The following is a 115,343-nucleotide window of genomic DNA, read 5'->3' on the forward strand; positions in this document are numbered from 1 at the left end:
AGTCAGGTACGTATCCAGTTGGAAATCGTAAAATAAAAGATCATAACGGTGGTGCAGGCTGGGGATCTATTACATTTGATGAAGGGGTTGAGCGTTCTTCTAACGTTGCATTTGCAATTTTAGGAGATCAAAAACTTGGTCCAGATCGTTTCCGACAATATATTCATAAATTTGGATTGGATGAAAAGACTGGCATTGATTTACCTGGGGAAGGAAAAAATACAATTGTATTTGACCAGCAGATTCAACAGGTAACAACAGCATTCGGACAAGGCTCTACTGTAACACCGATGCAACTTGTACAAGCTGCAACCGCAATCGCAAATGGTGGGAAAATGATGAAACCTTATGCCATCGATAGAATTGTAGATCCACTAACGAACAAAGTGGAATTAGAGCATAAACCAGAAGAAGTGGGGCAACCAGTTACAAAAGAAACAGCAGAACAAGTAAGACAATTATTAGAACGCGTTGTTACCTCACCAAAAGGAACAGGGAATGCGTATAAAATCGATGGATACTCTGTTGGTGGTAAAACAGGAACAGCACAAATTCCGGATGGACAAGGTGGATATATGACTGGAAAAGAAAACTATATTTTCTCATTCCTTGGTATGGCACCAATGGACGATCCGCAATTAATTGTTTACTTTGCAATTAAGCAGCCGAAATTAAAAGATAATGAATACGGGGCACAACCTCTCGCGGAAATGTTTAAATCTGTAACGAAAAATAGTTTAGAGTATTTGAAAATTAAACCGAATCAAGTGAAAGATTCGAAGAAATATGTGAAAGAGCAACAGGCGGTTGTTCCAGAGGTAACCGGAAAAACAATGGAAGAGGCAAAAGCAACATTAGAAAAAGCCCAATTCCGTCCGATTATAGTAGGTGAAGGAAAAGTAAAACAACAGGTACCAAAAGCGACTGAAAAAACATTGAAGGGCGATCGAGTCTTCTTAGTAGGAGATAAACCGTTGATGCCAAATATACAAGGATGGGCACTTCGGGATGTAATGAATTTAGCGAAAACGTTAAATCTTAATTTGAAGCCATCTGGTACAGGATATGTGACAGAACAAAGTGTGGCGGAAGGAACGCCGTTACAAGCAGGTACGGAATTAGCTGTAACACTTGTACCACCGCTTGAGCCACAGCAAGAGGCAGAAAAGCCATAGAATGTTCTAGGTGCATAATGTAAGAAGTCCAAGAGGTTCTATTCGAATAGGTACAAGCATATATTGGAACAAGCTAGGCGTAAAGGAGGCTTGTTCCAATATGCGTGTATCGAATGTAACAGTTAGAAAGCGACTTATTTTTATACTTATATCAGGTATACTCATTTTTACAATTATTGATATTCGTCTTGGATACGTACAGTTTTTTCTTGGGAATATGTTAACAGATCGTGCAAAGGATTCATGGAGTCGTAATATTACTTTCGAACCTGAACGAGGAAAAATTTTAGATCGAAATGGTGTGGAGCTTGCAACGAATAAAAGTGCACCAACTGTCTTTGTTGTACCAAGGCAAATTGAAAAACCAGCAGAGACTGCAGAGAAGTTAGCTGCAGTTTTAGGTGTGGAAAAAGAGGAAATTTATAAACGGGTTACAAAAAAAGAGTCCATTGTAAGATTGGATAAGGGCGGAAGGAAAATTTCTCATGATAAAGCAAAGGAAGTACGTGCTTTAAGTTTAAAAGGTGTTTATATTGCTGAAGATTCCATTCGGTATTATCCGTTCGGAAAATATTTATCGCATGTACTAGGGTTTGCTGGTAGTGACAATCAGGGGCTTATGGGACTTGAGTCGTATTATGATAAAGAGCTAAATGGTGATAAAGGGCATGTGCGCTTTTTTGCAGATGCGAAAGGGCAAAGGATGCCGAATGTTGGAGATGATTTCAAAAAACCAGAGGCAGGCTTAGATTTAAAATTAACAATCGATTCTCGAATCAATACGATTATAGAGAGAGAAATGAATATCGCAGATTCTACGTATAATCCAGATGGTATGATCGCAATCGCGATGAACCCGAAAAATGGTGAAATTTTAGGAATGTCAAGTCGCCCAAGTTTCGATCCCGCGGATTTTCAGAGTGTTTCACCAGAAGTGTTTAATCGAAACTTGCCTGTATGGAGTACATATGAGCCGGGATCGACTTTTAAAATCATTACACTTGCGGCTGCTTTAAATGAAAAATTAGTAGACTTGGAGAAAGATACGTTTTATGATGATGGAGCAGCTGAAGTTGGAGGCGCTAGGCTACGTTGTTGGAAAGCTGGTGGCCACGGTAGTCAAACGTTTTTAGAAGTTGTTCAAAATTCTTGTAACCCAGGTTTTATTGAGCTTGGGGACCGCCTTGGAAAAGAAAAGTTATTCCAATACATTCGTGATTTTGGTTTTGGACAGAAGACAGGGATTGACTTGCAAGGAGAAGGAAAAGGGATTTTATTCAACCTAGATAAGGTTGGTCCGGTTGAACAGGCGACGACTTCTTTTGGGCAAGGGGTTTCTGTTACACCGATCCAACAAGTTGCTGCGGTAGCGGCAGCTGTAAATGGTGGGACATTATACCAGCCGTATATTGCGAAAGAATTTGTTGATCCATCGAATAATCAAGTTGTAAGAAAGAAAACACCGGTCGAGAAAAGAAAAGTTATTTCCAAGGAAACATCGGAAAAAGTTCGTTATGCGTTAGAAAATGTTGTAGCGAAAGGTTCTGGTAAAGGTGCATATATTGATGGTTATCGTGTTGGTGGAAAAACAGGAACTGCCCAAAAAGTAAAAGACGGAAAATATTTAGATAATAACTATATTGTATCTTTTATTGGGTTTGCTCCAGCAGATGACCCACAAATCGTTGTGTATGTTGCGGTTGATAATCCAAAAGGAGTTACTCAATTTGGTGGTGTTGTTGCTGCGCCAATTGTAGGAAATATTCTTCGTGATGTGCTTCCTGTGATGGGAGTAGAGCCACGCAAGGAGCAGGTTGAAAGGGAATATAAATGGGGCGATACACCTACAATAGAAGTTCCGGATTTAATCGGGATGAAGAAAAAAGATTTGCAAACGCAGCTTGTAGATTTGCAGCTCGATGTAAGTGGTGAGGGAGACAAAGTAATTAAACAATCACCAGAAGCTGGTGCCAAAGTAAAGGAAGGATCAAAAATTAGGATTTACTTTGGTAATTAAAAGTCAGAGATTGTGTTTTGTGATACAATTGGTGGAAGTTGAGTTAATATATAATCTCTGTTTTCATAGAAATTTATTTTCTATGAAAACAGATTATATTGCTCTTGAACATAAAAAATAAAGAGTTTATCAGCTGAGGTATTATATGATGCACTGATAAACGAGTCTGATTTTTCGGGCTCTCAGCAAATGCTTCCTTCTTCAATTTTTAGCGAATGAAGGATAGGAAGAATTACTTATTAAGTAAGAGATAAATAAACAATGTAGAGAGGGTTTAGTGAAATGAAGTTGCACACACTTGTATCATGTTTGCATGATTTTCCAGTTGTTCCAAAAGAAAATCCAGAAATTACATCCATTGAAGCAGATTCACGTAAAGTGACAAATGGAAGCTTATTTGTATGTATGAAAGGGTATACGGTTGATAGCCATGATTTTGCTAAGCAAGCAGCCGCGCAAGGTGCGGCTGCTATTGTTGCGGAAAGACCGATTGATGTTGACGTTCCAGTTGTACTTGTGAAAAATACCTATCGTTCTTTAGCGGTTTTAGCTGATTATTTTTACGGACAGCCAACGCATAAATTACACTTGATTGGGATTACAGGTACAAATGGAAAGACAACAACATCGCATATTATGGATGAAATTATGCGGGCACACGGTCATAAAACAGGGCTAATTGGAACAATTAATATGAAAATCGGTGATGAAACATTCGAGGTGAAAAATACAACGCCAGATGCACTGACACTTCAGCAAACGTTTCGCCGTATGGTTGAGCAAAATGTAAATAGCGCAGTAATGGAAGTTTCTTCACATGCATTAAGTCTTGGTCGTGTACACGGTTGTGATTATGATGTAGCTGTATTTACAAATTTAACACAAGATCATTTAGATTATCATAAAACGATGGAAGAATATAAGCATGCAAAAGGCTTGCTTTTTGCTCAGCTTGGTAATAGCTATCATCATAACCGTGAAAAGTACGCTGTGTTAAACAGTGATGATCCAGTAACAGAAGAGTATATGAGAAGTACTGCGGCTACGGTTATTACGTATGGAATTGATACACATAGTGATATTATGGCAAAAGATATTGTGATGACGAGTGGTGGAACAACATTTACCCTTGTTACGCCAAGTGAAAGTGTAAATATTACGATGAAGTTAATTGGAAAGTTTAACGTATACAATGTTTTAGCAGCAATAGCCGCTACTCTTGTGTCTGGTGTAACTTTGCAAACGATTATTCATGTTGTGACGAATTTAACTGGAGTTCCAGGCCGCTTTGAAGTTGTGGACGGGGGGCAAGATTATACGGTTATTGTCGATTATGCACATACTCCAGATAGTTTAGAAAATGTGTTAACAACAGCGAAACAATTTGCAAAAGGGAATGTGTATTGTATTGTTGGTTGCGGCGGTGATCGTGATCGGACGAAAAGGCCAATTATGGCTGGTGTCGCTACAGAATATGCAACACACGCAATCTTGACTTCAGATAACCCAAGAAGTGAAGATCCACAAGCGATTTTGGATGATATGTTAGCAGGTGCAAAAGGAAATAATTATGAAGTCATTGTTGATCGAAAAGAAGCGATTTTCCATGGGGTTTCAGAAGCGAAGGCAGAAGATATTATTATCATTGCTGGAAAAGGGCATGAAACGTATCAAATTATTGGCAAAGAAGTACATCATTTTGACGATCGTGAAATTGCGAAAGAGGCAATCACTGAGCGTTTAAACAACAAAGAGTAACAACATGAGAGGGGGACTACATGTGCTTGAACAAGGTTTATTAGTAACGGCTGGGGTAGCTTTCTTAATTTCTGTTGCCCTTTCGCCATTGTTTATTCCAATTTTACGTAGGTTAAAGTTTGGGCAAAGTATTCGTGATGAAGGGCCAAAATCACATCAAAAGAAATCGGGAACACCAACGATGGGTGGTATTGTCATTTATGTGTCTATGATGGTGACAACACTTATCATGGCAATTAAATTTAAACATTTAAATGCGGAAGTATCATTATTATTATTAGTTACATTTGGTTATGGATTGATTGGTTTTTTAGATGACTATATAAAAGTTGTTAAAAAAAGAAATCTTGGTTTAACATCAAAACAAAAATTAATCGGTCAGCTAGTTATTGCAATTGCATTCTTTGTAATTGCAAAAGGGCAGGGATTTGATACACATTTAATGATTCCAGGAACCGAAATTAAATTTGATTTACACTGGGCATATTTTATCCTTGTGCTATTTATGCTTATTGGTGGATCAAATGCAGTCAATTTAACAGATGGTTTAGATGGATTGTTATCAGGAACAGCCGCAATTGCATTTGGAGCATTTGGCATTATTGCAGTTGCTCAAGATCAATATGCCGTAGCTATTTTCTGTATGGCAGTTGTAGGAGCGGTACTTGGATTCTTAGTGTTTAATGCAAATCCAGCTAAAGTGTTTATGGGAGATACAGGTTCCCTTGCTTTAGGTGGTGCAATAGCTGCCGTAGCTATTTTATTAAAGCAAGAATTATTACTTGTTGTAATTGGCGGCGTATTTGTAATGGAAACTTTGTCTGTTATTATTCAAGTTATTTCATTTAAAACGACAGGAAAACGTGTTTTTAAAATGAGTCCACTGCATCATCATTACGAATTATGTGGCTGGTCAGAATGGCGTGTTGTTGTAACATTCTGGTCTGTAGGATTTTTATTGGCAGTATTAGGAATTTATATCGGGGTGTGGATGTAATTGAAAACTGTAACTGACTATCAAAATAAAAATATTCTTGTATTAGGTATTGCAAAAAGTGGCTATGCAGCAGCAACTTTATTAAAAAGCTTAGGTGCAAATGTTATTGTAAATGACGGAAAACCGTTAGCAAATAATGTATTAGCTGCAGAATTGCAAGCAAAAGGAATGGACGTTGTATGCGGTGGTCATCCACTAGAGTTGTTAGAAAGAAATATTTCACTTGTTGTAAAAAATCCAGGGATTCCATATTCCAATCCACTACTGGTTGCAGCGAAAGAAAAACAGATTCCAATTGTGACAGAAGTGGAGCTTGCATATCGTATTTCAGAAGCACCGTTTGTTGGAATTACGGGGTCAAATGGAAAAACAACAACGACAACACTAACGTTTGAAATGTTGAAAGAAGGACAAAAACATCCTGTTATTGCTGGAAACATAGGTACCGTAGCATGTGAAGTCGCGCAAGCAGCGAAAGAAAATGAAGTAGTTGTTACAGAACTTTCATCATTCCAGCTAATGGGAGTGGAAACATTCCAGCCTAAAATTGCAGCATTTTTAAATCTGTTCGAGGCTCACTTAGATTATCATGGTACAAAAAAAGAGTATGGTTTAGCAAAAGCGAATATTTTTAAAAGCCAAACTGAAGCTGATTATAGTGTAATTAATGCTGATGATGTAGATGTAATGGCGTTATCAGCAAATAGTAAAGGACAAAAAGTATTATTTTCGACTACTAAGGTAATTGAAGATGGTGCATGTATTAAAGACGGTGCTCTTTATTTTAAAGGTGAGAAAATCGTTGAAGTTCAAGATATCGTTTTACCGGGTAAACATAATTTAGAAAATATTCTAGCTGCTATGAGTATTGCTAAATTGCTAGGGGTAGAAAATGAGGCAATTATTGCCGTATTAAAACGCTTTACAGGTGTAAAACATCGTTTAGAATATGTAACAACAATTAATAATCGTAAGTTTTATAATGATTCAAAAGCAACAAACATGTTAGCAACAGAAAAGGCGCTATTAGCATTTACGCAGCCTGTTATTTTGTTAGCAGGTGGGCTTGATCGAGGAAATGAATTCGATGATTTAATTCCATATTTTGAACATGTAAAAGCGATATTAACATATGGACAAACAGCACCTAAGTTAGTAAGGGCAGCTGAAAAAGCAGGGATAGATATTATTGAAAGTGTCGATAATTTAGAAGAGGCTGTAGAAAGAGCGTATTCTCATTCTACAGATGGAGATGTAATTCTTCTTTCGCCAGCTTGTGCAAGCTGGGATCAATTTAAAACATTTGAAGAAAGAGGAGACATTTTTATACAAGCTGTGCATAAACTTATATAAAGTAAACAAAACATCAGTAGGTTAACACCTACTGATGTTTTGTTACATAGAAGAAAAAAGCTTCTTCAAAAAAGGTGGTGCTCATTGCCAATGAAGAAAACGCCTGATTTTATTTTAATTATCGTAACACTTTTGTTGTTAACAATTGGAATGATTATGGTCTACAGTGCAAGTGCTGTCTGGGCTTCCTATAAGATGGGGGATTCATTCTTTTTTGCAAAACGACAGCTATTATTTGCGGTACTTGGTGTAGCTGCCATGTTTTTTATTATGAAAATTGACTACTGGACATGGCGTACTTATTCGAAAGTGATTTTGCTCATTTGTTTTATCCTTCTCATTCTTGTCTTAATCCCTGGAGTTGGACTTGTTCGAGGGGGAGCGCGAAGCTGGATTGGGATTGGAGCATTTTCGATTCAACCGTCAGAATTTATGAAATTTGCGATGATTATTTTTTTAGCTAAATTTTTAGCGGAAAGACAAAAATTGATTACATCTTTTAAAAAGGGGCTACTTCCAGCACTTGGTTTTGTATTTGTTGCATTTGGAATGATTATGTTACAACCAGATCTTGGAACAGGAACAGTAATGGTTGGGACATGTATCATAATGATTTTTGTTTCAGGAGCACGCATTTTTCATTTTGCAATGCTAGGGCTAATAGGAGTAGCGGGATTTGTTGGATTAATTGCATCGGCACCATATCGAATGAAACGTATTACGTCTTATTTGGATCCGTGGTCAGACCCACTTGGGAGTGGATTTCAGATTATTCAATCGTTACTTGCGATTGGCCCCGGTGGTTTGTTTGGGCTAGGACTTGGACAAAGTAGACAAAAATTTCTTTATTTACCCGAGCCGCAAACAGATTTTATTTTTGCGATTTTATCCGAAGAATTAGGTTTTATTGGTGGGTCGTTTGTGTTATTATTATTTAGTCTGTTATTATGGCGTGGGATTCGTATAGCATTAGGAGCGCCTGATTTATATGGTACGTTTTTGGCAGTAGGTATTGTGGCGATGATTGCGATTCAAGTGATGATTAATGTTGGTGTTGTAACAGGACTAATGCCTGTTACAGGAATTACTTTGCCATTTTTAAGTTATGGTGGGTCGAGTTTGACCTTAATGCTAATGGCAGTTGGCGTATTATTGAATATAAGTCGTCATTCTCGCTACTAAACCCTGTTTATAAGACAGGGTTTTTCGTGTGTAGAAAACGGAAAATATATTATAAATATATGAATATATAAAATTGAATTTAGAACAGAGAAGCGGAGGAATTTGTAGTGCGAGTATTAGTTAGTGGTGGTGGCACGGGAGGTCATATATATCCAGCTCTTGCGTTAATTAGAGAAATAAAAAAACTACATCCTGAAGCAAGATTTCTATACATTGGTACGGAAAATGGATTAGAAAGTACAATTGTTCCAAAAGCAGGGATACCATTTCAATCGATTGTCATTAGTGGATTTAAACGGAAAATATCCCTTGATAATGTAAAAACAGTGATGCGTTTTCTAAAAGGTGTACAAGATAGTAAACGATATATTCGTCGCTTCAATCCAGATGTTGTAATTGGTACAGGAGGCTATGTATGTGGTCCAGTCGTTTATGCGGCGGCGAAATTAGGGATTCCTACAATTGTACATGAACAAAATAGTGTACCTGGTGTAACCAATAAATTTTTAAGTCGCTATGTGGATAAGGTAGCTGTTTGTTTTGAAGCGGCATCTGAACATTTCCCAAAGTCGAAAGTTGTCATGACAGGAAATCCGCGTGCATCAGAAGTAATGAACCAAAATGGCATGAAAGGGAAGCGTTCTGTTGGATTATCTCTTTCTAAAAAATCTGTGCTTATTTTTGGTGGAAGTCGCGGGGCAAGACCGATTAATGATGCGTTTGTGGCAGCAATTGAACAATTTGGTAACAAAAATTATGAAGTATTGTATATCACAGGTGAAGTGCATTATGATAAAGTCATGGAGGCTATAAAACAAAAAGGGAATCCGGATAATGTAATCATTAAACCGTTTATTCATAATATGCCAGAGGTACTTACTGGTGTGGATCTTGTCGTTTCACGTGCTGGTGCTACAACATTAGCAGAGTTAACAGCGTTAGGAAAACCAAGTATTTTAATTCCGAGTCCTTATGTGACAAATAATCATCAAGAGAAAAACGCGAGATCTGTTGTCGATAAGGGAGCAGCAAAAATGCTTCTTGAAAAAGATTTAACTGCTGAAGCTCTTCTTCATGATATTGATGAAATTCTATTAAATACACAAACATTACAAAACATGAAACTAGCTGCTACGCAGTTAGGGATTCCGGATGCAGCAAATAAGTTATTTGAAGTGATGAAAAAACTTGTACAAAATAACGTTAGGTGAATGCCCTGCATACTACTGTAATACGGAGATTTAATATGGGGGAGATCATCATGAAACAATTAGCAAAGGAACTTATCGAAGCAGAAGTTGGTAAAGTGTTAGAAAATGAAGCGTTAGCTCGTTATACAACTATGAAAATAGGTGGGCCAGCTGATATTCTAATCGTGCCAAGTAGTGTTGCTGGTGTGGAGAATACTTTAGATTTAGTAAAGAAATATAACACAAAGTGGACAGCAATTGGACGTGGTTCTAATCTTCTAGTATCTGATAAAGGTATTGAAGGTGTTGTAATTCGTTTAGGAGAAGGATTAGATCACTTAGAAGTAGAAGGAACTACTGTACGAGTTGGAGGAGGATATCCTCTTATTAAGTTGTCAACACTACTTAGTCGCCAAGGTCTAGCTGGATTAGAGTTTGCTAGTGGTATCCCAGGAAGTGTCGGTGGAGCAGTATATATGAATGCCGGTGCACATAAATCAGATATGTCAGAAATTTTGATGAGCGCGCGTATTATGTTTGAAGATGGTACAATGAAGTGGTTAACAAAAGAAGAGATGGGATTTTCTTATCGTACTTCTGTTTTACAAACAAAGCGTCCTGGCATTGTAGTAGAAGCAAAATTGCAGTTGAAAGAAGGAAATCGTGAAGAAATAGTTGGTGTAATGCAAAAGAATAAAGACTATCGTCGTGAAACTCAGCCATGGAATCATCCTTGTGCCGGTAGTATATTTAGAAATCCACTACCAAATTTCGCTGGAGATTTAGTCGAAAAGGCAGGTCTACGTGGTCATCAAATTGGCGGTGCGAAAATTTCCGAAATGCATGGAAACTTTATTGTCAATGCAGGATCTGCATCAGCACAAGATGTGCTGGATTTAATTGCATTTGTCAAAAAAACAATTAAAGAAAAATTTGGTGTAGATATGCACACAGAAGTGGAAATTATTGGAAGGTAGCTGTTATTTGTTCCGCTCATTATCATTTATGGTATAATAAGAAGATAAGAACGGCATGCGTAACATGCCGTTCTTTATGTTACATAGGGGGATCGTACATGAAAAATAGTAAGGTGATTAAACTACAAGATCGTGTACCAAAACTAAAGAATCAAAAAAAGAAGAATAAAAAACCTGTCAATCAGAGATTAATTTTATATGTATCGATTTTATTTTTATTAGTACTTTTTTTAATTTATTTTCGGTCTCCACTTAGTAATATAAAAAAGATAAGTGTTCTAGGAAATCATTATATGACAGATGAACAAGTCATGAAGGAATCTGGAGTTACATATGACACGAGTTATTTTCGAGTGACAGCACATAAGGCTGAAGAGAATTTAACAAAACGAAATGAAATTAAGAAAGTAAATGTCAAAAAACGTTTTCCAAATAAAATTGACATTCACATTGAAGAGTATGTAACGATAGGTTATATAAACAAAGGTGGAAAGTTACAACCACTTCTAGAAAATGGTAAAACACTTGACGTGCTTCCGAACGGGAAATTACCTGTCGCAGCTCCGATTTTTGAACCATTTAAAGAAGAGAAAATGAAAGAGTTAATTGAAGAGCTAGAAAAATTAACTCCGACTATTCTCAGATCTATTTCTGAAATTCATTATGCTCCAACGAATTCAAATGAAGACCATCTTACTTTGTATATGAATGAAGGTTATGAAGTGAGTACAACTATACAAGATTTTGCGAAGCGTATGGAAGCATATCCACTTATTATAAAAAATATAGAGTCGGGTAGAAAAGCCCTAATTGATTTAGAAGTTGGCGCATATTTTAAATATTTAGATAATGAAGAAAAAAAGCAGTAGAGTAGTAGTTTTATTTCTTTTCAAATACAATAACGACAAGTGTGTTTTTCTATGTGTAAATTTCATTACAATTATGATTAATTTGGTGAAAAATAACTAGATTTTCTTCGATTCATGCTAGGATTGGTACAAGTTTAGCTTTTCTATGAGTACATCTTAGTGTAGACTTATATTTGGCGATAATCTTTGCATTTGAAATCGAGTTATTTCAAAGATAAAGCAGTCATTCACAGATTACTGTGATTGCAATAAGTGAATGTTAAATAAAAATAAGAAAAATATAGGGTTAAAAAAGGGAAACGCATAAAGACGTTGAATATTTTTCTTATAAATAGTAAAGCTGCGATTGTTGTTCCATATATTGACCTGTATGGTATAAATAAAGAAGGAGGTGCCAAAGAATGAACAGCAATGAAATATATGTTAGTCTTGACATCGGTACATCCAATGTTAAAGTCATCATTGGTGAAATGGTTAATGATGGTTTAAACATTATTGGTGTTGGAAACGTAAAATCAAATGGTTTGAAAAAGGGCTCCATAGTTGACATAGACGAAACTGTTCGATCAATCAAAAAAGCAATTGAACAAGCTGAGCGTATGGTAGGAATTCACATTGAACAAGTTGTTGTAGGTGTGAATGCAAATCAGGTGCAGCTTCTTCCTTGTCACGGAGTTGTCGCTGTTTCAAATGAAGATCGTGAAATTGGAAATGAAGATGTCTTACGCGTTCTGGATGCAGCACAAGTTGTATCAATTGCTCCTGAACGTGAATTTATTGATGTGGTGCCTCGACAATTCATAGTAGACGGTCTTGATGAGATTAACGATCCACGCGGGATGATTGGTGTAAGATTAGAAATGGAAGGCACGTTAATTACAGGCTCAAGAACGTTATTACATAATTTACTACGTTGTGTGGAAAAAGCGGGCCTTGAAATTGTTGATATTTGTCTGCAACCTTTAGCAGCTGCAACGGTTGCTTTATCTTCTGATGAGAAAAATAGAGGTGTAGCCCTTGTTGATATTGGCGGAGGATCTACAACCTTATCGATTTTTCAAGATGGAGAGTTACAAGCAACAAGTGTATTGCCTTTAGGTGGAGATCATATAACGAAGGATATCGCTATAGGACTTAAAACTTCAACTGAAAGTGCGGATCAAATTAAGCTGAAATATGGACATGCTTTTTATGATACTGCATCTGAAGAAGAAGTGTTTACGGTTCCTATTATGGGAAGCGATCAAACAGAACAATATTCACAACTAGAGTTATCTGATATTATTGAGGCACGTGTAGAGGAAATCTTGATGTTTGTTCAAGAAGAGGTCCGGAAGCTAGGAGTAAAACAAGTAGCGTCTGGTTATGTACTTACTGGTGGGATTGCTTCTATGCCGGGTGTTCTTGATCTTGCATATGATATTTTACATGAAAATGTTCGTATAGCCACTCCAGATTATATTGGCGTTCGTGAACCACAGTATACAATTGGAGTCGGATTAATTAAACATTCTTATCAAAAAGCGAAATTGCGCGGAAAAAATGTTCAGGAAAAGGAAGAGCATTTTGAACCTGTACCAGCACCAATGCCGGTACAGCAGCAACCTGTAAAACAAACAACGCGTAAGCAAAGCAAAAATAATGAAGACAATGAGCGTATGATGTCAAAAGTAAAACGTGTATTCCGCTATTTATGGGATTAAAATTGCACACGAAAAATGAGGTTCTAGGGGGATTTCGACATGTTAGAGTTTGATACTACTCAAGATCAATTAGCGAGCATAAAAGTTATCGGTGTCGGCGGTGGCGGAAATAACGCTGTAAACCGTATGATTGAGCACGGTGTACAAGGTGTGGATTTCATTGCTGTGAACACTGATGCGCAAGCATTAAATTTATCAAAAGCTGAAACGAAAATGCAAATTGGCGGAAAATTAACGCGTGGACTTGGTGCTGGCGCAAATCCTGAGGTAGGGAAAAAAGCCGCTGAAGAAAGTAAAGAACAAATCCAAGAAGCACTTCGTGGTGCAGATATGGTCTTTGTAACAGCTGGTATGGGCGGTGGAACTGGTACGGGTGCAGCTCCAGTTATTGCACAAATCGCAAAAGAACTAGGCGCGTTAACAGTTGGTGTTGTAACACGTCCATTTACATTCGAAGGTCGCAAACGTGCGACGCAAGCTATATCTGGGATTACAGCATTTAAAGATAATGTAGATACAATCATTGTTATACCGAATGATCGTATTTTAGAAATTGTAGATAAAAATACACCAATGCTTGAAGCGTTCCGCGAAGCGGATAACGTATTACGACAAGGTGTACAAGGTATTTCCGATTTAATTGCTACACCTGGTCTTATTAACTTAGACTTTGCAGACGTAAAAACAATTATGTCTAATAAAGGTTCTGCATTAATGGGTATTGGTGTTGGAACTGGTGAAAACCGTGCAGCAGAAGCAGCAAAACGTGCAATTTCTAGTCCGTTATTAGAAACATCTATCGATGGTGCACAAGGTGTTCTTATGAATATTACTGGGGGCACAAACTTAAGTTTATATGAAGTGCAAGAAGCGGCAGATATCGTTGCTTCAGCTTCAGATCCAGAAGTGAATATGATTTTCGGTTCTGTAATTAATGAGAGTTTAAAAGATGAAATTGTTGTTACTGTAATTGCAACTGGTTTTGATGATAGTGTTACAGTTCAGCCGCCAAAAACATTTGTACGTTCAACGGCGACTACAAATCACGCACAACAGCAACAACCAACAGCACAGCCACAAAAACAACGTGAAGTAAAACGCGAAGTGAAACGTGAAGAGTCTATTGTACATGATCGTAATACAGATTCAGATGATATCGATATTCCAGCATTTTTACGTAACCGTCGTAGACGATAAAAAGAAAGGAGCCTCAGGGCTCCTTTCTTTTTTATTACACAACCTTAAATATTTTAAAATAAAAAAACTTATCTCGCTATTCATAAATATATAAATTTTTTTTGATTTTTCAACGTATAAGTCGCTGTTACGAAGAACAAAAGGTGACCAGCACTCGTTTCGCTCTTTGTTTTAACTTGCATATGGCAGGAAAAGGATTAATCTGACCGCTTCTATGCATGGCCGGATGCACTCTTTCACTTAAAAAGAAAGGTTTTATGTCGTTTTTTTCAATTTGTATTTATATAGTAAGACCATCATCTAAATTATAGAAAGTAAGAAAAATAGATGAAGGGAACCGAAGAATTTATTATTAGAAAGCTCACAATATATACCTCACGACAGATTATGTCTAGAAACCGCAAAATAACAAAAAAACCCCTCCGCAAATTGACACACTTTCCTATTGGATATGCTTTATACTAGTCTCAACTTAAAAAAAGAGGTGAATTGTTTGGTTGTTTACGCCGACGTTGTTTGGTTGTTAAACGCCTGCATTGATTTTCTTTTGCTTTTATTAACAGCAACTGTGTTGAAAAAGAAGATCAAAAGATGGAGGCTTGTGCTAGGGACATTTATTGGTTCTACAATTGTTATTTTTGCCTTTACTCCTTTTGCTTCTATGATGACACACCCAATTATGAAATTATTGTATTCGTTACTTATTGTGTATACAGCATTTGGATTTTCTACTTTTAGAGATTATACACAGACTGTTTTTACCTTTTATTTTGTAACATTTATGGTAGGAGGAGGATTAATTGGAACTCATTTTTTCCTACAAACGAATGACATGGTAGATGGATTAGTTCAGGTGAAAGCAATGTCTTATGGTGATCCAGTAAGTTGGATGTTTGTGATTTTGGGATTTCCGATTATTTATTACTTTTCAAAAAAACGTATTGAAAATGTGGAAGTGACTAAGATTCATTATGACCAAATTGTACAAGTGAATATTAGATTAGTTGAAAATGAAATTAAACTAGATGGCTTGATTGATAGTGGAAATCAGCTTCATGACCCTATAACAAAGACACCGGTAATGATTATGCATATTTCATCATTAGAGCATTGTTTACCAACATGGTTAATAGAACAAATTTATTCCAAAACAGAGATTCCACAAATACCAGAAAATGATTCAGGTTGGGCAACGAGACTACGTTTAATTCCTTTTCGAGCAGTAGGAGTTGATCATCAATTTTTATGGGCAATTAAGCCAGATGTTGTTCAAATTTATCATGAAGGAAGCAATATGGTCGTAAATAAAGTATTAATCGGCTTAAATACACAGCAATTATCTACAAATGGAGAGTATCAATGTATTATACATCCGAAAATGTTGATATCACCAAAAGTGACAATTGCTTAATTATGAGAGGCGGGAGAATATGACGAAAATAAAATTTTATTTCACATATCTTTGGTATAAAGTATTGCTGAAACTTGGAATTAAGACTGATGAAATTTACTATATCGGTGGAAGTGAGGCATTGCCACCGCCTTTAACAAAAGAGGAAGAAGAAGTACTCCTCAATAAATTGCCAAAAGGTGATCAAGCAGCACGGTCATTACTTATTGAGCGTAACTTACGGCTTGTTGTGTATATAGCACGTAAATTTGAAAATACAGGAATTAATATTGAGGATTTGATTAGTATTGGAACAATTGGTCTTATTAAAGCTGTGAATACATTTAACCCTGAAAAGAAAATAAAATTAGCGACTTATGCATCACGTTGTATAGAAAATGAAATTTTAATGCATCTACGTAGAAATAATAAAAATCGTTCAGAAGTGTCATTTGATGAGCCATTAAATATTGATTGGGATGGGAATGAATTGTTACTATCAGATGTTCTTGGTACGGATGATGATATTATTACAAAAGATTTAGAGGCTAATGTAGACAGACATCTTCTTAAGAAAGCACTACACCAATTGAATGATCGTGAAAAACAAATTATGGAACTCCGTTTTGGACTTGCAGGGGGAGAAGAAAAAACACAAAAAGATGTGGCAGATATGCTAGGGATTTCACAGTCTTATATTTCTCGACTTGAAAAGAGAATTATAAAAAGGCTTCGAAAAGAATTTAATAAAATGGTATAAAGTGACGTTGTTAAAAGGTTAGATCATCAAGGAGATTGTACAAAACCAATCGGTATTCCGATTGGTTTTGTTGTATTTCCGAGTAAAGCACGAATGATATTTTTATTAAAAGTGACAGAAAAACGGTATGCATAAAATTCCCTCCAAAGGAGATACTTTACACTGTACAGCAACTCCCGATAGGAGGGAACACTTTGACGAGAAACAAAGTAGAAATTTGCGGTGTTGATACAGCTAAACTTCCAGTACTAAAAAATGAAGAGATGCGTAAATTATTTCGAGAAATGCAAAGTGGAGAGATAAGCGCAAGAGAGAAATTAGTAAATGGAAACTTACGTCTTGTACTGAGCGTCATTCAGCGATTTAACAACAGAGGAGAATTTGTTGATGATTTATTTCAAGTCGGCTGCATTGGACTTATGAAATCCATTGATAACTTTGACTTAAGCCAAAATGTTAAATTTTCAACATATGCTGTGCCAATGATTATTGGAGAAATTCGTAGATATTTGCGTGATAACAATCCAATTCGCGTTTCTCGTTCGTTGCGAGATATTGCGTATAAAGCATTACAGGTAAGAGAAAAGCTAATTGCTGAAAATTCAAAAGAACCAACGGCGATGGATATTGCAAAAGTACTTGAAGTGACACATGAAGAAATCGTTTTTGCACTTGATGCCATTCAAGATCCAGTATCACTATTTGAACCAATCTATAATGATGGGGGCGATCCTATTTTTGTGATGGATCAACTGAGTGATGATAAACAAAGGGACGAGCAATGGGTGGAAGAATTGGCGTTGAAAGAAGGAATGAAACGATTGAATGATCGCGAAAAAATGATTATCCGAAAACGTTTTTTTCAAGGGAAAACACAAATGGAAGTTGCCGAAGAAATTGGGATTTCTCAAGCGCAAGTATCACGCCTTGAAAAATCAGCAATTAAACAAATGAATAAAACAATTCAAGGATAAGGTCTCATCATTTACGATGAGATCTTTTTATGTTGCGTGCCCCGAGATTCTGTTCATAGGAAAGATTGCGTGTTCATATAATAACAGTAAAGTGAAACCGCTGGCAGAAGGAGACTTATCGATTACACAACATAAAAGGGGAGAATGACAATGATACGAATTTCAGAGTTTCAAATTAAGGATGTTGTAAATGTCTCTGACGGAAAAAAACTTGGAAACATTAGCGATATCGATATTGATATGAATACAGGGAAGATTCAAGCTGTCATTATTTCAAAGCAAACACGTATGTTAGGAATATTTGGGAAAGAAGCAGAGTTTGTTATTCCGTGGAAGCAAATTGTAAAAATTGGAGAGGATGTAATATTAGTAAGAGCTGATCATGTCAATTCTGTAACAGAATCAATACAAACACCGACAATTTCTTAAAGAATATTACAAATTCCTCTTTTTTTTATGTTGTCATTATGGAAAAATAAAAGTATGGTAAAATAGACAGGAAGTACCATGCTTTTTATGTTATTTTATTAAAAGGAGCCGCTTTATGAGAGAACCATTTATATATGAGGACGGTATATTGTATTTACAAGCGTGGAAAGAACTTGGAAACATTACTGCAGGATTTACGACAAAAGATGGTGGAGTAAGTACAGGCTCCTTTCATGCGATGAATTTAGGATTACATGTAAATGATATGATGGAAAATGTTCATGAAAATAGACGTATTTTAGCGAACAAGTTACAAAAAACATTAGAAAATTGGATTTGTTCAGAACAAGTTCATGATCATCATGTTGAAAAAGTAGGACAGCAAGAAAAAGGGCGAGGAATCTATTCATATGAAGATGGTATTCCAAACACAGATGGTATTTATACGACTGATAGAGATGTATGTTTAACATCTTGTTATGCTGATTGTGTTCCACTCTATTTCTATGCACCATCACAAGGTATGATAGGACTGGCACATGCTGGATGGAAAGGCACTGTAAAAGAAATTGCAAAAGAAATGATTCAAAAGTGGCGTGCGGAAGGGGTGCCAGCTCATGAGATTTATGTTGCAATTGGACCAGCCATAGGGTCCTGCTGTTATGTAGTTGATGATCGCGTATTATCAGCAGCAAAACAAGCGGTAAACGGACATGTTCCATATAAATTGATTTCAGACGGACAATATGCAATTGATTTAAAAGAAATCAATCGCATATTATGCATACAAGCTGGCATAAAAGAAGAGCATATTATGATGTCGTCTCTTTGTACAAGCTGTGAAGAACAATTGTTTTTCTCACATCGTCGTGATCGGGGAAAAACAGGAAGAATGTTGAGTTTCATAGGCTTTAAGGAGGATTGAAAACAGTGGTAGTGCAAGAGAATTTAGCATTTGTAAATGAGAAAATTAAAATAGCATGTGAACGAGCAGAGCGCTCGGCACAAGAGGTTAAGCTCGTTGCAGTAACAAAAACAGTAGGAATTGAAAAAACAAATGAAGTAATAGAAGCTGGACTTACTGATTTAGGTGAGAATCGTAATGAAGGTTTTTTACAGAAGTATGAGCATTTTGGTTCAAAAGTAAATTGGCATTTCATTGGTTCGTTACAAACGAGAAAAGTAAAAGAAATTATTAATGAGATTGATTATTTGCATTCATTAGATCGCATTTCACTTGCGAAAGAAATTCAAAGGCGTACTACAAAGCAGGTTCGATGTTTTGTACAAGTGAAAACATCGTCTGAAGAATCAAAGCAAGGGATAGCGGCTGAGGAAACGATTGCGTTTATTCGTGCTTTGCAAGAATTTGATAAAATTGAAGTTGTTGGATTGATGACAATGGCACCATTTACTGAGGAAGAAGCCGAAATTCGTCATTGTTTTAAGAAATTGCGTGGTTTGCAAAAACAAGTACAAGAACTAGGATTATCATACGCTCCGTGTAAAGAGTTATCAATGGGAATGTCAAATGATTATACGATTGCAATTGAAGAAGGTGCTACATATATTCGTTTGGGAACGATTTTAGTAGGAAAAGCATAAAAGGAAGGAGAATGTTATTATGAGTTGGTCAAAAGTAAAATACTTCTTTTTTGACACTCCAGAAGAGCGAGAAGCTTACGAAAAGGAAAAGGAGCAAGCTGAAATGAAAAAACAACAAGATCCACCAGAGCAGCAGGATATTCCACTTACGAAAGCACAGCCGAAACAAAATATTGTAAGTATTGAAACAGCAAAGCAATCTTCCAAAGTTGTTTTGTTAGAACCGCGCACATATTCGGAAGCACAAGGGATTGCGGATCATTTAAAGGGAAGAAGAGCGGTTGTCATTAATTTGCAAAGGATGTCAACAGATCAAGCTGTGCGTATCGTTGACTTTTTAAGTGGTACTGTATACGCTATAGGCGGGGATATTCAAAAATTAGGACCGAAAACATTTATTTGTACACCTGAGACTGTGGATATTGTTGGGGCCATTTCTGAGTTGTTCGGTGAAGAGGAAGAGACAAATATAAAGAGGTGGTAATACGCCATGACGATTATTTTACAAGCATTGCTTTGGATCATCCAGATTTATTCCTGGGCGCTTATTATCTATATCCTTCTATCTTGGTTTCCAGGGGCTAGAGAATCAACATTTGGTGATTTTCTATCACGTATTTGTGAACCATATTTAGAACCGTTTCGGAGATTTATCCCACCTTTTGGCATGATTGATATTTCTCCAATTGTTGCAATTATTGCGTTGAGATTGGCTAGTAGTGGTTTAGTAAGTCTGTTTCGTTATTTCTTGTAATAAGAGGTTGAATGAATGAGCATCTATGAGCATTTTAGACCCGAAGAAGTGGTCTTTGTCGATAAAGTGTTAGAGTGGAAACAGGTGGCTGAAGAATATCATCAAGTGAAATTAACGGATTTTCTGGATCCGCGTCAGCAGCAAATTGTTGCTACGATAGTTGGAAATCAAGGGGATGCTACTTTGCGTCTTTATGGTGCTGAGCCAAAAGCGGAAAGGAAAAGAGCTCTTATTTATCCGAGTTATCTTGATTTAAATGAAGAAGATTTCCAAGTTGAAGTATTAGAAATTGACTATCCTTCCAAGTTTTATACGCTTGAACATAGGCAAATATTAGGTGCATTTATGTCTCTTGGTCTTACAAGAGAAAAGTGTGGTGATATTTTGCTTCAAGAAAATCGTGCCCAAATTATAGTTGCAAAAGAAATTGTTTCTTACATTGAAATGAATTTACAATCAATAGGGAAAATGACGGTCTCACTTTCTTCTGTACAAGCAGACAAAGTATTACGATTGCAAGAAGAATGGAAAGAGCAGTCTGGAACTGTTTCATCCCTTCGATTAGATGTCCTGCTAGCTGAAATGCTTCATCTATCACGGCAAAAAGTACAGCCGCTTATAAAAAACGGTCTTGTGAAAGTGAACTGGAAAACTGTTGAACAAACTGCATATGAGTGTTTTCCGGGTGATGTTTTTTCAATTAGGGGATATGGCCGGAGTAAATTATTTTCTGTAGAAGGAAAAACGAAACGCGACAAATGGCGAGTTTTGTATGGTATACTAAAATGATTGGTTTTTTAGAAGGAAAATCCCTTATTTTGTCGAAGAAAAGATATAATTAAAAGAGGAAAATTCAGATAACTACTTGGAGGTGGCGTTTGTGCCGTTAACACCATTAGATATTCATAACAAAGAATTTGGTCGCGGATTCCGTGGCTATGATGAGGATCAAGTAAATGAGTTTCTTGATCAGATCATCAAAGATTATGAATTGGTCATTCGCGAGAAAAAAGCATTAGAAGAAAAAGTTGCTCAACTAGAAGGTAAATTAGATCATTTTTCTAACATTGAAGACACGCTAAATAAGTCTATCGTTGTTGCACAAGAAGCGGCGGAAGAAGTAAAGCGTAATGCACAAAAAGAAGCGAAATTAATTGTACGTGAAGCAGAAAAGAATGCAGATCGTATCATTAATGAAGCTTTAGTAAAATCAAGAAAAGTTGCATTTGATATTGAAGAGCTAAAGAAACAAGCGAAAGTATTCCGTACGCGTTTCCGTATGTTATTAGAAGCACAGCTTGAAATGTTAAACAACGATGATTGGGACAAATTAATTGAGCTAGAAGAAGAAGTGGACGAGCTATTAAAGAAAGAAGAAACAGTGTAAGCTTGACGTTTTTCTCATTATTACATATAATTTTAAACAACATATTTATTAAGAAAAACGAAGATAGGGATAAGTACCTTTTTCATACCTTATATAGCGAACTGAGGACGGTGTAAGCTCAGGATAAGGAGATAAATGGGAATATCACCCTGGAGTTCCGCGCTGAACAAAAAAGTAAGCGTAGGCGTATATTCGCGTTAAGAATATAAAGAGGACTTTGTGCATACGTGTACGGTCTACTAGGGTGGTACCGCGGGAGACTTTCTCGTCCCTTTTTTGGGGATGAGAAAGTCTCTTTTTTATTCCATTTTTTAGGGTCTTTCTTTTATACATTCGAGGAGGAATTAAGCGTGGAGTATAAAAATACATTACTAATGCCGAAAACAGAATTCCCAATGCGTGGGAATTTACCAAAGCGTGAGCCTGCAATGCAAGAAAAATGGGCTGAGATGAACATTTATGAAAAGGTACAAGAACATACAAAAGGTCGTCCTTTATTTGTACTGCATGATGGTCCTCCATATGCGAATGGTGACATTCATATGGGACATGCGTTAAATAAAGTATTAAAAGATTTTATTGTTCGTTACAAATCAATGACTGGATACTGTGCACCATATGTACCAGGATGGGATACACACGGTTTACCAATTGAACAAGCTTTAACAAATAAAGGTGTAAAACGTAAAGAAATGACGGTTGCAGAATTCCGTAAACTATGTGCAGAGTATGCATACGAACAAGTGAATCGCCAACGTGAACAGTTTAAACGTCTTGGTGTGCGTGCTGATTGGGATCGCCCATATATTACTTTAGAGCCAGCTTATGAAGCGCAGCAAATTAAAGTATTTGGTGAAATGGCGAAAAAAGGTTATATCTATAAAGGACAAAAACCAGTTTATTGGTCTCCGACAAGTGAATCCGCTTTAGCTGAAGCTGAAATTGAATACAATGATAAAAAGTCAGCATCTATTTATGTGGCATTCCCTGTAAAAGACGGAAAAGACGTATTAGAGGGCGACGAGAAATTTATCATTTGGACAACAACACCTTGGACATTACCAGCCAACTTAGGTATTTCTGTTCATCCAGAACTTGAATACAGCATTGTGAAAGTAAATGATGAAAAATATATTATTGCTTCTGAACTATTTGACACAGTTTCTAAAACGTTAGAGTGGGAAAATGCTGAAGTTGTGAAAACAGTTAAAGGTAGCGAACTTGAGTATACAGTTGCGAAGCATCCATTCTATGAGCGTGATTCTTTAGTTATGCTTGGTGAGCACGTTACAACAGATGCTGGTACAGGTTGTGTACATACAGCACCTGGACATGGGGAAGACGATTTCCTTGTTGGGAAACAATATGGATTAGAAGTTCTTTGCCCAGTTGATGATAAAGGTGTATTAACAAGTGAAGCACCTGGATTTGAAGGTCTATTCTATGATAAAGCTAATAAGCCAATTACGGAAAAATTAGAAGAAGTTGGAGCGTTATTAAAATTAACATTTATTACGCATTCTTATCCACATGACTGGAGAACGAAAAAACCAATTATCTTCCGTGCGACAGCGCAATGGTTTGCATCTATTGAAGCGTTCCGCAAGGAGTTATTACAAGCTGTTGAAGAAACGAAATGGGTACCAGCATGGGGTGAAACACGTCTTCATAATATGGTTCGTGACCGTGGTGATTGGTGTATTTCTCGTCAACGTGCATGGGGTGTACCGATTCCTGTCTTCTATGCAGAGAATGGCGATCCAATTATTACAGATGAAACAATCAATCACGTAGCAGATCTATTCCGTGAGAACGGTTCTAACGTATGGTTCGAACGTGAAGCGAAAGGTTTATTACCAGAAGGATTTACACATCCATCTAGTCCGAATGGCGAATTCCGTAAAGAAACAGACATTATGGACGTATGGTTTGATTCAGGTTCTTCTCACCAAGCTGTCCTAGAAGAGCGCGAAGACTTACAACGTCCAGCTGATTTATACTTAGAGGGATCTGACCAATACCGTGGCTGGTTTAACTCTTCATTATCAACAGCAGTTGCAGTAACAGGTAAAGCACCATACAAAGGTGTGTTGAGTCATGGATTCGTATTAGACGGTGAAGGTCGTAAAATGAGTAAATCTATCGGGAACATTGTTGTACCGAAGAAAATCATGGATCAATTAGGTGGAGATATTTTACGTTTATGGGTATCTTCTGTTGACTACCAATCTGATGTGCGTATTTCAGATGATATTTTAAAACAAGTTGCAGAAGTATATCGTAAAATCCGTAACACATTCCGTTTCTTATTAGGAAACTTAGCTGACTTTAATCCAAGTCAAGATGCAGTAGCGAAAGCTGAATTACGTGAAGTAGATCGCTACATGCTAGTGAAATTAAATGACTTAATTACAAAAGTAAAAGAAGCATATGAAACATATGACTTTGCGGCAGTATATCATGCAATTCATAACTTCTGCACAATTGATTTAAGCTCATTCTATTTAGACTTTGCAAAAGACATTTTATACATTGAAGCAGAAAATCATCATGACCGTCGTGCGATTCAAACAGTACTTTACGATGTTCTTGTTGCATTAACAAAACTTGTAACACCAATCTTACCTCATACAGCTGATGAAGTATGGCCATATGTTCCTGGTGTTGTACAGGAAAGCGTTCAGCTAACCGATATGCCAGAAGCTGTAGAAGTAGAGGGTGCGGAAGCGTTAAAAACAAAATGGGATGCATTTATGACACTTCGAGATGACGTATTAAAAGCTTTAGAAGTGGCTCGTAATGAAAAAGTAATCGGTAAGTCATTAAATGCGAGTATTACCCTATATCCAACTGCAGAAATGAAACAAATGTTAGAGTCTATTAGTGAAGATTTAAAACAATTATTTATTGTCTCTGAGTATAAACTTGGTGGAACAATGGAAGAAGCTCCAGCGGGTGCACCAAAATATGAGCATACAGCTGTTGTTGTAGCGCAGGCAACTGGTGAAACATGTGAACGTTGCTGGGTTGTTTCTGAAACAATTGGTAAAGACGCTGAACATGAAACATTATGTGAGCGTTGTGCAACAGTAGTAAAAGAAAATTATGTAAAATAATGATGTGATAAAAACTGACTGCTATTACGGTAGTCAGTTTTTGTATTTAGTAAGGATTCTTCTTAACATGTGGCAGATGTATGAAAAGTTCGACTGCTTAAAGTTTTTCTGTTGAGCAGGAGGAAGTAACTTTTAAGCACTTTCCTATGAAGGAAAAATGTGTGAGCGGTAAGCGAGAAAATTTCGGACACACTAACGGTACATTGCAGCCGGGAGGGATGTACACGTGAATGAAATCTATATGGAAATCAAAGAAGAATTACAATTGATGAAAAAAGAACTACAGGAACGACTGGCAAAAGAAGCGATAGAAACTTATTATGTAGAATTCGGACTGGAATTAGGCTATGAATCGAAGGAAGATGGAAAAAAGAAATTATTTTTACATGATATAAGAGAAGATTTAAAAGATGTGGAACGAGCATTATTTAAAATGGAAATCGATATGTATGGCATTTGTGAGGAAACTGGGAAATACATTCCTGTAAAGCAAATGAAAATGATGCCAACAGCTCGTACAATTCATGAATTTTTATATGAGAAAGTAAATGTCTAAGAGGCACAACGATATTATATTACCTTTTTTTATTTTATTTTATTCTTCCGTAAAGGTTCATTGTGAAAAGACCGTAGCTATGCTAAAATTTTGAGGTACACTGTCTTTGTGGGGGAAATGAAAATGATATATTATTTAATAGCGTTATTTGTCATTACCATCGATCAAGTATCGAAATGGTTAATTGTAAAAAACATGGAATTAGGTACAAGTATCCCGATTATCGATAATGTATTATACATAACATCACATCGGAATAGAGGAGCTGCCTGGGGCATTTTAGAAAACAAAATGTGGTTCTTCTATATTATTACAGTTGTTTTTGTAGGATTTATCGTATTTTATATGAAAAAGTATGCAAAAACAGATAGGCTCCTAGGGATTTCATTAGGTCTTATTTTAGGCGGAGCAATTGGCAACTTTATTGATCGTGTATTTAGACAAGAAGTGGTGGATTTCATTCACGTGTATATTTTTTCATACAACTATCCGGTATTTAACATAGCTGACTCAGCTTTATGTATTGGGGTTGTATTGATTATTATTCAAACATTATTAGAAGGAAAGAAAATGAAGGAGTAATTGAATGAGCGAAGTAGTACAAGTAACAGTTACAGAAGAACAAAAAAGCGAACGGATTGATAAGTTTCTCGCGGGAGTGAACAATGAATGGTCACGTTCACAAGTACAACAGTGGATTAAAGATGGCGTTGTAACCGTAAATGGAAACGACATTAAAGGAAATTATAAAGTAAAAGTAAATGATGAAATTGCAGTAGCAATTCCAGATCCAGAAGAGCTTGATATTTTGCCAGAAGACATGAATTTAGAAATTTATTATGAAGATGCAGATGTGCTTGTTGTGAATAAGCCACGTGGCATGGTTGTGCATCCAGCTCCTGGACATACAAGTGGTACACTTGTAAATGGGTTAATGCATCATTGTACAGATTTATCAGGTATTAACGGTGTAATGCGTCCAGGGATTGTACATCGTATTGATAAAGATACATCTGGCTTATTGATGGTTGCTAAAAATGATATGGCACATGAATCTCTTGTAAATCAGCTTGTGGCAAAAACAGTAACAAGACGATATAAAGCAATCGTCCATGGTGTAATTCCACATGATAAAGGGACAATTGATGCTCCAATTGGCCGTGATAAAAAGGACCGCCAAAGTATGACGGTTGATGAAAATGGGAAGCATGCTGTTACGCATTTTCAGGTGTTAGAACGATTTAAAGACTTTACACTTGTAGAGTGTCGTTTAGAAACCGGCCGTACGCACCAAATTCGTGTTCATATGAAATATATTGGATACCCGCTTGCGGGAGATCCGAAATATGGTCCGAAAAAAACATTAGATATAAATGGACAAGCGCTTCATGCGGGGATTTTAGGGTTTGATCATCCTCGTACAGGCGAATATATCGAGTTTGAGGCGCCAGTTCCAGCAGTATTTGAAGAAGTTTTAAATGTTTTACGGAAATAGTATTGACAAAACGATTAAAACCTGCGATACTAGCAACAGTTGAATAATGATCCTTTAACACAGCCCCGTGAGGTTGAGAAGGTAACGGTTTGAAATACTTAGGGTATACTTGTACCCTTTTTTCAAAAGTCCTCTCGCACACGCTGAGAGGACTTTTTTTATACCATTCCTCTCACGCAAGAAAAAAGCTTGGAGGTGTAGAGCATGCAAGAAAAAGCTGTCGTTTTAGATGACCAAATGATTCGCCGCGCTTTAACACGCATCAGTCATGAAATTGTGGAACGTAATAAAGGTGTCGATAATTGTGTTCTTGTCGGAATTAAAACACGTGGGATTTTTATTGCACAGCGTTTAGCAGAACGAATTGGTCAAATTGAAGGAAAAGAAATAGAAGTAGGCGAGTTAGACATTACGCTATATCGTGATGATTTAACATTGCAATCAAAAAATAAAGAACCGCTTGTAAAAGGTTCAGATATTCCTGTGGACATTACGAAGAAAAAAGTTATTCTTGTGGATGATGTATTGTATACAGGAAGAACGGTTCGAGCAGCAATGGATGCTCTTATGGATTTAGGTAGACCATCACAAATCCAACTAGCTGTTCTTGTAGACAGAGGTCATCGTGAATTACCAATTCGCGCTGATTATGTAGGAAAGAACATTCCAACATCAAGTGAAGAACGTATTGAAGTTGATTTGCAAGAGACGGATCAGCAAGATCGAGTAAGTATATACGATAAGTAAAGCCCTTTTAAATGTAGTCCTGTGAGGCTGCCAAAGGGTCTTGACTTTCGTATGTCAAATTTGACATATGAAAGTATAGGACTCTTTGTGCATAGGGCGCAAAGAGTTTTTTTATTGCAAAGTTTTAAACTGAAGGAGGATATAACAATGGAGCAAAAGCCAGTGTTAGACATTCATGAAGTACCGAAACCCGGAAAATGGTTATTTTTAAGTATACAACATTTGTTCGCGATGTTTGGATCAACAGTGCTTGTTCCGTTTTTAACAGGACTGAATCCATCAGTAGCTTTAATCTCCAGTGGATTAGGAACACTCGCGTTTATTCTTATAACAAAAGGTCAAGTACCAGCATATCTAGGCTCATCATTCGCGTTTATCGCACCGATTATTACGGCGAAGACAGCAGGAGGGCCAGGAGCAGCAATGCTTGGTGGTTTACTAGCAGGACTTGTATACATCTTAATTTCACTTGGAATTAAGAAATCGGGATCAGCATGGATTATGAAGTTACTCCCACCAATTGTCGTTGGTCCAGTTGTAATGGTTATCGGATTAGCATTAGCACACACAGCAGTGAATATGGCAATGAATGATGCAGGTGGCAAGTATAGTGTTACACACTTCTCAGTAGCATTAGTAACGCTAGCAATTACAATCATTTGCTCTATATTCGGAAGAGGATTTTTCAGCATCATACCAGTTCTATTAGGGATTATCGGAGGATATATCTTCGCTTACTTCCAAGGATTGGTGGACTTAAAGCCAGTAGCTGAGGCGAAATGGTTTGATGTACCAGACTTTGTCGTACCATTTGTAACTTACACGCCAGAGTTTTCATGGAAGATTGTGCTCTTAATGGTGCCAGTAGCACTTGTAACAATTTCAGAACATATCGGGCATCAAATCGTACTTGGAAATGTTATTAAGCGAGATTTAATTGAAAAACCAGGTTTACATCGCTCGATTTTTGGAGATGGTGTAGCGACATTAATCGCATCAGTAATTGGTGGACCACCAAATACAACATACGGTGAAAACATAGGTGTGCTGGCAATTACGAGAGCTTACAGTGTATACTTATTCATCGGATCAGCAGTCTTCGCGATTATGTTCGGATTTATTGGTAAGATTTCCGCACTGATTCACTCGATTCCAACACCAGTTATGGGTGGCGTATCAATCTTACTCTTTGGAGTAATCGCATCAAGCGGTTTACGCATGATGGTAGATGATAAAACAGACTTAAGCGACAAACGAAACTTAATGATTGCATCAGTGATTTTGGTAATCGGTATTGGTGGCGCGGTACTTCGTGTCGGAGAATCATTCCAAGTAGAAGGAATGGCGCTTGCAGCAATCGTTGGCGTACTGTTAAATCTACTGTTACCTGAAATGAAACAGAAACAACAATCTAAGCAGATTGCTTCATAAAAACAACCTTTTAATTCAGTCCTGTGAGACCGAAAAGGGTGGCTTTTTTCTCGCACCCTAGTCTCATACGATTAGGGTATTTTTATGCAATCGTTGTTATATAAATACAAAAGTGTTATCATAAAAATCAGAAAGATGAGGGATGACAATGAGCCATTTGTTAACGATGAGTGAATTATCGAAAGAAGAGATTTCAGAAATCCTAAAAGACGCAGAAGATTTCGCAAATGGAAGAAGTAAAAAAACAACAGAGCAAACGTTTGTAGCGAACTTATTTTTCGAAAATAGTACGAGAACAAAGTTTAGCTTCGAAGTTGCCGAGAAGAGATTAGGACTAGACGTATTAAACTTCTCAGCAGATTCTTCTAGCGTACAAAAAGGAGAAACATTATACGATACGATAAGAACACTAGAATCAATCGGAACAAAAGCAGTAGTCATCCGCCATCAGCAAGATCGCTACTTCGATGAGCTAAAAGATAAAGTAAATATTCCAATCCTAAATGCTGGAGATGGATGTGGAAATCATCCAACACAATGCTTGCTAGACCTTTTAACAATTAAACAAGAGTTTGGAAGCTTCGAAGGATTAAAGATTGCAATTGTTGGAGATATCCGCCATAGCAGAGTAGCCCGCTCTAATGCTGAAGCATTAACGAAACTAGGAGCAACAATTTACTTTGCTAGCCCAGAAGAGTGGAAAGATGAAACTAACACATTCGGAACATACAGAAGTTTAGATGAACTTGTTCCAGAAGTTGATGTGATGATGTTACTTCGTGTGCAACATGAGCGTCATGACCATTATGAAACAGACATCATGAAAGAGTATCATGAACAGCACGGATTAACAATTGAACGAGAAAAACGTATGAAACAAGGAAGCATTATTATGCATCCAGCTCCTATAAACCGCGATGTAGAAATTGCGAGCGAACTCGTTGAGTGTGAGCGTTCCCGCATTTTCAAACAGATGGAAAACGGAGTTTACGTAAGAATGGCTGTACTAAAACGCGCATTACCAAATGTATTAGGAGGAATGAAACATGAATTATTTGTTTAAAAATGGACGTTATCTAAATGAAGAAGGAAAAATTGTAGCAACAGATCTTCTTGTACAAGACGGTAAAATTGCGAAAGTAGCAGAAAATATTACGGCAGATAATGTTGAAGTAATCGATGTAAATGGAAAATTAATCGCACCTGGACTAGTAGATGTACACGTTCATCTTCGCGAACCAGGTGGTGAACATAAAGAAACAATTGAAACAGGTACGCTTGCAGCAGCAAAAGGTGGATTTACAACAATTTGCGCAATGCCAAATACACGCCCAGTACCAGACAGCAAAGAACATATGGAAGACTTACAAAAACGAATTAAAGAAAAAGCACATGTAAATGTACTGCCATATGGCGCAATTACAGTACGTCAAGCAGGTTCTGAAATGACAGACTTTGAAACATTAAAAGAACTTGGAGCATTCGCGTTTACTGATGATGGAGTAGGCGTACAAGATGCAAGCATGATGTTAGCTGCTATGAAACGTGCAGCAAAATTAAATATGGCAGTCGTTGCACACTGTGAAGAAAATACACTAATTAATAAAGGTTGTGTACATGAAGGGAAGTTTTCTAAGGAACACGGATTAAACGGTATCCCATCAGTATGTGAATCTGTACATATTGCCCGGGACATATTACTTGCGGAAGCGGCAGATTGCCACTATCACGTATGTCACGTAAGTACAAAAGGATCTGTACGAGTGATTCGTGATGCAAAACGTGCTGGAATTAAAGTGACAGCAGAAGTAACACCGCACCACTTAGTATTATGTGAAGATGATATCCCAGGTGTTGATCCAAACTTTAAAATGAATCCACCGCTTCGAGGAAAAGAAGATCACGAAGCCTTAATTGAAGGATTATTAGATGGAACAATCGATATAATTGCAACAGATCATGCACCGCATGCAGCAGAAGAAAAAGCACAAGGTATTGAAAGAGCACCATTTGGAATTACTGGTTTTGAAACAGCATTCCCATTACTATATACAAACCTTGTGAAAAAGGGGATTATCACATTAGAACAATTGATTCAATTCTTAACAGAAAAACCAGCTGATACATTTGGTTTAGAAGCAGGTCGCTTGCAGGAAGGAAGAGCGGCAGATATTACAATTATCGATTTAGAACAAGAAGAAGAAATTGATCCAACAACATTCTTATCAAAAGGAAAAAATACGCCGTTTGCAGGCTGGAAGTGTCAAGGATGGCCGGTTATGACAATAGTTGGCGGTAAGATCGCATGGCAAAAGGAGAGTGCATTAGTATGAAAAGACAGCTTATCTTAGAAGATGGAACAGTATTAATTGGAAAAGGTTTCGGAGGAGAGATCGAAAAGTCAGGTGAGGTTGTATTTACAACAGGAATGACTGGATATCAAGAAACATTATCTGATCCATCATACTGCGGTCAAATTGTAACATTTACGTACCCATTAATCGGAAACTATGGCATTAACCGTGATGATTTCGAATCAATTCATCCATCTGTAAATGGTTTAATAGTAAACGAAATTTGTGATCACCCATCTAACTTCCGTAATGAAATTTCGTTAGATGATTACTTAAAAGAAAGAAATATTCCCGGACTCGCAGGAATTGATACAAGAAAATTAACGCGGAAAATTCGTCAATATGGAACACTGCGCGGGCGTCTTTGCAACATGGATGCGGATGTAGAGTACATCGTTAGCCAATTAAAAGCGACAGTCTTTACAGATCATGTGAAACGCGTATCAACAAAAGATCCATATCCAAGTCCAGGCCGTGGCCATCGTGTTGTACTTGTAGACTTCGGAATGAAGCACGGTATTTTGCGCGAGCTAAATAAACGTGATTGTGATGTAATCGTTGTACCTTACAATACAACAGCGGAAGAAATTTTACGCCTTAGTCCAGACGGAATTATGTTAAGTAATGGACCTGGTGATCCAAAAGATGTACCAGAAGCAATTGAAATGTTAAAAGAAATCATCGGAAAAGTACCTTTATTCGGGATTTGCCTTGGACATCAATTGTTTGCTCTAGCATCTGGTGCGAATACAAGTAAGTTAAAATTCGGTCACCGTGGTTTAAATCATCCAGTAAAACATCTTGCAACTGGAAAAGTAGCAATTACTTCTCAAAACCATGGTTACGCAGTAGAAGAAGCGTCAGTTGAAAATACAGATCTTGAAATTACGCATGTAGCTTTAAATGATGGAACTGTAGAAGGACTTCGTCATAAGAAGTTCCCAGCATTTACAGTGCAATATCATCCAGAAGCTTCAGCGGGACCAGAAGATGCAAATGATTTATTCGAAGATTTCTTAATAATGATTGAAAACTTCAAGAAAGAAGGGGAAGAGTTATGCCAAAACGCTTAGACATTAACACAATTTTAGTAATCGGATCAGGACCAATTGTAATTGGGCAAGCAGCGGAATTTGACTACTCTGGTACACAAGCTTGTCAATCTCTTAAAGAGGAAGGTTACAAAGTAATCCTTGTTAACTCTAACCCAGCAACAATTATGACAGATACTGCAACAGCAGATAAAGTATATATTGAACCATTAACATTAGAATTCGTAAGCCGTATTATTCGTAAAGAACGTCCAGATGCAATCTTACCAACATTAGGTGGTCAAACGGGCTTAAACATGGCTGTTGAACTTGCGAAATCAGGTGTGCTTGACGAGTGTGGAGTTGAAATTTTAGGAACAAAATTATCAGCAATTGAGCAAGCGGAAGATCGTGATCTATTCCGTACATTAATGCAAGAGTTAAATGAACCAACACCACCAAGTGAAATCATTCATACGCTTGATGAAGCATATGAATTTGTAAAAGAAATTGGGTATCCGGTAATCGTTCGCCCAGCATTTACACTTGGCGGAACAGGCGGCGGTATTTGTCACAATGAAAAAGAATTAATTGAAACCGTAACAAGTGGTTTAAAACATAGCCCGGTAACGCAATGTTTATTAGAAAAGAGTATTGCTGGTTGTAAAGAAATCGAATACGAAGTAATGCGTGATTCAAATGATAACGCAATCGTAGTATGTAACATGGAAAATATCGATCCAGTTGGGGTTCACACAGGTGATTCTATCGTTGTAGCGCCGAGCCAAACATTAAGTGACCGTGAGTATCAAATGTTACGTAACACTTCATTACGAATTATTCGTGCGTTAGGAATTGAAGGTGGATGTAACGTTCAGCTTGCACTTGATCCATATAGCTTCCAATACTATGTAATCGAAGTAAATCCACGTGTAAGTCGTTCATCTGCACTAGCATCTAAAGCAACAGGATATCCAATTGCGAAGTTAGCAGCGAAAATTGCAGTCGGCTTAACATTAGATGAAATTGTAAACCCAGTAACACAAAAAACATACGCTTGCTTCGAGCCAGCATTAGACTACGTTGTTTCAAAAATTCCGCGCTGGCCATTTGATAAGTTTGAATCAGCAAACAGAACACTTGGTACACAGATGAAGGCAACTGGTGAAGTTATGTCAATCGGACGTAACTTAGAGGAATCATTATTAAAAGCGGTTCGTTCTTTAGAGCTTGGCATTTATCACTTAGAGTTAGAGCATCTAAAAGAGCTTGATAAAGAAACAATGAAAAAACGTATTATAAAAGCTGATGATGAGCGTCTGTTTGTTGTAGCAGAAGCGATCCGTCAAGGTGTAACGAAAGAAGAAATCAATGCATGGTGTGAAATGGACTTCTTCTTCTTACAAAAAGTCGAAAACATCGTAAACATGGAACGCGAAGTAAAAGCGAATATAGGAAATATGGAAGTATTACAAGAAGCAAAAGAAATGGGCTTCAGTGATCATTACATCGCAGCTGCTTGGGGTAAAACAGAACGTGAAATTTATGATGTGCGTAAAGAAAATAGCATGACGCCAGTATTCAAAATGGTAGATACTTGTGCGGCAGAATTCGAATCTGCAACACCTTACTACTACAGCACATATGGAGATGAAAATGAATCGATCATTACAGATCGTAAAAGCGTAGTTGTACTTGGATCTGGTCCAATCCGCATCGGCCAAGGTGTTGAGTTTGACTATGCAACAGTTCACTCTGTATGGGCAATTAAAGAAGCCGGATATGAAGCAATTATTATTAACAATAACCCAGAAACAGTTTCAACAGACTTCAGTATTTCTGACAAATTATACTTTGAACCATTAACAATCGAAGATGTAATGCACATCATTGATTTAGAGAAGCCAGAAGGTGTTATCGTTCAGTTCGGTGGACAAACGGCAATTAACTTAGCTGCTAAATTAGAAGAACACGGTGTGAAAATTTTAGGAACATCACTTGAAGATTTAGACCGTGCAGAAGATCGTGATAAATTTGAAGCAGCATTAACACAGCTTGGTATCCCGCAACCTGTTGGTAAAACAGCAACGACTGTAGAACAAGCGGTAGCAATCGCTGAAGAAATTGGTTACCCAGTATTAGTAAGACCATCTTACGTACTTGGTGGGCGTGCGATGGAAATCGTATATCGTCAAGAAGAACTACTGCATTACATGAAAAATGCGGTTAAAGTTCATGCGGATCATCCAGTATTAATTGACCGCTATATGGTTGGTAAAGAAATTGAAGTAGATGCAATTTCAGACGGTGAAAATGTATTCATTCCAGGTATTATGGAACATATTGAACGCGCTGGAGTTCACTCTGGTGACTCAATTGGAGTATACCCACCGCAAAGCTTATCTGCAAAACTGAAAGAACAAATTATCGAAAATACAATTGCACTTGGAAGAGGATTAAACATTGTTGGATTACTGAATATCCAGTTTGTAGTATTCAAAGACGAAGTGTATGTAATTGAAGTAAACCCACGTGCGAGCCGTACAGTACCATTCTTAAGTAAAATTACAGGCGTACCGATGGCGAATATCGCAACGAAAGTTATTTTAGGTCAAAATCTTGTAGAACAAGGATATGAAACTGGCTATCGCTCAGAAGAGAATGAAGTGTATGTAAAAGCTCCAGTATTCTCATTTGCGAAACTACGTTCAGTTGATACAACATTAGGGCCTGAAATGAAATCAACAGGGGAAGTAATGGGGAAAGACTTAACGCTTGAAAAAGCACTATATAAAGGACTTGTTGCTTCTGGAATTAACATTCCAACGCACGGATCAGTAATCATTACTGTAGCGGATAAAGATAAAGAAGAAGCAATGGAAATTGCAAAACGCTTCCATGAAATCGGCTATAACTTATTAGCAACAGCAGGAACAGCACAATCGTTAACAGAGAAAAGCATTCCGGTGCAAGTTGTAAACAAAATTGATTCTGAAGACTACAACTTACTTGATATTATCCGTCAAGGGAAAGCACAGTTTGTAATCAATACGTTAACAAAAGGAAAACAACCAGCGCGTGATGGTTTCCGCATTCGCCGTGAATCAGTAGAAAATGGTGTGGCTTGCTTAACTTCACTTGATACAACAAGAGCAATTTTAAGAGTACTAGAATCCATGACATTCTCAGCTCACGCAATGAAAGAAATCGCGCCAGCGCAGCGTCACGAGGTGGTACATGCATGATGCAAAAGCAAAATATGATCGTCGTTAACCAAACAGAAATCGCAAAAAATATTTATGAATTAGTGCTTCAAGGTGATCTTGTACAGCAAATGAACGAACCAGGGCAGTTTGTACACATTAAGGTAGCAGAGGGCATTACGCCCCTTCTGCGCCGCCCAATTAGTATTTGTAATGTCGATCAAGACAAGAACGAATTTACAATGCTATATCGTGCAGAAGGACAAGGAACAAAAACACTAGCAAAGAGAAAACAAGGTGAAATTGTAGATGTATTAGGACCATTAGGCCATGGTTTTCCTGTAGAAGAAGCGGAAGCTGGGCAAACAGCTCTATTAGTAGGTGGAGGGATTGGTGTACCACCACTTTATGAGTTATCACAGCGTCTTGTTGCAAAGGGTGTACGTGTCATTCACATCTTAGGTTTCCAAACAAAAGATGTTGTTTTCTACGAAGAGAAATTTGCAGAGCTTGGCGATACGTATGTGGCAACAGTTGATGGTACACATGGTACAAAGGGATTTGTAACAGATGTGATTGATGCTTATGGAATCGACTTTGACATTTTATACTCATGTGGACCTTTGGCAATGCTACGTGCATTAGAAGGTCGTTATAAAGAGAAAAAAGCCTACATTTCACTAGAAGAACGTATGGGCTGTGGTATTGGAGCATGTTTCGCATGTGTATGTCACTTGCAAGAAGATCCAAGCGGACATTCTTACAAGAAGGTGTGTAGCGACGGGCCAGTATTTCCAATCGGGGAGGTTGTACTATGAACAGATTGCAAGTTGAATTACCAGGATTATCGTTGAAAAATCCAATCATCCCAGCTTCTGGTTGCTTCGGGTTTGGTCGTGAGTATGCGCAATTTTATGATTTAAGCGTACTTGGATCAATCATGATTAAAGCAACGACAGAACAACCTCGTTATGGAAATCCAACGCCTCGTGTTGCTGAAACACCAGGCGGAATGCTAAATGCAATCGGACTTCAAAACCCTGGGCTAGAAAAGGTAATGACTTCTGAATTACCATGGCTAGAGCAATTCGATCTTCCGATTATTGCGAACGTTGCAGGTTCACAAGCTGAGGATTATGTAGCAGTTGCAAAGGAAATTTCAAAAGCACCGAATGTTCATGCGCTAGAATTAAATATTTCTTGTCCAAACGTAAAAACGGGTGGTATAGCTTTTGGTACTGTCCCAGAAATTGCTGCTGATTTAACGAAGCGAGTAAAAGAGGTTTCTGAAGTGCCGGTATATGTGAAATTGTCACCGAACGTGGCAAACATTGTAGAGATTGCGAAGGCAATTGAAAATGCAGGTGCAGACGGATTAACGATGATTAATACATTGCTTGGTATGCGTCTAGATTTAAAAACAGCAAAACCCATTTTAGCAAACCGTACAGGCGGACTATCAGGACCTGCAATTAAGCCAGTGGCGATTCGTATGGTACATGAAGTGAGTCAAGCGGTTAACATTCCGATTATCGGAATGGGCGGTATTGAATCAGCAGAAGATGTAATTGAGTTCTTCTACGCTGGTGCAAGCGCAGTTGCAGTTGGTACAGCGAACTTTGTTGATCCGTTCGTATGTCCAACAATTATTGAAGAATTACCAGCGTTATTAGATGAATTAGGATTTGATCACATTTCGGAATGTCAGGGAAGGAGCTGGAAATAAACATGTCACAGTCTTTAATCGTTGCACTGGATTTTCCAGGTAAGGCAGAGGTAGAACAGTTTTTAAGCCACTTTGAAGGGGAACAGTTATTTGTCAAAGTTGGTATGGAGCTATTCTATAAAGAGGGACCTGCTATCATTACGTACTTAAAAGAAAAAGGGCATCAAATTTTTCTAGATTTAAAGCTCCATGATATTCCGAATACAGTAAAAAGCGCTATGCGCAGCCTAGCTAGTCTAGATGTTGATATGGTAAATGTTCATGCTGCTGGGGGAAGTAGCATGATGAAAGCTGCGGTTGAGGGATTAGTGGAAGGTAAGCGAGAAGGAAAAGAGAGACCGATTTGTATTGCAGTTACACAACTAACAAGCACTTCGGAAGCTATGATGAAAAAAGAGATTGGTATTGAGAAAACGTTAGAAGAAGCGGTTGCTCATTATGCAAAATTAACGAAAGAAAGTGGACTTGATGGTGTTGTATGTTCGACACTAGAAGTACCAAAGTTACGTGAAGTATGCGGACCTGCATTTGTAACAGTAACACCGGGGATTCGTCTTGCAAGCGATGATGTTAATGATCAAGTACGCGTAGCAACGCCAAAGCGTGCACGTGAACTTGGTTCAAGTTACATTGTAGTGGGACGTAGTATTACAAAGGCAGAAAATCCGCTTGAAGCGTATAAAACCGTAAAACAACAGTGGGAAGGTGTAACAATATGAAAAAAGAAATCGCATCTCATCTATTAGAAATTGGCGCAGTATTTTTACAACCAAATGATCCATTTACCTGGTCTTCTGGTATGAAATCACCAATTTATTGTGATAATCGTTTAACGTTATCATATCCAAAAGTACGCCAAGCGATTGCGGCAGGATTAGAGAAGTTAATCGAAGAACACTTCCCAACTGTAGAAGTTATTGCAGGAACAGCAACTGCTGGTATTGCGCACGCTGCATGGGTAAGTGATCGTATGGATTTACCAATGTGCTATGTACGTAGTAAAGCAAAAGGTCATGGTAAAGGGAACCAGATTGAAGGAAAAGCAGAAAAAGGTCAAAAAGTAGTAGTAGTAGAAGACTTAATTTCAACTGGCGGCAGTGCAATTACTTGTGTAGAAGCACTTCGCGAAGCTGGCTGTGAAGTATTAGGAATCGTATCAATCTTCACGTATGAGCTTGAAGCAGGAAAAGAAAAACTAGCAGCAGCAAACGTAGCATCATATTCTCTAAGCGACTACAGTGCATTAACTGAAGTGGCAGCAGAAAAAGGTATGATCGGACAAGCTGAAACAAAAAAATTACAAGAATGGCGTAAAAATCCAGCTGACGAGGCTTGGATTACAGCCTAATTATAAAAAACACGACCGCGGGGGAAACGCGGTCGTGTTTTTTATAGAAAATATGGTTAGATAAATATCCTCTTATCCTGGTAATTCTAACAATTATTCTAGATGAGGTCCCGACACATCGCTATCAAGCTAAGCATACTAAAAGGTAATATGGTAGTGCATTTTTATTGATTCTCTATGAATACACTAAAAATGGGCATGACAAAAAACTATTTAATGGTTTTTTTTTATTTTTATGTGGATTTTCGTATTTGTAACATCTTACAATACATAACACCCAAAACATCAAAAATCGTTTTCTTTTCGTAACGGTGCGATTTCCGTTCGTTTTTCTTCATTTTTTAACCAAGTTTTAAAATCCATCATCATTCTTCTTTCTTCAATTGTGTTCCGTAAAAAGTATCTATTATATATATTAAGTTTAACAAGTTAACGGAAGACATCTTCTGTTAACTAAAAAAAATTGCTATATTTATTTAGTTCTTTAATAAAGTGAAACTTTAATCAGTGGGGGTTTTCTCCATCTCCCACTGATTATTAGTTGAACCAATTGGGCTTTTATGGGCAGTGTATCTCCCACTTAACTTCTTTGCTTTCGTAGAATTTTGAGGTGGGAGTATTACTGCCCATTAATGCGGGATAAATGGAGAGATATTCATTTGTTAAAAAAATAAGAATCGAATATTTTTCTATTTTTTTACAAATAGCACACAAAAAAGACATACTTCTAGGCTATTTTTATATACAGGAATTATTTTTTTGAAATGGTTACTACATATAAAGGAGACTTCAAAATGGATATGGATTCATATTATTGGGAAATGGTTAAGAAGAATATTGGTGTGTATTCTGAACAGGAACAAGAATGTCTTCGAAATAAGAAGGTTATTATTTTTGGATTAGGGGGTGTAGGTGGATATGAAGCAATTCTCTTCTCTCGGATGGGGATTGGGCATATTACAGGCGTTGATCCAGATGAATTTGAAATATCTAATATTAACAGACAAATGTTAGCACTTTCTAGTGTTATAGGTGAACCAAAAGCAAAAGTTGCAGAACAGGTTGTAAAAGATATACATCCCTATATATCAACAAACTTTATACAAACAAGAGTAGATGAAGATAATGTAATCGAACTTATAAAAGGGCACGATATTGTAGTAGAAGCCGTAGATGATATGCCTTCAAGAGTTATTATACATAGAACTGCTAGAGAATTAGGTATACCAAGTGTGGGGATGTCAGGTAGTCCTCCCACAAGAGGATTTGTTTCTACATTTTTTCCAACTGGAATTCCTTATGAGGAAGCATTGAATGTATCTATTGTAGGAGGCAAATTAACAAATTACGAATTAAGACAACAAATTGCGGATATAAAGAAAAGTCGAGCTTGGTATTCTGTAGAAAAAGGGGCACCAAAAGAGTGGGCACAAGATTTTTGTGATGGAAAAGCAGGATGGATTATCACGCCGATGCGTGCCCATCTATTGTCATTATTTAGCTTTCATGAAGCAATCCAAGTGTTAACTGGTCGTGAACCGTTAGCGAGAGCTCCAAAAGGGATTGTTATTGATGTAAATAGCCAGAACCCCGTCCAAGTAAAAAATGCACCAAAAGATGGTTGGGATTATACAACACTGTAAGGAGGAAAATAATTTGTTAACAAAAAATAAAAATACACAAAATATATATGAAGAAAGTTTCACGCGAAATATTGGCGTCATTTCTGTAGAGGAGCAAGAAAAATTAAAAAATGCTCGCGTTACTGTAGTTGGAGCAGGGGGAGTAGGAGGAATTACACTCATTCAATTGGCACGAATGGGTGTAGGTTCTTTACATGTTATTGATCAAGATGTATTTGAAGCAAGCAATATCAATCGACAAATGCTAAGTTCCATCAGTAAATTAGGACAGCAAAAAGCAGAGGTCGCTTTAGAAGTTTTGCAAGACATTAATCCATTATTACAAATAGAGATAACAAAAGAATTTGTTACCGAGGACAATGCATTAGAACTTCTAACGAATGCAGATGTCATTATAGATGCAACTGACAATTTAGTAGCGAGAGTAATTATCCATCGTACAGCTCAGAAACTAGGAATCCCTTCTATTTGGATTGCGGTTACACCCCCCTTTAGAGGTGGCGTGATGTCTTTAACTCCTAACTCTACGCCCTATGAAATTGCGTTAGGATATCCGTCTTATCAACAAGAGCTAACACCAGAAATGCAAAATAAAATTCATGAATTAAAAGATGGACGTGCTCTTCATTCCGTTACATATGGCGCGGATGAGAAATGGGCAAGCAGTTATGTACAAAAAGATCGTCCATGGGCTGTATTGTCTCCCGTTGCGAATATAGTAGGCATTTTAGCAAGCTTTGAAGCATTTAAATTTATGATAAATCGAGAAGAGTTAAGACCTGTAATAAGTCCAAATTTAATTCAAATTAACCTTGCAAACCAGAATATGGTACAAGTCTCTATACCGGAAAATGGTAGTTGGGACTATACCACACTATAGATGAGAGAAAAGATTATGCTTCCTTTTTTGTTACTTGGAATAATTGTAATACTCGCCCTGCTTATAAAGGATTATGCACTAGCTGGTGCGGCTTGCTTATTAGGAATTTTACTTGCTGTTGGACAAAAAACTTTATTACATTTTATTCAACAATACTCTTTTCAAATTGGTATTTTCTTTCTTATGTTATTCTTTTTAATTCCAATTGCATCAGGGAAGATTACAAACGAAAACGTAGTAAAATTAATTGCTTCCCCTATGGGATTAGGGTCCATTCTTGCAGGTTTCACTGTGTCATACATAGGAGGGAAAGGTGTAGGAATTCTATCTATGAATCCTACGATATTGTTAGGTGTCTTAATAGGGACTCTTGTTGCCGTATTATTTACAAAAGGTTTAGCAGCCGGATTAATTATTGCGGCTGGAATAATAGCTATTATTTCTATGAAATGAAAGGGACATTCTAAATGAAGATAAAATGGACACATATTAGTTTAGTAGGGATTTTTTTTATAATGCTTATGTCTGGTTGTTCTAATATAAAAGAAACTTCTCAAAATGCTCAGACTCCTAAAGTAGTAAAACAAGAATTAGAAATTCAGCAAGGAGAAGAAAAATTATTTTTGCTTCATAAAAACTTAAATAATAAAAAACAGTATAAATCCGATGAAATTGTCTTATTTTTAGAACCATTTAGTGTACCTACAGCTCAAGCATTTGATGTACCAAAATATTCGTGGATGGATGAGTATGCCAAAAAAGGGTATGATACTTGGGCCATGGATTTTCGAGGGTTTGGTCATTCTTCTCGCCCTAAAGAAATGTCAGATCCTCCTTCCCAAAATCGTCCGGTTATTCATCTGAATGATGCAACTAAGGATCTAGAAACAGTTGTAAAGTGGATCCAAAAGAAAAGAAATGTGAAAAAGATTCATATAATAGGATGGTCATATGGAGGTGTTGTCGCTGGAAATTATGCAATATCCCATCCTCAAGATATTAATAAACTTATTTTATATGGGTATATGCATGGATTCACACTTCCTATGATGACAAAATCTCTTGAAAATCCATTACAACCTAATCAATTTAATCCTGAAGCATCAGCCTATCAAATGGTGGACTTTGATAAAGGAATGCATCATTGGCATATGATGATGGGAAAGAAAACAATCGTTACAAATGAAGCAATGGATGCCGTAAAACAAGTATTTATCAATTCGGATCCTATGAGTAAGAAAAATAATCAAACTATTCGTCGACCAATTGGTCCACTAGAGGATTTGTTTTACATTTGGAAAAATCAGCCTTTATATGATGTATCTAAAATTAACGTTCCAGTACTTGTCATTTATGGAGAAGATGACACGTTTGCAGACCGAAATATGATGTCAAAACTAACAGGTACAAAACAAAAAAAAGAAGTTGTAATCCCCGATGCAACGCACTGGGCTGTTTATGAAAAGAATCGTAATAGCCTATTCGAACAAACGTTAAACTTTATAGAAATGAAAGAAGGAAAAAAGGAATGAATAAGGGTATAACAATATTGGATGCCACCTTACGTGAAGGAGAACAACAATGTGGTATTCGTTTCTCCAAGGAAGATAAAATTACCTTACTCCATATGTTAGAGAATTTTGGAGTAACTCTTATCGAGGTTGGACACCCGGGTATTTCTGAAGAAGAAGAAGAGATTTGCCGAGAAGTTGCAGCCTCTGCAAAGTACGCTGAAATACTTATGCATGCTCGGGCAAAAAAAGAAGAAGTTCATGCGGCTTATCGTGCTGGTGCCGATTGGATAGGAATCTGGGCGTCTATTAACCCCATTTCTTTACAAACAAAGTACACCAATAGATCAAAAGACTACGTTATTAATCAAGTGAAACAAGCTATTGAAGAAGCAAAATCTTTAGGGATGAAAATCCGTTTTACTATTGAAGATGCTTCGCGAACTGAATGGGAAGATATCGCCTACATTGGACAGGTTGCACATGTAGCTGGAGCAGACCGAATCAGTTTAGCAGACACTGTAGGAATTTGGGAACCAAGTCAGTGTGCGACAATCGTGAAGAAATCTGTTGAGACATTCCCTTGTGAGATTGAAGTTCACCTTCATAATGATTTAGGACTAGCCATGGCAAATGCTCTTGCTGCAATCGATTCAGGGGCATCTGTCATTGATACTACATTGTGCGGAATAGGTGAACGTGCTGGGATTGTTGACTTGCTAAATTTATCAGTATTTTTATCTCAAAAGCGTAATCTTCAGTACTTTAAACTACAGATGATTCCTGAATTGACTCAATCTCTTCAATTAGCTACTGGTTGTAAAGTAGATCATTGGAGACCGATTATTGGAAAGAACATATTTACTCATACGGCACCTTATCATAAAAAAGCTGTTCAGCAGAATGACTCAGCATACGAGGGTATTCAGCCTGAAATGATAGGAAGAGTAAGGAACATTCAACAAAAATGCATAGAAAGAAAAGGGCCAAGGCTTTCAAAGTCTCTCCGAGTTAGTAAACCATTTGTAAAGGGAGCATCTGAGCTTTTATATCATCGCGATGGTCCAGGAGAGCGGTGGGTGCAGATGGATTATAGAACGGATGAACGGGCTTCATTTTATGTGATACAGCGTGTATTCTATGGTGCGCATATGGATGATAACTTAGAAGGACATGTAGATATTCACGCACATCATTGTGATAGTGCCTTTATCTTCTGGGGGAATAAAATAGATGGTACAGGCCTCGTATGTGAAGTGGAAATTGAGGGAGAGTCTCAAATCATTGAGAGTCCTGCATCTGTTTTTATTCCAGCGGGTTTCAAGCATAGGTATAAGTACCTTTCGGGTATAGGAACATATACAAATATCGTACTAGCACCTAATTATAATTCTAGTTTGTTAGAGGATAATTTATCAAAAATGCATGTATAATGGGTAATCTAAAATGCCATTAAGTTAAAATACATTTGCATCCCAAAAACGAAAAAAAATTTCGTTTTTGGGATGTTTTTATTTTTTGCTTGATGAAGATAGGGAGCTACTTCAAAAGACGAATAAGAACCTTAATTTTCAAGAGTAGATAATAGAAAGGGTAAATTTTACAGCATTTTTCAATGAACTGAACAACTAAAGAACATAAAAGTTTCCCTACTTAAAAAGGAAGAGAATTATAAAAATTCTCTTCTTTTTTTATGTGTTCATAAACATTACTTATCTATCTGAAAGCACATGTATACGATTATTGGCTCTGGTACAAATGTGTTGCGCCCTTAAATAGTTCATACAGATCCCTAATCAAAGTATTCATAAGTTTGCATAAGATGGAAACAATGGTAAAAAGATAACTTATGAAAATTAAAAGATGGCTTTCCTTGCGTTAAAGGAAAGCCATCTTTTTAAATGCACTTAAAATTCATAAAGAGGCACAGAGTATAGGTTACAATATAAAGGTAGAATTAGCGCAAATTACCAAAAAATATTTTGTTTGAATTATAAAATATGAATATACTGTGGTATTGAGGAATGAATCATTTTGAAAGAATACAAAACTCAATTGAATATATTGAAAAGAGCTTACAAGACGAATTGAACGTTACTGAAGTTTCCTCAAAACGAAAATTTTATCTCTTCATAGTTGCATGGGAATACAGCTTTCATTTTTTTCGTTGTGGGGACATTTCAAAATACTAGCTTGATAGCGATGTGGCAGGACCCAGCTTTATAAAATATAATTATTGCGATAAGGAAGAATATTATTAAAAACTTTATCAAATTTTTCTCTGAGCGGTAACTTCATCTTTAAATATTTATGAATTATAAAATGTCTTAAGTTGATGGGCATGTTGTGTTACCCCATTGTCATCAAGCTAAGAAAACGAAAACTTATATATCATTATCTTTAGGTGGGGGGGAAGATTGTTTGATAAATTAAAAAGGCTATTTAAAAAAGATAAAGAGAATGATTTTGAAGATGAGAGGTACATTTTCAAACAGAATCGTTAAATTTCTTAAATAAAAGATATTACTATTTTCCCTCCACAGCTTCATACCCCTTTACAAATAATAAAGTTATATAAGAAACGATAAATGAGAAGATGCTATACATGCCAACCCAAAAGAAAAATGAAGGGGGAAACAATATAACTCCTAATATAAGAAAAATAGCAAACGTTACAATTGGCATTACGTAATACGTTCTTGTTCTACGTGTCCCAAGTACTGAAACAATAAAAATAAGTAATGGACAAATAAATAAGAAGAAAATCAATTCACTCATGGTTATGTCCCCTTTTCTTAAGAAGTAATATGTTTCTTTTAAACGTTTTAAACTAATTGTTCTCTTAATATAATTTTGACAGATGGTTTGAAATCCCTTTTGGGAATCAGTATATTTCAACAGTTCGCAAAGGAAAACAGTAAGCAAAGAAAACTTGTCTACGGTTATAAAAGAAACATCGCGACAATTGTAGTGACAATTAACCCGATAACGACCGGTATAAAATTGCGTCTAGCAAGTTCGAATGGATCTACTTTACAAATTGCTAACCATTTTTTTGTGCGAGGAGTAATAGAAGTAAGAACTTTAGCTGGTTCAGTTGATTCAACAGAACCAGTATGCACGAGTAAATTGCTCATTGAAATAATAATAGAGATGATTAAAATAGTTGGTAGTAGTTCGGTAATGGCATAGATAAAACTTTGAAAAATCTCGCTAACGGCAAGAGGAATGGAATGTGTTGCGGTTAGAGCTAGTAAAAAGATAAAAAACAATACAAATGATTGTCGTATCTTTTCGAAGAATAAAAAAGGTGATAATTGTAAGTAAACAAAGAATATAGAGGGCGTGCAGAAGTGTTAATTCTACTCCCATTTTGCTCACATCCTTTAGGCGTTCGGGTAGTTTAGTGTATGAAGAGAGTGGGAGTGTGTGAGTACGTAGAGAAAGAAAATATAACAATTTCATGTACTGCACTTACAAGGTGAAAGTGGATGATATAATACAAATAATCCTGAAAGTGGATAAAATATTATACGGTTTTATTACTAGATAGAGAGATGGAATATATGAAGGAGAAAATAGCTTTTTACGGTCTTATGGGATGCTTTGCTATAGGACTTATTTTAAAGTATTTTATTGAAAGTGATTGGATCGACACTATTTATGCAGTGGGTTTTATTTTTGCTGTATTATATTGTTGGGATGAATTTAGAGCATACACCCGAAAAAAGAAGATCGTTTTAGGAATTGAGTTTGTCATTTTAATAGCTACAGTGCTATTCATATTGTTGGAAGGCGGTAGACAAATGGATATGATGCCAATTTTTCAAGGGTGGCTATCTTTTGCTAGATTAGTATATTTACTTATAATCTTAGGTATTGTGGGAATGATTGTTACAAAAGTGAATAAAAAATTATTATTAGGTGATGACGTATCTAAAACATAAAAAAGTGCTACCTCGCTAAGAGATAGCACTTTTTATTATTTTACAGAATGAGTTTTTTGCATTTTTTTAATTAAACGAATTTGCCCGCGATGACTCAGCTCATCCTCGAATACATAGAACCATTTGAAGTAGTTATTTGCAGGTTTGTCGTGCCAAAACGTTGTGGTTTTATATAGCCATTCATCTGGTAGTGATTGAAACGTTGCAATCGTTTTATCGCGAACTTCTTGTAACATATCTATGTAGTAGTCTATAGGGTGATTTTTAATCGTTTGACGTCCACAAGATCACCCAATTCAACTCCTGGTAACCAGCGTTCTAATTCAGCTTCTGTTGGCTCGCGATCTTCAAAGGTATGAATTTGATAATAAAACTCGACTGCAGCCATATGGTACAAAAGCATACCAATCGAGTTTGCCTAATCATCGTGCAAATAATCGAGTTCTTCAATTGTTAAGTCTTGTACAGCTTGCATAGTTGTATAGCGAGTATAATTCATCATAGAAACAAGTTTTGAGAACTCTGTGTTTAATCCGTCAATCTTATCAATTACGAAATTCAATAGAAATTCCTCCCAATAAATAATTTCTTTATAGAAGGGTTTCTATATGTAGAAAGAAATTCTTTTTTAGGAGCGTATATGAATCAAGTTTGTGGTTATTAACCAATAACAATAAGGTCTCTATTTGCCTTTGTAATTACTTCATGCCCATCTTTTGTAATGACAATATCATCTTCAATCCTACAGCCACCCCAGTTTGGAATATAAATACCTGGTTCGACAGTAACAACCATTCCTTCTTGTAAAGTAGCTTTACTTTCTTGTGATAATCGAAGTGGTTCATGAAGTTCTAATCCAACGCCATGGCCGGTAGAATGGCCAAAGTATTCACCGTAGCCGTTATCTGTAATGTAATTTCTTGTCACATCATCAATCGTTTTTGCGGATTCACCAGGCCGGATTGCTTTGGTTCCTCGTTTTAATGCTTCTAATACAATACTATATATTTTTTCGAATTCTTTGGAGTAACTTCCAATCGCAATAGTACGTGTTAAATCAGAGCAATACCCATTGTAAAGTGCACCGAAATCTAATGTAACCATATCTCCGTTTTCAATCATCTTATTTGTGGCAACGCCGTGGGGAAGAGAAGAACGGACTCCAGAAGCTACGATAATGTTAAATGATGAGGAAGAGGCCCCTTGTTTTCGCATAAAAAACTCTAATTCATCCCGGACATCAAATTCAGATACACCGGGTTTTAGAAATCCTGTTATATGTTGAAATGCTTCATCGGCCATACGTGCTGCAACTTTAATTGTTTCGATTTCAGACTCTTCCTTAATGGAACGGATTGTTTCTACTAGTTCACTTACTTGTACAAGTTTGATGTTTGTATATTTTTTTAACGAACTATACTGTTTTAAGGTCATATTGTTTTCTTCGATGCCTAGTCTTTGGATGTTTAATCTAGTTGTCTGATTTGCAATCTCTTGTTCTATGTTTCCTTTATGCATAATGATTTCAGTTTCTTGTACCTGTGTTTTTGCTTGATCGACATAGCGGAAATCTGTAATGAATACAGCTTCAGTTGCAGATAGTAATACGACTCCAGCACTACCTGTAAATCCAGTTGCATACTGGCGATTTTCCTTTTTCGTAATGAGTAATCCGTCTATTCCATATTCGGTTAGTTGTTCTTGAATTTTTTTGATTCTAGTAGTCATTTTGATTCCTCCTTTTCATTGTCTATATAAAGCAATAATTATGCCAATATTCTCAATCTAGCTGTTCGTGGGCAATAAGACCCCCACTGTAAAATTCAACAAAAGTAAAGAAGATAGGTGGGGGTCGGGCACCCGATTGGTGAGGGCTAATAATCAGTGGGGATGAAGAAAACCTCCTACTGATTAAAGCTTCACTTTATGAGGGAAGATACTTAGTAATGAATACACTGTCAAAAAATGTAGACATATAAAATTATATGTGTCTACATTTTTTTGACATGAAAATCTAGGGTATAAACTTTTTAACACGATATATTTTTAATTGCTCAATAACTTTTTTGTGAAAAATAGTTTTTATTAAGTGATAGGTATAAAAAAAGGTAATAACGATTTAATTAATATCGTTATTACCTCTTTTTGTTTTAAGCTTTTAATTTCATCACCGTATCAGCATCTGGTGTTACATACAATGTTTGTTGATTATCATATGTCACAAACCCAAGTTTAGCACCGCTTGGTTTTTTTACATGGCGAATTTTTGTGAAATCTACAGGAACAGAACTAGAATCTTTTGCTTTACTGTAATAAGCAGCGAGTTTAGCAGCTTCTAATAAAGTCTCTTCAGTTGGTTCTAATGAGCGAATAACAACGTGAGAACCAGGAATATCTTTTGTATGTAACCAAATTTCATCACGACGTGCAAATTTGGTTGTTAAATAGTCATTTTGTTTATTATTTTTACCGACTAAAATTTCTGTTCCATCGGTAGAGATATATTTATCTAATATCGGTTTTGATGTTTTTTTCTTTGTATTCTTCGACTTACGGTTACGCATATAACCTTCTTCAGCTAATTCTTCGCGAATCTCCTCGATATCTTTTGAAGAAGCAGCCTCCATTTGTTGAAGTAGGCTATCAAAGTAAAGGATTTCTTCATTTGTTTTTTCAATTTGTTCTTTTACGATTGCGACAGAATTTTTCGCTTTTTGATACTTTTGGAAATAACGTTGTGCGTTTTCTGACGGTGTTTTCAGTGGATCTAATGTAATTTTTACTGTTCCGCCATTTTCATCGTAGTAGTTGACAACCTCAATTTCTTTGTCACCTTTTTTTAATGCATACATGTTAGCTGTAAGAAGTTCACCGAATAATTGATATTTATCAGCTTTCCCAGCATCTTGTAGTGTTTTTTGTAATTTAATTAATTTCTTTTCATTTTTTGCTTTTTCATTGTGCATAAATCGTTCTAAATCATGTGCTTGTTGTTTTACACGATCGCGTTCAGCCTTTCCAAAGAAGAATCGATCTAATAATTCACTTACAGATAAGAATGTTTTATTATCCCCTTTTAAATGTGTAAGAGGGAAGAGATAAAAGAACTCTTTTCCATTTGCCGTTATCATTGTTGGTTCATATTGATGCGCTTGCATTGGTTTTTGTAATGTGAAAAACGCTTCTGATAATGCATGTTCATTTACCATAACAGCTTTCTTTACAACTTCTTTTGCAAATAGCGGAGAAATCCCCATAAAGGCCCCAACAAGTTGTTTATCCATATTTCCTGCTAAAAAGTCTAGTGGCCTAATAAACTCATCTTGTGTTTCAATCTGCAAGGGATTAATTTTATGCTGTGCTGGTGGTGCAACATATTCAGCGCCAGCATATACAGTACGATGCCGATTTACCGCTAAAGAAACGTGCTTTAAGCTATCTAAAATGATATTTGTTTTCGCGTCTACTAAAATAATATTGCTGTGACGACCCATTATTTCAATCACTAATGTTTTTAACGATTCGTCCCCAATCTCGTTACGGCTTCGAACGGTAATTTGAATGATACGTTCTAAATCGATTTGTTCAATTTTCTCAATAAATCCACCTTCTAAATGTTTGCGAAGAAGCATGCAAAACATTGGTGGTAATGCTGGTGAATCATAACTTTGATTTGTAAGATGCATACGTGCGTATGTAGGGTGTGCGGAAATAAGTAATTTTTGATTTTTTCCGTTTGCTCGAATATGTAACAAAACCTCATATTTTGAGGGTTGATATATTTTTGAAATTCTTCCTGTTTGAAGAGAATTTGCAATTTCATGTGTAATCGCTTTTGTAAATAATCCATCGAATGCCATTATGAACACTCCTTTCTAACTAAATGTTAATTATAGCATTTTTTTGGACGGGGCTGAATAAGCTTTCATTAGAGCATGTCTGCAATCAGGAGGTCGATAGCGAGATGAATTGGTATGAAATGCGTGCACATGAAGTGGAAGAAAGAACGAATACGAATGTGAAGGTAGGACTGTCAGAGCAAGAAGCGGAAGGGCGCTTAAAGAAGCTAGGGCCAAATGAATTACAAGAAGCAAAGCGGCCTTCTGCACTTCTTGTATTTTTGGCGCAGTTTAAAGATTTTATGGTACTTGTTTTGTTTGGTGCGACAATCATTTCAGCTTTTTTAGGAGAGTATATTGATTCGATTGCAATTGTCGCAATTGTTATTATCAATGGTGTTCTTGGTTTTTTTCAAGAAAGAAAAGCAGAAAAATCATTGGAGGCTTTGAAAGAATTAGCTGCCCCGCAAGTAACGGTTTTACGAAATGGAAAATGGATGAAAATACCATCTAAAGCACTTGTCCTTGGGGATATCATTAAATTTTCTAGCGGCGACCGTATTGGTGCTGATATTCGTCTTGTTGAAGCATCGAGTTTATATATCGAGGAATCGGCTTTAACGGGAGAATCTGTACCTGTTCAAAAGAAAGTGGAAGCATTAAGCGGTCAAAATGTTGCGATTGGTGATCAAAAAAATATGGCATTTATGGGGACGATGATAACAAGGGGTTCCGGGGCCGGAGTAGTAGTAGCTACAGGGATGAACACGGCTATGGGGCAGATTGCAAATCTGTTACAAAATGCAGAGCAAATGGAAACACCGCTGCAAAGAAGATTAGAACAACTTGGGAAGATTCTAATCATTGTTGCCCTTATTTTAACAGCACTTGTTGTACTAGCTGGAGTGTATCAAGGGAATGAAGTGTATCATATGTTCTTAGCGGGTGTGTCACTTGCTGTTGCAGCAATTCCAGAAGGATTACCAGCGATTGTTACGGTCGCATTGTCACTTGGTGTACAGCGCATGATTAAAAAGAGAGCGATTGTTCGAAAATTACCAGCAGTAGAAACTTTAGGATGTGCTTCTGTTATTTGTTCGGACAAAACGGGTACGATGACACAAAATAAAATGATGGTAACACATATGTGGTCAGGTGGCGAAACATGGCATGTAACCGGGCAAGGCTACGAGCCTACTGGATCATTTATGAAAGGTGAGCAGAAGGTTAATCCGGAATCTACAAGGGCGTTATATCAATTATTAACATTTGGGTGTTTATGCAATAACGCGAGCATTGTAAAAAAGAAAAAAACATATGTCCTAGATGGAGATCCGACAGAAGGTGCGCTCGTTGCAGCGGCGATGAAAGCAGGAATATCCCGAGAAGCTTTAAAAGAGAAGTTTGAAATTATTCATGAACTCCCTTTTGATTCCACACGAAAAATGATGAGCGTAATCGTTCGTGATCGCGATGGTAAAAAATTTGTAGTCACAAAAGGGGCACCTGATGTTCTTTTGCAAATGAGCCAAACAATTTTATGGGGGGATAAACAGCAACCTTTAAGTGAGTTATATCGTAAAGAAGTGCAAGCGGCAATTCATAACCTTGGGAGTCAAGCGCTTCGAACGATTGCTGTTGCATTTAGGGCTTTAAAAGTAACAGATTCAATTGAACATGAAAGAGAAGTAGAAAAAGATTTCATGCTTGTCGGGATACAAGGAATGATAGACCCGCCAAGACCAGAAGTGAAACAGGCCGTAAAAGAGTGTAAAGAGGCTGGTATTAAAACGGTAATGATTACAGGAGACCATAAAGTAACAGCGATGGCAATTGCGGAGCAGTTAGGGGTTTTACCACCGAATGGCCGCGTTATAGAAGGTGTAGAATTAGCAAATATGTCTGTAGATGAACTAGAGGATATTGTAGAAGATACCTATGTATTTGCACGTGTATCTCCTGAACATAAATTAAAAATTGTAAAAGCTCTTCAAAATAAAGATCATATTGTGGCGATGACAGGTGATGGAGTGAATGACGCTCCTGCTATTAAAACAGCTGATATTGGGATAGCGATGGGAATTACAGGAACGGATGTAGCTAAAGAAGCTTCCTCTCTTGTTTTGCTAGATGATAACTTTGCTACGATTAAATCGGCAATTAAAGAGGGACGAAATATATATGAGAATATTCGGAAGTTCATTCGGTATTTATTAGCATCAAATGTTGGAGAGATTTTAGTTATGTTATTTGCGATGATGCTTGCTTTACCACTTCCGATGGTTCCAATTCAAATTTTATGGGTGAATTTAGTAACAGATGGTTTACCAGCAATGGCACTAGGGTTAGATGCAGCTGAGGGAGATGTGATGAGAAGAAATCCACGGCATCCGAAAGAAGGGGTGTTTGCAAGAGGGTTGGCTTGGAAAATTGTGAGTAGAGGCTTTTTAATTGGTATTGTAACCTTGCTGGCATTTATTATTGCATTTAATCAGCATCCAAATGAATTGAAATATGCGCAAACAGTAGCTTTTGCTACACTAGTTTTAGCACAGCTTATTCATGTATTTGACTGCCGCAGTGAACACTCTATATTCCATCGTAATCCTTTTGGGAATATATATTTGGTTGGAGCAGTTATTATTTCAGTGTTATTAATGCTTGTGGTTATTTATTATCCACCATTGCAACCGATTTTTAGCACAATGCCAATTCAAGCGAGAGATTGGTTATTAATCGTTGGTTTATCGTCCATTCCAACATTTTTATTAGTTGGCTCTTTATTGACAGGGAAAAAGGAGAAGAAGAAGCCGATATTGTATAAGAGAGGCATAAACTTGAAATAGTCAATGATATGAAAATGTGATATAATTTACAAAAGGTAGTAGAGTTGCATCTCTATTACCTTTTTCATTGAGTTATTTCATGGTGTGGATGTGATAAAGATGATTTCTAGTATGACAGGATTTGGAAGAGCGAAAGTGGAAAATGATGCTTTTCAAATTACAGTAGAAATGAAGTCAGTGAACCATCGTTTTTTAGAGATGAACATTCGACTTCCGAAACAAATGATGGTTTTTGAGGACAAAATTCGTAAGTTAATTGCAGAACAAGTTCGCCGCGGGCGTATTGAAGTGTCCATTATTATTACAGGGGAAGGGCTTGTTGAAAGAAAGTTAAGTGTGAATTGGCCGCTTCTCAAGCAGTATAAATCCATTATGGAAGACGTGAAAACGAAATTTCAATTACAAGATTCCATTACACTTCAACAATTAATGGCAATGCCAGAAGTAACGGCGATTGAAGAAATGGAAAATGTAAATGAACAATTTGAACAAAATTTATATGAAGCTGTTCGCCAAGCTGCTCGTACGTTAAAAACGATGAGAGATGGCGAAGGAGAACGATTACATAAAGATATGGCGTATCGTTTACAAGAGATACACGATTGTGTAAATGCGATTATTCCGCATGCACCAATTGTTACTCAAAAATATCGTGAACGATTGGAAAATCGCTTAAAAGAATTACATAATCATGAGTTAGATGAACAAAGGTTGCTGACAGAGGTAGCGATGTTTGCGGAGCGCTCGGATATTCATGAAGAATTGGTTCGCTTGCAAAGTCATTTAGCTCAATTTCATGAAGCCCTTGAGATCGAGGAGCCTGTTGGTAGAAAAATGGATTTCATTGTACAAGAGATGCATCGGGAAATTAACACAATCGGTTCTAAGGCAAACGACTTAACAATTTCAAAATATGTTGTAGAAATGAAAAATAACCTTGAAAAAATTCGTGAACAGGTACAAAATATTGAGTAGCTGTCAAAAAATATATAAAGTTATACGTGGTGGGGAAATCGGATAGACTTACTAGGAGGCGCAAACTATGGCCATGCGGTTTTTAAATATTGGATATGGGAATATTGTATCTGCTCATCGAATTATTGCAATTGTAAGTCCGGAGTCAGCTCCTATTAAACGAACGGTGCAGGAAGCGCGTGAACATAACGTGTTACTAGATGCTACGTATGGGAGAAAAACAAGGGCGGTTATTGTTATGGATGATGGGCATATTGTACTAAGCCCAATTCAGCCAGAGACGATTGCACATCGTTTAAATAATAAAGAAGATTTAAGTGAGGAAGGGTAGGTTTTACATATTTATGAGAAGTAGAAGAGGGTTGCTCATCGTTCTTTCAGGACCTTCTGGCGTTGGGAAAGGGACAGTTCGAAAAGAGTTGTTCAGCCATGAAGATACAAGATTTCAATACTCTATTTCAGTAACGACACGTAAACCGCGTGAAGGTGAAGTAGATGGTGTGGATTATTTCTTTAAAGAGAGAGAAGAGTTTGAAGAAATGATTCGTAACGAAAAGCTGCTTGAGTGGGCAGAGTTCGTTGGGAATTACTATGGAACACCAATCGATTATGTTGAAAAAACATTGCAAGAAGGAAAAGATGTATTCTTAGAAATTGAAGTACAAGGAGCAATTCAAGTAAAGAAAGCTTTCCCAGAAGGGGTATTTATTTTCTTAGCTCCTCCAAGCTTATCAGAGCTTAAGAATCGCATCGTTGGTCGCGGTACAGAGACTGAAGATGTTATTGAAAATCGTTTAACTGTAGCAAAAGAAGAAATCGAGATGATGGACGCTTATGACTATGTAGTAGAAAATGATAAAGTAGAACTTGCTTGTGAACGCATTAAAGCTATTGTGGTTGGTGAACATTGCCGCCGCGACAGAGTAGCGAAATATTATAAAGAAATGACGGAGGGTATATAATATGTTAAATCCATCAATTGATTCATTGCTAAAAAAAATCGACTCTAAATATACATTAGTAACAGTAGCGGCAAAACGCGCTCGTGAAATGCAAATGGCTAACAACTGTGTTGTTGAAAATCCTGTTTCTCATAAATGTGTAGGTAAAGCGTTGGAAGAAATCGATGCGGAAGCATTAAAGTATGTACCAAGCGAAGAGAAAGTATCTGAGTAAGGCATTCTCTTCGACAAATGAAAACATAGACTTTATACTTTTCTATGTAACGGTAACAACCTATTTACAAGTAGGTTGTTATTTTTTTACGATAGAGCTAAAAGAAATAGGTTTTTGTTTAATGAAATACTAGCACTGACGAGCTGGAATGAATACATTTCAGCAGAATAAGTTTGAAAAAGAAAGAGGACGAGTCATATGCTAAAAGGGAAAAAGATACTTCTATGTGTAACAGGAGGCATTGCTGTTTTTAAAGCGGCTGCGTTAACGAGTAAATTAACACAAGCAGGAGCACTTGTAAAAGTAATGATGAGTGAATCGGCGATGAAATTTGTTACACCTCTTACATTTCAAGCGCTTTCTCGCCATGATGTATACACGGATACGTTTGATGAAAAAGATTCTGCAGTTATCGCTCATATTGATTTAGCGGATTGGGCGGACGTTGTGCTTATTGCACCAGCAACAGCGAATTGTATCGGAAAATTAGCAAATGGTATTGCTGATGATATGATCACAACAACATTGTTAGCTACTATAGCGCCAGTCTGGATTGCACCTGCTATGAATGTGCATATGTATGAAAATAAAATTGTCCAAAAGAATATGATGACGTTAAAAGCGTTGGGATATACATTTATTGAGCCTGGAGAAGGCTTTTTAGCATGTGGATATGTTGCGAAAGGTCGATTAGAAGAACCAGAAACAATTATCGCTCGATTACAAGAAGCGTTTTCAGAACATAAACCATTAAAGGGAAAGAAAATTTTAGTAACTGCTGGCCCAACTCGTGAAAAAATTGATCCAGTACGTTTTATGACGAACTTTTCTTCAGGGAAAATGGGGTATGCGCTAGCGGAAGTTGCTGCTAACTTAGGAGCGGATGTAATACTTGTTTCAGGTCCAACTGCAATAGCACCACCTGTAAATGTAACAACTGTGCAAGTAGAATCTGCACAAGATATGTTAGAAGCTGTAATGCAACATTATGGATCTATGGATGTTGTTATTAAAACAGCTGCAGTAGCAGACTATCGCCCGAAAATTGTGCATAATCAGAAGATGAAAAAGAAAAGTGGCGATGCAGTCATTGAGTTAGAAAGAACAATCGATATTTTGAAAACACTCGGTGAGAAAAAAGAGCATCAACTCCTAATCGGTTTTGCTGCTGAAACGACAAATATAGAAGAATATGCAACGAAAAAATTGCGTGAAAAAAATGCAAATATGATTGTTGCAAATGATGTGAAAGCACAAGGTGCAGGATTCGGTACGGATACGAATATTGTAACAATGTATAGAAAAGATGGAGAAGTTATTCGATTACCTCTTTTAACAAAGAAAGAAGTTGCACGTGAAATTTTAATGCAAATTAAAGCGATGTTAGAAGAGGATCGTGTATGAAATTTGCAAGTGTAATCGTTGATGTACCGGCACGTCAAACAGATCGCCCGTTTGACTATGTTATCCCTAAGAAATGGGAAGATATTGTACAAACAGGTATGCGTGTAGTCGTTCCGTTTGGTCCACGGAAATTACAAGGCTTTATTATTGAAATAAAAGATTCAGTCGATGTGGAAAGCAAAAAGTTAAAAGCATTGCATGAAATACTAGATGTTACGCCAGTTTTAAATGAAGAATTATTACAACTTGGTTTTTGGCTGACGGATGAAACATTATGTTATATGATTTCAGCTTTTCAAGTTATGCTTCCAGCTGCGATAAAAGCGACTTATAAAAAACGGCTACAGCTCCATAAAACAGCTGCAGTGGCGCCGGAAATTCGTGATTTGTTTCAAGGGAAAGAAGCGATAGATTGGGAAGAAATTGCTACGCACTCACATATGTATCGCATGGTTCAAAAAGAGATAACAAACGGCACTATTGAAGTCATCTATAAAGTAAAAGATAAGGTGCAAAAGAAGAAACAAAGGGTGATTCAGCCAGAATTGCCACAGGAACAATTAGAGGCAGCTGCCTTTGAGCTGAAAAGTAAAAAGCAACAAGATGTACTGTATTACTTTGTAGAAAATTATCACAGTGTGCCATTAAAAACATTAACAGAAGAACTACAAATAACAGATGCACCGGTAAAGTCGCTTGTGAAAAAAGGGTTGCTTTTAGAACAGTACATTGAAGTATATCGTAACCCATATGACGATGAGGCTTTTGAACAGACAAAGCCATTTCCGCTCACAGATGAACAAAATCAAGTGATTACGCCCATCTTGTCATCCATTACAAATGAAACATATAATCCATTTTTACTATATGGTGTTACAGGAAGCGGTAAAACAGAAGTGTATTTGCAATCCATTGCTGCGGTGTTGAAAAAGGGAAAAGAGGCGATTGTACTTGTTCCAGAAATTGCGTTAACACCGCAAATGGTAGATCGATTTAAAGGACGTTTTGGTTCGCAAGTTGCGGTTCTTCATAGTGCGCTTTCTGTTGGGGAAAAATATGATGAATGGCGGAAAATTTTACGAAAAGAAGTAAAAGTTGTTGTTGGAGCACGCTCCGCTATTTTTGCTCCATTTGAAAACTTAGGAATTATTATTATTGATGAAGAACATGAGTCAAGTTATAAACAAGAAGATAATCCGAAATATCATGCCAGGGATGTTGCGATTTGGCGAGGGCAATATCATAATTGTCCAATCGTGCTCGGCAGTGCAACGCCGACTCTCGAATCATTTGCTAGAGCGAAAAAAGGTGTTTATGAGCTACTAACCATGCAAAAGCGTATGAATGAACAAGCGTTGCCGACAGTAGAAATTGTTGATATGCGTGAGGAACTGCGTGATGGAAATCGTTCTATGTTTTCAAAATTACTTCATGAGAAAATAGCGGATCGGTTAGAAAAGAAAGAACAAATGGTTCTTTTTTTAAATCGAAGAGGCCATTCAACGTTTGTCATGTGTCGTGATTGTGGTTATGTCGTGCAATGTCCACACTGTGATATATCACTCACCTATCATAAAATGAATCATCGTTTAAAATGTCACTATTGCAGTTATGAGGAAAGTATGCCAACTGCTTGTCCTGCTTGTAATAGTTCGTATATTCGTTTCTTTGGGACAGGAACACAAAAGGTAGAAGAAGAAATTACAAAGTTATTTCCAGAGGCGCGGGTTATCCGTATGGATGTTGATACAACGAGTCGCAAAGGAATGCACGAAAAGTTATTAAAAGCCTTCGGTGAAGAGAAAGCTGATATCTTACTTGGAACACAGATGATCGCTAAAGGGCTTGATTTTCCAAAGGTTACACTTGTTGGTGTCTTAACAGCTGATACGATGCTACATTTACCAGATTTTCGAGCAAGCGAGAAAACGTATCAGTTATTGACACAGGTGAGTGGACGTGCAGGTCGACATGAATTACCAGGAGAAGTAGTAATTCAAACGTATACGCCAGAACACTATAGCGTAGAACTAGCAAAGAATCAGCAGTACGATGTATTTTTTGAACAAGAAATGCAAATGAGAAAAACGAGGCAATACCCGCCATACTACTATGTCGCACTTGTAACCGTTTCGCATCCAGAGTTATTAAAAGCAGTGCAAGTAACGGAAAAAATTGTCGGTTATTTACGAACGCATTGCTCGCGGCAAACAATGGTGCTAGGACCGGTTGCTTCAGCAATTCCAAGGATAAAAGATAGATATCGATACCAATGCATGATAAAATACAAGCGGGAACCAAACTTAAAGTACGTGCTCAAAATGGTAAATGAACATTATCAAGCAGAAATGCAAAAAGATTTGCAGATCTCAATCGACTTTAATCCAACAATGTTAATGTAGCGGAGGAAAATATGGCAGTTTTAGAAATTGTAAAGCATCCAGATGAAGTGTTAGAAACCCCATGTGAACGGGTAATGAACTTTGATAAAAAGTTAGTGAATTTGTTAAAAGATATGCATGAAACAATGTTAGTTGCAGATGGTGTTGGTTTAGCGGCACCACAAGTCGGCGTAAGTTTGCAAGTGGCAGTTGTTGATATTGGTGATGATACGGGAAAAATCGAACTGATTAATCCAGTTATTTTAGAAAAACGTGGTGAACAAGTAGGTCCCGAAGGCTGCTTAAGCTTTCCGGGACTTTATGGTGAAGTGGAGCGTGCAGAGTATATTAAAGTACGTGCACAAAATCGTCGTGGTAAAATCTTTTTATTAGAGGCAGATGATTTTTTAGCACGCGCAATCCAACATGAAATCGACCATTTACATGGTGTGTTATTTACATCAAAAGTGACGAGATATTATGAGGAAAATGAATTAGAAGAGATGTAAAAGGAGCGGTTTTTGAATGATAAAAGTAGTATTTATGGGAACACCGGACTTTTCTGTACCGGTGCTTCGTCGTCTTATTGAAGATGGATATGATGTAATTGGTGTTGTAACGCAGCCGGATCGTCCAGTGGGAAGAAAAAAGGTTATGACACCAACACCTGTTAAGGTGGAAGCGGAAAAACATGGTATTCCGGTGTTACAGCCGTTAAAAATTCGTGAAAAAGACGAATATGAAAAAGTATTGGCATTAGAGCCGGATTTAATTGTGACAGCTGCGTTCGGACAAATTGTACCAAACGAAATTTTAGAAGCACCAAAGTATGGATGTATTAATGTTCATGCTTCATTACTTCCAGAACTTCGCGGCGGTGCACCAATTCATTACTCCATCATGCAGGGAAAAGAAAAAACAGGTATCACAATTATGTATATGGTGGAAAAATTAGATGCTGGTGATATTTTAACGCAAGTAGAAGTGGAAATCGAAGAACGTGAAACAACTGGTTCATTATTTGATAAATTAAGTGAGGCTGGAGCGCACTTATTATCAAAAACAGTTCCGCTTTTAATACAAGGAAAATTAGAACCGATTAAACAAAATGAGGATGAAGTAACATTCGCTTACAATATTAAACGTGAGCAAGAAAAGATTGATTGGATGAAAACAGGAGAAGAGGTTTACAATCACATTCGTGGTTTAAATCCGTGGCCAGTTGCTTATACAACTTTAGCAGGGCAAGTTGTAAAAGTATGGTGGGGCGAAAAAGTTCCTGTAACAGTACAGGCTGAAGCTGGTTCTATTGTAGCAATTGAAGAAGATGGTTTCGTTGTGGCAACAGGAAATGAAACAGGTGTTAAAATTACTGAATTACAACCATCTGGTAAAAAGCGCATGAGTTGTTCACAATTTTTACGTGGAACAAAACCTGAAATTGGTACGAAGTTAGGAGAAGACGCATGAGACAAAATGTTCGTGAGTTAGCTCTTGATGGTCTAATTCAAGTAGAGAAAAGTGGCGCTTATAGCAACTTACTTTTAAATAATTTGATTGAAAAAAGTGCGATTGATAGAAAAGATATTGGTTTGTTAACTGAGATTGTCTATGGAACGATTCAACGTCGTGATACACTTGACTATTATTTACAACCATTTTTAAGAAAAAAAGTTGAAGCGTGGGTAAAAATATTACTTCGCTTATCTTTATATCAAATGCTATATTTAGATCGCGTCCCAGAAAGAGCGGCGATTCATGAGGCTGTTGAGATTGCAAAACGTCGTGGTCATAAAGGAATTGCAGGGATGGTAAACGGGGTACTCCGTTCGATTCAACGTGAAGGTGTGCCATCTTTAGAGGAGATACAAAATCCTGTAGAGCGAGTTTCTGTTGCAACGAGTCATCCAGAGTGGCTTGTACAAGAGTGGGTATCAGCATACGATTTAGAAACAGCGCAAAAAATGTGCGAAGTAAATATGGTTCCGCCGGTACCGACAGCACGTGTGAATGTTGATAAAATAACGGTAGAAGAAGCGATTGCTTTGCTAGAACGTGAGGGTGTACAAGCAAAACGTGGTGATTTATCAGAAGATGCTATCCAAATTGAAAAAGGAAACGTAGCGCATACAGAAGCGTTTAAAAACGGTTTCCTTTCTATTCAAGATGAAAGCTCTATGCTTGTTGCGCGTGCTTTGAAACCCGAAGAAGGAGATATGGTTCTTGATAGCTGCGCGGCGCCTGGTGGGAAAACAACACACATTGCAGAGCGTTTAAAGGGGACTGGTCAGGTAACGTCGCTGGATTTACATCCGCATAAAGTTCGTCTAATTCAGCAACAGGCGAAGCGTCTAGAATTAGAGAACATTGAAACAAAGGCGCTAGATGCCAGAAAAGTTCAAGAACATTTTGCGAACGAAAGCTTTGACAAAATATTAGTAGACGCACCATGTTCTGGATTTGGTGTTATCAGACGTAAGCCTGATATTAAATTAGGTAAAGAAAAAGGCGATAGTGAAAGACTGTCGACAATTCAGCTATCGATACTAGAAAAGGTAGCTCCACTGTTAAAAGCAGGTGGTCGCCTTGTTTATAGTACGTGTACAATTGAAAAAATAGAAAATGAACAAGTGATAGAGCAATTTTTACAAGAGCATCCTGAATTTGAATGGGATACTACTATGAAAGAGCGCATGCCAGAAAAATTACGTCCTTATATAAATGAAGGGCAAGTACAAATTTTACCGCATTATTTTGCAACAGATGGCTTTTATATTGCTTGTTTAAGAAAGAAGGTGTAGCATCATGGAAACGACTGTAAAAAAACAAAAGAAAGATTTAGAAACAAAAAAAACATCTATTTACTCTTTACAACTTCATGAAATGCAAAATTGGTTAAAGGAACAAGGTGAACCGAAATTCCGCGCAGGTCAAATTTTTGATTGGCTATATAAAAAGCGTGTAAAAAATTATGAGGATATGACAAATCTTTCAAAAGGATTGCGTGATAAATTGTCGAATTCCTTTGATATTACTACTTTAAATACATTAGTAAAGCAAACATCTTCTGATGGGACAATTAAGTTTTTATTCCAATTATATGATGGGTATTCTATCGAAACAGTATTAATGCGACATGAATATGGAAATTCCATTTGTGTAACAACACAGGTAGGTTGCCGAATTGGTTGTACATTCTGTGCATCAACACTAGGTGGTTTAAAGCGAAACCTGGAGGCTGGAGAAATCGTAGCGCAAGTAGTAGAGGTTCAACGTGCGCTTGATGAGACAGATGAGCGCGTGAGTTCTCTTGTTGTAATGGGAATTGGAGAGCCGTTTGATAACTACGATAACTTAATGTCGTTTTTACGCATTATTAACCATGAAAAAGGAATTCATATTGGTGCACGTCATATGACGGTTTCAACAAGTGGAATCATCCCGAAAATTTATAAGTTTGCTGAAGAGGATATGCAAATTAACTTTGCGATTTCATTGCACGCTCCAAATACAGAATTACGCTCAAAATTAATGCCGATTAACCGTGCTTATAAGCTGCCTGACTTAATGGAAGCTATTAAATACTATGTAAATAGAACCGGGCGTCGCATTACGTTTGAATATGGCTTATTTGGAGGAGAAAACGACCAAGTTGAGCATGCCGAAGAATTGGCTCAACTTTTAAAAGGTGTAAAATGTCATGTGAACTTAATTCCGGTAAACTATGTACCAGAACGCGATTACGTAAGAACACCACGTGAACAAATTTTCTTATTTGAAAAAACGTTGAAAGACCGTGGAGTGAATGTAACGATTCGCCGTGAACAAGGTCATGATATTGATGCTGCCTGCGGTCAGTTGCGTGCAAAGGAGCGCAAAGAAGAGACGAGGTGACAAGATGAAAGCCGTGTTTCTATCGGATAAAGGGAAAGTTCGTCAACATAATGAAGATAGTGCAGGAGTTTTTCATAATTTAGATGGAGATATTTTAGCTGTTGTAGCTGATGGAATGGGAGGTCATCGAGCAGGCGATGTTGCTAGCTCGATGGCCATTCAACTATTCCATGATTATTGGAAACAAACGTATAATATGGATACACCAAAAAAGGCCGAAGAATGGCTACATACAAACGTTGAGATGATTAACGAGAGGGTATACGAATACTCGAAGAAACATACAGAGTGTAGTGGTATGGGAACTACTGTTATTGTTGCGATTTGTACAGCGGGATTTGTAACAATTGGACACATAGGAGATAGTCGATGTTACATGTTATCAGATGATGAGATTTCACTTATAACTGAAGACCATTCACTTGTAAATGAACTTGTTAGATATGGTGAGATTTCAAAAGAGGATGCAGAGTATCATCCAAAAAAGAATTTGCTTTTACGAGCGCTTGGAACAGAAGAAAAAGTTGGATTAGATGTTAAAACATTAGTGTTAGAAGAAAATGATCAACTGCTTCTTTGCTCTGACGGATTATCAAATAAAGTTGCTATGGATGATATGCGAAAGATTTTGCAATTAAACGAACAACTCGAGACAAAGGGAGAACATCTTGTTCAACTTGCGAATGATCGTGGGGGAGAAGATAATATTACCCTTGTCATTGTTGATTATGCGGATTCGGCAAACGAAAGTAGGTGAATTACAACGTGCTGATTGGAAAACGCCTAAACGACCGTTATAAGCTACTGAAAATGATCGGTGGCGGAGGGATGGCCAATGTATATTTGGCTCATGATGATATACTAGGCCGAGATGTAGCGGTAAAAATATTAAGACTCGATTATGCAAATAATGATGAGTTTATTAAACGTTTCCATCGAGAAGCGCAATCTGTTACAACGTTGTCGCATCCAAATATTGTGAATATGTATGATGTTGGGGAAGAAGATGGAATTTATTATCTTGTTATGGAATATGTACCTGGACAAACATTAAAGCAATACATAACGCAGCGTGGAATGTTACCGATAGGAGAAGCTCTTGATATTATGGAGCAGTTAACATCTGCAATGGCACATGCGCATCATTTTGAAATTGTCCATAGAGATATAAAGCCACATAACATCTTAATTCGGAATGATGGAGTCGTGAAGGTGACAGACTTTGGGATTGCGACTGCTACAAGTGCAACGGCGATAACGCATACGAACTCAGTGCTTGGTTCGGTCCATTACTTGTCACCAGAGCAAGCACGTGGAGGGATAGCGAATAAACAATCGGATATTTATTCGCTTGGTATTGTTATGTTTGAATTACTAACAGGGCGACAACCTTTCTCAGGAGAGTCTGCAGTTGCGATCGCTTTAAAACATTTACAGAATGAAACACCATCTCCAAAACGCTGGAATCCAGATATTCCGCAAAGTGTAGAAAATATTATTTTAAAAGCAACTGCAAAAGATCCATTTCATCGCTATCAGTCTGCTAATGCGATGAAGAGAGATATTGAAACGGCGCTATATCCAGAACGTATTAACGAACAACCATTTTATATACCTGAAGATATGGAAGCGACGAAGGCAATTCCAATTATTCAACAAGAACAATTATTTGGAAATGTAAGCGATGAAACAATTGTATTGAATGGAAGTAAAGCGGATGAACAGATAAAAGATGAAGAAGTGAAACCGAACGAGAAAAAAAAGCGAAGTAACAAATGGCTGAAAGTGTTACTTACAACATTTTTACTTTTAGCAATCGGCACAACGTTAGCGCTGACTGTGATTCCAGGATTCTTTATTCCTAAAGACGTAAAAACTCCTGATGTGTCTGGTATGAAGTATGAGACTGCTGTTAACACTCTTGTTGAGAAAGGATTTGAAGTTGCTGAACCGAACATTGTTTATACAGATGATGTTGAAGCTGGGAAAGTAATTAAAACAAGTCCGGCAGCAGGAAGGGTTGTAAAAGAAAGGTCGAAAATTACTATCTATCAATCCGGTGGAAAAAAGAAGGATAAGATGAGTAATTTAATCGGAAAAGATTTTGATAGTTTGAAGGACGAATTGGAAGGGAAGTATAAAATTGTTGTTCGATACGATATTGAAAGCGAAAAACCAAAAGGTGAAATCGTAGAACAAAGTCCAGCAGCAGACCAAATGGTTGTGGAAGCGGAGCAAGATGTGAAAGTTTGGGTGAGTAAAGGTCCTTACCAAATTCGACCTGTTGATTTTTCTGGATGGACGGAAAATAGTGTGAATAGCTATTTAAATGAAAAGAAGCTGGTCCCAAATATAAAAAGAGAATATTCGGATACTGTTGATAAGGGACAAGTAATTTCACAATCACCAAAACCAGGAACGCCGTTAAAAGAAGGGGATAAAGTAACGATTACTGTCTCTGATGGTCCGAAGCCTAAAGTAACGAAAACAGTAAAGGTTGATAACATTTCGATTCCGTATGAGCCTCCTGCGACAGGTGAGAAAAAGCCACAAACAATTGAAATTTATAAAGAAGATATGCAGCAGAAAATGGATAAGCCGATTGAAACGCGAACAATAACAGAATCTGCTACTATTTCTTTGGAATTTGTGATTCAAGAAGGAACAAAAGGTCATTACAAAATTGTTCGAGATGGGACGACAATTATTGATAAAGAAGTGCCATATCCAGCCTAGTAAAGGTGTGTCTCCATTTGGTGGATTCCACCTTCTTTGTATGGAGAGTGGAATTTGTTGCTCTTGCCTGTTATGCTGTTAACGTAGAAGGGTAAGAAATTACGTTTTGAAATAGAAGGACAGCCATAAAAGTGAAGTGGAAATAAAGGAGAATCTGAACTGATAAATAGTCAGTTTTATCCTAGTATTCGCTGGCAGTACCCCGTCTCAATATTTTAAGGAAGGGATAACTGTATGGAGAGGCTGATAACAATTTCACTTTATATAGAATAAAGGAGAATTATATGGCAGAAGGAAAAATTGTAAAAGCTTTAAGTGGTTTTTATTATGTACAGCATGAAGGTGGCATTACACAATGCCGTGGTCGTGGTGTATTCAGAAAAAATAAAATTACACCACTTGTAGGAGATCAAGTAGTTTTTCAAGCGGAGAATCCGAATGAAGGCTATGTTTTAGAGATTTTTGAGCGGAAAAATGAACTTGTTAGGCCGCCAATTGCCAATGTTGATCAAGCAATCCTTGTTTTCTCAGCAGTTGAACCAGATTTTAACCCAGGGTTATTAGATCGATTTTTAGTATTAATTGAATATCATAACATTAAACCAATTATTTGTATCAGTAAAATGGATTTAGTAGATGAAAAAATGCGAGAAACTGTTGAATCTTATGCAAATGATTATCGTGAAATGGGATATGATGTGTTATTTACTTCTATAAATACATCGGAAAGTATTGATATTTTAAAACCATTCTTAGAAGGTTGTGTCTCAGTTGTTGCGGGGCAATCTGGTGTAGGGAAATCTTCCATGTTAAATGTATTACGCCCAGATTTAGCCCTAAAAACAGATGATATTTCATCGCATTTAGGGCGAGGGAAGCATACGACAAGGCATGTAGAATTAATTGCAGTAGGAAGCGGTCTGGTTGCAGATACACCGGGTTTTAGCTCTCTTGATTTTATTGATATCGAAGTAGAAGATCTTACGTATTGTTTTCCAGAGTTGAAAGAAGAGAGTCAATACTGTAAATTTAGAGGGTGTACACACCTTTCAGAACCGAAATGTGCAGTAAAAGCTGCGGTTGAAGAAGGGAAAATTACACAATATCGTTATGAACATTACAAACAATTTGTAGAAGAAATTAGAGAGAGAAAGCCGAGGTATTAATTATGATTAAAATTGCACCATCGATTTTATCAGCAGATTTTTCCAAACTAGGGGAAGAAATTAAAGATGTAGAAAAGGGCGGAGCGGATTATATCCATGTTGACGTAATGGATGGGCATTTTGTCCCGAACATTACAATTGGTCCATTAATTGTAGAAGCGATTCGTCCAATTACATCTTTACCATTAGATGTACACTTAATGATTGAAAACCCGGATAACTATATCCCTACTTTTGCAAAAGCTGGAGCGGATATTATTACTGTTCATGTAGAGGTGTGCCCGCATTTACATCGTACGATTCAATTAATTAAATCACATGGTATTAAAGCTGGAGTTGTATTAAATCCACATACACCAGTTTCAATGATTGAACACGTATTGGGAGATATTGATATGGTATTACTTATGACAGTAAATCCAGGATTTGGTGGACAGAAGTTTATTCACTCTGTATTACCGAAAATTAAACAAGTTGCAGAAATGGTCAAAGAGCGTAATTTACAAGTAGAAATCGAAGTTGATGGTGGTGTGAATGCTGAGACTGCGAGACTTTGTGTAGAAGCTGGAGCAAATGTTCTTGTAGCAGGATCAGCAGTGTACAATCAAAAAGACCGCGGTGAAGCAATTCGAGTAATTCGTGGATAAGGAATATAGATAAGAAAACTTTTAAGACCTGTTAGAACGGGCTAATGTGAAAAAAGCAATCTACCGACTGGCAGATTGCTTTTTTCTATAGAAGGGAAAGAAAAGATGATTATTCATATTTTAGCTGGAGGACCGGCGGAGTACTGTGCTGATTTCTCTCGGTATGAAAATGAGGAAGTAGTATGGGCTGCGGTTGATCGTGGTGTATATCGTTTGTTGCAAAGAGGAATCATACCTACTGTTGCATTTGGTGATTATGACTCAGTTACAGATGAAGAATTAGCGTGGATGCAAAAACAGACAGATGAGTTACATATTGTTCCGCGTGAAAAAGATCAAACGGATTTAGAAATTGCAATTCATTGGGCACTGGAGCAAAAGCCGGATTTGATTCGCATTTTTGGTGCTACAGGCGGAAGGCTTGATCATGGGTTAGCGAACATACAAATGCTTTTAAAAGGGCTGGAAGCACATACTGAAATGTATATCGTTGACAATAAAAATGAAATCTCTGTAAAAAAAGTAGGCACATATATAATTGAAGAAAATGAACAATTTCCATACGTATCCTTTGTGCCTGTTACGGAAATTGTAAAAGGTATTACACTTCGTGGCTTTAAATATCCTCTTACTGATAAAACGATAGAATGGGGATCGACGCTTTGTATTAGTAATGAACTCATTGCGGAAAAAGGTACTTTTTCATTTGCTTCTGGCATATTAATGGTGATAAGAAGCACTGATTGAAGAAACACTTTTGCTACTTGCATCATATAGTAAACAAGTGGAGTAATGGGGATTAGGAGGGAAACCATGAGATTTTATACAATTAAGTTACCTAAATTTCTTGGTGGAATTGTTCGCGCGGTGTTAAATACCTTTAAAAAGGACTAAAAAAGCACCATTAATGGTGCTTTTTTCATGAGGATAATAAAAAAAGAGCCTATTGGCTCTTTTTTTTATTATTAAACACGTTCGATTTTGCCAGATTTTAATGCTCTAGCAGAAACGTAAACACGTTGAACTTTACCGTCGATGCGTACGCGAACTTTTTGAAGGTTAGCGCCCCATTTACGTTTTGTAGCGTTCATTGCGTGAGAACGAGAGTTACCAGAACGAGCTTTTCTTCCAGTAATAGCACAAACACGAGCCATCTATATTTCCCTCCCTTAACTACCTTACCATACGTAATTTTTTCAATGTTAGTCTTTTATGCGATGCTAAAAACACTACTATAATTTAACACAACTAAAAAGAGAATGCAACAGTGTATAAAAAAGAAATCAAGAAAAATTACTTGACACTAAATTTCAGTAAAGAAAAGTAGAAATCAAGAAAAATCACTTGACATATTATAGTGGTACATGTTGTATAATAACAATGGACTATTTTGCTCGTCGTAGAAAAGTGTAATAATAAGTATAAAATATGAGAGCGAAAAGAAAGAACGATGGAATTTTCTTTAAAAAGATTATATGATAGTAATTAAAGTAGTCTAGCTCACTTTCACCATTTATGAAGGGGGAAAAGAGATGTCAATTGAAATTAAAACGAAGTACGGTCAAATTGATATTAGTACAGATGTAATTGCAACGATTGCTGGAGGTGCCGCGGTAGATTGCTACGGTATCGTTGGTATGGCTTCAAAAAACCAATTAAAAGATGGATTAACAGAAATTTTACGAAAAGAAAACTTCACTAGAGGCGTTATTGTTCGTAAAGACGAAGATGAAGTACATATTGATATGTATATTATTGTGAGCTATGGTACAAAAATTTCAGAGGTAGCACACAACGTCCAAACGAAAGTGAAATATACATTAGACCAAACGGTAGGACTAGCAGTAGATTCTGTAAACATCTACGTACAAGGAGTTAAAGTAATAAACTTGTAATGTGCATTAAGGAGGAAAATCTGTGTCAATTCAAAAAATTGATGGGAAACGTTTATCACAAATGATTATTCAAGGAGCGAATAACTTAACAAACAATGTTCAGCTTGTTGATGCATTAAACGTTTTTCCAGTTCCAGATGGCGATACCGGTACAAATATGAATTTATCAATGACTTCAGGCGCGCGTGAAGTAAAAGCAAACCCTTCGCAGCATGCTGGTAAAGTCGGCGTAAGTTTAGCAAAAGGATTATTAATGGGAGCTCGTGGTAACTCAGGTGTTATTTTATCTCAGTTGTTCCGTGGTTTCTCTAAATCCATTGAACAAAAAGAAGAATTAACAACAGTTGATTTTGCGGCAGCTTTAGAAGCTGGTGTAGAAACGGCGTATAAAGCGGTTATGAAGCCGATTGAAGGAACGATTTTAACAGTTGCAAGAGAAACGGGGAAATATGCAGTCACAGTTGCGAAAAAACAGCGCGACTTTGTTTTGTTTATGGAAGACGTTGTCAAAGAAGCAAATGCATCGTTAAATCGTACGCCAGATTTATTACCTGTATTAAAACAAGTTGGCGTTGTAGATAGCGGTGGTAAAGGTCTTGTTGTTGTATACGAAGGCTTTTTAGCTGATTTAAAAGGAGAAACAATTTCTTCTGATGTACCAGCACAACCATCTATGAATGAAATGGTGCGTGCGGAGCATCACCGTAGTGTACAAAGCCAATTGAGTACAGAAGATATTAAATACGGATATTGTACGGAATTTATGGTGAAATTAGAGTCTGAAAAAATGAAAGAACATAATTTCTCTGAGCAGAAATTCCGTGAAGATATTAGTGTATATGGAGATTCATTGCTTGTTGTCTCGGATGATGAAGTTGTAAAAGTTCATATTCATGCAGAACATCCTGGTGATGCGATGAACTACGGTCAACGTTATGGTAGTTTGATTAAAATTAAAGTAGAAAATATGCGCGAACAGCATACTGCTTTATTAGATGAGCCAACACCGATGCCGGAAAAAGTAATTCCAGTAAAAGAAAAGCAACCATACGGTATTGTAACTGTAGCAATGGGATCAGGTATTAAAAACCTATTCGAGAGCATTGGGGCAACACAAGTTATCGAAGGTGGTCAAACGATGAACCCAAGTACAGAGGATATCGTAAAGGCAATCGAAGAAGCGAATGCTGAAAAAATCATTATATTACCGAATAACGGGAATATTGTGATGGCAGCAGAGCAAGCGGCATCTGTTGTTGATCAAGAAGTGATTGTTGTTCGTTCAAAAACTGTTCCTCAAGGAATGGCTGCAATGTTAGCATTTAATCCAGTTGGAACGTTAGAAGAAAACGAAAAGAACATGCAAGAAGCACTAGCACATGTGAAAACAGGTCAAATTACGTATGCAGTTCGTGATACGGAAATTGACGGTGTAGCGATTCAAAAAAATGATTTCATGTGTATTGCAGATGGGAAAATTGTATCTACAAATGCTAAAAAAGTAGATGCAGCGAAGCAATTGCTAGAAAGTATGATTGATGAAGATTCTGAGATTGTAACGATCTTGCAAGGTGAAGATGCAACAGATGAAGAAGTTGCAGAGTTAGTTGCATTTGTAGAAGAGAAGTTTGAAGATGTAGAGGTAGAAGTTCACCAAGGAAATCAACCTGTATATTCTTTCATATTCTCTGTAGAATAAAGGGAATTTCTTTTTTGCATAGAGATGAATGGTTTTACTTGCTAATGAGCAAGAACTAGCGATAATCTATCGTCAGTGGTTCTTTTTCAAAAGGCTAGCATAATGACGATAAAAAAGAGCCTTGCTGCTATAGTAAGGCTCTTTTTTATCGCATATCTTTCTTTGGAATATACATAATTTGATAAAAGATTTCGCAAAGTTTAATCAAGTAGGTATTTAGGTTAATGAAAGGGTCATTATATATGGCTGATAATGTATAAGGGTAGTTTCCTTGAGAATGCCTATGATAGAATAGAAAAGGCAGAAGAGAACGATTACAAGTTAGGATAGTAAATGTATAAGTTATATGGAATTGTATATCCATATATGCATGAAGTATATACGCGAGTAAAAATAAGAAAATGATGTGACGGAGCGTGAAAATCTTGAGTGAAGTTGTGCAAGTTCCTGTTACGGATGTAAAAGGAATCGGGGAAGAGACATCTGAATTATTACATGAGATGGGGATTTATACAGTTTCCCATCTATTAGAGCATTTTCCGTACCGTTATGAAGACTACGCGATGAAAGATTTGGCAGAAGTGAAACATGAAGAGCGTGTAACAGTGGAAGGAAAGGTGCATAGTGCTCCTTTATTACAATATTACGGGAAAAAGAAATCGCGTCTTACTGTTCGCGTACTTGTTGGCCGTTATTTAATTACGGCTGTATGTTTTAATAGACCGTATTATAAGCAAAAGTTAAAGCTTGATGAAACGGTGACGATTACTGGTAAATGGGATCAGCATCGTCAAACGATTTCTATATCCGAGCTTCACTTTGGTCCAGTCGTACGTCAGCAAGAAGTGGAACCTGTGTATTCAGTAAAAGGAAAATTAACAGTAAAACAAATGCGACGTTTTATTGCACAAGCTTTAAAAGAGTATGGTTCCTCTATAGAAGAAATGTTGCCAGATGGTTTGTTAGGGCGTTATAAATTATTACCGCGTTATGAAGCGCTTCGAGCGCTCCATTTTCCAGTTGGTCAAGAAGATTTAAAACAAGCACGTCGTCGATTTGTATATGAAGAATTTTTCTTATTCCAGCTCAAAATGCAAGCGTTGCGTAAAATGGAAAGAGAGAGTTCGAAGGGGACGAAAAAAGATATTTCAATGAAAGAATTAGAAGAGTTCACTGATGCACTTCCGTTCCCGCTTACTGGCGCACAGCGTCGCGTTGTTTCTGAGATTATAAAAGATATGCAGTCTCCGTACCGGATGAATCGGTTATTACAAGGGGATGTTGGATCAGGAAAAACAGTTGTAGCTGCAATTGCTCTTTATGCAGCGAAACTTGCACATTATCAAGGTGCGTTAATGGTCCCTACAGAAATTTTAGCTGAGCAACATTATCAATCGCTAGCAGAGACGTTCTCGCATTTTAATATGAATGTGGAATTGTTAACGAGTTCAGTTAAGGGGGCACGTCGTCGTGAAGTTTTAGCGAAACTTGAACAAGGAGAAATAGATATTCTTGTTGGGACACATGCTTTAATTCAGGATGAAGTCATTTTCCATAGACTTGGACTTGTTATTACTGACGAACAACACCGTTTTGGTGTAGCGCAGCGCCGCGTTTTACGAGAGAAAGGTGAAAGTCCAGATGTGTTGTTTATGACAGCAACACCGATTCCTCGTACATTGGCGATTACTGCTTTTGGAGAGATGGATGTTTCTATTATTGATGAAATGCCTGCTGGGCGTAAAGTGATTGAAACGTATTGGGCAAAACATGATATGTTAGAACGTGTCCTTGGTTTCGTGGAAAAGGAAGTGAATAAGGGGAGACAAGCTTATGTAATTTGTCCGCTTATTGAAGAATCTGAGAAGCTTGATGTGCAAAATGCAATTGATTTGCATAGTATGCTGATGCATCACTATCAAGGAAAGTTTCAGGTTGGATTAATGCACGGACGTTTATCTTCTCAAGAAAAAGAAGATGTAATGGAGAAATTTAGTGAAAATAAAGTGCAAATTCTTGTTTCAACAACTGTAGTTGAGGTTGGTGTCAACGTGCCGAATGCAACGGTTATGGTAATTTATGATGCGGAGCGCTTTGGTTTATCGCAATTGCATCAGCTTCGAGGTCGTGTTGGCCGTGGGAGTGAGCAGTCGTATTGTTTGTTAATTGCAGATCCGAAATCGGAAACTGGGAAAGAACGCATGCGCATTATGACAGAAACAAATGATGGATTTGTATTGTCGGAAAAAGATTTAGAGTTACGTGGTCCTGGAGATTTCTTTGGAAGTAAACAAAGTGGTCTACCAGAGTTTAAGGTAGCTGATATGGTACATGATTATCGAGCGTTGGAAACGGCGAGACAAGATGCGGCCGTGCTGGTTGATTCTGAAGCGTTTTGGCACAACGAGCAGTATGCTGCATTACGCGTATATCTTGAAGGAGCAGGTGTGTTTCAAGGAGAAAAGCTCGATTAAAAATGGAATGTGCAAATTTTTTTGTTGCATTCTACTTTTAATGATTATATACTACTGTTAGTACCTAGTCATAAAAAACGGATGGTGCGGTATGAAAAAAAGAAAAAGTAAGAAAGAAAGACAAGTATTATTACAACAAACAATAGAAACGAATCCTTTCATAACGGATGAAGAGTTAGCAGAGCAGTTTCAAGTAAGTATACAAACTGTTCGCCTTGATCGAATGGAATTATCGATTCCTGAGTTAAGAGAGCGAATTAAACATGTGGCAACGAAACAGCATGAAGAAGATGTAAAATCTTTACCGTTAGAAGAGGTAGTTGGAGAAATTATTGATATAGAATTAGATAGACATGCAATTTCTATTTTTGAAGTGAAGATGGAGCATGTATTTAAAAGAAATCAAATTGCGCGTGGGCACCATTTGTTTGCTCAAGCGAACTCACTAGCTGTTGCAGTTATTGATGAAGAATTAGCTTTAACTGCAAAGTCTACCATTCGATATATTCGTCCTGTAAAATTAGGAGAACGTGTTGTTGCAAAAGCCCGCGTTGAAGATGTGGAGAATGATAAAGGACGGACGGTTGTCAAAGTGCATAGCTTTGTTGGCGAAGAACTTGTTTTTACAGGCACTTTTGAAATGTATCGATCTAGTAATTATAGTGAGGAAGGTAACAATTTATGAAAATCGCAATAGATGCAATGGGTGGCGATCACGCTCCAAAAGCAGCTGTATTAGGAGCAATGAAAGCTATTAAGGAATATTCAGATTTACATATTACTTTGGTAGGAAAAGAAGAGGAGATTCGTCAGTATTTAACAAGCGAAGAGCGTATTACTGTACTTCATACAGATGAAAAGATTGAAGGGACAGATGAACCAGTAAGAGCTGTTCGTCGGAAAAAGCAAGCTTCAATGGTACTTGCAGCGCAGCAAGTAAAAGAAGGTGTAGCCAATGCTTGTATATCAGCAGGTAACACAGGGGCTTTAATGGCAGCTGGATTGTTTGTGGTAGGACGTATGGAAGGGATTGAACGTCCAGCGTTATCTCCTACAATGCCAACAATTGATGGGAAAGGTTTTGTTATGTTAGACGTTGGAGCAAATGTTGACGCGAAGCCAATTCATTTATATCAATATGCGGTAATGGGTTCTATTTACGCTGAGAAAGTAAGAGGAATTAACAATCCGCGTGTTGGTCTTTTGAATGTCGGGACAGAAGATGGCAAAGGAAACGAACTTTCAAAACAAGTATTCGCTATGCTAAAAGATGCGCCAATTAATTTTGTTGGAAACGTTGAGTCAAGAGACCTATTACAAGGTGTGGCAGATGTAGTTGTATGCGATGGTTTTACTGGAAACGTAGCATTAAAATCATTAGAAGGAACTGCACTAGCATTATTTTCTATGTTAAAAGAACAATTAATGAGTTCGTTCACAAGTAAATTAGCAGCGGCAGTATTAAAACCGAAGCTGATGATATTAAAAGATAAAATGGATTATTCGGAGTATGGCGGAGCAGCATTGTTTGGATTAAAAGCTCCTGTCATTAAGGCTCATGGATCTTCTAATGATCAATCGATTTTTAGTGCGATTCGTCAAACTAGAGAAATGGTAGCGAAAGAAGTCATTCCTACAATTTCAAGTGTAATGGAGAAAGAGCCGCTTCAATAAGAGGAGGGTTTGAAATGGGAAAACTAGCATTTCTTTTTCCGGGCCAAGGTTCACAGGCGGTTGGAATGGGACAGCAATTAGCAGGGAATAATAAAGAGGTTGCAAAAATATTTCAAAAAGCGGATGAAGTTTTACAGGAGTCTCTTTCATCATTAATTTTTGAAGGACCTCAGGAGAAGCTAACATTAACGACAAATGCGCAACCAGCACTATTAACGACAAGTATTGCAATCTTAACAGCTTTGAAACAATATGATATTACGCCTGATTATGTTGCTGGCCATAGCTTAGGTGAGTATAGCGCGCTTGTTGCAGCGGGAGCATTAACATTTGAAGATGCTGTTTACGCTGTAAGAAAACGTGGTGAATATATGGAAGAAGCTGTGCCAAGCGGAGAAGGTGCAATGGCCGCTATTTTAGGGGCAGATCCAGATGTTCTGAAACAAGTTACAGAAGAAGTAACGAGTGAAGGTCATGCTGTGCAAATTGCTAATATGAATAGTACGAAGCAAATCGTTATCTCTGGAACGAAACGAGGAGTAGAACTCGCTTCTCAAAAAGTGAAAGAAAATGGTGCAAAACGAGCAATTCCGCTTCGTGTGAGCGGTCCGTTCCATTCTTCATTAATGAAACCAGCAGCTGAGAAGTTTCAAAATGTTTTAAATGAAATTACAATTCAAGATGCAAACATTCCAGTTGTTGCAAACGTTACGGCTAATTGCGTTAATCGCAGTGAAGATATTCAAGAAAAGCTAATTGAACAGCTCTATTCACCTGTTTTATGGTACCCATCTATTGAACAGATGGTAGAACAAGGTGTAGATACATTTATTGAAATTGGTCCCGGGAAAGTTCTTGCTGGTCTTATGAAATCAATTGCTCCATCTGCAAAGGTATATGCGATATATGATGAAGAGACATTGAAAGATACCATTTCAAGTTTGAGAGGAGAAAGCGGATGTTAAAAGGGAAAGTTGCATTAGTAACAGGTGCATCACGTGGAATTGGCCGCGCAATTGCAATTGATTTAGCGAAGCAAGGGGCAACAGTTGTAGTTAACTATGCTGGTAATGAGCAAAAAGCAAATGAAGTAGTTGATGAAATAAAAAAACTTGGTTCAGAAGCAATCGCAGTGAGAGCAGACGTTGCTAATGTTGAAGAAGTTACAAACCTGGTAAAACACACTGTGGATACATTTGGACGAGTTGATATTCTTGTGAATAATGCAGGGGTAACAAGAGATAATTTATTAATGCGTATGAAAGAAGAAGAATGGGATACAGTTATTGATACAAACTTAAAAGGTGTATTCTTATGTACGAAAGCAGTATCTCGTTACATGATGCGTCAGCGTCATGGTCGTATTATTAATATTGCTTCTGTTGTGGGTGTTACAGGGAATCCCGGTCAAGCAAATTACGTTGCAGCAAAAGCTGGGGTAATTGGATTGACAAAGACTTCCGCAAAAGAATTGGCTAGCCGAAATATAACAGTAAATGCAATTGCTCCAGGGTTTATTGCTACTGATATGACAGATGTATTAGGCGAAAACGTAAAAGAGGAAATGTTAAAATTAATCCCTGCTGCTAAGTTTGGAGAAGCGCAAGATATTGCGAATGCTGTAACATTTTTTGCTGCTGATCACAGCAAATATATTACAGGACAAACATTACATGTTGATGGTGGTATGGTAATGTAATAAAAGAAACGATTTCACCTAGTTTTTTTGTGAAATATTTAATATAATATTTGAGGGGAGGTGAATGAATTATGGCAGATGTTTTAGAGCGTGTAACGAAAATTATCGTGGATCGTTTAGGAGTAGAAGAAACAGAAGTAGTACCAGCTGCAAGCTTTAAAGAAGATTTAGGTGCAGACTCCCTAGATGTAGTTGAACTTGTAATGCAATTGGAAGATGAGTTTGAAATGGAAATTTCTGATGAAGATGCAGAAAAAATTGCTACTGTTGGCGATGCTGTGACTTACATAGAGAGTCATCTATAATGTTTGAGTGAAGTCCCGTTTTATAGCGGGGCTTTCTCGGCTTATATCTGGAGGGACCTATGCCGTACCGAAAATATAGAGAAAAAAAATATGAAACAAAATATCGTGAAGCTTTTAAAATGTTTCAACAAAAAATAGGTATTACGTTTACAGACGAAAAATTATTAATTCAAGCATTTACGCATTCATCGTATGTGAATGAGCATCGAAAAAAGCCACATGAAGACAATGAACGTCTAGAATTTCTTGGAGACGCTGTATTAGAATTAACTGTATCACAGTATTTGTTTCAAAAATATCCGACAATGAGCGAAGGAGAGCTAACAAAGTTGCGTGCAGCTGTTGTATGTGAACCATCTCTTGTCCGCTTTGCGAATGAATTGTCATTTGGTAACCTTGTTTTACTAGGAAAAGGTGAAGAAATGACAGGTGGACGTGAACGACCAGCTTTATTAGCGGATGTCTTTGAAGCGTTTATTGGTGCCCTTTATCTTGATCAAGGGTTGGAGACAGTTTGGGAATTCTTAAAAGAAATTGTATATCCAAAAATTAATGAAGGTGCTTTTTCTCATGTGATGGATTATAAGAGTCAACTACAAGAATTAATTCAGCGTGATGGTAGCGGTAATATTGAATATCAAATTTTGCAAGAAAAAGGACCTGCTCACAATCGAGAGTTTGTGTCACGTGTTACATTAAGTGGCGTGGCTCTAGGTCTTGGTAGCGGTAAGTCGAAAAAAGAAGCAGAGCAACAAGCTGCTTCAGAGGCGTTGAAAAAGTTAAAAGAACAATCATAAGGAATCCCCCTTTACATGAGGGGGATTCCTTATGCATAGAATGAAACTTTATTTTTATTTGGATATGAAAAGATAAATATGAATCCGTACAGTAGTTTGTTTTTATAGGCAGAGACTATAAAAACGGAGAATAGGGGGAAGGCCTTTCGTGTTTTTAAAGAGATTAGAAATAGTAGGATTTAAATCCTTTGCGGAGCGTGTATCTGTTGATTTTGTTCCAGGTGTAACCTCTGTAGTTGGTCCTAATGGAAGCGGAAAGAGTAATATTACTGACGCGATTCGCTGGGTACTTGGTGAACAATCTGCAAAATCATTACGCGGTGCAAAAATGGAGGATATTATTTTTGCGGGAAGTGATACGCGAAGAGCAGTTAATGTTGCAGAGGTAACATTAACCTTAAATAATGAAGATCAGCGTTTACCTATTGAGTATAATGAAGTGAGTGTTACGCGCCGCGTTTCTCGCTCGGGAGATAGTGACTTTTTTATTAACAAACAATCTTGTCGATTAAAAGATATTGTTGATTTATTTATGGATTCTGGTATGGGACGAGAAGCTTTCTCAATCATTAGCCAAGGAAAAGTAGAAGAAATTTTAAGCAGTAAATCTGAAGAGCGTCGTGGTGTATTTGAAGAAGCAGCAGGCGTATTAAAATATAAGCTTCGCAAAAAGAAAGCTGAAGGAAAATTAGCAGAAACACAAGAAAACTTAAATCGTGTGCAAGATATTATTCACGAATTAAGCACTCAAGTAGAGCCGCTTGAAAGACAAGCTTCTATTGCGAAAGACTATCTTGAGAAAAAAGAAGAACTAGAAAAAGTAGAAGCAGCTCTCATTGTATATGAAATTGAAGAATTACATGAAAAATGGGAAGCGCTTAGAAAGCAGTTTGGACACAATAAAGATGAAGAAGTAAAAATGTCAACGCATTTACAAAAAAATGAAGCAGAGCTCGAAGAATTACGCGGACAATTGCAAGCGATTGATGAATCTGTAGATTCCTTGCAAGAAGTTCTCCTTCTTTCTAGTAAAGAGTTAGAAAAATTAGAAGGGCAGCGTGAATTGCTAAAGGAACGAAAGCAAAATGCAACAACGCACTGCACACAGCTTGAACAGTTAATTATTGAGTTAACAGAAAAAGCCAAGATTTATGATGTGGAAATTGAAACCAGTACAGAAGAACTAATGAAATTTGCAAATCAGGTAAAAGCATTAGAACAAAAGCTACACGAAAATGAGAAACTTCTTTCTACATATGCAGAAAACCTAGAAGAGCAAATTGAGCATTTAAAAGGAGATTATATTGAACTTTTAAATCAACAAGCAAGTAATCGTAATGAATTATCTATGCTTGAGGAACAATTCAAACAACAAAATTCTAAAAATCAACGCCTTGATGAAGAAAATGAAAAGTATGTACAAATGCGTATGCAAATTACAGCTAAAAAGGAAAAATTTGTAGAGAGTTATGAAGAAGTAAAAGAGAAAGTGACAAGCGTTATTACCAATATACAAAAAACAGAAGCGGCGCTTGGAAAATGCAAGGCACAATATAGTGAAAATGAAACAAAATTGTATCAAGCATATCAATTTGTTCAACAAGCTCGCTCTCGAAAAGAAATGCTGGAAGAGATGCAAGAAGACTATTCTGGGTTTTATCAAGGTGTACGTGAAGTATTAAAGGCCCGTGAAAGTAAACTACATGGCATTGAAGGTGCGGTCGCTGAACTACTTACTGTACCGAAGGCATATGAAGTTGCTATGGAGATTGCACTTGGTGCAGCAATGCAACACGTTGTTGTACAAACAGAAGAGCATGCTCGCGAGGCAATTGCCTTTTTGAAACAAAATCGCCATGGACGTGCGACGTTTTTACCACAGGCAGTTATTAAGGGAAGATCGTTATCATTTGAACAGCTACGTATGATAAAGCAACATTCAGCGTTTATAGGTGTGGCAGCAGAACTCGTGCATTACAATAATAAATATGAAAATATAGTTTCAAATTTATTAGGAACGGTCGTCGTTGCAAAAGATTTAAGAGGTGCGAATGAGTTAGCGAAGCAATTACAATATCGCTACCGTATTGTAACGATTGAAGGAGATGTTGTAAATCCTGGCGGTTCTATGACTGGTGGGGCTGTAAAACAAGCGAAATCTTCTCTACTAGGGCGACAACGTGAATTAGAAGAGTGGAGCAAGAAGCTTACTGAAATGGAAGAAAAAACTTCTAAGTTAGAAAACTTTGTTAAAGCGTTAAAACAAGAAATTCAAGAAAAAGAAGTTAAGATAAAAGAATTACGTCACGATGCAGAACAAGAGCGTGTAGATGAACAAAAATTAAAAGAAGAAATTAATCAGCTTGAGCTAGAAGAGCATCGTATTAATGATCGTTTATCTATTTATGATTTGGAAATAGAAGGATTTTTACAAGATCAAGTGAAAATGCAAGGGCGAAAACAAGAGCTGGATAGAATTTTAGTAGAGCTTCAAAAAGATATCACAGAGCTTGATGAAAAAATTGTTGCTTTAACGAAGCAAAAAAGTGACCAGCATTCTTCGAAAGAAAAAGTTCAGGCGGAGATGACGGAGCTGAAAGTACAAGCAGCAGAAAAGCAGCAACGTTTGTCTAATCAAAAAGAGAAAGTAGATCGTTTGACGAAAGAACAAGAGGAAACGCAGCGAACGCTTGTAAAAACAAAAGAAGATTTAGCATTCTTAAAGCAAGAAATGACATCGAATTCAAGCGGTGAAGAGCAAATTACGAATATGATTGAAAAGAAAGCACATGATCGAAATCAAACATCGGAATTAATTAGTTCCCGTCGTGAGCAACGCCTGAGCCTTCAAGAACGGGTAGAACATATAGAGCGTGAAGTGAAAGATACGAAAGGGCGCCATAAATATGTTCTCGAGGTTTTAAAAGATCAAGAAGTGAAAATCAATCGCCTTGATGTTGAATTAGAAAATAGATTGCAACATTTACGCGAAACGTATACGATTTCATTTGAAGCAGCAAAACTGAAGTATACAATGATAATGCCTGCAGAAGATGCGCGTAAAAAGGTGAAATTAATCAAACTATCAATCGAGGAGCTCGGAACAGTAAACTTAGGGGCAATTGAAGAGTATGAACGCATAGCAGAACGACATACGTTCTTGTTAGAGCAGCGAGATGACTTAGAAGAAGCGAAAGCGACATTGCACCAAGTTATTATGGAAATGGATGAAGAGATGAAAAAACGCTTCTCTACTACATTCCAGGCAATTCGTACAGAATTCCAGACTGTCTTTTGTGAACTATTTGGCGGAGGAAGAGCAGACTTAGTGATGACAAATCCGCAAGATTTATTAAATACAGGCATTGATATTGTTGCGCAGCCACCGGGGAAGAAACTGCAAAATTTAGGTTTACTTTCAGGTGGGGAGCGTGCTTTAACTGCAATTGCACTGCTATTTGGTATTTTAAAAGTAAGACCTGTTCCGTTCTGTGTACTAGATGAGGTTGAAGCGGCGCTTGATGAAGCGAATGTAGCTCGTTTTGCGCAGTATTTGAAAAAGTTTAGTGATGAAACGCAGTTTATTGTTATTACACATCGAAAAGGTACGATGGAAGAATCAGATGTACTGTACGGGGTAACAATGCAAGAATCAGGTGTTTCTAAGCTTGTTTCCGTTCGTTTAGATGACGGAGAAGAGCTTGTTGCAAGCAAATAGGAAGGATGAGAAGAATGAGCTTCTTTAAAAAATTAAAAGAAAAGATTTCGAAACAAACAGATACTGTAACAGAGAAGTTTAAGCAAGGGTTAGAAAAAACGAGAAATTCATTTGCGGATAAAGTAAATGATTTAGTGTATCGCTATCGTAAAGTCGATGAGGATTTCTTTGAGGAATTAGAGGAAATTTTAATTGGTGCAGATGTTGGTGTTGCAACAGTAATGGAACTTATCGATCAGTTGAAGGAAGAAGTACAACGCCGCAATATTCAAGATCCGAGAGAAGTGCAAGCTGTTATTTCGGAAAAACTAGTAGGGATTTACAAAGGTGAAGAAGACTTCAGTAATGAACTTAACATACAACAAGATCAATTAACGGTTATTTTATTTGTTGGTGTTAATGGTGTTGGGAAAACGACAACAATTGGTAAAATGGCTCATAAGTTTAAATCCGAAGGTAAGTCTGTCTTATTAGCAGCAGGGGATACGTTCCGTGCAGGAGCAATCGAACAGCTAGAAGTATGGGGCGACCGAGTTGGTGTGGAAGTTATTAAACAAGGATCTGGTTCTGACCCGGCAGCGGTTATGTATGATGCTGTTCAAGCTGCAAAAGCGCGTAAAGTAGATATCTTGCTATGTGATACAGCAGGTCGCTTGCAAAATAAAGTGAATTTAATGAAGGAGTTAGAAAAGGTGAAACGTGTCATTGAACGCGAAGTTCCAGGTGCTCCTCATGAAGTATTGCTTGTTATTGATGCAACGACAGGTCAAAATGGTTTAAGTCAAGCGAAAACATTCCGCGAAGCAACGAATGTTACAGGTATTGTTCTAACGAAATTAGACGGGACTGCTAAAGGTGGTATCGTATTAGCGATTCGTAATGAGATGGACGTACCAGTGAAATTTGTTGGACTTGGAGAACAAATGGACGACTTACAGCAATTTGATCCAGAACAATATGTGTATGGTTTATTTGCAAACTTAGTAGAAAAAGAAGAAGTATAAAGTGAAACTTCCATCCGTGGAGGCATTTTCCATGGATGGTTAGCCCTCACCAATCGGGTATTTATGGGTGGTTATCCTCCACCTATCTTCTTCACTTCTTTTTGAATCTTAAGGTGGAGGTCTTACTGCCCCCAAATAGCGGGGGCAGTGAAAGAAGCGGAAAAACCGCTTCTTTTTTATAAAAAATATATCATGTTAAGAAAAAAACTTGACACTCTTTTATACTCCATGTAAACTAATTCATGTAAAGGGAAATCACTTAACAAAGGATGATCCAACATGCTCGAAAAAACAACGAGAATGAATTATTTATTTGATTTTTATCAATCGTTGTTAACGCAAAAACAAAGAAGTTATATGTCGCTTTATTATTTAGATGATTTATCTCTTGGTGAAATTGCGGAAGAATTTGATGTAAGTCGCCAAGCCGTGTATGATAACATTAAACGGACTGAAGCGATGCTTGAAGAATATGAAGAGAAATTAGTATTACTTCAAAAGTTTCAAGAGCGACAGCGACTTGTTGCAAAGCTAAAACAGCTAATCAGCGAAGAAGAGCATGTGAATGAAGAAATGAAACAAGTTGTTGAAGCTATCGAAAAATTAGATTAGGAGGGCGGCAATATGGCATTTGAAGGATTAGCCGACCGACTTCAACAGACGATGCAAAAAATCCGCGGCAAAGGAAAAGTTTCTGAAGCCGATGTAAAAGAAATGATGAGAGAAGTTCGTCTTGCTCTTTTAGAAGCGGATGTTAACTTTAAAGTAGTAAAAGATTTTGTAAAGCGTGTGTCTGAGCGTGCTGTCGGACAAGATGTAATGAAGAGTTTGACACCTGGCCAACAAGTAATTAAAGTTGTACAGGAAGAACTTACAGAACTTATGGGCGGAGAGCAAAGTAAAATTGCTGTCGCTAATAAGCCGCCAACTGTTATTATGATGGTTGGTCTGCAAGGTGCAGGTAAAACAACGACAACAGGTAAACTTGCGAATTTGCTTCGTAAAAAGCATAATCGTAAACCGATGCTTGTTGCAGCCGATATTTACCGTCCTGCAGCGATTAAACAGCTTGAAACATTAGGGAAGCAATTGGACATGCCTGTTTTCTCATTAGGAGATCAAGTAAGTCCTGTTGAAATTGCAAAACAAGCGATTGCGAAAGCAAAAGAAGATCATCATGATTATGTTTTAATCGATACAGCGGGTCGCCTGCATATTGATGAAGAACTAATGGATGAATTAGCGAAAGTGAAAGAAGTTGCGAAACCGGATGAAATCTTCCTTGTTGTCGATGCGATGACAGGACAAGATGCGGTAAATGTTGCACAAAGTTTCCATGAACAGTTAGGTTTAACAGGTGTTGTTTTAACGAAATTAGACGGTGATACGCGCGGTGGTGCAGCACTATCTATTAAAGCAGTAACAAACACACCAATTAAATTTGCTGGTATGGGTGAAAAGCTAGATGCGATTGAAGCGTTCCATCCAGAACGCATGGCATCCCGTATTTTAGGGATGGGTGACGTTTTAACATTAATTGAAAAAGCGCAAGCTACAGTTGATGAGGAAAAAGCAAAAGAACTTGAGCAAAAAATGCGTACGCTTTCGTTTACGCTAGACGATTTCCTAGAGCAACTTGGACAAGTGCGTCAACTTGGACCACTTGATGAATTGCTAGGAATGCTTCCTGGTGCAAATAAAATTAAAGGGCTGAAAAATGCACAAGTTGATGAAAAACAAATTGGGCATATTGAGGCAATTATTCGTTCTATGACAAAAGTAGAGCGAGAACATCCGGAAATTATCAATGCTAGTCGTAAAAAACGCATTGCCAAAGGTAGTGGTACAACAGTACAAGAAATTAATCGTCTACTGAAGCAGTTTGAAGATATGAAAAAAATGATGAAGACGATGACAGGCATGCAAAAAGGTAAGAAAAAAGGACTAGGTGGATTGAAGTTTCCATTTATGTAAGGAAAAAAAGATGGCTCTGTTAAGAAAAAATACTTTACAAAGCAATAGTCTTTTTGCTAATATAATTATCTGTGTGAAATAAATTCGGAGGTGCTTTATAAATGGCAGTTAAAATTCGTTTAAAACGTATGGGAGCTAAAAAAACTCCTTTCTATCGTGTAGTTGTTGCAGATTCTCGTTCTCCTCGTGACGGACGTTTCATTGAGGAAATCGGTACTTACAATCCGGTTGCTCAACCAGCTGAAGTGAAAATCAACGAAGAAGCAGCATTAAAATGGTTAGGAAATGGTGCGAAACCATCTGATACAGTTCGCAATCTTTTCTCTAACCAAGGTATCATGGAGAAATTCCACTTATCTAAACAAGGTAAGTAATTGAGGCAATGACAATGAAAAAGTTGATCGAAACAATTGTCAAACCTCTTGTAGATCATCCTGAAGATGTAAAAGTTTCACAGGAACTTTGCAACGGAGAGATAAAGTATCGATTGACTGTGCATCCTGAGGATGTTGGAAAAGTCATTGGAAAGCAGGGGCGAGTTGCGAAAGCAATTCGGATGCTCTTGTATTCAGTGGGACATCACAATGATGAGAAAGTCACACTGGAAATTCAATAAACGTTAAAAGGGCGAGGATTTTTCCTCTCCCTTTTTTAACATTTTTAAAGAAATTGCATGTTCCATATATGGAATGGAAATGCTTAACTTATATAGAAAACAGGGGTGACATGCTGTTTATGACAAAATGGTTTAACGTAGGTAAAATTGTAAATACTCATGGTGTTAGAGGGGAAATTCGAGTTATTTCTCGTACCGATTTTCCTGAAGAACGATATAAAGTAGGGAATACATTATACATATGGCATGATAAAGGGACGGAACCACTTTCGGTAAAGGTCGCTTCTCATCGCCAACACAAAACATTTGATTTATTGACATTTGAAGGGTATAACAATGTAGATGAAGTAGAGAAGCTAAAAGGTTCTTCAATCAAAGTACCAGAAGAGCAGTTAGGTGAACTTGCTGAAGGTGAGTACTATTACCATGAAATTATTGGCTGTAAAGTTGTAACAGAAGAGGGAGAGGATTTAGGTACGATAAAAGAGATTCTATCTCCTGGTGCGAATGATGTTTGGGTGATCAAACGCCCGAAAGGTCAAGATCTTTTAATCCCTTACATTGATGATGTTGTACTTCAAGTTAACATTGAAAATAAATTAGTAACCATTCATGTAATGGAAGGATTGCTATAATGAAAATCGATATTTTAACATTATTTCCAGAGATGTTCACCGGTGTTTTTGGATCTTCGATTTTAAAAAAAGCGCAAGAAAAAGAGGCAGTGGAGCTTAGGGTTGTAAATTTTCGTGATTATACAACAAGTAAGCATAACAGTGTAGATGATTATCCGTACGGTGGGGGCGCGGGGATGGTATTAACCCCACAGCCTATCTTTGATGCGGTGGAAGAGTTAACGAAGGAAACTGACCGTAAACCAAGGGTGGTCTTAATGTGTCCACAAGGAGAGCGTTTCACGCAGAAAAAGGCAGAAGAGCTTGCTGGAGAAGAGCATGTTATTTTTGTATGTGGTCATTATGAAGGATATGATGAACGAATTCGTGAACATCTTGTAACAGATGAGATTTCTATTGGTGATTACGTATTAACGGGCGGAGAATTAGCCTCTATGGTTGTTACCGATAGTGTTGTACGTCTTTTGCCAGGAGTACTTGGAAATCATGCTTCTCAGGTGGAAGATTCTTTTAGTACTGGTTTGTTAGAGCATCCGCACTATACACGTCCAGCTGATTTCCGTGGCATGAAGGTACCGGATGTACTTACGTCAGGGAATCATAAAAATATTGATGAATGGCGTCATAAAGAATCCCTGCGCCGTACGTATACACGTCGACCGGATTTACTTGAAGAACGTCGATTATCGAAGCAAGAAGAAAAATGGCTTGAACAAATTAAAAAAGAGCAATAAAAACTTCATATATTTTCTATTGCAACAGGCCTAGCAATATGATATTATAACATTTGTGTTACTGAAAACAGTAGCCGTATTAACGATGTTCCGCTGTAATTTATTAAGACTTTATAAGAGCATCCGTTTAAAGGAGAGAATTGAATATGCAACAATTAATCGCAGAAATTACAAAAGGCCAATTAAAAACTGACCTACCTTCATTCCGTCCTGGTGACACTTTACGTGTACACGTAAAAGTAGTTGAGGGTACTCGTGAGAGAATTCAGCTTTTTGAAGGTGTTGTAATTAAACGTCGTGGTGGCGGAATCAGTGAAACATTCACAGTGCGTAAGATTTCTTACGGTGTAGGTGTTGAGCGTACATTCCCAGTTCACACGCCAAGAATCGCGAAAATCGAAGTACTTCGCCGTGGTAAAGTACGTCGTGCTAAGTTATACTACTTACGTAACCTTCGCGGTAAAAAAGCGCGTATCAAAGAAATTCGATAAGACATGTATGGGAGCTTGTAAATGCACAAGCTCCCTTTTTCCAATCTATATGAAATTTTGATATAATACGAACAGCTTACATAACCGTGGAGGGGAAATACATGAAAAAAGAGAAGAGTTCACTTTGGGAATGGATAAAAGCAATTTTGATTGCTATTGTGTTAGCGGGTGTTATTAGACAATTTTTCTTTGCTCCAATCCTTGTGGATGGTGTATCAATGTCACCGACGCTACATGATCGTGATCGAATGATTGTCAATAAGATCGGCTATCACATTGGTGAACCGAAACGTTTTGACATAATCGTATTCCAAGCAACAGAAGAAAAAGATTATATTAAACGTGTTATCGGCTTGCCAGGCGATGAAATTGAGTATCGAAATGATAAACTCTATATTAACGGAAAACCTTATGAGGAACCGTATTTAGACAAGCAGAAAAAACAACTTGCTGATGGACCACTTACATATGATTTCAAGCTTGAAGAAATTACAGGTAAGAAAACAGTTCCAAAAGGTCAATTATTTGTACTAGGTGACAATCGTCGTTTTAGTAAAGATAGTCGTACTATTGGAACGATTTCGATGGACCAAGTAATTGGAGAAGCGAATATGTTATATTGGCCATTAAAAGACGCACGTATTGTGAAATAAACGAAAAAAGAAGGTGGCAACATGGTAATTCAATGGTTCCCAGGGCATATGGCAAAAGCTAGGCGCCAAGTAACAGAGAAATTAAAGTTAATTGATGTTGTAATCGAACTTGTAGATGCTCGATTACCTTTATCTTCTCGAAACCCGATGATTGATGAAATTATTACACATAAGCCGAGGCTTGTTGTTTTAAATAAAGCGGATATGGCAGATGATCGCTTAACTAAGCAATGGATCGCCTATTTTGAGGAAAAAGGGCATAAAGCAATTTCAATTAATGCGCAGGCTGGACAAGGTATGAAAGAAATTGCAGCTGCATGTAAAGTGCTTGTAAAAGAAAAATTTGACAAAATGGTTGCAAAAGGCATTCGTCCAAGAGCAATTCGCGCTTTAATTGTAGGTATTCCCAATGTCGGTAAATCTACATTGATTAATAAATTAGCAAAGAAAAATATTGCAAAAACAGGCGATCGTCCAGGTGTTACAACAGCCCAACAATGGATTAAGGTTGGTAAGGAAATGGAACTACTGGATACACCAGGTATTTTATGGCCTAAATTTGAAGATGAATTAGTTGGACTTCGCCTTGCGACAACGGGTGCAATTAAAGATTCTATTTTAAATTTACAGGATGTAGCAGTATATGCACTTCGTTTTATGGAAAAGCATTATCCAGAACGTATACAAGAACGTTATAAAATAAGTGAAATTCCAGAAGACATTGTAGAATTCTTTGATGTGATTGGAAGAAATAGAGGTTGCTTAATGGGCGGCGGAATGATTGATTATGATAAAACATCTGAGCTTATTCTTCGCGAGCTTCGCGGTGGTAAACTTGGAAAAATGACATTTGAAACACCGGAAGAATTTGCAGAGGAAGTAGAAGAAGTATAAGACGTGCGTTTGTGCGTCTTTTCTTTTTGGTTATTTTTAAAAGGGAGTGTACATTGATGCAAAAAATCACAATTCAAGAGGCAGAATGTGTATTGCAAGAAATTAAGAATGAAGAAGATGAAAGATTTCAAGTGTTATTGAAGGATGAGCGGAAAGGCGTTCAAAAGCTCATTTTAAAATGGTATAAACAAAAAGAGTTAGCGCAAAAGGAAAAAGAAAAGTTTTTAGAGATGTCAAAATATGAAAAAGCATTACGTGAAAAAGGGCTCACATATATTGCTGGTATCGATGAAGTGGGAAGGGGGCCGCTAGCTGGGCCCGTTGTTACGGCTGCTGTCGTCCTTCCAAAAGATTTCTATATCCCAGGGTTAAATGACTCTAAAAAACTAAGTGAAGCGAAACGTGAGCGTTTTTATGATGAAATTAAAGAACAGGCAATCGCGATTGGGGTTGGAATTGTATCTCCGCAAGTTATTGATGAAATAAATATTTATCAAGCGACGAAGCGAGCAATGTTAGATGCAATTGCGAATTTAGCATGTACACCAGAGCATTTATTAATTGATGCAATGAAGCTTCCTACACCAATTCCGCAAACATCTATTATTAAAGGTGATGCAAAAAGTATTTCTATTTCAGCTGCGTCTATTATTGCGAAAGTAACGAGAGATCGCATGATGAAAGAACTTGGGAAAGAATATCCAGCATATGGATTTGAGCAACATATGGGCTATGGAACGAAACAACATTTACAAGCGATTGAAATGTATGGAGTATTAGAAGAGCATAGAAAAACATTTGCGCCGATTAAGGATATGATTCAAAAATAAGCTGTGACTCACAGCTTATTTTTTTATTTTGGTATATAAACATTACTATTTTCAAAAAAGAATAAAGCGATTTCAGTTTTCTGACACTTTATTGTAGACAGCGTGCCAATCATTTTATACAATGGCAATGTAGTGTTTTTTAAACATTAAAAAACTTTTTGAGTAAAACAGGAAAACAGGGGAGGATGGGACCATGAATATCCATGAGTACCAAGGTAAAGCAGTCCTTAGAAGCTATGGGGTTAGCGTTCCGAACGGGAAGGTTGCATTTACAGTAGAAGAAGCTGTAGAAGCAGCGAAAGAATTAGGAACAGATGTATGTGTAGTGAAAGCACAAATTCACGCTGGTGGACGCGGCAAAGCTGGCGGAGTAAAAGTTGCGAAAAATTTAGATGAAGTTCGTACATATGCGGAAAGTATTTTAGGTACTACGCTTGTTACGCATCAAACAGGTCCTGAAGGTAAGGAAGTAAAACGCTTACTTATCGAAGAAGGTTGCGATATTAAAAAAGAATATTATGTTGGTTTAGTTTTAGACCGTGCGACTTCTCAAGTTGTTTTAATGGCGTCTGAAGAAGGCGGAACAGAAATTGAAGAAGTAGCAGAAAAAACACCAGAAAAAATCTTTAAAGAATATATTGATCCAGCAGTAGGTCTGCAAGGTTTCCAAGCACGCCGCATTGCATTTAACATCAATATTCCAAAAGAGCTTGTAGGACAAGCTGTGAAGTTTATGATGGGCTTATATCGTGCTTATATCGAAAAAGATTGCTCTATTGCAGAAATCAACCCACTTGTTACAACAGGTGATGGAAAAGTTATGGCATTAGATGCAAAATTAAACTTTGATTCTAATGCATTATATCGTCATAAAGACATTCTAGAACTTCGTGATCTTGAAGAAGAAGATCCGAAAGAAATTGAAGCTTCTAAATACGACTTAAACTATATTCCTTTAGATGGAAATATTGGTTGTATGGTAAATGGTGCAGGATTAGCAATGGCAACAATGGATATCATTAAACATTACCATGGCGATCCAGCTAACTTTTTAGATGTTGGTGGCGGTGCTACAGCTGAAAAAGTTACAGAAGCTTTCAAAATTATTCTTTCTGACAAAAATGTAAAAGGTATTTTCGTTAACATTTTTGGTGGCATTATGAAATGTGATGTTATTGCAGAAGGTGTTATTGAAGCGACAAAACAAGTAGGCCTTGAATTACCACTTGTTGTTCGTCTTGAAGGTACAAATGTTGAGCTAGGTAAGAAAATTTTAAATGAATCTGGTTTAAATATTGTTGCAGCAGAATCTATGGCAGACGGTGCACAAAAAATTGTTTCACTAGTGGGCTAATAGAAAGCGGGGGAGAAAAATGAGCGTATTAGTTAATAAAGATACAAAAGTTATTGTACAAGGTATTACTGGTTCACAAGGTTTATTCCATACAAAACAAATGATTGAATATGGTACGAAAATTGTCGGTGGTGTAACACCTGGTAAAGGTGGCACTGAAATTGAAGGTGTACCTGTCTTTGATACGGTAGAAGATGCTGTAAAAGCAACGGGCGCAAATGCTTCAGTTGTGTACGTTCCACCCGCTTTTGCGGCTGATGCGATTATGGAAGCGGTTGATGCAGAGATTGACTTAGTAGTATGTATTACAGAAGGAATCCCTGTATTAGATATGGTTAAAGTTAAGAAGTATATGGCAGGTAAACAGACGCGTTTACTTGGACCAAACTGCCCAGGTGTTATTACACCAGATGAATGTAAGATTGGTATTATGCCAGGATATATTCATAAAAAAGGTCATGTAGGTATTGTATCTCGATCTGGTACATTAACATACGAAGCTGTACATCAATTAACACAAGAAGGCATTGGTCAATCTACTGCTGTAGGTATCGGTGGCGACCCTGTCAATGGTACAGACTTTATTGATGCGTTAAAAGCGTTTAATGAGGACGAAGAAACACATGCTGTTATTATGATTGGTGAAATCGGTGGAACAGCAGAAGAAGAAGCTGCTGAGTGGGTAAAAGCAAATATGACAAAACCTGTTGTTGGATTTATCGGTGGTCAAACAGCGCCTGCAGGAAAACGTATGGGCCATGCTGGTGCGATTATTTCTGGCGGTAAAGGTACAGCTGCTGAAAAAATCAAAACAATGGAAGCTTGTGGTATTAAAGTTGCTGAAACACCAGCTGTTATGGGCGAAACTTTAATCGCTGTTTTAAAAGAAAAAGGATTATTTGAAACTTGTAAAAACTATTAATCTTTTTTGAAAGACACCTTCGTGCTAGAGGGTGTCTTTTTACACTTTTTCCTGTTTACATAATAAAAATTATGGGTAAGGAGAATGATCATGAAAAGGGAACGATTGCTCCATCTTCATTATGTGTTAGCGGATCATTGGAAAGCGTTAACTCGCTTATTGCATATAGATCCAGAGATAAAGAAACTGTATAAATTTAGTTCAGTGGAATTTGAAAAGTATGCTGGGCTGACTCCGAAAAAATCTGCTGAATTAGTTAGCTTCTTACAAACATCTACCCCGGCACAATGTATACATCATTTAGAAGAAAAGCATATTTTTTATGTCACAATATGGGATGATGATTATCCAGAATTATTACGTGAAATATCAGATCCGCCTTTCATTTTATATGGAAAGGGAAAGAGAGAATTATTAGGAGAAATAAATAAATTTGCAGTAGTTGGAACAAGAAAACCTTCTTTATACGGGAAAGAAAGCATACAATCTATTTTACAACCGCTAATAGACAAAGAATGGCTAATTGTAAGTGGTTTTGCAAATGGAATTGATACTATTGCTCACCAAATCGCAGTGCAACAACATAGCCCTACTATTGCTGTCTTAGGGCATGGATTACAGTATATGTATCCAAAAGAGAATTGCTACTTTTATAAAATATGGAAGAATACTGTACTGTTATTAACAGAATATCCGCCACATTACGCGCCTAGAAAATGGTATTTCCCAAAGCGAAATCGAATTATCAGTGGTCTTTGTAAAGGGGTTCTAGTAGTGGAAGCGAAATCGAAAAGTGGCTCGCTTATTACTGCAGATCTCGCTTTAGAACAAAATAGGGAGGTGTTTGCTCTTCCAGGTCCTATTTTTACAGAAAGTGCAGCAGGAACAAATCAACTTATAAAGCAAGGGGCGAAACTTGTTCAAAAAGCAGAGGATATTCTCGAGGAATTTTTAAATTAACCGTATATTTTTATGTTTTTATTAAACAATTATTGACAAATGGTAGAGTGGCACTGTATGTTATACTCATTCTTGATTGACAAAAACAAGAGAAATCAATAAGATTAATGAAGACTTGAATCCACCTCTTAAGGAGGCACTAGCATGTCAGATTACCTCGTAATCGTGGAGTCGCCTTCTAAGGCGAAAACCATTGAGAAATATTTAGGGAAAAAATACAAAGTCGTCGCGTCTATGGGACATGTTCGCGATTTGCCTAAAAGTCAAATGGGGATAGAAGTAAAAAATAATTTCACCCCGAAGTATATTACCATCCGTGGTAAAGGTCCTGTTTTAAAAGATTTAAAATCAGCAGCAAAAAAAGCAAAAAAAGTCTATCTCGCGGCCGATCCAGACCGCGAAGGAGAAGCGATCGCTTGGCATTTAGCGAATACGCTAAATGTGGATGTTGAATCAGATTGCCGGGTTGTATTTAATGAAATTACAAAAGATGCGATTAAAGAGTCATTTAAGCATCCTCGTGCAATTAATATGGATTTAGTAGATGCACAGCAAGCAAGACGGATACTTGATCGCCTTGTTGGTTATAATATTAGTCCTTTATTATGGAAGAAAGTCAAAAAGGGATTAAGTGCAGGACGTGTACAATCTGTAGCGGTTCGCTTAATTATTGATCGTGAAAAAGAAATTCAAAGTTTTATTCCGGAAGAGTTCTGGACAATTAAAACAGAATTTGTCAAAGGAAAAGACACATTTGAAGCATCTTTTTATGGTGTGAATGGAGAAAAGGTTCAATTAACAAATGAAGCGCAAGTAAAAGACATAATTGAAACAATGAAAAACAATGCGTTTTCAGTTGAAAATGTAACGAAAAAAGAGCGGAAACGTAATCCTGCATTACCATTTACAACGTCTTCTTTACAACAAGAAGCTGCACGTAAATTAAATATGCGAGCAAAGAAGACAATGATGCTTGCGCAGCAGCTATACGAAGGGATAGATATTGGTAAACAGGGAACCGTAGGTCTTATTACGTATATGAGAACAGACTCAACGCGTATATCGGAAACTGCTCAAGAGGAAGCTCGCTCTTATATTACTGAGGCGTTTGGTTCAGAATACATAGGGACAGAGAAGAAGAAGGAAACGAAAAAAGCGAATGCACAAGATGCGCATGAAGCAATTCGTCCAACTTCGGTAATGAGGAAGCCAGAGGAACTAAAAAGTTTCTTAAGTCGTGATCAACATCGTTTGTACAAATTGATTTGGGAGCGATTTGTTGCAAGTCAAATGGCATCTGCTGTAATGGATACTGTTACAGCTAGACTCATTAATAATAACGTTCAATTCCGTGCAAGTGGCTCAGTAGTGAAATTTTCAGGGTTTATGAAAGTTTACGTAGAATCGAAAGATGATGGTGCGGAAGAAAAAGATAAAATGTTGCCTCCTTTAGAAATAGGAGAAACTGTATTTTCAAAAGATATGGATCCAAAGCAGCACTTTACGCAGCCCCCACCACGTTATACAGAGGCCCGTTTAGTTAGGATGCTTGAAGAGCTTGGAATCGGGAGACCGTCTACTTACGTACCAACACTTGAAACGATTCAGAAGCGAGGATATGTTGCATTAGACAATAAACGCTTTGTTCCGACTGAACTTGGAGAAATTGTAATTGAACTTATTTTAGAGTTTTTCCCAGAAATTATTAACATTGAATTTACGGCCAATATGGAGCAAAACCTTGATGAAGTAGAAGAGGGGAAAGCAAATTGGGTGAAAATTGTTGATGATTTCTACGTAGGCTTTGAACCCCGCTTAGAAAAAGCGGAAAAGGAGATGCGTGAAGTCGAAATTAAAGATGAACCTGCTGGGGAAGATTGTGAATTATGCGGTCACCCAATGGTCTTTAAAATGGGCAAATACGGGAAGTTTATGGCTTGTTCTAATTTCCCTGATTGTCGCAATACAAAACCGATTGTGAAAGAAATCGGTGTAACTTGTCCGAAATGTGATAAAGGACAAATTATTGAACGCCGAAGTAATAAAAAGAAACGTCTTTTCTATGGATGTGGCACATATCCAGAATGTGACTTTGTATCTTGGGATAAACCGATTGGCCGGAAATGCCCGAAATGTGAAGGTATGCTCGTAGAGAAGAAGCTGAAAAAAGGCGTTCAAGTACAATGTATTTCTTGTGATTATGAAGAAGAACAACAAATGTGAGCGTAACTGCTCACATTTTTTTCGGGATAGAAAAGGAAAGGTGATAAATACATGACAACACAAGTAGTAAACGTCATTGGCGCAGGTCTTGCAGGAAGTGAAGCAGCTTATCAAATTGCAAAACGTGGTGTTCAAGTAAAATTATATGAAATGAGACCAGTAAGACAAACGCCGGCTCATCACACAGATAAATTTGCTGAGTTAGTATGCAGTAACTCACTTCGTGCAAATACATTAACAAATGCTGTTGGGGTCATTAAAGAAGAAATGCGCAAAATGGACTCTGTTATTATCCGTGCGGCAGATGAGTGTTCTGTGCCAGCAGGAGGAGCATTAGCGGTTGATCGGCATGAATTTGCAGCAAAAGTAACGGAGTATGTGAAAAATCATCCAAACGTAACTGTGGTGAACGAAGAAATGACAGAAATTCCAGAAGGACCAACTGTTATTGCGACAGGTCCACTCACATCTCCAGAACTTTCTGCACAGTTAAAAGAGTTAACGGGTGAAGATTATTTTTATTTCTATGATGCAGCTGCACCAATCGTGGAAAAAGAAAGCATTGATATGAACAAAGTATATTTAAAATCTCGTTACGATAAGGGAGAAGCGGCTTATTTAAACTGCCCAATGACAGAAGAAGAGTTCGATCGTTTTTATGATGCTTTAATTGCTGCAGAGACAGTGCCATTAAAAGAATTTGAGAAAGAAGTATTCTTTGAAGGTTGTATGCCTGTAGAAGTAATGGCAAGCCGTGGTAGACAGACATTGTTATTTGGACCGATGAAACCAGTGGGGCTGGAAGATCCGAAAACAGGTAAAACGCCATATGCTGTTGTTCAATTACGTCAAGATGATGCAGCAGGAACGTTATACAATATTGTTGGGTTCCAAACACATTTAAAGTGGGGACCTCAAAAAGAAGTATTACAATTGATTCCTGGACTTGAAAATGCAGAAATTGTACGCTATGGTGTAATGCATCGTAATACGTTTATTAATTCACCAAGATTACTTCGTCCAACATACCAATATAAACATCGTGATGATTTATTCTTTGCTGGACAAATGACAGGTGTAGAAGGATATGTAGAATCGGCTGCTTCAGGGCTGTTAGCAGGTATTAATGCAGCTCGTCTTGTAAAGGGAGAAGAGCCTGTTGTATTACCTCCTGTAACAGCAATGGGCAGTATGGCGAATTATATTACTGCAACTAATGCGAAAAACTTCCAACCGATGAACGCAAACTTTGGTTTATTTGCGCCATTAGAAAAGAAAATTAAAAAGAAACAAGAGCGAAATGAAGCATACGCAACACGCGCTTTAGAGACGATTCAAAATTTTGTAAATATTTAGTTAAATTTCTTGCAAAGGCTACTGAGTTGTGATACGATTTAGTAGCCTTTATTGAGGTGAGTTATGTGAATGTGAAGAAATTGTTACAATTATTCGTTGGATATTTACAAATTGAAAGAAATTATTCAAAATATACAATTGCAAGTTATCAAAATGATTTAGAACATTTTGTGCAATTTATGGAGCGAGAAGGCATATCCTCTTTTTTAGACGTTACATACGTAGATGTTCGTTTGTACTTAACGACATTACACGATGAAAAGCTAGCCCGTAAATCTGTCGCAAGAAAAGTATCGAGCTTACGAAGTTTATATCGTTTTCTGATGCGTGAAGGATATCGAGAAGATAATCCGTTTGCACTTGCGTCACTCCCCAAAAAAGAACTGTCAATCCCAAAGTTTTTGTATGTTGAAGAATTGGAGAAATTGTTTGAAGTTTCTGATGTAAAAACACCACTTGGTCAAAGGGATCAAGCTTTATTAGAGCTTATGTATGCAACGGGAATCCGTGTGAGTGAATGTGTAAGTTTACAACTTACTGATATTGATTTCTCGGTAGGGACAATTCTAGTGACGGGAAAAGGCAAAAAACAAAGGTACGTTCCGTTTGGAAGTTATGCCCAAGATGCTTTAATTACTTATATAGAAAACGGTAGAAAACAGTTAGCTAAAAAAACAGAGGAACATTCTCAAATGGTGTTTTTAAATGCAAAGGGTAAGCCGTTAACGGATCGCGGTGTTCGTTATATTTTAAATGAGCTCATTAAGAAAGCTTCTCTTACAATGCGAATAAGTCCGCATATGTTAAGGCATACATTTGCTACACATATGTTAGATGAAGGTGCAGATTTACGAACTGTGCAGGAGTTATTGGGTCATGAAAATCTATCAACGACACAAATTTATACGCATGTTTCAAAAGAAAGATTGCGTTCTGTTTACATGAAGCATCACCCGCGGGCATAAATTGCTTTTAAAGCTATAAAAACATATAAAGGAGTTTTTTCTATGGGAAATTTCCACGCTACAACGATATTTGCCATTCACCATAATGGAGAGTGTGCTATGGCCGGCGACGGACAAGTGACATTTGGCAATGCTGTTGTGATGAAGCACACAGCACGAAAAGTTCGAAAGCTATTTCAAGGGAAGGTGTTAGCTGGATTTGCAGGTTCCGTTGCGGATGCGTTTACTCTTTTTGAAATGTTTGAGGGGAAATTAGAAGAGTATAATGGAAATTTACAACGTGCTGCAGTTGAAATGGCGAAACAATGGCGTGGTGATAAAATGCTGCGTCAATTGGAAGCGATGTTAATCGTTATGGATCAAACAACGTTACTTCTTGTTTCAGGAACAGGAGAAGTAATTGAACCGGATGATGGCATTTTAGCAATCGGTTCAGGTGGACATTATGCGCTTGCAGCTGGTCGCGCTTTAAAGCAACATGCGAGTGAACATTTAACAGCAAAAGCAATTGCGAAAGCAAGTTTAGAAATTGCTGGTGACATTTGTGTGTATACAAATCACAACATTATTGTGGAAGAATTGTAGAATCGTAAGGGAGGCATTTTATATGCATTTACATTTTACTCCGCGTCAAATTGTAGAAAAATTGGATCAATATATTATTGGTCAAAAAGATGCGAAAAAAGCGGTTGCAGTAGCGCTTAGAAATCGATATCGTCGTAGTAAATTAGCGGAAGATTTACGCGATGAAATTGCTCCGAAGAACATTTTAATGATTGGACCGACAGGGGTCGGAAAGACAGAGGTAGCACGACGAATGGCGAAGCTCGTTGGAGCACCTTTTATTAAGGTTGAAGCGACGAAATTCACAGAAGTTGGATATGTCGGTCGAGATGTAGAATCTATGGTGCGTGACCTTGTAGAAACTTCAGTTCGCATCGTAAAAGAAGAAATGGTCGTCAAGGTTAAAGATAAGGCTGAGGAGCAAGCAAATCAACGGCTTGTTGAAATTTTGGTGCCAAGTCCGCAAAAACAATCCGGATTCAAAAATCCGTTAGAGATGTTATTTGGTGGAAATCAAAATGCGAATCAGACATCTGAAACGCAAGATGACACAGAAATTGAAAAGAAGCGCAGAGAAGTTGAAAAGAAACTTGCCGCAGGTTTACTTGAAGATGAAATTGTATCGATTGAAGTGACGGAACAACAGTCTTCTATGTTTGATATGTTGCAAGGTACTGGTATGGAGCAAATGGGGATGAATTTCCAAGATGCATTAGGAAGTTTTATGCCGAAAAAAACGAAAAAACGTAAACTTTCTGTAAAAGAAGCAAGAAAAGTCTTGACAAATGAGGAAGCACAGCGCTTAATTGATATGGATGAAGTTACACAAGAGGCTGTTTATCGTGCTGAACAGCTCGGGATTATTTTTATTGATGAAATTGACAAAATTGCTGGTAAGCAGTCGAATAGCGTGGATGTATCGCGTGAAGGTGTACAGCGTGACATTTTGCCAATTGTAGAAGGATCGAACGTTGCAACGAAATATGGATCGGTGAAAACAGATTATATTTTATTTATTGCGGCTGGTGCCTTCCATATGTCCAAACCGTCTGATTTAATTCCAGAACTGCAAGGAAGATTCCCGATTCGAGTGGAATTAACAAAATTATCGGTAGATGATTTTGTTAAAATTCTTGTAGAACCTGATAATGCTTTAGTGAAGCAATATATAGCATTATTAGCAACTGAGGGTATAGAAATTGAATTTTCTGACGAAGCTATTCGTAAGATTGCTGAGATTGCTTATCAAGTTAATCAAGATACGGATAATATTGGAGCGAGAAGACTTCATACCATTATGGAGAAACTTCTTGAAGATTTATCGTTTGAAGCATCTGAGATTACGTTAGAGAAAATAACGATAACACCTCAATATGTAGAGGAAAAATTAGCGACGATTGCTAAAAATAAAGATGTGAGCCAGTTTATTTTGTAATAGTGTCATCAGGTGACTCGCCCTAGTTTCCAAGTGATGAAAAAATATGTAAGTAACATGTAGGAGGAACTTTTGAAATGGAATTATTAGCAAAAACGAGAAAATTAAATGCGTTATTACAGAGCGCAGCAGGAAAACCTGTAAACTTTAGAGAAATGTCAGATACAATGTGTGAAGTAATTGAAGCAAACGTATTCGTTGTAAGTCGTCGCGGTAAATTATTAGGATATGCAATTCACCAACAAATCGAGAATGAGCGCATGAAACAAATGCTTGCAGAGCGTCAATTCCCAGAAGAGTATACACAAAGCCTATTCAACGTTACAGAAACATCTTCAAACTTAGATGTAAACAGTCAATTTACAGCATTCCCTGTAGAAAACAAAGAATTATTCGGTCAAGGTTTAACTACAATTGTACCGATCGTTGGTGGCGGTGAGCGTCTAGGTACACTAGTGTTAGCGCGTCTTGGTCAAGAATTTTTAGATGATGATTTAATTCTTGCTGAATACAGCTCAACTGTAGTAGGTATGGAAATCTTACGCGAAAAAGCGGAAGAAATCGAAGAAGAAGCGCGTAGTAAAGCGGTCGTTCAAATGGCAATTAGCTCGTTATCATACAGTGAGTTAGAAGCAATTGAGCACATCTTCGAAGAATTAAATGGAACAGAAGGTTTACTTGTTGCAAGTAAAATTGCTGATCGTGTAGGAATTACTCGTTCTGTAATCGTAAACGCACTTCGTAAATTAGAAAGTGCAGGCGTTATTGAATCTCGTTCTTTAGGTATGAAAGGAACATACATTAAAGTATTGAACGACAAGTTTTTACATGAACTTGCTAAATTAAAAACAAACTAATTGTTAAGGGAAGCTCTCCTCATGTGAGGAGAGCTTTTTATTTTCTAAAATATTCATTACGTTCTGATGGGGAAAAAGCCGTAGTTTTGCTTTATTAGGTACGGCTGCTTAAAGTAAAGGAAGAGTGGTAATACTGAAGTTAGAATTGAGAAATAGATGAGTAAAATCATAATTAAAAAGAAAGTTTTACATTGTTCGCATTTTCGACTTGATTGTAATATTTCATTATGATATAGTAAGCAGTGGTGTCAGTACAAAGTACACACGTTTACCGATTTAAGTGTTGGTGCTACGCTTGTAGTTTCGCTTAAAGATGAAGTAAACGGAGGATATCAAAAACCATTTAGGAGGAACTAAATTATGTCAGTAATTTCTATGAAGCAATTGCTTGAAGCTGGTGTTCATTTCGGACATCAAACTCGTCGTTGGAACCCAAAAATGAAACGTTACATTTTCACAGAGCGTAACGGTATCTACATCATCGACTTACAAAAAACTGTGAAAAAAGTTGAAGAAGCTTTCAACGTAATGCGTAACATCGCTGCTGAAGGCGGCGACATTTTATTCGTAGGTACAAAAAAACAAGCACAAGAAGCTATTAAAGAAGAAGCAACTCGTGCAGGTATGTACTTCGTTAACCAACGTTGGTTAGGTGGAACGTTAACAAACTTCCAAACAATCCAAAAGCGTATCAAGCGTCTTAAAGACATCGAAAGAATGCAAGAAGATGGTACATTCGATGTACTTCCTAAGAAAGAAGTTGTTCAACTTAAAAAAGAGTTAGAGCGTCTTGAAAAATTCTTAGGCGGTATTAAAGATATGAAAGGTCTTCCAAGTGCATTATTCGTAGTAGACCCTCGTAAAGAGCGTATCGCAGTTGCTGAAGCACGCAAATTACACATTCCAATCATCGGTATCGTTGATACAAACTGTGATCCAGACGAAATCGATCACGTAATTCCAGCAAACGATGATGCAATTCGTGCTGTAAAACTTCTTACATCTAAAATGGCAGACGCGATCCTTGAAGCAAAACAAGGTGAAGAAACTGTTACTGCGTAACAAATTTGAAAGGTGATAAGGGGTTCGGCCTTTTATCACCTTTTTTAAGGTATAAACACCTTTTCAAAAGGTATAAATACATATTTTAGGAGGATGAAAAATATGGCAATCACTGCACAAATGGTAAAAGAACTTCGTGAAAAAACTGGCGCGGGTATGATGGACTGCAAAAAAGCTTTAACAGAAACTAACGGCGACATGGAGAAAGCAATTGACTTCTTACGTGAAAAAGGTATTGCGAAAGCTGCTAAAAAAGCAGACCGCATCGCTGCTGAAGGTTTAACTTTCATCGAAACAAACGGTAACGAAGGTTTAATCTTAGAATTAAACTCTGAAACTGATTTCGTTGCGAAAAACGAAGGTTTCCAAACATTAATTAAAGAATTAGCTGCTCATTTATTAGCTAACAAACCTGCTAACATTGAAGAAGCTATGGCTCAAACAATTGCAAACGGCAAAACAGTAGAAGAGTACATCAACGAAGCAATCGCTAAAATTGGTGAAAAACTTACACTTCGTCGTTTCGAAATCGTATCAAAAACTGATGCAGATGCATTCGGTGCTTACCTACACATGGGTGGACGCATTGGTGTATTAACAGTTCTTGAAGGTTCTACAGATGAAGCGGCTGCTAAAGATGTAGCAATGCACATTGCAGCAGTTAACCCTAAATACATCGACCGCGATGCTGTAACAGCTGAAGAAGTTGAGCACGAGCGTCAAGTATTAACACAACAAGCTTTAAACGAAGGCAAGCCTGAAAAAATCGTTGCTAAGATGGTTGAAGGCCGTCTAGGTAAATTCTTTGAAGAGATTTGCTTACTTGACCAAGCATTCGTTAAAAACCCTGATATGAAAGTTCGTCAGTTCGTTGAGTCTAAAGGCGGAACATTAAAAGGATTCGTTCGCTACGCTGTTGGTGAAGGTATCGAAAAACGCGAGGACAACTTTGCTGAAGAAGTAATGAACCAAGTAAAAGGTAACAACTAATACAGATTAGGGAACACATTGTGTTCCCTTTTTTAAAATAAAGATGTAAGCAATTGGAGGTTCATTATGAGTAAACCGAAATATGATCGTGTCGTTTTAAAACTAAGCGGAGAAGCTTTAGCTGGTGAACAAGGATTTGGAATTAACCCAGCTGTTATTAAGTCAGTTGCAGAACAAGTGAAAGAAATTGCAGAACTTGATGTAGAGGTTGCTGTTGTTGTTGGCGGCGGTAACATTTGGCGTGGGAAAATTGGAAGTGAAATGGGCATGGACCGTGCAGGGGCGGACTACATGGGCATGTTAGCGACAGTTATGAACTCATTAGCTCTTCAAGATAGCTTGGAGAACATTGGAATTCAAACACGCGTTCAAACTTCTATTGAAATGCGTCAAGTGGCAGAACCTTACATTCGCCGCAAAGCAGTTCGTCACTTAGAGAAGAAGCGTGTTGTTATCTTTGCAGCGGGTACAGGTAACCCGTACTTCTCTACAGATACAACTGCAGCATTACGTGCAGCAGAAATCGAAGCTGATGTTATTTTAATGGCGAAAAACAATGTAGATGGCGTATATAATGCAGATCCATCTATTGACCCAACAGCTACGAAATATGAAACACTTACCTACTTAGATGTATTAAAAGAAGGTTTAGGTGTAATGGATTCTACTGCTTCTTCTTTATGTATGGATAATGATATTCCATTAATTGTATTCTCGGTTATGGAAAAAGGTAATATTAAGCGTGCCGTTTTAGGCGAAAATATTGGAACAATTGTAAGGGGGAAATAAAAATGGGACAACAAGTATTAAAAGCTACAAATGAAAAAATGGAAAAAGCAGTTGCTGCTTATTCTCGCGAATTAGCTTCAGTTCGTGCTGGTCGTGCAAGCGCGTCTGCATTAGATAAAGTACAAGTTGATTATTATGGTGCACCAACACCTGTTGTGCAATTAGCGAACATTACAGTTCCTGAAGCACGTTTGCTTGTTATTCAGCCGTATGATAAAACTTCTATCGGTGATATTGAAAAAGCAATTTTAAAAGCTGATTTAGGTCTAAATCCTTCTAACGACGGATCAGTAATTCGTATTGCATTCCCTGCATTAACAGAAGAACGTCGTAGAGACCTAGTAAAAACTGTTAAGAAATATGCTGAAGAAGCAAAAGTAGCAGTTCGTAACGTACGTCGTGATGCTAATGATGATCTTAAAAAGCTTGAAAAAGCTGGAGATATTACAGAAGACGACTTAAGAGGATATACAGAAGATATCCAAAAAGAAACAGATAAATATATTGCAAAAGTTGACGAAATCGCAAAAAACAAAGAAAAAGAAATCATGGAAGTGTAATAGCGATACCTTCGCAAATATGACCCTCTTCTTAAGGGGGTCTTTTTACACTTTTAGGCATACGTCTGCTTGTTGGAGGGTATGAATGATGTTTAAAAAGTTTCCTTTTTTTAAAGGTAAAAAGGTCACATCGTTTGATCATCTCATTGAAAAAGTGAAAAAGGGACATATCCCAGAGCACATTGCGATCATTATGGATGGTAATGGAAGATGGGCAAAGAGAAGAGCAATGCCCCGCATTGCCGGACATCATGAAGGAATGCAAGTAGTAAAAAAAATTACGAAATTTGCTAGTAAACTTGATGTGAAAGTGCTGACTCTTTATGCTTTTTCTACTGAGAATTGGAAAAGACCGAAAAAGGAAGTCGATTATTTAATGAAGCTTCCAGAAGAATTTTTAGGTGCATTTTTACCAGAATTAATTGAAGAAAATGTACAAGTTCGAGTAATTGGACAAAAAGATCGTCTTCCTACGCATACGCGCAGAGCGATGGAAAAAGCCATGGAAGATACAAAAGAGAACACGGGATTAATTCTCAATTTTGCGTTAAACTATGGAAGTCGCGATGAAATCGTTTCTGCTGTGCAACATATGATGAAAGATAGCGAAGAAGGGAAAGTTCGTTCAGAAGATGTAAATGAAGAAATGCTTTCTTCATACTTAATGACAAGCTCTTTACCTGACCCAGACTTGCTTATTCGTACAAGTGGGGAGCTACGTATTAGTAATTTCATGCTATGGCAAATTGCGTATTCGGAGCTTTGGTTTACAGATGTGTATTGGCCAGATTTTACCGAGGAACATTTGCTAAATGCGATTACAGACTTTCAACATAGAGGGCGCAGATTCGGAGGCGTGTAGAAAGAGAGGGTTTGGTAGTGAAACAGAGAATTATTACTGGAGTGATTGCTGCCGCGCTGTTCATTCCCATCGTAATTTACGGTGGCGTGCCTTTTACAGTTTTAGTGTATGCACTTGCTTCTATAGGATTATATGAATTAATTCGTATGAACAAGCTTACACTTATTTCGGTGCCAACAGTTTTAGCCGCATTATTATTGTGGAGTATTTTAGTTCCAAGTAATGCATCAGGAGTGTTCAATTGGATTGGATTAGATAAACTAGAAATCACATTTGTGATTGTTTTATTACTTTTATCATATACAGTCCTTTCAAAGAATACATTTACTTTTGACAATGCTTCTTTTTTACTTATGGCAACAACGTATGTTGCAATGGGATTCTTATATTTAAATGAAACGAGAATAGCGGGAATCCATTTTGTATTTTATGCGTTATTTGTCATTTGGGCAACTGATTCAGGTGCATATTTCATAGGGAAAGCAATCGGAAAAAGAAAATTGTGGCCAGAAATTAGTCCGAATAAAACGATAGAAGGTTCACTAGGTGGTATTGTTTGTGGGATTGTCGTTGCTTTTGTATACAATATGTTTTTCCAAGTTCAAGGGAACGTTGGGATGTTAATAATTGTTACAATTGCAATCTCCATTTTTGGACAACTTGGTGATTTAGTACAATCTGCTTTTAAACGCCATTACGGTGTGAAAGATTCAGGTACAATTTTACCTGGACATGGTGGAATCTTAGATCGAACAGATAGTTGGTTGTTCGTATTACCGATTTTACACTTCTTACATTTCATTTCATAATAAAACGAGGGGTTGGAGTCATGAAAAACATTAGTTTATTAGGGGCAAGCGGATCAATAGGGACGCAAACTTTAGATGTAGTACGCTCGCACCCAGACCAATTCCGTCTCGTTGCTTTTTCTGTAGGGAAAAATATTGACTACGCAGTAAAAGTTATTCAAGAATTTTCTCCTCAGCTTGTTTCTGTACAAAGAGAGGAAGATGTTGTAAGGTTACAATCAGTTTCTGGAAATACAAAAGTAGTATATGGTGACGAAGGACTATTAGAGGTAGCTCTTCACCCAAGTGCAGAAGTTGTAATAAATGCTGTTGTAGGTAGTGTAGGGTTGTTACCAACACTCCGTGCAATTGAGGCGAAAAAAACAATTGGAATTGCAAACAAAGAAACATTAGTAACTGCGGGACATATTGTAATGGAAGCTGCACGCAAACATAATGTGCCGTTACTTCCAGTAGATAGTGAGCATTCGGCTATTTTTCAATGTTTGAATGGAGAAAATGAAAAGCGAATTTCTCGCTTAATTATCACTGCTTCAGGTGGGAGTTTCCGCGATAAAACGAGAGATGAATTACATCATGTGACTGTGGAAGATGCGCTTCGTCATCCAAACTGGTCAATGGGTTCGAAAATTACAATTGATTCTGCTACAATGATGAATAAGGGGCTGGAAGTAATTGAAGCGCATTGGCTTTTCGGCATACCTTATGAGCAAATTGATGTTGTTTTACATAAAGAAAGCATTATTCATTCTATGGTTGAATTTGAAGATCGTAGTGTAATGGCACAGCTCGGCTCACCAGATATGCGTGTACCAATTCAATATGCACTTACATATCCAGATCGATTACCTCTCTCAGATACAAAACAGTTAAATTTATGGGAAATTGGAACACTGCATTTTGAACAAATGAATCAAGATCGTTTCCGTTGCCTACGTTTTGCATATGAAGCTGGAAAGATGGGCGGGAGCATGCCAGCTGTTATGAATGCAGCAAATGAAGTAGCTGTAGCAGCCTTTCTACAAAAGAAAATTGGTTTCTTAACAGTAGAAGACCTCATTGAAAAAGCAATGCACCATCACAATGTCATTGCACGTCCGAGCTTAGAAGAAATTCAGGAAATTGATGCGGCCACAAGACGGTTTGTGATGGAACAAATTTAGCAAAGGTGGTTATGGAATTGAATACAGCGATTGCCTTTATATTAATTTTCGGTGCACTCGTATTTTTCCATGAGCTAGGGCATCTATATTTCGCAAAAAGAGCGGGTATTTTATGTCGCGAGTTTGCAATTGGTTTTGGACCAAAAATATTTTCATTTGAAAAGAATGAAACAGTTTATACAGTTCGGCTGCTACCTCTTGGAGGCTATGTTAGAATGGCTGGTGAGGATGCAGAAACGGTTGAATTAAAACCAGGAAAAAAAGTTGGACTCGTGTTAAATGAAAACGAAGAAGTTATGAAATTAGTTTTAGACGGGCGCGAAAAGTATCCGAATGTTCGCGTGATTGAAGTAGAGCAAGCTGATTTGGAACACAATCTCACAATTGCTGGTTACGAAGAATACGAGGAGGAATTGCAAACATTCCGTGTGAGTGAAAAAGCTCGTATTGTTTCAGCAGGAGAAGAAATACAAATCGCCCCGTTTAACAGACAATTTGGTTCTAAAACGCTAGGACAGCGAGCATTAACAATCTTTGCAGGTCCTGCTATGAACTTCATTCTTGCATTTGTTATTTTTGTTATCATTGGATTGGTACAAGGTATTCCTGTTGATAAGCCAATGGTTGGGAAAGTAATGAAGGATAGTGTTGCAGAACAAGCAGGATTGAAACAAGATGATACGATTCAAGCAATCGATGGGAAAGACACGAATACATGGAAAGATGTTGTCACGATTGTACGTGAACACCCAAATAAAGAAATTACGCTTCATGTAAAACGTGACAGCGAACAATTGAATGTAAAAGTAACGCCATCAGCTGATAAAGAGGGGAAAGAAGAGGTTGGTAGAATTGGTGTATACTCTCCTGTAGAGAAATCTATTTTTGGTTCTATTAAATCAGGTTTTGAGCAGACGTATACATGGACAAAATTAATTTTTGATTCCCTTGTAAAACTAGTGACGGGTCAGTTTTCTATTAATGATTTATCAGGTCCCGTAGGAATTTATAATTTAACAGACCAAGTAGTAGATTATGGCTTTATTCGTGTTCTTAGTTTGGCGGCTGTTTTAAGCATAAACCTTGGTCTATTCAACCTATTACCGGTTCCTGCTCTTGATGGAGGACGCTTGTTCTTCTTCTTAATTGAAGCTTTGCGTGGGAAACCAATTGATCGCCAAAAAGAAGGAATGGTTCATTTTATTGGCTTTGCGTTATTGATGTTACTTATGTTAGTTGTAACGTGGAATGACATTCGGAGATTTTTCTTGTAAAATAAAGTGAAACTTGTAGTAAGTATAAAATTCACGATGTTTTTTGTGAATAGTGAATGAAATGAATAAAACTCTTAGAGTCGTAATCCCTCACCTAATTTGAGGTGGGGGGTTTTACTGCGTATTAGAGTAAATTAAAGAGGTGCGAATAGATGAAACAAAGTATGGTATTTAGTCCTACATTACGTGAAGTACCAGCCGATGCTGAGATTAAAAGTCATCAATTGCTACTTCGTGCAGGATTCATGCGTCAAAATGCTTCTGGTATTTACAGCTTTTTACCACTGGGGCTAAAAGTATTGCATAAAGTGGAACGTATTGTTCGAGAAGAGATGGAACGAGCAGGAGCTGTAGAATTATTAATGCCAGCATTACAAGCAGCTGAATTGTGGCAAGAATCAGGTCGTTGGTATTCTTACGGTTCTGAGTTAATGCGTATGAAAGATCGTAATGATCGTGAGTTTGCACTAGGAGCAACGCATGAAGAAGTTATTACAGACCTTGTACGTGATGAAATTAAATCTTATAAAAAGCTACCGTTAACATTATATCAAATCCAAACAAAATTCCGTGACGAGCAAAGACCCCGTTTTGGTTTATTACGCGGAAGAGAATTTTTAATGAAAGATGCTTATTCTTTCCATGCGACACAAGAAAGTTTGGATGAAGTTTATAGTGGCCTATACCAAGCATATTCTAATATCTTCGCTCGCTGTGGATTGAATTTCCGTGCGGTTATTGCTGATTCTGGAGCAATGGGTGGTAAAGATACACATGAATTTATGGCATTATCTGATGTAGGAGAAGATACAATTGCGTATTCTGATACATCTGATTATGCAGCAAATATTGAAATGGCACCTGTTGTTGCTTCCTATGCAAAAAGCGATGAAGCAGAAAAAGCACTTGAAAAAGTAGCAACGCCAGATCAAAAAGCAATTGAAGAGGTTTCTGCATTCTTAAATATGGAAGCGTCAAATTGCATCAAATCTATGGTCTTTAAAGTCGATGAAAAGTTTGTTGTTGTACTTGTTCGCGGGGATCATGAAGTAAATGATGTAAAAGTGAAGAATGTCTATGGTGCTTCAGTTGTTGAACTTGCTTCACATGAAGAGGTAAGAGAACTGTTAAATTGCGAAGTTGGTTCTTTAGGACCAATTGGTGTAACAGGAGACATTGAAGTCATTGCTGACCATGCTGTAGCAGCAATTGTAAATGGTTGCTGTGGTGCAAACGAAGAAGGATTCCATTATATAAATGTAAATCCAGAGCGTGATTTCAAAGTGAGTCAATATACAGATTTACGTTTCATTCAAGAAGGAGATCAATCTCCAGATGGAAATGGGACAATCCGTTTTGCTCGTGGTATCGAAGTTGGACATGTGTTTAAATTAGGTACACGTTATAGCGAAGCAATGAATGCAACGTTCTTAGATGAGAATGGAAAAACGAAGCCACTTATCATGGGATGCTATGGTATCGGGGTATCTCGCACAGTTGCGGCAGTCGCTGAGCAATTTAACGATGAAAATGGTTTGGTTTGGCCAAAAGCTGTTGCACCATTCCATGTACATGTAATTCCAGTAAACATGAAGTCTGATGCACAGCGTGAAGTAGGTGAAACGATCTACAATTCATTACAAGAACAAGGTTATGAAGTATTGTTAGATGATCGTGCAGAGCGTGCAGGTGTTAAATTTGCTGATGCAGACTTATTTGGTCTTCCAGTTCGAGTAACAGTTGGTAAAAAAGCTGATGAAGGCATTGTTGAAGTAAAAGTGCGTGCTACAAATGAATCTGCAGAAGTAAAGGTAGAAGAACTTCATGCATACATTGCTAATATTTTGAAATAAGAAGAGGTACCTCCAGGTGAGGTACCTTCTATTTCTATGTAAAATGAAAAATAATTAGTTAAAAGGAAGAAATCTTTCTTTGCGGAACGTTTCAATTTATAATAGCAGATGGAAGGAGGTTGCTTATGTCATTAACAAACGAACAACAAGAGCGATTTCAAATTTTGCTCCAACAGCTGCAAATGCCTGAAGACCTTATCAATCAATATTTACAAGGTGGCGGTATTCAAAGGCTAGTTGTTGATAAAGCAAATAAGAGTTGGCATTTTGATTTACAAGTGCCACGTATTTTGCCAACAGAATTATATGAACTGTTAGAAACACAGCTCAATCAGTCATTTTCACATATTGCAAAAACGTCATTTGCATTAGAAACAGAGAATAAACAATTTACAGAAGAAGAGGTCAAAGCATATTGGCCACTTTGTACAGATCGAATTACTTTTTCACCTATGTTTGCGTATTTAAAAAAGCAACTTCCGCATGTAAATGGAGTGAAGTTGTTACTTGATGTGAATAATGAGTTAGAATCTACTGCGCTAAAGAAAAATCTTGCGAAGTCGGTAGGGGATCAATATGAAGTTTTCGGATTTCCACGTTTTCAGCTTGAAACAAATATAAAGCAAAACGAAGAGGAAGTTCAAAAATTTCGTGAACAAACACAGCAAGAAGATCGTCAGCGTGTTATACAAGCTATGGAAGAAATGGCCAAGAAGCAAGCTGAAGAAAGTGATGTTGTACATGAAGGGCCGATTGTACTCGGTTACCTTATTAAGCCTGATGAAGAGATTACACCGCTACGCGAAATTCAAGATGAAGAAAGAAGAAAAACTGTTCAAGGTTATGTCTTCAATGTGGAAACAAAAGAGCTGCGTAGTGGACGTACGTTATTAACGTTAAAAATAACGGATTATACGGATTCTATTATGATTAAAATGTTCTCACGTGATAAAGAAGATATTCCGATGCTGCAATCCTTAAAAAAAGGAATGTGGGTAAAAGCGCGAGGTTCGGTCCAAAACGATACGTTTGTTCGTGACTTAGTAATGATTGCGAACGATATTAACGAAATAACAGGGCCTTCTCGTAAAGATAAAGCACCTGAAGGAGAAAAACGGGTAGAGCTTCATTTGCATACCCCAATGAGTCAAATGGATGCTGTTACATCGGTATCTAAGCTTGTTGCTCAAGCTGGAAAATGGGGACATGAGGCTATCGCTGTTACAGACCATGCTGTTGCACAGTCTTTCCCAGAAGCGTATTCCGCTGGTAAAAAAGCCGGTGTAAAAGTCATTTATGGTGTAGAAGCCAATTTAGTAAATGACGGTGTTCCTATTGCTTATAATGAGACTCATCGACTACTTGCAGATGAAACATACGTTGTTTTCGACGTTGAAACGACAGGGCTATCAGCTGTATATGATACGGTTATTGAATTAGCCGCTGTAAAAGTGAAAGGCGGCGAAATTATCGATCGCTTTGAATCTTTTGCAAATCCGCATCAACCATTATCAGCAACAATTATTGAATTAACAGGTATCACAGATGATATGTTGACGGATGCACCAGAAGTAGGAGAAGTATTTAAAAAGTTCGAATCATGGATGGGTGACCATACACTTGTTGCCCATAACGCAAGTTTTGATATGGGATTCTTAAATGTTGGGTTTAAGAAATGTGGCTTAGACAAGCCGAAAAATCCAGTTATTGATACATTGGAGTTAGCTAGATTTTTATTCCCAGAGATGAAGAATCATCGTTTAAATACGATGTGTAAAAAGCTTGATATTGAATTAACGCAACATCACCGTGCAATTTATGATACAGAGGCAACAGGTTATTTACTTGTGAAAATGTTAAAAGATGTCATTGAAAAAGGTTTTGAATATCACGATCAATTAAATGACAGCATGGGGCAAGGGGATGCGTATAAACGTGGACGTCCAAGTCATATGACACTACTTGCAACATCAGATGTTGGTTTAAAAAATTTATATAAGCTTGTTTCATATTCTCATTTGAATTACTTTTACCGCGTACCACGGGTACCACGTTCTTTATTAAAAAAATATCGCGAAGGTATATTAGTTGGTACTGCTTGTGATAAGGGTGAAGTATTTGAAGCGATGATGCAAAAGGCTCCTGAAGAGGTAGAAGAGATTGTGCAGTTCTATGATTACATTGAGGTTATGCCTCCGGAAGTGTTGCGTCATTTAGTAGAACGTGAACTCGTTCGAGATGAAGGACAGTTAAAAACAATTATTTCTAACTTAGTAAAACTAGGTGAAACGTTAGATAAACCTGTTGTTGCTACAGGGAATGTGCATTATCTAGATCCAGAAGATGCAATGTATCGCAAAATCTTAGTAAGTTCGCAGGGCGGGGCAAATCCATTAAATCGTCATTCATTACCGCCTGTATATTTCCGTACAACAAATGAAATGTTAGATTGCTTCTCATTCTTAGGAGAAGAGAAAGCAAAAGAAATTGTTGTGACGAATACACAAAAGGTCGCATCGTTAATTGGTGATGTTCATCCAGTAAAAGATGACCTATATACACCGAAAATTGAAGGTGCTGATGATGAAACGCGTGACATGAGTTATAAAATGGCACGCAGCATCTACGGTGAAGAATTGCCAGAAATCGTAGAAGCACGTTTGGAAAAAGAATTAAAAAGTATTATTGGGCATGGATTTGCCGTTATTTATTTAATTTCACATAAGCTTGTGAAAAAATCGCTGGTTGACGGCTACCTTGTAGGTTCACGTGGATCGGTAGGGTCATCATTCGTTGCGACGATGATGGAAATTACCGAAGTAAATCCATTGCCGCCACACTATGTATGTCCGAATTGTAAGCAATCAGAGTTCTTTAATGATGGTTCTGTAGGCTCTGGTTTTGACTTACCTGATAAAGAGTGTCCAACATGTAATATCCCGTATGTAAAAGATGGACATGATATTCCGTTCGAAACATTCCTTGGTTTTAAAGGAGATAAGGTTCCCGATATTGACTTGAACTTCTCCGGAGAGTACCAACCACGTGCCCATAACTATACGAAAGTACTGTTCGGTGAGGACTATGTATACCGTGCTGGAACAATCGGTACAGTTGCGGAGAAAACAGCTTATGGTTATGTAAAAGGGTATGCATCTGATCATAACTTAACCATTCGAAATGCAGAAATTGATCGTCTTGTTGCTGGTTGTACTGGTGTAAAACGCACAACAGGGCAGCATCCAGGCGGAATTATTGTTGTGCCCGATTACATGGATATTTTTGATTTTTCACCAATTCAATTCCCAGCCGATTCAGTAGGGGCAGAATGGAGAACAACACACTTTGACTTCCATTCTATTCATGATAATTTATTAAAACTGGATATTCTGGGACACGATGATCCGACCGTTATTCGTATGCTGCAAGATTTAAGCGGCGTGGATCCAAAAACAATACCAACAGATGATCCAGAAGTAATGAAGATTTTCTCTGGACCAGAATCTTTAGGTGTAACAGAAGAACAAATTAATTGTAAAACCGGTACACTAGGTATACCGGAGTTTGGTACAAAATTCGTAAGGCAGATGTTAGAGGAAACAAAGCCAACAACATTCTCAGAACTTGTCCAAATTTCTGGACTATCTCATGGTACAGACGTATGGCTTGGTAATGCTAACGAACTCATTTATAACGGTACATGTACACTGAGTGAAGTTATCGGTTGTCGTGATGATATTATGGTCTATCTGATTTATCAAGGATTAGATCCATCCTTAGCATTTAAAATCATGGAATCGGTGCGTAAAGGTAAAGGTGTACCAGAAGAGTGGGAAGAGGAAATGCGTAATAACAATGTGCCTAGTTGGTATATTGATTCTTGTAAAAAGATTAAGTACATGTTTCCTAAGGCCCATGCGGCTGCTTATGTACTTATGGCTGTACGTATCGCTTACTTCAAAGTACACTTTGCACTCTTGTTCTACGCAGCATATTTTACAGTACGTGCAGATGATTTTGATGTAGATGCGATGGTCAAAGGCTCGGCATCAATCCGTGCAAGAATTGATGAAATTGCGCAAAAAGGATTGGATGCAGCGCCGAAAGAGAAAAGTTTACTAACAGTGTTAGAAATGACACTTGAAATGTGTGAACGTGGTTATTCATTCCAAAAGGTTGATTTATATCGTTCACATGCAACTGACTTTATTATTGATGGAGATACGTTAATTCCTCCATTTAATGCGATACCTGGTCTTGGTACAAATGCGGCCTTAAGTATTGTGGAAGCACGTGGAAATGGTGAGTTTTTATCAAAAGAAGATTTGCAACAACGTAGTAAGCTTTCTAGAACAATCATTGAGTATTTAGATAGCCAAGGTTGTTTAGGAGATCTACCGGATAAAAACCAATTATCACTGTTCTAACAGGCAGGAAAAATCTTTGCAAATCGTTATTTGCTATGGTATACTATTAACCGAGATAACCATGTCATGTATATTTTGCGAAAAGAAGAGTGGGGAAACCCACTCTTTCGTGTTACTATCTATGTTTTATCTATGGATGTAGGTGAGACATTTCTGTCGTATATACATATTTTGTTACAAGTTTTACTTCTTAAATTTGGTAATACTAAGACAGATATTCCCTGCTTAATGGCAGGGGCTTTTGTTAGCTAACAAGAAAGAATAAGATAGACCGTTTTAAATAGGGCGGATTTTTTCTTTCAAATGGTACATGGCGGCAGAAAGGAGGCTGTTTATGGATAAGAAAGTCACAGAAGTTGTTGAAGCACTTGCGCAGCCGATTGTTGAAGAGTTAAATCTTGAACTTGTAGATGTAGAATATGTGAAAGAAGGAAAAGACTGGTTCCTACGCGTATCCATCGATTCAGAGACAGGAGTAGACATTGAAGAATGCGGAGCGGTAAGTGAACGTTTAAGCGAAGCTTTAGATAAAGAGGATCCAATTCCTCATCTTTACTTTTTGGATGTATCATCTCCTGGAGCGGAACGCCCATTAAAGAAAGAAAAAGACTTCCAGCAAGCGGTAGGAAAGCAAGTGGCAATTAAAACATATGAGCCGATCGATGGTGAAAAGATGTTTGAAGGAAAGCTACTATCCTACGATGGTACAACAATTACACTACTATTAACAATTAAAACACGTAAAAAAGAAATTCAAATTCCAATGGACAAAGTTGCGAATGCGCGACTTGCTGTTACGTTTTAGTAAGAAGGGGGATCTTCATGAGCACTGAGTTGTTAGATGCTTTGCTCGTATTAGAATCAGAAAAAGGTATTAGCAAAGATATTATTATTGATGCGATTGAAGCAGCTTTAATCTCTGCTTATAAACGCAATTTTAACCAAGCACAAAACGTTCGCGTTAGCTTTAATCCAGAAGTGGGAACAATTCAAGTTTTAGCACGTAAAGACGTTGTTGATAATGTGTTTGACCCACGTCTTGAAATTTCTGTAGAAG

General features: G+C 37.4%; 104 protein-coding genes, 2 pseudogenes and 1 other annotated feature (2 of these 107 cut by a window edge). Of the genes and pseudogenes, 100 read left to right on the forward strand and 6 right to left on the reverse strand.

All coding sequences use genetic code 11. The annotated features are described in order from the left end of the window. The 40 genes from C568_RS0104660 to C568_RS0104865 all read left to right on the forward strand — a co-directional run. A protein-coding gene (locus C568_RS0104660) for a PASTA domain-containing penicillin-binding protein (protein WP_018780899.1) crosses the window boundary here: on the forward strand, window positions 1-1,175 show its 3' portion. Its footprint begins 973 nt before the window's first position; 1,175 of the gene's 2,148 nt are visible here — the last part of the coding sequence; its start codon lies off the left edge, out of view; the stop codon is at window positions 1,173-1,175. Between the two features lie 100 nt (window positions 1,176-1,275). Next, a complete protein-coding gene (locus tag C568_RS0104665; RefSeq protein WP_003208238.1) occupies window positions 1,276-3,192 on the forward strand; it encodes a stage V sporulation protein D in 1,917 nt (638 codons plus the stop codon). Between the two features lie 282 nt (window positions 3,193-3,474). Then, on the forward strand, window positions 3,475-4,950 hold the full coding sequence (locus tag C568_RS0104670; RefSeq protein WP_003199768.1) for a UDP-N-acetylmuramoyl-L-alanyl-D-glutamate--2,6-diaminopimelate ligase: 1,476 nt from the start codon (window positions 3,475-3,477) through the stop codon (window positions 4,948-4,950). 22 nt (window positions 4,951-4,972) lie between these two features. After that, window positions 4,973-5,947 carry a phospho-N-acetylmuramoyl-pentapeptide-transferase gene (gene mraY / locus C568_RS0104675; RefSeq protein ID WP_018764757.1) on the forward strand — a complete coding sequence of 325 codons (975 nt, stop codon included), beginning with the start codon at window positions 4,973-4,975 and terminating at the stop codon, window positions 5,945-5,947. After that, window positions 5,948-7,300, forward strand: a complete 1,353-nt coding sequence (gene murD, locus C568_RS0104680; protein WP_018780900.1) for a UDP-N-acetylmuramoyl-L-alanine--D-glutamate ligase — start codon at window positions 5,948-5,950, stop codon at window positions 7,298-7,300. It begins immediately after the preceding gene. Window positions 7,301-7,384: 84 nt separating this feature from the next. Continuing rightward, a complete protein-coding gene (gene spoVE, locus C568_RS0104685) occupies window positions 7,385-8,482 on the forward strand; it encodes a stage V sporulation protein E (protein ID WP_018764756.1) in 1,098 nt (365 codons plus the stop codon). Between the two features lie 107 nt (window positions 8,483-8,589). Continuing rightward, window positions 8,590-9,693 carry an undecaprenyldiphospho-muramoylpentapeptide beta-N-acetylglucosaminyltransferase gene (murG, locus tag C568_RS0104690; protein ID WP_003199778.1) on the forward strand — a complete coding sequence of 368 codons (1,104 nt, stop codon included), beginning with the start codon at window positions 8,590-8,592 and terminating at the stop codon, window positions 9,691-9,693. 50 nt (window positions 9,694-9,743) lie between these two features. Next, entirely contained in the window at window positions 9,744-10,649 is a 906-nt protein-coding gene (murB, locus tag C568_RS0104695; protein ID WP_018780901.1) for a UDP-N-acetylmuramate dehydrogenase, read from the forward strand. A 98-nt stretch (window positions 10,650-10,747) separates the two neighbouring features. Beyond that, window positions 10,748-11,518 (forward strand): cell division protein FtsQ/DivIB, encoded by a 771-nt coding sequence (locus C568_RS0104700; protein ID WP_003199783.1) that lies wholly within the window; start codon window positions 10,748-10,750, stop codon window positions 11,516-11,518. 401 nt (window positions 11,519-11,919) lie between these two features. Next, window positions 11,920-13,221, forward strand: coding sequence for a cell division protein FtsA (gene ftsA / locus C568_RS0104710; RefSeq protein ID WP_003199785.1), 1,302 nt, complete (start codon window positions 11,920-11,922; stop codon window positions 13,219-13,221). A 39-nt stretch (window positions 13,222-13,260) separates the two neighbouring features. After that, window positions 13,261-14,418, forward strand: coding sequence for a cell division protein FtsZ (gene ftsZ / locus C568_RS0104715; protein ID WP_003199787.1), 1,158 nt, complete (start codon window positions 13,261-13,263; stop codon window positions 14,416-14,418). Between the two features lie 493 nt (window positions 14,419-14,911). Next, window positions 14,912-15,829 carry a sigma-E processing peptidase SpoIIGA gene (gene spoIIGA / locus C568_RS0104720; protein ID WP_018780902.1) on the forward strand — a complete coding sequence of 306 codons (918 nt, stop codon included), beginning with the start codon at window positions 14,912-14,914 and terminating at the stop codon, window positions 15,827-15,829. 19 nt (window positions 15,830-15,848) lie between these two features. Then, complete coding sequence (gene sigE / locus C568_RS0104725; RefSeq protein ID WP_003199790.1) at window positions 15,849-16,568, forward strand: RNA polymerase sporulation sigma factor SigE; 720 nt, start codon at window positions 15,849-15,851, stop codon at window positions 16,566-16,568. A 194-nt stretch (window positions 16,569-16,762) separates the two neighbouring features. Next, complete coding sequence (gene sigG, locus C568_RS0104730; protein ID WP_003199794.1) at window positions 16,763-17,542, forward strand: RNA polymerase sporulation sigma factor SigG; 780 nt, start codon at window positions 16,763-16,765, stop codon at window positions 17,540-17,542. Window positions 17,543-17,692: 150 nt separating this feature from the next. Beyond that, window positions 17,693-17,971: a YlmC/YmxH family sporulation protein gene (locus tag C568_RS0104735; protein ID WP_016116026.1), complete on the forward strand. Its 279-nt coding sequence runs from the start codon at window positions 17,693-17,695 to the stop codon at window positions 17,969-17,971. Between the two features lie 115 nt (window positions 17,972-18,086). Next, window positions 18,087-18,896, forward strand: a complete 810-nt coding sequence (gene pgeF / locus C568_RS0104740) for a peptidoglycan editing factor PgeF (protein WP_018764753.1) — start codon at window positions 18,087-18,089, stop codon at window positions 18,894-18,896. A 5-nt stretch (window positions 18,897-18,901) separates the two neighbouring features. Then, window positions 18,902-19,576 carry a YggS family pyridoxal phosphate-dependent enzyme gene (locus C568_RS0104745; RefSeq protein ID WP_018780903.1) on the forward strand — a complete coding sequence of 225 codons (675 nt, stop codon included), beginning with the start codon at window positions 18,902-18,904 and terminating at the stop codon, window positions 19,574-19,576. Between the two features lie 19 nt (window positions 19,577-19,595). Next, window positions 19,596-20,060, forward strand: coding sequence for a cell division protein SepF (locus C568_RS0104750; RefSeq protein WP_003199801.1), 465 nt, complete (start codon window positions 19,596-19,598; stop codon window positions 20,058-20,060). Between the two features lie 6 nt (window positions 20,061-20,066). Beyond that, window positions 20,067-20,330 (forward strand): YggT family protein, encoded by a 264-nt coding sequence (locus C568_RS0104755; protein WP_003199802.1) that lies wholly within the window; start codon window positions 20,067-20,069, stop codon window positions 20,328-20,330. A 15-nt stretch (window positions 20,331-20,345) separates the two neighbouring features. Further along, a complete protein-coding gene (locus C568_RS0104760; RefSeq protein WP_006095772.1) occupies window positions 20,346-21,119 on the forward strand; it encodes a YlmH family RNA-binding protein in 774 nt (257 codons plus the stop codon). A 91-nt stretch (window positions 21,120-21,210) separates the two neighbouring features. Then, entirely contained in the window at window positions 21,211-21,717 is a 507-nt protein-coding gene (gene divIVA / locus C568_RS0104765) for a septum site-determining protein DivIVA (protein ID WP_016116021.1), read from the forward strand. A 51-nt stretch (window positions 21,718-21,768) separates the two neighbouring features. Continuing rightward, window positions 21,769-21,993 (forward strand) — a binding site (T-box leader). Between the two features lie 74 nt (window positions 21,994-22,067). Continuing rightward, a complete protein-coding gene (ileS2, locus tag C568_RS0104770) occupies window positions 22,068-24,833 on the forward strand; it encodes an isoleucine--tRNA ligase (protein WP_018780904.1) in 2,766 nt (921 codons plus the stop codon). 226 nt (window positions 24,834-25,059) lie between these two features. Next, on the forward strand, window positions 25,060-25,389 hold the full coding sequence (locus C568_RS0104775; protein ID WP_018764751.1) for a molecular chaperone DnaK: 330 nt from the start codon (window positions 25,060-25,062) through the stop codon (window positions 25,387-25,389). Window positions 25,390-25,512: 123 nt separating this feature from the next. After that, the gene (lspA, locus tag C568_RS0104780) at window positions 25,513-25,971 is read left to right on the forward strand and encodes a lipoprotein signal peptidase LspA (protein ID WP_018764750.1); all 459 of its coding nucleotides are present in this window, start codon (window positions 25,513-25,515) and stop codon (window positions 25,969-25,971) included. Window positions 25,972-25,975: 4 nt separating this feature from the next. Further along, window positions 25,976-26,884 carry an RluA family pseudouridine synthase gene (locus C568_RS0104785; RefSeq protein ID WP_003199814.1) on the forward strand — a complete coding sequence of 303 codons (909 nt, stop codon included), beginning with the start codon at window positions 25,976-25,978 and terminating at the stop codon, window positions 26,882-26,884. Window positions 26,885-27,088: 204 nt separating this feature from the next. Then, the gene (gene pyrR / locus C568_RS0104790; protein ID WP_001156487.1) at window positions 27,089-27,631 is read left to right on the forward strand and encodes a bifunctional pyrimidine operon transcriptional regulator/uracil phosphoribosyltransferase; all 543 of its coding nucleotides are present in this window, start codon (window positions 27,089-27,091) and stop codon (window positions 27,629-27,631) included. Between the two features lie 147 nt (window positions 27,632-27,778). Further along, window positions 27,779-29,062 (forward strand): uracil permease, encoded by a 1,284-nt coding sequence (gene uraA / locus C568_RS0104795; protein ID WP_003199817.1) that lies wholly within the window; start codon window positions 27,779-27,781, stop codon window positions 29,060-29,062. Window positions 29,063-29,210: 148 nt separating this feature from the next. Continuing rightward, a complete protein-coding gene (pyrB, locus tag C568_RS0104800; RefSeq protein WP_018764748.1) occupies window positions 29,211-30,125 on the forward strand; it encodes an aspartate carbamoyltransferase in 915 nt (304 codons plus the stop codon). Beyond that, on the forward strand, window positions 30,109-31,395 hold the full coding sequence (pyrC, locus tag C568_RS0104805) for a dihydroorotase (RefSeq protein WP_018764747.1): 1,287 nt from the start codon (window positions 30,109-30,111) through the stop codon (window positions 31,393-31,395). The genes pyrB and pyrC overlap by 17 nt, the downstream gene beginning before the upstream one ends. After that, a complete protein-coding gene (locus C568_RS0104810) occupies window positions 31,392-32,489 on the forward strand; it encodes a carbamoyl phosphate synthase small subunit (RefSeq protein WP_018780905.1) in 1,098 nt (365 codons plus the stop codon). The genes pyrC and C568_RS0104810 overlap by 4 nt, the downstream gene beginning before the upstream one ends. Next, the gene (gene carB, locus C568_RS0104815) at window positions 32,474-35,692 is read left to right on the forward strand and encodes a carbamoyl-phosphate synthase large subunit (RefSeq protein ID WP_018780906.1); all 3,219 of its coding nucleotides are present in this window, start codon (window positions 32,474-32,476) and stop codon (window positions 35,690-35,692) included. Before C568_RS0104810 ends, carB begins: the two co-directional genes overlap by 16 nt. After that, window positions 35,689-36,468, forward strand: coding sequence for a dihydroorotate oxidase B electron transfer subunit (gene pyrK / locus C568_RS0104820; RefSeq protein WP_018764744.1), 780 nt, complete (start codon window positions 35,689-35,691; stop codon window positions 36,466-36,468). Before carB ends, pyrK begins: the two co-directional genes overlap by 4 nt. Continuing rightward, window positions 36,465-37,376, forward strand: a complete 912-nt coding sequence (pyrD, locus tag C568_RS0104825; protein WP_018764743.1) for a dihydroorotate oxidase B catalytic subunit — start codon at window positions 36,465-36,467, stop codon at window positions 37,374-37,376. Before pyrK ends, pyrD begins: the two co-directional genes overlap by 4 nt. A 2-nt stretch (window positions 37,377-37,378) precedes the next feature. Further along, window positions 37,379-38,095, forward strand: coding sequence for an orotidine-5'-phosphate decarboxylase (gene pyrF / locus C568_RS0104830; RefSeq protein WP_003199832.1), 717 nt, complete (start codon window positions 37,379-37,381; stop codon window positions 38,093-38,095). Further along, window positions 38,092-38,724: an orotate phosphoribosyltransferase gene (gene pyrE / locus C568_RS0104835; RefSeq protein WP_016116008.1), complete on the forward strand. Its 633-nt coding sequence runs from the start codon at window positions 38,092-38,094 to the stop codon at window positions 38,722-38,724. The genes pyrF and pyrE overlap by 4 nt, the downstream gene beginning before the upstream one ends. A gap of 794 nt (window positions 38,725-39,518) precedes the next feature. Further along, window positions 39,519-40,367 carry a HesA/MoeB/ThiF family protein gene (locus tag C568_RS0104845; RefSeq protein ID WP_018780907.1) on the forward strand — a complete coding sequence of 283 codons (849 nt, stop codon included), beginning with the start codon at window positions 39,519-39,521 and terminating at the stop codon, window positions 40,365-40,367. A 13-nt stretch (window positions 40,368-40,380) separates the two neighbouring features. Further along, the gene (locus C568_RS0104850; protein ID WP_003199617.1) at window positions 40,381-41,247 is read left to right on the forward strand and encodes a HesA/MoeB/ThiF family protein; all 867 of its coding nucleotides are present in this window, start codon (window positions 40,381-40,383) and stop codon (window positions 41,245-41,247) included. Window positions 41,248-41,262: 15 nt separating this feature from the next. Continuing rightward, window positions 41,263-41,700 carry a DUF441 family protein gene (locus C568_RS0104855; RefSeq protein ID WP_018780908.1) on the forward strand — a complete coding sequence of 146 codons (438 nt, stop codon included), beginning with the start codon at window positions 41,263-41,265 and terminating at the stop codon, window positions 41,698-41,700. Between the two features lie 14 nt (window positions 41,701-41,714). Continuing rightward, a complete protein-coding gene (locus C568_RS0104860; RefSeq protein ID WP_018780909.1) occupies window positions 41,715-42,779 on the forward strand; it encodes an alpha/beta hydrolase in 1,065 nt (354 codons plus the stop codon). Beyond that, window positions 42,776-44,191, forward strand: coding sequence for a homocitrate synthase/isopropylmalate synthase family protein (locus tag C568_RS0104865; protein ID WP_018780910.1), 1,416 nt, complete (start codon window positions 42,776-42,778; stop codon window positions 44,189-44,191). Before C568_RS0104860 ends, C568_RS0104865 begins: the two co-directional genes overlap by 4 nt. A 1,093-nt stretch (window positions 44,192-45,284) precedes the next feature. Here the strand turns inward: C568_RS0104865 and C568_RS0104875 are convergent. After that, window positions 45,285-45,536, reverse strand: coding sequence for a YbeF family protein (locus C568_RS0104875; RefSeq protein WP_018780911.1), 252 nt, complete (start codon window positions 45,534-45,536; stop codon window positions 45,285-45,287). Window positions 45,537-45,811: 275 nt separating this feature from the next. Further along, a pseudogene (locus tag C568_RS35185) lies at window positions 45,812-46,130 on the reverse strand (hypothetical protein); the annotation flags it as partial. Between the two features lie 194 nt (window positions 46,131-46,324). Here C568_RS35185 and C568_RS0104885 point away from each other — a divergent pair. Then, entirely contained in the window at window positions 46,325-46,705 is a 381-nt protein-coding gene (locus C568_RS0104885) for a YoqO family protein (protein WP_018780913.1), read from the forward strand. A gap of 35 nt (window positions 46,706-46,740) precedes the next feature. Here C568_RS0104885 and C568_RS31725 read toward each other — a convergent pair. The 3 genes and pseudogenes from C568_RS31725 to C568_RS0104900 form a co-directional block, all read right to left on the reverse strand. Continuing rightward, window positions 46,741-47,267, reverse strand: a pseudogene (locus C568_RS31725) (DinB family protein). Between the two features lie 98 nt (window positions 47,268-47,365). Continuing rightward, window positions 47,366-48,433, reverse strand: a complete 1,068-nt coding sequence (locus tag C568_RS0104895) for a M24 family metallopeptidase (protein ID WP_003199637.1) — start codon at window positions 48,431-48,433, stop codon at window positions 47,366-47,368. Window positions 48,434-48,855: 422 nt separating this feature from the next. After that, window positions 48,856-50,565, reverse strand: coding sequence for an Rqc2 family fibronectin-binding protein (locus C568_RS0104900; protein ID WP_018780916.1), 1,710 nt, complete (start codon window positions 50,563-50,565; stop codon window positions 48,856-48,858). 104 nt (window positions 50,566-50,669) lie between these two features. Between C568_RS0104900 and C568_RS0104905 the strand changes: the two genes are divergently transcribed. The 17 genes from C568_RS0104905 (at window position 50,670) to spoVM (ending at window position 68,663) form a co-directional block, all read left to right on the forward strand. Next, window positions 50,670-53,390 carry a calcium-translocating P-type ATPase, SERCA-type gene (locus C568_RS0104905; RefSeq protein WP_018780917.1) on the forward strand — a complete coding sequence of 907 codons (2,721 nt, stop codon included), beginning with the start codon at window positions 50,670-50,672 and terminating at the stop codon, window positions 53,388-53,390. Window positions 53,391-53,489: 99 nt separating this feature from the next. Beyond that, window positions 53,490-54,365 (forward strand): YicC/YloC family endoribonuclease, encoded by an 876-nt coding sequence (locus C568_RS0104910; protein ID WP_003208193.1) that lies wholly within the window; start codon window positions 53,490-53,492, stop codon window positions 54,363-54,365. A gap of 67 nt (window positions 54,366-54,432) precedes the next feature. Further along, entirely contained in the window at window positions 54,433-54,696 is a 264-nt protein-coding gene (gene remA, locus C568_RS0104915) for an extracellular matrix/biofilm regulator RemA (RefSeq protein ID WP_001251459.1), read from the forward strand. Window positions 54,697-54,709: 13 nt separating this feature from the next. Beyond that, window positions 54,710-55,327, forward strand: a complete 618-nt coding sequence (gene gmk, locus C568_RS0104920) for a guanylate kinase (RefSeq protein WP_003199649.1) — start codon at window positions 54,710-54,712, stop codon at window positions 55,325-55,327. A gap of 1 nt (window position 55,328) precedes the next feature. Next, a complete protein-coding gene (gene rpoZ, locus C568_RS0104925; RefSeq protein WP_018780918.1) occupies window positions 55,329-55,541 on the forward strand; it encodes a DNA-directed RNA polymerase subunit omega in 213 nt (70 codons plus the stop codon). A 198-nt stretch (window positions 55,542-55,739) separates the two neighbouring features. Beyond that, window positions 55,740-56,945 (forward strand): bifunctional phosphopantothenoylcysteine decarboxylase/phosphopantothenate--cysteine ligase CoaBC, encoded by a 1,206-nt coding sequence (gene coaBC, locus C568_RS0104930; RefSeq protein WP_003199652.1) that lies wholly within the window; start codon window positions 55,740-55,742, stop codon window positions 56,943-56,945. Then, a complete protein-coding gene (gene priA, locus C568_RS0104935) occupies window positions 56,942-59,347 on the forward strand; it encodes a primosomal protein N' (protein WP_018780919.1) in 2,406 nt (801 codons plus the stop codon). The genes coaBC and priA overlap by 4 nt, the downstream gene beginning before the upstream one ends. A gap of 11 nt (window positions 59,348-59,358) precedes the next feature. Further along, window positions 59,359-59,835 carry a peptide deformylase gene (gene def, locus C568_RS0104940; protein ID WP_003199655.1) on the forward strand — a complete coding sequence of 159 codons (477 nt, stop codon included), beginning with the start codon at window positions 59,359-59,361 and terminating at the stop codon, window positions 59,833-59,835. 16 nt (window positions 59,836-59,851) lie between these two features. Next, a complete protein-coding gene (gene fmt, locus C568_RS0104945) occupies window positions 59,852-60,796 on the forward strand; it encodes a methionyl-tRNA formyltransferase (RefSeq protein WP_003199658.1) in 945 nt (314 codons plus the stop codon). Further along, complete coding sequence (gene rsmB, locus C568_RS0104950; protein ID WP_018780920.1) at window positions 60,793-62,127, forward strand: 16S rRNA (cytosine(967)-C(5))-methyltransferase RsmB; 1,335 nt, start codon at window positions 60,793-60,795, stop codon at window positions 62,125-62,127. The genes fmt and rsmB overlap by 4 nt, the downstream gene beginning before the upstream one ends. Before the next feature lie 4 nt (window positions 62,128-62,131). Next, a complete protein-coding gene (gene rlmN / locus C568_RS0104955) occupies window positions 62,132-63,220 on the forward strand; it encodes a 23S rRNA (adenine(2503)-C(2))-methyltransferase RlmN (RefSeq protein ID WP_003199662.1) in 1,089 nt (362 codons plus the stop codon). 4 nt (window positions 63,221-63,224) lie between these two features. Further along, window positions 63,225-63,977: a Stp1/IreP family PP2C-type Ser/Thr phosphatase gene (locus tag C568_RS0104960; RefSeq protein ID WP_003199663.1), complete on the forward strand. Its 753-nt coding sequence runs from the start codon at window positions 63,225-63,227 to the stop codon at window positions 63,975-63,977. An 8-nt stretch (window positions 63,978-63,985) separates the two neighbouring features. Beyond that, on the forward strand, window positions 63,986-65,956 hold the full coding sequence (gene pknB / locus C568_RS0104965; protein ID WP_018780921.1) for a Stk1 family PASTA domain-containing Ser/Thr kinase: 1,971 nt from the start codon (window positions 63,986-63,988) through the stop codon (window positions 65,954-65,956). A gap of 284 nt (window positions 65,957-66,240) precedes the next feature. After that, window positions 66,241-67,122, forward strand: coding sequence for a ribosome small subunit-dependent GTPase A (gene rsgA, locus C568_RS0104970; RefSeq protein ID WP_003199670.1), 882 nt, complete (start codon window positions 66,241-66,243; stop codon window positions 67,120-67,122). A 2-nt stretch (window positions 67,123-67,124) separates the two neighbouring features. Further along, window positions 67,125-67,769, forward strand: a complete 645-nt coding sequence (gene rpe, locus C568_RS0104975) for a ribulose-phosphate 3-epimerase (protein WP_003199671.1) — start codon at window positions 67,125-67,127, stop codon at window positions 67,767-67,769. A 105-nt stretch (window positions 67,770-67,874) separates the two neighbouring features. After that, window positions 67,875-68,516, forward strand: a complete 642-nt coding sequence (locus tag C568_RS0104980) for a thiamine diphosphokinase (protein ID WP_018764724.1) — start codon at window positions 67,875-67,877, stop codon at window positions 68,514-68,516. Window positions 68,517-68,582: 66 nt separating this feature from the next. Next, the gene (gene spoVM / locus C568_RS30450) at window positions 68,583-68,663 is read left to right on the forward strand and encodes a stage V sporulation protein SpoVM (protein WP_001213600.1); all 81 of its coding nucleotides are present in this window, start codon (window positions 68,583-68,585) and stop codon (window positions 68,661-68,663) included. A 71-nt stretch (window positions 68,664-68,734) separates the two neighbouring features. On the opposite strand, the gene rpmB is transcribed toward spoVM, so the two are convergent. Continuing rightward, window positions 68,735-68,923, reverse strand: coding sequence for a 50S ribosomal protein L28 (rpmB, locus tag C568_RS0104990; protein ID WP_000124776.1), 189 nt, complete (start codon window positions 68,921-68,923; stop codon window positions 68,735-68,737). 378 nt (window positions 68,924-69,301) lie between these two features. Here rpmB and C568_RS0104995 point away from each other — a divergent pair, with 378 nt between their 5' ends. From C568_RS0104995 to nusA, 42 genes are all read left to right on the forward strand, one after another. Next, entirely contained in the window at window positions 69,302-69,664 is a 363-nt protein-coding gene (locus C568_RS0104995) for an Asp23/Gls24 family envelope stress response protein (protein ID WP_000021111.1), read from the forward strand. Between the two features lie 22 nt (window positions 69,665-69,686). Next, entirely contained in the window at window positions 69,687-71,363 is a 1,677-nt protein-coding gene (locus C568_RS0105000) for a DAK2 domain-containing protein (RefSeq protein WP_018780922.1), read from the forward strand. A 425-nt stretch (window positions 71,364-71,788) separates the two neighbouring features. Then, window positions 71,789-73,837 carry an ATP-dependent DNA helicase RecG gene (recG, locus tag C568_RS0105005; protein ID WP_018764722.1) on the forward strand — a complete coding sequence of 683 codons (2,049 nt, stop codon included), beginning with the start codon at window positions 71,789-71,791 and terminating at the stop codon, window positions 73,835-73,837. Between the two features lie 91 nt (window positions 73,838-73,928). Further along, entirely contained in the window at window positions 73,929-74,522 is a 594-nt protein-coding gene (fapR, locus tag C568_RS0105010) for a transcription factor FapR (RefSeq protein WP_003199443.1), read from the forward strand. Then, window positions 74,519-75,511, forward strand: coding sequence for a phosphate acyltransferase PlsX (gene plsX, locus C568_RS0105015; RefSeq protein WP_018780923.1), 993 nt, complete (start codon window positions 74,519-74,521; stop codon window positions 75,509-75,511). Before fapR ends, plsX begins: the two co-directional genes overlap by 4 nt. 14 nt (window positions 75,512-75,525) lie before the next feature. Continuing rightward, window positions 75,526-76,476, forward strand: coding sequence for an ACP S-malonyltransferase (gene fabD / locus C568_RS0105020; RefSeq protein ID WP_003208176.1), 951 nt, complete (start codon window positions 75,526-75,528; stop codon window positions 76,474-76,476). Beyond that, the gene (gene fabG, locus C568_RS0105025) at window positions 76,470-77,210 is read left to right on the forward strand and encodes a 3-oxoacyl-[acyl-carrier-protein] reductase (protein WP_016115974.1); all 741 of its coding nucleotides are present in this window, start codon (window positions 76,470-76,472) and stop codon (window positions 77,208-77,210) included. The genes fabD and fabG overlap by 7 nt, the downstream gene beginning before the upstream one ends. 71 nt (window positions 77,211-77,281) lie before the next feature. Next, complete coding sequence (acpP, locus tag C568_RS0105030; protein WP_000786062.1) at window positions 77,282-77,515, forward strand: acyl carrier protein; 234 nt, start codon at window positions 77,282-77,284, stop codon at window positions 77,513-77,515. Between the two features lie 59 nt (window positions 77,516-77,574). Next, window positions 77,575-78,312: a ribonuclease III gene (gene rncS, locus C568_RS0105035; RefSeq protein ID WP_018780924.1), complete on the forward strand. Its 738-nt coding sequence runs from the start codon at window positions 77,575-77,577 to the stop codon at window positions 78,310-78,312. Between the two features lie 148 nt (window positions 78,313-78,460). Beyond that, window positions 78,461-82,030 (forward strand): chromosome segregation protein SMC, encoded by a 3,570-nt coding sequence (gene smc, locus C568_RS0105040; protein WP_018780925.1) that lies wholly within the window; start codon window positions 78,461-78,463, stop codon window positions 82,028-82,030. 14 nt (window positions 82,031-82,044) lie between these two features. Beyond that, window positions 82,045-83,034 carry a signal recognition particle-docking protein FtsY gene (gene ftsY / locus C568_RS0105045; RefSeq protein WP_006095745.1) on the forward strand — a complete coding sequence of 330 codons (990 nt, stop codon included), beginning with the start codon at window positions 82,045-82,047 and terminating at the stop codon, window positions 83,032-83,034. 279 nt (window positions 83,035-83,313) lie between these two features. Then, window positions 83,314-83,646 (forward strand): putative DNA-binding protein, encoded by a 333-nt coding sequence (locus tag C568_RS0105050; protein ID WP_000891062.1) that lies wholly within the window; start codon window positions 83,314-83,316, stop codon window positions 83,644-83,646. A gap of 12 nt (window positions 83,647-83,658) precedes the next feature. Next, complete coding sequence (ffh, locus tag C568_RS0105055) at window positions 83,659-85,008, forward strand: signal recognition particle protein (protein ID WP_003199457.1); 1,350 nt, start codon at window positions 83,659-83,661, stop codon at window positions 85,006-85,008. A gap of 101 nt (window positions 85,009-85,109) precedes the next feature. After that, window positions 85,110-85,382, forward strand: coding sequence for a 30S ribosomal protein S16 (gene rpsP / locus C568_RS0105060; RefSeq protein WP_000268750.1), 273 nt, complete (start codon window positions 85,110-85,112; stop codon window positions 85,380-85,382). Window positions 85,383-85,396: 14 nt separating this feature from the next. Then, window positions 85,397-85,624, forward strand: a complete 228-nt coding sequence (locus C568_RS0105065) for a KH domain-containing protein (RefSeq protein ID WP_016115971.1) — start codon at window positions 85,397-85,399, stop codon at window positions 85,622-85,624. A 119-nt stretch (window positions 85,625-85,743) separates the two neighbouring features. Next, the gene (gene rimM / locus C568_RS0105070) at window positions 85,744-86,259 is read left to right on the forward strand and encodes a ribosome maturation factor RimM (protein ID WP_018764717.1); all 516 of its coding nucleotides are present in this window, start codon (window positions 85,744-85,746) and stop codon (window positions 86,257-86,259) included. Further along, on the forward strand, window positions 86,259-86,993 hold the full coding sequence (trmD, locus tag C568_RS0105075) for a tRNA (guanosine(37)-N1)-methyltransferase TrmD (protein WP_018780926.1): 735 nt from the start codon (window positions 86,259-86,261) through the stop codon (window positions 86,991-86,993). The genes rimM and trmD overlap by 1 nt, the downstream gene beginning before the upstream one ends. Window positions 86,994-87,139: 146 nt before the next feature. Continuing rightward, window positions 87,140-87,484 carry a 50S ribosomal protein L19 gene (rplS, locus tag C568_RS0105080; protein ID WP_001186516.1) on the forward strand — a complete coding sequence of 115 codons (345 nt, stop codon included), beginning with the start codon at window positions 87,140-87,142 and terminating at the stop codon, window positions 87,482-87,484. Window positions 87,485-87,585: 101 nt separating this feature from the next. Beyond that, the gene (gene lepB / locus C568_RS0105085; RefSeq protein ID WP_016115968.1) at window positions 87,586-88,137 is read left to right on the forward strand and encodes a signal peptidase I; all 552 of its coding nucleotides are present in this window, start codon (window positions 87,586-87,588) and stop codon (window positions 88,135-88,137) included. Between the two features lie 21 nt (window positions 88,138-88,158). Then, on the forward strand, window positions 88,159-89,031 hold the full coding sequence (ylqF, locus tag C568_RS0105090) for a ribosome biogenesis GTPase YlqF (protein WP_003199468.1): 873 nt from the start codon (window positions 88,159-88,161) through the stop codon (window positions 89,029-89,031). A gap of 56 nt (window positions 89,032-89,087) precedes the next feature. Beyond that, on the forward strand, window positions 89,088-89,861 hold the full coding sequence (locus C568_RS0105095) for a ribonuclease HII (protein WP_018780927.1): 774 nt from the start codon (window positions 89,088-89,090) through the stop codon (window positions 89,859-89,861). A gap of 193 nt (window positions 89,862-90,054) precedes the next feature. Then, window positions 90,055-91,215, forward strand: a complete 1,161-nt coding sequence (sucC, locus tag C568_RS0105100; protein ID WP_003199470.1) for an ADP-forming succinate--CoA ligase subunit beta — start codon at window positions 90,055-90,057, stop codon at window positions 91,213-91,215. A 19-nt stretch (window positions 91,216-91,234) separates the two neighbouring features. After that, on the forward strand, window positions 91,235-92,137 hold the full coding sequence (sucD, locus tag C568_RS0105105) for a succinate--CoA ligase subunit alpha (protein ID WP_003199472.1): 903 nt from the start codon (window positions 91,235-91,237) through the stop codon (window positions 92,135-92,137). Between the two features lie 90 nt (window positions 92,138-92,227). Next, complete coding sequence (dprA, locus tag C568_RS0105110; protein WP_018780928.1) at window positions 92,228-93,097, forward strand: DNA-processing protein DprA; 870 nt, start codon at window positions 92,228-92,230, stop codon at window positions 93,095-93,097. Between the two features lie 144 nt (window positions 93,098-93,241). After that, window positions 93,242-95,320 carry a type I DNA topoisomerase gene (gene topA / locus C568_RS0105115; protein ID WP_018780929.1) on the forward strand — a complete coding sequence of 693 codons (2,079 nt, stop codon included), beginning with the start codon at window positions 93,242-93,244 and terminating at the stop codon, window positions 95,318-95,320. A gap of 51 nt (window positions 95,321-95,371) precedes the next feature. Beyond that, window positions 95,372-96,676 (forward strand): FADH(2)-oxidizing methylenetetrahydrofolate--tRNA-(uracil(54)-C(5))-methyltransferase TrmFO, encoded by a 1,305-nt coding sequence (gene trmFO / locus C568_RS0105120; protein WP_006095738.1) that lies wholly within the window; start codon window positions 95,372-95,374, stop codon window positions 96,674-96,676. Window positions 96,677-96,741: 65 nt separating this feature from the next. Further along, window positions 96,742-97,641, forward strand: coding sequence for a tyrosine recombinase XerC (gene xerC / locus C568_RS0105125; RefSeq protein WP_016133222.1), 900 nt, complete (start codon window positions 96,742-96,744; stop codon window positions 97,639-97,641). Between the two features lie 42 nt (window positions 97,642-97,683). Further along, window positions 97,684-98,226 (forward strand): ATP-dependent protease proteolytic subunit HslV, encoded by a 543-nt coding sequence (gene hslV, locus C568_RS0105130; RefSeq protein WP_003199482.1) that lies wholly within the window; start codon window positions 97,684-97,686, stop codon window positions 98,224-98,226. A gap of 22 nt (window positions 98,227-98,248) precedes the next feature. Further along, window positions 98,249-99,640: an ATP-dependent protease ATPase subunit HslU gene (gene hslU, locus C568_RS0105135; protein ID WP_003199484.1), complete on the forward strand. Its 1,392-nt coding sequence runs from the start codon at window positions 98,249-98,251 to the stop codon at window positions 99,638-99,640. A gap of 77 nt (window positions 99,641-99,717) precedes the next feature. Next, on the forward strand, window positions 99,718-100,497 hold the full coding sequence (gene codY, locus C568_RS0105140) for a GTP-sensing pleiotropic transcriptional regulator CodY (protein ID WP_000421292.1): 780 nt from the start codon (window positions 99,718-99,720) through the stop codon (window positions 100,495-100,497). Between the two features lie 360 nt (window positions 100,498-100,857). Continuing rightward, complete coding sequence (rpsB, locus tag C568_RS0105145) at window positions 100,858-101,559, forward strand: 30S ribosomal protein S2 (RefSeq protein WP_018764712.1); 702 nt, start codon at window positions 100,858-100,860, stop codon at window positions 101,557-101,559. 102 nt (window positions 101,560-101,661) lie between these two features. Beyond that, window positions 101,662-102,549 carry a translation elongation factor Ts gene (tsf, locus tag C568_RS0105150; RefSeq protein ID WP_018764711.1) on the forward strand — a complete coding sequence of 296 codons (888 nt, stop codon included), beginning with the start codon at window positions 101,662-101,664 and terminating at the stop codon, window positions 102,547-102,549. 66 nt (window positions 102,550-102,615) lie between these two features. Further along, window positions 102,616-103,338, forward strand: a complete 723-nt coding sequence (gene pyrH / locus C568_RS0105155; RefSeq protein WP_003199491.1) for a UMP kinase — start codon at window positions 102,616-102,618, stop codon at window positions 103,336-103,338. 2 nt (window positions 103,339-103,340) lie between these two features. Then, window positions 103,341-103,898 carry a ribosome recycling factor gene (gene frr / locus C568_RS0105160; RefSeq protein WP_018780930.1) on the forward strand — a complete coding sequence of 186 codons (558 nt, stop codon included), beginning with the start codon at window positions 103,341-103,343 and terminating at the stop codon, window positions 103,896-103,898. Window positions 103,899-103,983: 85 nt separating this feature from the next. Beyond that, a complete protein-coding gene (gene uppS, locus C568_RS0105165) occupies window positions 103,984-104,760 on the forward strand; it encodes an isoprenyl transferase (RefSeq protein WP_006095735.1) in 777 nt (258 codons plus the stop codon). Between the two features lie 17 nt (window positions 104,761-104,777). Next, window positions 104,778-105,569 carry a phosphatidate cytidylyltransferase gene (locus C568_RS0105170; RefSeq protein WP_018764710.1) on the forward strand — a complete coding sequence of 264 codons (792 nt, stop codon included), beginning with the start codon at window positions 104,778-104,780 and terminating at the stop codon, window positions 105,567-105,569. Window positions 105,570-105,589: 20 nt separating this feature from the next. Beyond that, window positions 105,590-106,732, forward strand: coding sequence for a 1-deoxy-D-xylulose-5-phosphate reductoisomerase (gene dxr, locus C568_RS0105175; protein WP_003199500.1), 1,143 nt, complete (start codon window positions 105,590-105,592; stop codon window positions 106,730-106,732). 17 nt (window positions 106,733-106,749) lie between these two features. After that, window positions 106,750-108,006, forward strand: a complete 1,257-nt coding sequence (gene rseP / locus C568_RS0105180; protein WP_018764708.1) for an RIP metalloprotease RseP — start codon at window positions 106,750-106,752, stop codon at window positions 108,004-108,006. Window positions 108,007-108,158: 152 nt separating this feature from the next. Further along, window positions 108,159-109,859, forward strand: a complete 1,701-nt coding sequence (locus C568_RS0105185; RefSeq protein WP_003208159.1) for a proline--tRNA ligase — start codon at window positions 108,159-108,161, stop codon at window positions 109,857-109,859. A 125-nt stretch (window positions 109,860-109,984) separates the two neighbouring features. Continuing rightward, window positions 109,985-114,286, forward strand: coding sequence for a PolC-type DNA polymerase III (locus C568_RS0105190; RefSeq protein WP_018780931.1), 4,302 nt, complete (start codon window positions 109,985-109,987; stop codon window positions 114,284-114,286). A gap of 334 nt (window positions 114,287-114,620) precedes the next feature. Further along, the gene (gene rimP, locus C568_RS0105195) at window positions 114,621-115,091 is read left to right on the forward strand and encodes a ribosome maturation factor RimP (RefSeq protein ID WP_018764706.1); all 471 of its coding nucleotides are present in this window, start codon (window positions 114,621-114,623) and stop codon (window positions 115,089-115,091) included. A gap of 17 nt (window positions 115,092-115,108) precedes the next feature. Beyond that, window positions 115,109-115,343, forward strand: the 5' end (the start) of a protein-coding gene (nusA, locus tag C568_RS0105200; protein WP_003199512.1) for a transcription termination factor NusA. The gene runs 866 nt beyond the window's last position; the window shows 235 of its 1,101 coding nt (coding positions 1-235); the start codon lies at window positions 115,109-115,111; the stop codon falls past the right edge of the window.

Source organism: Bacillus sp. 95MFCvi2.1 (assembly GCF_000374965.1).
Taxonomy (GTDB): domain Bacteria; phylum Bacillota; class Bacilli; order Bacillales; family Bacillaceae_G; genus Bacillus_A; species Bacillus_A pseudomycoides.

Coding starts and splice junctions, on each gene's coding strand:
- C568_RS0104665 (WP_003208238.1), top strand. CDS start 1,276: ATGCGTGTATCGAATGTAACAGTTAGAAAGCGACTTATTTTTATACTT.
- C568_RS0104670 (WP_003199768.1), top strand. CDS start 3,475: ATGAAGTTGCACACACTTGTATCATGTTTGCATGATTTTCCAGTTGTT.
- murB (WP_018780901.1), top strand. CDS start 9,744: ATGAAACAATTAGCAAAGGAACTTATCGAAGCAGAAGTTGGTAAAGTG.
- C568_RS0104700 (WP_003199783.1), top strand. CDS start 10,748: ATGAAAAATAGTAAGGTGATTAAACTACAAGATCGTGTACCAAAACTA.
- ftsA (WP_003199785.1), top strand. CDS start 11,920: ATGAACAGCAATGAAATATATGTTAGTCTTGACATCGGTACATCCAAT.
- ftsZ (WP_003199787.1), top strand. CDS start 13,261: ATGTTAGAGTTTGATACTACTCAAGATCAATTAGCGAGCATAAAAGTT.
- sigE (WP_003199790.1), top strand. CDS start 15,849: ATGACGAAAATAAAATTTTATTTCACATATCTTTGGTATAAAGTATTG.
- C568_RS0104735 (WP_016116026.1), top strand. CDS start 17,693: ATGATACGAATTTCAGAGTTTCAAATTAAGGATGTTGTAAATGTCTCT.
- pgeF (WP_018764753.1), top strand. CDS start 18,087: ATGAGAGAACCATTTATATATGAGGACGGTATATTGTATTTACAAGCG.
- C568_RS0104750 (WP_003199801.1), top strand. CDS start 19,596: ATGAGTTGGTCAAAAGTAAAATACTTCTTTTTTGACACTCCAGAAGAG.
- C568_RS0104755 (WP_003199802.1), top strand. CDS start 20,067: ATGACGATTATTTTACAAGCATTGCTTTGGATCATCCAGATTTATTCC.
- C568_RS0104760 (WP_006095772.1), top strand. CDS start 20,346: ATGAGCATCTATGAGCATTTTAGACCCGAAGAAGTGGTCTTTGTCGAT.
- lspA (WP_018764750.1), top strand. CDS start 25,513: ATGATATATTATTTAATAGCGTTATTTGTCATTACCATCGATCAAGTA.
- C568_RS0104785 (WP_003199814.1), top strand. CDS start 25,976: ATGAGCGAAGTAGTACAAGTAACAGTTACAGAAGAACAAAAAAGCGAA.
- pyrR (WP_001156487.1), top strand. CDS start 27,089: ATGCAAGAAAAAGCTGTCGTTTTAGATGACCAAATGATTCGCCGCGCT.
- uraA (WP_003199817.1), top strand. CDS start 27,779: ATGGAGCAAAAGCCAGTGTTAGACATTCATGAAGTACCGAAACCCGGA.
- pyrB (WP_018764748.1), top strand. CDS start 29,211: ATGAGCCATTTGTTAACGATGAGTGAATTATCGAAAGAAGAGATTTCA.
- pyrC (WP_018764747.1), top strand. CDS start 30,109: ATGAATTATTTGTTTAAAAATGGACGTTATCTAAATGAAGAAGGAAAA.
- C568_RS0104810 (WP_018780905.1), top strand. CDS start 31,392: ATGAAAAGACAGCTTATCTTAGAAGATGGAACAGTATTAATTGGAAAA.
- carB (WP_018780906.1), top strand. CDS start 32,474: ATGCCAAAACGCTTAGACATTAACACAATTTTAGTAATCGGATCAGGA.
- pyrK (WP_018764744.1), top strand. CDS start 35,689: ATGATGCAAAAGCAAAATATGATCGTCGTTAACCAAACAGAAATCGCA.
- pyrD (WP_018764743.1), top strand. CDS start 36,465: ATGAACAGATTGCAAGTTGAATTACCAGGATTATCGTTGAAAAATCCA.
- pyrF (WP_003199832.1), top strand. CDS start 37,379: ATGTCACAGTCTTTAATCGTTGCACTGGATTTTCCAGGTAAGGCAGAG.
- pyrE (WP_016116008.1), top strand. CDS start 38,092: ATGAAAAAAGAAATCGCATCTCATCTATTAGAAATTGGCGCAGTATTT.
- C568_RS0104845 (WP_018780907.1), top strand. CDS start 39,519: ATGGATATGGATTCATATTATTGGGAAATGGTTAAGAAGAATATTGGT.
- C568_RS0104855 (WP_018780908.1), top strand. CDS start 41,263: ATGCTTCCTTTTTTGTTACTTGGAATAATTGTAATACTCGCCCTGCTT.
- C568_RS0104860 (WP_018780909.1), top strand. CDS start 41,715: ATGAAGATAAAATGGACACATATTAGTTTAGTAGGGATTTTTTTTATA.
- C568_RS0104865 (WP_018780910.1), top strand. CDS start 42,776: ATGAATAAGGGTATAACAATATTGGATGCCACCTTACGTGAAGGAGAA.
- C568_RS0104875 (WP_018780911.1), bottom strand. CDS start 45,536: ATGAGTGAATTGATTTTCTTCTTATTTATTTGTCCATTACTTATTTTT.
- C568_RS0104885 (WP_018780913.1), top strand. CDS start 46,325: ATGAAGGAGAAAATAGCTTTTTACGGTCTTATGGGATGCTTTGCTATA.
- C568_RS0104895 (WP_003199637.1), bottom strand. CDS start 48,433: ATGACTACTAGAATCAAAAAAATTCAAGAACAACTAACCGAATATGGA.
- C568_RS0104900 (WP_018780916.1), bottom strand. CDS start 50,565: ATGGCATTCGATGGATTATTTACAAAAGCGATTACACATGAAATTGCA.
- C568_RS0104905 (WP_018780917.1), top strand. CDS start 50,670: ATGAATTGGTATGAAATGCGTGCACATGAAGTGGAAGAAAGAACGAAT.
- C568_RS0104910 (WP_003208193.1), top strand. CDS start 53,490: ATGATTTCTAGTATGACAGGATTTGGAAGAGCGAAAGTGGAAAATGAT.
- remA (WP_001251459.1), top strand. CDS start 54,433: ATGGCCATGCGGTTTTTAAATATTGGATATGGGAATATTGTATCTGCT.
- gmk (WP_003199649.1), top strand. CDS start 54,710: ATGAGAAGTAGAAGAGGGTTGCTCATCGTTCTTTCAGGACCTTCTGGC.
- rpoZ (WP_018780918.1), top strand. CDS start 55,329: ATGTTAAATCCATCAATTGATTCATTGCTAAAAAAAATCGACTCTAAA.
- coaBC (WP_003199652.1), top strand. CDS start 55,740: ATGCTAAAAGGGAAAAAGATACTTCTATGTGTAACAGGAGGCATTGCT.
- priA (WP_018780919.1), top strand. CDS start 56,942: ATGAAATTTGCAAGTGTAATCGTTGATGTACCGGCACGTCAAACAGAT.
- def (WP_003199655.1), top strand. CDS start 59,359: ATGGCAGTTTTAGAAATTGTAAAGCATCCAGATGAAGTGTTAGAAACC.
- fmt (WP_003199658.1), top strand. CDS start 59,852: ATGATAAAAGTAGTATTTATGGGAACACCGGACTTTTCTGTACCGGTG.
- rsmB (WP_018780920.1), top strand. CDS start 60,793: ATGAGACAAAATGTTCGTGAGTTAGCTCTTGATGGTCTAATTCAAGTA.
- rlmN (WP_003199662.1), top strand. CDS start 62,132: ATGGAAACGACTGTAAAAAAACAAAAGAAAGATTTAGAAACAAAAAAA.
- C568_RS0104960 (WP_003199663.1), top strand. CDS start 63,225: ATGAAAGCCGTGTTTCTATCGGATAAAGGGAAAGTTCGTCAACATAAT.
- rsgA (WP_003199670.1), top strand. CDS start 66,241: ATGGCAGAAGGAAAAATTGTAAAAGCTTTAAGTGGTTTTTATTATGTA.
- rpe (WP_003199671.1), top strand. CDS start 67,125: ATGATTAAAATTGCACCATCGATTTTATCAGCAGATTTTTCCAAACTA.
- C568_RS0104980 (WP_018764724.1), top strand. CDS start 67,875: ATGATTATTCATATTTTAGCTGGAGGACCGGCGGAGTACTGTGCTGAT.
- spoVM (WP_001213600.1), top strand. CDS start 68,583: ATGAGATTTTATACAATTAAGTTACCTAAATTTCTTGGTGGAATTGTT.
- rpmB (WP_000124776.1), bottom strand. CDS start 68,923: ATGGCTCGTGTTTGTGCTATTACTGGAAGAAAAGCTCGTTCTGGTAAC.
- C568_RS0104995 (WP_000021111.1), top strand. CDS start 69,302: ATGTCAATTGAAATTAAAACGAAGTACGGTCAAATTGATATTAGTACA.
- fapR (WP_003199443.1), top strand. CDS start 73,929: ATGAAAAAAAGAAAAAGTAAGAAAGAAAGACAAGTATTATTACAACAA.
- plsX (WP_018780923.1), top strand. CDS start 74,519: ATGAAAATCGCAATAGATGCAATGGGTGGCGATCACGCTCCAAAAGCA.
- fabD (WP_003208176.1), top strand. CDS start 75,526: ATGGGAAAACTAGCATTTCTTTTTCCGGGCCAAGGTTCACAGGCGGTT.
- fabG (WP_016115974.1), top strand. CDS start 76,470: ATGTTAAAAGGGAAAGTTGCATTAGTAACAGGTGCATCACGTGGAATT.
- acpP (WP_000786062.1), top strand. CDS start 77,282: ATGGCAGATGTTTTAGAGCGTGTAACGAAAATTATCGTGGATCGTTTA.
- rncS (WP_018780924.1), top strand. CDS start 77,575: ATGCCGTACCGAAAATATAGAGAAAAAAAATATGAAACAAAATATCGT.
- ftsY (WP_006095745.1), top strand. CDS start 82,045: ATGAGCTTCTTTAAAAAATTAAAAGAAAAGATTTCGAAACAAACAGAT.
- C568_RS0105050 (WP_000891062.1), top strand. CDS start 83,314: ATGCTCGAAAAAACAACGAGAATGAATTATTTATTTGATTTTTATCAA.
- ffh (WP_003199457.1), top strand. CDS start 83,659: ATGGCATTTGAAGGATTAGCCGACCGACTTCAACAGACGATGCAAAAA.
- rpsP (WP_000268750.1), top strand. CDS start 85,110: ATGGCAGTTAAAATTCGTTTAAAACGTATGGGAGCTAAAAAAACTCCT.
- C568_RS0105065 (WP_016115971.1), top strand. CDS start 85,397: ATGAAAAAGTTGATCGAAACAATTGTCAAACCTCTTGTAGATCATCCT.
- rimM (WP_018764717.1), top strand. CDS start 85,744: ATGACAAAATGGTTTAACGTAGGTAAAATTGTAAATACTCATGGTGTT.
- trmD (WP_018780926.1), top strand. CDS start 86,259: ATGAAAATCGATATTTTAACATTATTTCCAGAGATGTTCACCGGTGTT.
- rplS (WP_001186516.1), top strand. CDS start 87,140: ATGCAACAATTAATCGCAGAAATTACAAAAGGCCAATTAAAAACTGAC.
- lepB (WP_016115968.1), top strand. CDS start 87,586: ATGAAAAAAGAGAAGAGTTCACTTTGGGAATGGATAAAAGCAATTTTG.
- ylqF (WP_003199468.1), top strand. CDS start 88,159: ATGGTAATTCAATGGTTCCCAGGGCATATGGCAAAAGCTAGGCGCCAA.
- C568_RS0105095 (WP_018780927.1), top strand. CDS start 89,088: ATGCAAAAAATCACAATTCAAGAGGCAGAATGTGTATTGCAAGAAATT.
- sucC (WP_003199470.1), top strand. CDS start 90,055: ATGAATATCCATGAGTACCAAGGTAAAGCAGTCCTTAGAAGCTATGGG.
- sucD (WP_003199472.1), top strand. CDS start 91,235: ATGAGCGTATTAGTTAATAAAGATACAAAAGTTATTGTACAAGGTATT.
- dprA (WP_018780928.1), top strand. CDS start 92,228: ATGAAAAGGGAACGATTGCTCCATCTTCATTATGTGTTAGCGGATCAT.
- topA (WP_018780929.1), top strand. CDS start 93,242: ATGTCAGATTACCTCGTAATCGTGGAGTCGCCTTCTAAGGCGAAAACC.
- trmFO (WP_006095738.1), top strand. CDS start 95,372: ATGACAACACAAGTAGTAAACGTCATTGGCGCAGGTCTTGCAGGAAGT.
- hslV (WP_003199482.1), top strand. CDS start 97,684: ATGGGAAATTTCCACGCTACAACGATATTTGCCATTCACCATAATGGA.
- hslU (WP_003199484.1), top strand. CDS start 98,249: ATGCATTTACATTTTACTCCGCGTCAAATTGTAGAAAAATTGGATCAA.
- codY (WP_000421292.1), top strand. CDS start 99,718: ATGGAATTATTAGCAAAAACGAGAAAATTAAATGCGTTATTACAGAGC.
- rpsB (WP_018764712.1), top strand. CDS start 100,858: ATGTCAGTAATTTCTATGAAGCAATTGCTTGAAGCTGGTGTTCATTTC.
- tsf (WP_018764711.1), top strand. CDS start 101,662: ATGGCAATCACTGCACAAATGGTAAAAGAACTTCGTGAAAAAACTGGC.
- pyrH (WP_003199491.1), top strand. CDS start 102,616: ATGAGTAAACCGAAATATGATCGTGTCGTTTTAAAACTAAGCGGAGAA.
- frr (WP_018780930.1), top strand. CDS start 103,341: ATGGGACAACAAGTATTAAAAGCTACAAATGAAAAAATGGAAAAAGCA.
- uppS (WP_006095735.1), top strand. CDS start 103,984: ATGATGTTTAAAAAGTTTCCTTTTTTTAAAGGTAAAAAGGTCACATCG.
- dxr (WP_003199500.1), top strand. CDS start 105,590: ATGAAAAACATTAGTTTATTAGGGGCAAGCGGATCAATAGGGACGCAA.
- C568_RS0105185 (WP_003208159.1), top strand. CDS start 108,159: ATGAAACAAAGTATGGTATTTAGTCCTACATTACGTGAAGTACCAGCC.
- C568_RS0105190 (WP_018780931.1), top strand. CDS start 109,985: ATGTCATTAACAAACGAACAACAAGAGCGATTTCAAATTTTGCTCCAA.
- rimP (WP_018764706.1), top strand. CDS start 114,621: ATGGATAAGAAAGTCACAGAAGTTGTTGAAGCACTTGCGCAGCCGATT.